Here is a 109,371-nt window from a genome sequence, read left to right as displayed (position 1 = left end):
TGAAGTGCGTTTCGAGCCAAATCGCAATCTAAACCACACAGCGAGCGAAGACATCGTGAAGTCGATTGTGGTGACTTCAAGCGATTTAGATAACGATGTACTGACGTCAACGGTCACTCTGACTATTACTGATGGTGATATCCCAACCATTGATGCAGTGCCAAGCGTTACTCTGTCTGAAACTAATCTTAGTGACGGCTCAGCGCCAAGCGGCAGTGCTGTAAGTCAAACAGAGACGATTACCTTCACCAATCAAAGTGATGATGTGGCGAGTTTCCGTATTGAGCCAACAGAGTTCAATGTGGGCGGTGCACTGAAATCGAATGGATTTTCGGTTGAGATAAAAGAAGATTCGGCTAATCCGGGTACTTATATCGGTTTTATTGCCGATGGTTCGAATGCTGAAGTTCCTGTATTCACGATTGCTTTCTCTACAAGTACGTTGGGCGAATACACCTTCACCTTACTTGAAGCGCTAGACCATGCAGATGGCCTAGATAAGAACGATCTGAGTTTTGATCTTCCTGTTTATGCGGTAGACAGTGATGGCGATGATTCACTGGTGTCTCAACTCAATGTGACCATTGGTGATGATGTTCAAATCATGCAAGACGGTACGTTAGATATCACTGAGCCAAATCTTGCAGACGGAACAATCACAACCAACACCATTGATGTGATGCCAAATCAGAGTGCCGATGGTGCGACGATCACTGAATTCTCATTTGGCGGTATTGTCAAAACACTCGATCAAAGCATCGTAGGTGAGCAGCAGTTTAGTTTCACCGAAGGTGAGCTATTCATCACTCTTCAAGGTCAAGTGCGCTTTGAACCAAATCGTGACCTTGACCACTCTGCCAGCGAAGACATCGTGAAGTCGATAGTGGTTACTTCAAGTGATTTTGATAACGATCCTGTGACTTCAACCGTTACGCTGACCATTACCGATGGTGATATTCCAACTATCGATGCGGTACCAAGTGTTACGCTTTCAGAAACAAACCTAGCTGATGGTTCTGCGCCAAGTGGTAGTGCGGTTAGTCAAACGGAGACGATTACTTTTACCAATCAAAGTGATGATGTGGTTCGCTTCCGTCTGGAACCAACCGAGTTCAATACTAACGATGCACTTAAATCGAATGGCTTAGCGGTCGAACTGCGCGAAGAACCTCAAGGCTCTGGTCAGTACATTGGCTTTACCACCAGTTCGTCTAATGTTGAGACAACAGTATTTACGTTGGACATTAACTCCGGAACCTTAGGTGAATACACATTTACTTTAATCGAAGCTCTGGATCATCAAGATGCGCGTGGCAACAACGATTTAAGCTTTAATCTACCTGTGTATGCGGTGGATAGTGATGGCGATGACTCGTTAGTCTCTCAGCTTGGCGTGACCATTGGCGACGATGTGCAGTTGATGCAAGACGGCACAATCACCAGTCGTGAGCCTGCAGCAAGTGTTGAAACATCAAATACCTTTGATGTGATGCCAAACCAAAGTGCTGATGGAGCCAAAGTCACTTCATTTGTTTTTGACGGTAACACTGCAGAAAGTCTTGATTTGAATGTGAATGGTGAACAAGAGTTCGTCTTCACGGAAGGTTCGGTATTTATTACGACGGAAGGTGAGATACGATTCGAGCCGGTACGTAATCAAAATCATGCTGGTGGTGATATTACCAAGTCGATTGAGGTGACGTCTGTTGACCTCGATGGCGATATTGTCACTTCGAGCGTGACGCTGAAGATTGTTGATGGTGACCTTCCTACCATCGACCTTGTTCCCGGAATTACGTTATCTGAAGTGGAACTGGCTGATGGCTCTGCGCCAACCGGTAATCCAGTGACAATGACACAAACCATTACCTACACAACGGGTAGTGACGACGTAAGCCATTTCAGAGTTGATCCTACGCAGTTCAATACTTCAGGGGCTTTGAAATCGAACGGCCTAGATGTCGAAATAAAAGAGCAGCCAGCTAATTCTGGTAATTACATTGGCTTCGTCAAAGACGGTTCTAACGTAGAAACCAACGTCTTCATGATCAGCTTCTCGACGAGCAATTTAGGGCAATACACGTTCACACTACTTGAAGCGTTAGATCATGTAGATGGATTACAAAACAATATACTAAGCTTCGATGTCCCTGTTTTAGCGGTTGATGCGGATGGTGATGATTCTGCAATGTCGCCTATGACGGTTGCGATCACCGATGACGTACAAGGCGTTCAAGATGGTACCTTGAGTATCATCGAGCCTTCATTAGCTGATTTGGTATCGGGTACGCCACCAACGACGCCAATCATTGATGTTATGCCAACGCAGAGTGCTGATGGCGCGAAAGTGACACAGTTTACTTACGATGGTGGCACAGCTGTAACGTTAGACCCAAGCATCGCCACAGAACAAGTCTTTACCGTAACCGATGGCTTACTGTACATCACCATTGAAGGGGAGGTTCGTTTTGAGCCGAGCAGAGATCTTGACCATTCATCCGGCGACATTGTAAGAACGATTGTCGTCACCACCAGTGATTTTGATAACGATACAGATACCGCAGATGTCACCTTGACGATCAAAGACGGTATCGATCCCGTTATTGACGTGGTTCCAGATGTTAACTTATCGGAAGTCAACCTAGCGGATGGCTCTACGCCAACTGGTTCTCCGGTAAGTTCGACTCACACAATCACTTACACCGAAGGAAGTGATGATTTTAGTCACTTTAGAATTGCGACCAACGAATTCAATCCTGGCGATCTGTTGAAATCAAGTGGTCTTGTTGTTCAACTAAAAGAAGATCCTGCTTCTGCTGGTGACTACATTGGTTATACCGATGATGGTATGGGTAACGTTACCGATGTATTTACCATTAGCTTTGATAGTGCAAACAAAGCTCAGTTTACATTTACCTTGATTGAGGCACTTGATCACCTTGATGGCGTGCTTTACAACAATCTGACGTTCCGTTTGCCTATCTATGCTGTTGATACAGATGATTCTGAATCAACGAAGCGCGATGTGGTGGTTACGATAGAAGATGACCTCCAGCAAATGCAAGATGGCTTCTTAACCATTACCGAACCAAGTTCTGGTACTCCAACAACAACTACCGTTGATGTGATGCCAATACCAAGTGCAGACGGCGCGAACATTACGCAGTTCACGTATGACGGTGGTTCTCCAATTACTCTGAATCAGAACATCAGTGGCGAACAAGAGTTTGTTTTCACTGAAGGTTCATTGTTTGTGACATTAGATGGTGACGTAAGGTTTGAGCCAAATCGAAACCTTGATCACTCTGCAGGGAACATTGTTAAGTTAATCGTGTTCACGTCTTCAGACTTTGATAACGATATCTTTTCGTCGACGGTTACGCTCACCATTGTTGATGGTGATGGGCCAACAATCGACGTTGTGCCGGGTGTGGCATTGTCAGAAAGCTTACTTGCTGATGGTTCGACGCCTAGCGTAACCCCTGTGAGTATGACTCAAACCATTACTTCACTTGCAAGCAGTGATGATATTGCTGAAATAGTGGTGGAAGTAGGGTTGTTCAATACCAACGGCGCGTTGAAGTCTGATGGCCTTGAATTGAGTTTACGTGAAGATCCAGCTGGTTCAGGCGACTACATTGCATTTACTACTAATGGTTCAGGTGCCGAGAAAATCATATTCACTCTGGATTTTGATGACACGAATCCGAGCCAATATACATTTACTCTGCTTGAACGTTTAGATCATGTTGATGGTTTAGGAAATAACGATCTGAGCTTTGATCTTTCTGTTTACGCGGAAGATACTGATGGTGATATTTCAGCGTCTAAACCACTGGCTGTCACCATCACCGATGATGTTCAGCTGATGCAGTCAGGTGCGCTCAACATTACTGAGCCAACCACGGGAACACCAACCACAACGACATTTGATGTGATGCCTGCGCAAAGTGCAGATGGCGCGACAATCACTAAGTTTGTGTATGACAATCAAGCTGAAACAGCCTTGGTACAAACCGACACGGGTGAGCAAGAATTTGTGTTCACTGAAGGTTCCTTGTGTATCAATCTCGAAGGGGATGTACGTTTTGAACCTAACCGCAATCTAGACCACTCTAGTGGCGATATCGTCAAGACCATTACGGTGACATCTGAAGATAAAGACGGCGATATCGTGACGTCTACAGTGACGTTAACTATTGCCGATGGCGCGCCACCAACTATCGACACCGTACCGACTGTCGCGTTGGCTGAAGCAAATCTGATTGATGGTTCTTCACCGGGTTTACCTGTTAGCCAAACTGAAACCATTACTTTCACAGCAGGAAGTGATGATGTGAGCCACTTCCGTATTGATCCGGCTCAATTCAACACATCAGGCGATCTGAAAGCGGATGGTTTGGTGGTTCAGTTAAAAGAAGATCCTCTAAACAGCGATCATTATATTGGTTACGTTGAAAGCGGCGGTGTCCAAACGGATATCTTCACCATCACCTTTAGCAGCGTGGTTCTAGGAGAGTACACGTTCACCTTGTTGGAAGAGTTAGATCACCTGCCTGTACAAGGTAACAATGATCAAATCTTCACCTTGCCAGTGATCGCAGTCGACAAAGACAACACTGATTCAGTGATGAAACCCCTTACCGTGACCATTACCGATGATGTTCCAACCATTACTGACACCACTGTCGCGAGTACGTTTGTGGTTGATGAAGATGATTTGGGCGCTCTGGCACAAGCGACAGGTTCATTTGTTACCACAGAAGGTGCAGACCAAGTCGAGGTATACGAACTACGTAATATATCAACGTTGGAAGCAACGCTATCGTCGGGCAGTGAAGGTATTAAGATCGCTGAGATCACAGGTGCTGCTAACACGACCACCTACCAAGGCGCAACTGTCCCAGGCGGAACGCCAATCTTCACATTAGTGCTGACTGATGATGGTGCTTACACCTTTACCTTGCTTGGCCCTCTCAATCACGCTACGACACCGAGTAACCTCGATACATTAACCATCCCGTTTGATGTTGTCGCCGTTGATGGTGATGGCGATGATTCTAACCAATATGTATTGCCAATCGAGGTGCTAGATGATGCGCCCGTAATGACGGCGCCGACTGGTGAAACGGTTGTTGATGAAGACGATCTTACTGGCATTGGTTCCGATCAATCTGAAGATACCATTATCAATGGACTGTTCACCGTCGATGAAGGTGCGGATGGCGTTGTGCTGTATGAGCTGGTTGATGAAGATTTGGTTCTGACGGGCTTAACCTCTGATGGAGAAAGCTTAGAGTGGCTAGCTGTTTCACAAAACGGCACAACATTTACTTACGTTGCTCAAACTGCAACGAGTAATGAAGCGGTGTTCGAGATTATTTTCGATACCTCGGATAACAGCTACCAATTTGAATTGTTTAAACCACTTAAACACCCTGATGGTGCAGATGAAAATGCGATTGACCTTAATTTTTCTGTTGTTGCAGAAGATTTTGATCAAGACCAATCAAACGCGATCGATTTAAAAATCACGGTTACTGATGATGTTCCGTTGGTGACAACTCAATCGATTACTCGTCTTGAAGGGCAGGGTTACAATAACTCTAAAGTCGACATGTTTGCTAATGCGACGGATGTGGGGGCTGATGGTGCGGTACTGAGTCGAATTGAGGGTATCTCAAATAATGGTGCAGATATTGTTTTCCAAAGAGGTAATGCGACTGATTACAGTGACGCATTAAATCTTCAAAGCGGAAGTCGAATTATCCGCGTTTATGAGCAAACCGATGATGGCAATGGTGGTACTCAGGAAAGGCAGCTTGGTACTTTACGCATCAACTCAAATGGTGAGGTTGAATTCAAAGCTAACGGCTATCTCGATCATGACGGCCTAGACACTATCGACTTCTCGATTAACGTGATTGCGACAGATGGCGATTTAGACACCTCTGAAACACCGTTAGATATTACGATTACTGATAGGGATTCTACAAGAATTGCGCTGAAAGTGACGACCTTCGAGGATGCGGGTAGAGACTCAACCATACCTTACGCAACAGGCGATGAGCCGACTCTTGAGAATGTTCAAGATAACCAAAATGGCTTGCCTAATGCACCAGCTCAAGTTGCGCTGCAAGTTAGTCTGTATGACCAAGATAACGCTGAATCTATTGGCCAGTTGACGATTAAAAGCCCGAACGGAGGTGATAGTCACCAAGGTACTTTTTATTACTTTGATGGTGCTGACTACATTGAATTAGTGCCTGAGTCAAATGGGAGCATTATATTTGGCTCTCCTGAACTCGAACAAAGCTTCGCTCCAAACCCGAGTGAACCAAGACAAACTATCGCGACGATCGACAACCTGTTCTTTGTTCCAGACCAACACGCTAGTTCGGATGAAACTGGTGGGCGAGTTCGTTATGAGCTTGAAATTGAGAAAAATGGCACTACGGAGCACACCATTAACTCAAACTTCAGAATCGAGATTGAAGCGGTAGCGGATATTGCGACTTGGGATGATTCCAACAGCACGTATCAGTATCAAGTCAACGAAGATGAAGACAATGTCACGTTGCAGCTGAACGCAGAGTCGCAAGATAACAGTAATACTGAGACGATTACCTATGAACTTGAAGCCGTTCAAGGCGACGGGAAGTTTGAGTTACTTGATCAAAATGGCAATGTGTTAACGCCCGTTAATGGTGTTTATATCATCGCATCTGCTGATATCAATAGCACCGTAGTTAACCCTATTGATAACTTCTCAGGGCAGATTGAGTTCAAAGCGACGGCAATTACGGAAGAAACGCTTAACCCATACGATGATTCAGCCAACGGTGGAGCAAACGATAAGACGACGGCTCGTTCTGTGGAACAAAGTATTGTTATTGATGTGACCGCAGATGCGGACCCTGGCACATTCAGTGTTAGTCGAATTCAGATCAACGAAGACAATATCGATGATCCAGATTACGTCGGGCCTTTGGACAATAAAGACGCGTTCACGTTAGACGAAGTCATCACCATGACAGGTTCGGTCGATTCTGACAGTTCTGAAGAACTGTTTGTGCGCATAAGTAATGTTACGGAAGGAGCAGTGCTTTACTTCTTAGGCACCACGACAGTCGTTCCGACCATCACGATCAATGGTGTGGATTATCAAGAAATCGCGTATTCCGATTTGGCTAACGTTGAGGTTGTTCCAACCAAGCACAGTAATGTCGATTTCACCTTCGATGTTACGGGAGTGGTCAAAGATACGGCAAATCTATCCACGGGCGCCCAAATCGATGAGGAGATATTGGGAACTAAAACCGTCAACGTTGAAGTCAAAGGCGTTGCCGATACTCCTTATGGTGGGACGAATGGTACAGATTGGACAACGTTTACAGATGGCGCGACAAACGGTGTTCAAACTACAATTGAAGAGAGTCAAAATGGCGATAGCTTTGCTCTGCTTGACTTCACTGTATTGTCTGGCGAACGTAAACCTGATGACCCAACAGATTCTCCTCTAACTGGAGATGGATCTGAAGCCATTACTGTAATCCTTTCAGGTATTCCTGATGGTGTGATTCTCGAAGATGGCGACGGTACGGTTATTGATCTTAACTTTGTTGGTTACGAAACTGGACCGGGCGGTAGTCCTGACTTATCCAAACCTATCTACGAAGCGAACATTACTGAGGCAGGTAAAACTTCAGGCATTCGCATCAGACCTGTCGACTCTTCAACCGAGAATATTCACATTCAAGGTAAAGTCATCGTAACTGAAAACGATGGCCACACGCTTACATTCGATCAGGAAATTCGAGTGTTGGTTGAGCCGATCATCGACACATCAGCAACTTACAGCAACGTTACAAACGGAAATGAAGATACGGCTATCAACATCGATTGGCACCCAGAGAGCACTGATTATATTGATGATGATGAGCATTTTACATCCATCGTCATTAGTATGATCCCTAGTGATATTGCGAGTGTAACGGTGAATGGTGATGTCGACTGGACTTATGACAGTGTAGCGAACACGTTGACTATTACGCCGAAGAGTGGCCAGACGCCAGAAGAGTTCACTCAGATAGCACTGAACAGTAACTTTATTCAAATGACGCCAGCACAAGACTCAAGTACTGATTTCACGCTTGATACCGTTGTAATGATCGAAGAACGCGATCATGAGTATGTTGATGCAACTGATCCTGGTCAGGGAATCGTTACCGCTACGATTACAGGTACGATTGATGTGCGTGTAAGACCCGTCGTTGAACCTGGAGATGCCGACAACAAGATTGTCGTTTCAAACGAAGATGGCTCTGGAGGCCTGACTACGATTACGGCTGACGCTAATGGTGTCATTAAATTTACAACTAACAGTGATAACCAAACGACTGATACTAACGGAGACGAAATCTGGGACGGTGAATACGTCGTCCGATACCAAGAAACGGATTTAAGCACAGTAGAAGAGCAAGTTGACGAAGTGATTGTTCAGCTGACTAACACTGACGGAAGCGCGTTATCTGATGATATCTTAGGGCAACTTTTAGTAACTGGCGCCTCTTACGAAGGCGGTGGCCGTTGGGTTGTGACCAATGAAGATGCCTTTAGCGTCAGTGCGCCCAATGGATTAGATTTCACCCCTGCCAATGATACAGATGACGTGGTGGGGGACTTTAATGATATCAAGATGACAATTTTCACTTTGGTATCAGATCCTGGTGATGCTAACAATGAAACGTCCGCCCAAGTGCAACGCACCGGAGAAGTAACGCTTTCTTATCCTGAAGTGCTGACGGCACCTGACAAAGTTGCCGCAGATATTGCGATTGTGCCAGACAGTGTTATCGACGCCGTTGAGGATACTCAGCTTGATCTCGGCGCGGCACTCAACGGCATTTTGAGCTTGACGGGTCGCGATGATTCTACTGACCAAGTGACGGTGATCATTGATGGTACTCTGGTCATTGATGCTACAACCTCATTCCCAATTAGCCTGTCGGGAACAAGTGATGTTGACTTTGTGAACGGGAAATATGTTTACGAGACGACTGTTGAGCAGGGCGTAGCCGTCGATTCATCGGGTTTGTTATTGAATCTGCCACCAAACTACTCTGGTGACTTTAGGTTGCCAATGACCATCGTGACCAAAGATTTACAATCTGGCGATGAGAAGACCTTAGTGACTGAAGTTATCATCAAAGTCGCACCAGATGCTGAGACGGATCCAACGATTGAGGTGAATGTCGTGGGTTCGCTTGATGATGCCTTTAATCCTGTTGATACCGACGGTCAAGCTGGGCAAGATCCGGTGGGTTACGAAGACACTTATATTCAGCTCGACTTCAATTCGACCATTTCGGATCAGGTTTCCGGCGTCGAAGGCGGCCAAGAAGCGTTTACGTCCATTACTTTAACGTTGGACGACCCTTCTATAGGTGCATTCTATGACAACACGGGTACTTCATTAGGTACATCTGTTACGTTTAATCAGGCTGAAATAGCAGCGGGTGCACTCGATAACGTGCTCTTTAGGGCAATCGAAAATTACCCAACGGGTAATGATATTAACCAAGTGCAGGTTAATGTCAGCGGTACAGTCACAGATACCGCAACCTATAATGATCCTGCTTCTCCTGCGGGTACGGCAACAGACTCAGATACTTTCTCTACGAGTGTCAGCTTTGAAGTCGTTCCTGTGGTCGATGAAGTGTCTGTCACTGGACCGGGTAGCGATCCGGATGTTATCGAGATTACAGGTAACGAAGACCAACTTATTTCCTTGTCAGGTACGGGGCCTGTATCGATTGCACTGACTGACCTTGATGGTTCAGAACAGTTTGTGTCGATTAAGTTTACCGATGTCCCTGATGGCTTCCAAATGCGTGCAGATGCAGGCTCGACATATACCGTGAAAAATAATGGTAATGGAGAGTGGAGTGTTCAACTGCCTCAAGCTTCGGGGTTGTCATTCGATTTAAGTGAGATTTCGATCTTGCCGCCTAAAAACTTCAGTGGTACCGCTGAGTTTGGTGTGGAAGTCTTCACTCAAGAATCGTTGCTGGGTGTGCCTACTGCGGCGGCAAACTTGCCAAGCTTCAAACTGCATGTGGTACCTGTTGGTGATGATGTTGATACTAACCCGACTGATTCTGTGACAGGTAATGAAGGCCAAAACATTGATATCGAAATCAATGCGACTATTTTGGATAAAGAATTGTCTGCAACAGGAAGCGGGACGTATACCGAGAATGCGCCCGAAACGCTTCGAGTTGAAGTGGCTGGTGTTCCTCAAGATGCTTCTATTTTCTATCCAGATGGCACGACATTGGCTAGCTACAATCCGGCGACGCAGCTTTGGACACTTGATGTTCCTGCACAGTCTCTCGATAAGATCGTATTCAATTCTGGAGAACATAATAGTGATACAGGCAATGTACTGGGTATCAATGGTCCACTACAGATTACGGTACGTTCTGTAGATACTGATGCTGATAATACAGAGTACCTAGGTACGCCAACCAGCTTCGATGTCGATCTGGTGATTGATCCTATTAACGATCAACCGATCTTTGTGAACGTAACGAATATTGAAACATCGGAAGACATCAGTGTTGCCATCGACAATTTTAGTATCTACGACGTCGACGCAAACTTTGATAATCCAGATGCTCCATATGAACTGACGCTTAAAGTCGACCAAACACTGACGGGTGCACAGGGTGTGTTTGAGTTTACCAGCTCTCCTGACGTGACGTTTGTATTGCAACCTGACGGCTCATTGGTGATTACTGGTAAAGAAGCCGACATCAATACCGCATTGACTAATGGAGCAGTGACATTCAAACCCGACCCAGACCAGAACTACCTCAACCAGAGTGGTTTAGTCACAATCAATGCGACCCTCGATGATGGTGGTAATAACGGTCTGATTGACGCAGGTGATCCGAATACCGGTCAAACCAATCAAGCTACCTTCACCATTAAGGTGACGGAAGTGAATGATGCTCCGGTCGCGACTAATGTTGATTTAGGTTCGATTGCGGAAGATGGTCAAATCGTGATTGTTGAAGGTGACTTGATTGCAGCGAGTTCTGATCTAGAAAACCATAACCTCACGGTAACCGGCGTAACTCTTACTCAAGGGCAAGGTCAGCTAACACGCTATGAAAATGCTGGTGGTGCTGATGACGCAGCGATTACGGGGCCATTCTGGATATTCATTGCAGATAATGATTTCAACGGCGACGTTAAATTCAATTACTCCATTATCGATGATGGTACAACCAATGGTGCGGATGATTTTAAAACCGATAGCGCTGAAATCAGCCTTGTGGTGACAGAAGTCAACGACCAGCCAGTGGCATCGGACATTGATTTGGGCACCATGCTTGAAGAAGGTCAGCTGGTCATTAAAGAAGAAGACCTGATTTCCGCAACCACTGATCCGGAAAACGACACGATTACTGTGAACAGTTTGGTGCTCGATCAAGGTCAGGGCCAATTACAACGCTTTGAGAACGTGGGCGGTGCTGATGATGCGACGATCACTGGCCCGTACTGGGTATTTACCGCAGCCAACGAATACAACGGTGATGTTAAGTTCACTTATACCGTTGAGGACGATGGTACAACCAACGGCGCTGATGATTTCTTAACAGATACCGGCGAAATTAGCGTTGTGGTAACGGAAGTGAATGATCAGCCAGTGGCAACGGATATCGACTTAGGAAACATCCTTGAAGAAGGGCAGTTGATCATTAAAGAGGGCGACTTAATTACAGCGACGAGCGATCCGGAAAACGACACGATTACCGTGACTAATCTGGTGCTCGATGAAGGCCAAGGCCAATTACAGCGCTTCGAGAACGTCGGCGGCGCTGATGACGCTATGATTACTGGCCCGTACTGGATATTTACGGCTGCTGATGAATACAGCGGTAACGTTAAGTTCACCTATACCGTCGAGGATGATGGTACAACCAACGGCGCTAATGATTTCCTAACGGATACTGCAGAGATCACAGCGATTGTCGACGGAGTGAACGATACGCCTGTTGTTAATGGTGACAGTGTCACTACGGTTATTGACGAGGATGCTGGTCAGCTATTGAGTGGTATCAATGTCAGTGACCCAGATTATGTGGATGCATTTTCTAATGACTTAATGACAGTCACGCTGACAGTGGATTACGGTACATTGAACGTATCTCTTCCAGCAGTGACGACGGTGATGGTCAACGGCAACAACACTGGTTCGGTTATCTTAGTCGGTACTCTGAGTGACCTAAATGCACTGATTGATACGCCAACCAGTCCAAACGGTGTCTACCTTGATGCGAGCTTGTCTCCAACCAATAGCATTGGCTTAGAAGTAATCGCCAAAGACAGCGGTAACCCTTCTGGTATCGCGATTGAAACCGCACCAGTGGTTTATAATATCGCAGTGACACCAGTCGCTAATGCGCCAACCTTGTCTATTGATCCGGCATTTAACTATGTGAGAAACATTACGACCAGCTCAGCTGTGGTCGCTAATAGTGGAGTCGCTTTAGTTGGAATTGTCGCTGCATTGACGGACATTACTGAAGAGTTAACGTTGAAGATTAGTGATGTTCCGGATGGTGTTGATGTAACCAGTGATGTGGGTACGGTTTCGCTGGTGGGTGATACTTGGATAGCGACCGCTGATGCGATCGATAGTCTCAGACTCGTCGAGCAGTCATCATTAGGCAAGCCGTTAACCCCGGGTAATTACACCTTGAAAGTTGAGGCGCTATCTGAAGAGGTGGACAACAACGATATTGCGATATCTCAAAACATCGATCTGAATCTCAATATTGTTGCCAATCCAATAGATCTCGATCTGTCTTCTGAAACAGACGATGTGCAACTTTTAGCGAGTAACTTTGATACTAACCTCACTGGCGGAACTGGAAATGATCGACTTGTAGGTGGAGCGGGTGACGATACGCTGGTTGGCGGTGACGGTAACGACACACTCATTGGTGGCGGCGGTTCCGATATTCTAACCGGTGGCAATGGTATGGATTCGTTTGTATGGCTCAATATTGAAGATGGCGTTGAAGACACCATTACCGATTTCAGCCTGTCTGAAGGAGACCAAATCGATCTACGAGAAGTATTACCTGAGTTGAAGAATACATCTCCAGACATGTCTGCATTGCTACAACAGATAGACGCGAAAGTGGAAGGGGATGATATTGAACTAACGATCAACCCTGATGGTTTAGGCACTACGGAACAGGTGATTGTGGTTGAAGACCTTGCGCCACAACTAACCTTAAGTGGCACCATGCCGTCAGACATTCTGGATGCGTTAGTGCAACAAAATGTCATCACTCACGGTTAACGCCAAATTGGAGGCTAGCTATTAGAATCTAACGATTAAACTAAAAGCGAACCATTTAACCATAACGAAAGAGGCCAGCATTGCTGGCCTCTTTTTTGTCACTGTATAAATCGTAAAGAGTTACTTAAGAGAGTTGTGGATCAGGAACTCTTCTTCGACGCCTTTCAATTTCATCTCATCCATTATGAAGTTCACTGTGTTCAACAAGCGTTGTTCACCTTTTGGTATCAGGTAACCGAATTGACTGTTGGTAAACGGTGTTTCACAGCGTGCCGCTTCAAGACGTTCGTCCGTCACTTGATAGAACAGACCTTCAGGAGTTTCTGTCACCATTACATCAACTTTACCTTCCGCAACGGCTTGCGGAACGTCTAGGTTGTTCTCGTAACGTGTAAAGCTCGCGTCTTGCAAGTTAGCATCCGCAAAAATCTCGTTAGTCCCGCCGATATTAACGCCAACACGCACAGAAGAAAGGTTCACTTTTTCAATGCTGTCGTATTGTCCAGCTTTGCCTTTCGCGACTAGAAAACACTTACCAAAGGTCATGTAGCCTTGAGTTTGTTCAGCGTTTAACTGGCGCTGCATTTTACGTGTGATACCGCCCATCGCGATGTCGTATTTATCGCTGTCTAGGTCGGTTAGCAGATCTTTCCATGTGGTACGAACAATCTGTAATTCAACGCCTAACTGCTCTGCAACATGTTTGGCTACGTCAATGTCATAACCAGAGTAGGTTTTGCCGTCGAAGTAAGAAAAAGGTTTGTAGTCGCCTGTAGTACCGACGCGAAGTGTGCCTGATTTTTGAATGTCTTCTAGCTGGTCAGCTTGTGCGACACCAGAAAGTGCCAGAGCAATGGAAGCAAGTAATAGTGATATTTTTTTCATTGTAATTATCTGTTGTGTTTGTCTAGTTGTTAAAAGTAACAGAAAGAAAAGCAGAAAGAGATCAAACCATTGGAAAGTTTAAAAGAAAGTGAGATTACAAAAAATAGAGGTAAGAAAACTCTGTCTGAAAGAGGGGGTAACGGGTGTATTGGATGGGTTTCGAGAAGGAGAGGAGACACATTAAAGTGCTAATCAGAGTTAAAAGTATCAGCAAGTTTGAGTGGTAAACAAAAAGCCCATGTTATCGAATAACATGGGCTTCATTTTAGTTTAACTTGTTAGCTGCTTATTTAGCTGTTTAGCTGTTTAGCTACTTAGCAACTGACTCGTTGTTCATCTTAGCCGGAGCTTTAGATGCGTTAACCAGCAGGATACCAACGGTGAGTACCATCGAACCACATAGTAGGAACAACAAGCGTCCTGTTGGTTCGTTTGGAATCAGAGCCATTGCTAGGATACCGAAACCTGCTGTGCTGATAAGCTTACCAAGCATTGAACGCTGTTTAGTATCTAGGTTCTGCTGCTCTTCACCTTCCGCTACTAGCGGCGTATTCCAGTTAGTGAATAGTTGGTCAACTTCTTTCTCACGTTCAGGCGATAGGCCTTTGTAGAAGCGAGAAGTTAGGATGAAGTAACCACCAGTAAACACTACGTGAGCAGCTAAGCTAAGACCAACTTTCAAGTCGCTCCATTCACGGCCAGTAAGCGCTGTTTCCATACCAAATAGGTGCTCGATGTCTTCTGCTTGAAGCGAGATACCGAAGATGTAAGAAACGAAGCCACCAACGATTAACGTAGACCAACCAGCCCAATCAGGCGTCTTACGAATCCACATACCAAGTAGTACAGGGATAAGCATTGGGAAGCCAATTAACGCACCTACGTTCATTACGATATCGAACAAGCTCAAATGACGTAGAGAGTTAATGAACAAGCCAATCGCGATGATGATAATACCCATCATGATAGTGGTTAGCTTACTTACAATAACCAGCTCTTTCTGAGTTGCGTTTTGACGTAGAATCGGGCTGTAGAAGTTCATTACAAAGATGCCAGCGTTACGGTTCAAACCTGAATCCATAGAAGACATTGTTGCAGCGAACATTGCTGACATAAGAAGACCAACCATACCTGCTGGCATTACGTTCTGTACGAATGCTAGGTAAGCAGCATCACCCGCTTTATCACCCATTGAAGCGTACTCCAATGCGAAATCAGGCATGAATGCACTTACGTACCAAGGTGGTAGGAACCAGATTAGTGGGCCAACAACCATAAGGATACATGCTAGGCCTGCCGCTTTACGTGCGTTTTCACTGTCTTTCGCACATAGGTAACGGTAAGCGTTGATGCTGTTGTTCATTACACCGAACTGCTTCACGAAGATGAATACAACCCAAAGAACGAAGATGCTCATGTAGTTTAGGTTATTACCTAACATGAAGTCGCCGTCGAAATTTGCAACGATGTTAGTTAGGCCACCACCGTGGAAGTAAGCTGCAACCGCACAAGTAATCGTAACCGCCATGATAACAAGCATTTGCATGAAGTCAGAAGCAACAACCGCCCAAGAGCCGCCTGTTACTGCCATCAATACTAGAACCATACCCGTTACCACAATGGTTGCTTCCATTGGGATGTTGAATACCGCTGCTACGAAGATAGCTAGACCATTTAGCCAGATACCCGCAGAGATAAGGCTGTCAGGCATACCTGCCCATGTGAAGAACTGTTCAGACGTTTTACCAAAGCGCTGACGAATAGCTTCGATCGCCGTTACCACACGAAGTTGGCGGAACTTTGGAGCGAAGTACATATAGTTCATGAAGTAGCCAAAAGCATTGGCTAAGAATAGGATTACAATAACGAAACCGTCATTGAACGCGCGTCCTGCGGCACCTGTAAACGTCCATGCTGAAAACTGTGTCATGAAGGCGGTTGCACCAACCATCCACCACAACATTTTGCCGCCCCCTCTGAAGTAATCACTAGTCGACGTGGTGAACTTGCGGAACATCCAACCAATAGCGATTAAAAAGAAGAAGTAGGCGAGAACAACAAAAGTATCGATAGTCATCTTTTCAGCCTTTTAAATATCATAATTAACTGGGCTTAGATTAACGCGTTCAAAGGTTTATTTGTACTACAATATGTCTTTAGTATGATCTAGGTCGCATTGATTTTTGGGTGTACACGGTAAGTTAATTTAACTTGCTGTTTTTATTGTATTTTGTTGTTTGTTGGATTTACTTCAGGTTAAAGGTAAATATCCATTTAAATGTTTATATGTATTACAATATAAGCATTTCACTTATAAAAATGTGTATCTATAAGATTTTAGTTATAACCGTAACAAATGTGCTACAACTGAGTGCGGTTGTGCGACGACATTCACGTTAATTTGGAACTCTATACTGAAAATTTTTGTATTGGGATTTCAAGTGTAGCTCATTGTTTTCACCTCGCTATTTTGTGTTTGTCTGCGGTTCTGTAGCCTTTCCATGTTATTTATTCATTTTTTCGTGCTTGAGAGGTGCGTATTTGGAATTTTTGTCACTGAGTGGGCGTTAAACTGGACGACGGGACACTCTTTCGGCTCACTTTGTCTATTGTGGTCTTCAGTGCATGCTATGAGAAATGTTTGACGACGTATTGAAAAGGAATATTGTCGGATAAGGGGATGGATAAGGAGCTGGATAAGCGGTAGGGAGCACCAGTAACGCTTCGCTAGATGCATACTGAGGTCGCTTGAAAGCCTTACATCACTCGTTCTTGCCTGTCTTAGTCACGGAGCTGTACGAGGCCATAGGGAGAACGGCGATAGGGTATGGGGAAACAGAACGTTGATTGAGCGTGTTTTACGGTTAGTCAGCGCAATAAACGCCAGATAACAAAAAGCCCCACCGAAGTGAGGCTTTATCACGAAATCTAAAACAGATTAAGCGTTAACGTGATCAACTGCGTCACGAACAAGCTTGCCTAGTTCGTCCCACTTACCTTCATCGATAAGGTTAGTTGGAACCATCCAAGTACCGCCACACGCAAGTACAGAAGGGATAGATAGGTATTCATCAACATTCTTCAAGCTTACGCCACCAGTAGGCATGAATTTAACAGGGTAAACGGCTGTTAGTGCTTTAAGCATACCAGTACCGCCTGAAGGCTCAGCAGGGAAGAACTTCAACGTGCGAAGACCCATTTCCATTGCTTGCTCAACTAGGCTTGGGTTGTTAACACCCGGTACGATTGCAACACCTTTATCGATACAGTATTGAACAGTACGCGGGTTGAAACCTGGGCTTACGATGAAATCAACACCAGCTTCGATAGATGCGTCAACTTGCTCGTTAGTCAGTACAGTACCTGAACCGATTAGCATGTCTGGGAATTCTTTACGCATGATGCGAATCGCTTCGATTGCACATTCTGTACGTAGTGTAATTTCTGCACATGGCATGCCATTTTCAACCAACGCTTTACCTAGAGGGATAGCGTCTTCAGCACGGTTGATCGCGATTACAGGAATTACTTTTAGGTTTGCTAGTTGTTCATTTAATGTCGTCATGAATTCTTTCTCACGTTAAATGTGGGCCTGCTTTCAACTAAGCAAACCCTTGATTAATAGTTAAAGTGCGTAATTATAGAGACAGATCAGGCGTCGCTTCTAGAGGAATGATAGCCCCTGGATGCTGAATCACGGTTCCTGCCACAATATGACCTGCAAATGCAGCATCACGAGCACTACCGCCGCTCAAGCGCTTGGCCAAGAAGCCTGCACTGAACGAGTCGCCAGCGGCAGTCGTATCAACGATGTTGTCTACAGGGTTGGGTGCAACGTATTGAGCGCTTTGGCTTTCAACCACTAAGCAGTCTTTCGCGCCACGTTTAATGACGATCTCTTTTACACCAGACTCAGACGTACGTGTAATACATTGTTCAATGCTTTCGTCGCCGTATAGCTCTTGCTCATCATCAAACGTCAGCAGAGCCGTATCTGTGTACTTAAGCATTTTCAAGTACCAAGAAATCGCTTCTTGTTGGCTTTCCCAAAGTTTAGGTCGGTAGTTATTGTCGAAGAATACTTGGCCGCCTTGAGCTTTGAATTTGTCTAAGAAGTTGAATAGCTGCGTGCGACCATTTTCTGTCAAGATTGCCAGCGTAATACCACTTAAGTAAACCGCGTCAAAAGAGAACAGCTTATCAAGAAGAGCAGGCGTGTCTTCCTGATCAAACATGAACTTCGCTGCAGCATCACTACGCCAGTAGTGGAAACTGCGTTCACCAGTTTCATCGGTCTCGATGTAGTAAAGCCCTGGTTGTTTGTGATCCAGCTGAGCAATTAAGCTCGTGTCGATACCTTCCGCTTGCCAATTTTTTAACATGTCGGTACTGAATGGGTCAGTGCCTAGTGCAGTTACGTAGCTCGTGTTGATATCTTGCTCTTTTGTTAAGCGTGACAAGTAAAGTGCAGTATTCAGCGTATCGCCACCAAAACTTTGCTTAAGCCCGTCTTGTTTCTTTTGTAGCTCAACCATGCACTCGCCAATGACCGCGATGTTTAATGATTTCATATGCTTACCTTAGCAACTGAGGTTGCGCTAGTTATTATTTTAGGAAATCTTCACGCGCAGGGTTGAAGATATCAAGAAGGATGCTGTCTTGTTCTAGTGCAACCGCACCGTGCATCATGTGTTTACGAGCGAAGTAAGCATCGCCTTCTTTAAGCACTTTCTTCTCGCCGTCGATTTCAGCTTCGAAGCTACCACGAACAACATAACCGATTTGGTCGTGAATTTCGTGAGTATGAGGGTGACCAATCGCGCCCTTATCAAAACATAGGTGTACAGCCATTAGATCGTCAGTGTAAGCAACGATTTTACGCTTAATGCCGCCACCAAGTTCTTCCCATGGGTTTTCATCTAGGATAAAGAAAGAGTTCATTGTGTATCTCCTAATCTGTTTAAATCTTTTAAGTGTTACTTAACTTGCATCCATCATAAGGGAATGAGTTCAATTGTAATACAATATATCTAAATTTGTGTGATATTGATCAAGCGATAGTTTATATAGCGTAAATGAATCAACAACTTAAGAATTGCTTGGTATCTGGCATTAGTTAACTGTATCAATGGCTTACGGTGAATTATGTGACTCTACTCATCATTTGGCGACGAATAGGTATAATTAAAGCTCATATTGTATTACTTTATATGGAGTTTGAAAATTTAATCAAAGTTTAAGCAGATAAACTCTTTATTGAGGGTGACAAAGAATATGACGACTAAACCAGTATTGTTGACTGAAGCTGAAATCGAACAGCTTCATCTTGAAGTGGGCCGTTCTAGCTTAATGGGCAAAACCATTGCAGCGAACGCGAAAGACCTAGAAGCATTCATGCGTTTACCTATTGATGTCCCGGGTCATGGTGAAGCTGGGGGTTACGAACATAACCGCCACAAGCAAAATTACACGTACATGAACCTAGCTGGTCGCATGTTCTTGATCACTAAAGAGCAAAAATACGCTGACTTTGTTACAGAATTACTAGAAGAGTACGCAGACAAATATCTAACGTTTGATTACCACGTACAGAAAAACACCAACCCAACAGGTCGTTTGTTCCACCAAATCCTAAACGAACACTGCTGGTTAATGTTCTCAAGCTTAGCTTACTCTTGTGTTGCTTCAACACTGACACAAGAGCAGCGTGACAACATTGAGTCTCGCATTTTTGAACCCATGCTAGAAATGTTCACCGTTAAATACGCACACGACTTCGACCGTATTCACAATCACGGTATTTGGGCTGTAGCCGCTGTGGGCATTTGTGGTCTTGCTTTAGGCAAACGTGAATACCTAGAAATGTCAGTGTACGGCATCGACCGTAATGATACTGGCGGTTTCCTAGCGCAAGTTTCTCAGTTATTTGCACCTTCTGGCTACTACATGGAAGGTCCTTACTATCACCGTTACGCGATTCGTCCAACGTGTGTGTTTGCTGAAGTGATTCACCGTCATATGCCTGAAGTAGATATCTATAACTACAAAGGTGGCGTGATTGGCAACACAGTACAAGCGATGCTTGCGACGGCTTACCCGAACGGTGAGTTCCCGGCTTTGAATGATGCTTCTCGTACCATGGGTATCACAGACATGGGTGTTCAGGTTGCGGTAAGTGTTTACAGCAAGCATTACTCTTCTGAAAACGGCGTAGACCAAAATATTCTGGGTATGGCGAAGATTCAAGACGCAGTATGGATGCACCCATGTGGTCTTGAGCTATCTAAAGCCTACGAAGCCGCTTCTGCGGAGAAAGAAATCGGCATGCCTTTCTGGCCTAGTGTTGAATTGAATGAAGGCCCTCAAGGTCACAACGGCGCGCAAGGCTTTATCCGCATGCAGGACAAGAAAGGCGACGTTTCTCAACTTGTGATGAACTACGGCCAACACGGCATGGGTCACGGCAACTTTGATACACTGGGTATTTCTTTCTTCAACCGCGGTCAAGAAGTGCTACGCGAATACGGCTTCTGTCGTTGGGTTAACGTGGAGCCTAAATTCGGCGGCCGTTACCTAGACGAAAACAAATCTTACGCTCGTCAAACGATTGCTCACAACGCAGTCACGATTGATGAAAAATGTCAGAACAACTTTGACGTTGAACGTGCAGACGCTGTACACGGTTTACCACACTTCTTCAAAGTAGAAGATGAGCAAATCAACGGCATGAGTGCATTTGCTAACGATCACTACCAAGGCTTTGACATGCAACGCAGCGTGTTCATGCTAAACCTTGATGAGCTAGAATCTCCGCTACTATTAGACCTTTACCGTTTAGATTCTGAGAAGGGCGGCGAAGGCGAGCATCAATACGATTACTCACACCAATATCAAGGTCAGATTGTTCGCACTAACTTTGAATACCAAGCAAACAAAGAGCTGAACACGCTAGGTGACGATTTCGGTTACCAACACCTGTGGAACGTGGCAAGCGGTGAAGTGAAGGGCACAGCAATTGTAAGCTGGCTACAAAACAACACCTACTACACATGGCTAGGTGCAACGTCTAACGATAATGCTGAAGTGATCTTTACTCGCACTGGCGCTAACGACCCAAGCTTTAACCTACGTTCAGAGCCGGCGTTCATTCTACGCAGCAAAGGCGAAACAACACTGTTTGCTTCTGTTGTTGAAACGCACGGTTACTTCAACGAAGAATTCGAGCAATCTGTCAATGCACGTGGTGTTGTGAAAGACATCAAAGTCGTGGCTCACACCAATATCGGTTCAGTAATAGAGATTACGACAGAGAAATCAAACGTGACAGTGATGATCAGCAACCAGCTTGGTGCGACTGACAGCACTGAACACAAAGTAGAACTGAACGGCAAAGTATACAGCTGGAAAGGCTTCTACTCAGTCGAGACAACTTTACAAGAAACGAATTCAGAAGAACTTAGCACTGCAGGGCAGGGGAAATAATAATGAGCTATCAACCACTTTTACTTAACTTTGATGAAGCAGCTGAACTTCGTAAAGAACTTGGCAAGGATAGCCTATTAGGTAACGCACTGACTCGCGACATTAAACAAACTGACGCTTACATGGCGGAAGTTGGCATTGAAGTACCAGGTCACGGTGAAGGCGGCGGTTACGAGCACAACCGTCACAAGCAAAACTACATCCATATGGATCTAGCAGGTCGTTTGTTCCTTATCACTGAAGAAGCAAAGTACCGTGACTACATCGTTGATATGCTGACAGCGTACGCGACGGTATACCCAACACTTGAAAGCAACGTAAGCCGTGACTCTAACCCTCCGGGTAAGCTGTTCCACCAAACGTTGAACGAGAACATGTGGATGCTTTACGCTTCTTGTGCGTACAGCTGCATCTACCACACCATCTCTGAAGAGCAAAAACGTCTGATCGAAGACGATCTTCTTAAGCAAATGATCGAAATGTTCGTTGTTACTTACGCACACGACTTCGATATCGTACACAACCACGGCTTATGGGCAGTGGCAGCAGTAGGTATCTGTGGTTACGCAATCAACGATCAAGAGTCTGTAGACAAAGCGCTTTACGGCCTGAAACTAGACAAAGTCAGCGGCGGTTTCTTAGCGCAACTTGACCAACTGTTTTCGCCAGACGGCTACTACATGGAAGGTCCTTACTACCACCGTTTCTCTCTACGTCCAATCTACCTGTTCGCAGAAGCGATTGAACGTCGTCAGCCTGAGGTTGGAATCTATGAATTCAACGATTCAGTGATCAAGACAACGTCTTACTCTGTATTCAAAACGGCATTCCCAGACGGTACATTGCCAGCTCTGAACGATTCATCGAAAACAATCTCTATCAACGATGAAGGCGTTATCATGGCAACGTCTGTGTGTTACCACCGTTACGAGCAGACTGAAACTCTGCTTGGTATGGCTAACCACCAACAAAACGTTTGGGTTCATGCTTCAGGTAAAACATTGTCTGACGCGGTTGATTCAGCAGACGACATCAAAGCATTCAACTGGGGTAGCCTGTTTGTAACCGACGGCCCTGAAGGCGAAAAAGGCGGCGTAAGCATCCTTCGTCACCGTGACGAGCAAGATGACGACACGATGGCGTTGATCTGGTTTGGTCAACACGGTTCTGATCACCAGTACCACTCTGCGCTAGACCACGGTCACTACGATGGCCTGCACCTAAGCGTATTCAACCGTGGCCACGAAGTGCTGCACGATTACGGCTTCGGTCGCTGGGTAAACGTTGAGCCTAAGTTTGGCGGTCGTTACATCCCAGAGAACAAGTCTTACTGTAAGCAGACGGTTGCTCACAACACAGTAACGGTTGATCAGAAAACGCAGAACAACTTCAACACAGCACTGGCTGAGTCTAAGTTTGGTCAGAAGCACTTCTTCGTAGCAGACGACCAGTCTCTACAAGGCATGAGCGGCACAATTTCTGAGTACTACACAGGCGTAGACATGCAACGCAGCGTGATTCTTGCTGAACTTCCTGAGTTCGAGAAGCCACTAGTGATTGATGTATACCGCATCGAAGCTGACGCTGAACACCAGTACGACCTACCCGTTCACCACTCTGGTCAAATCATCCGTACTGATTTCGATTACAACATGGAAAAAACGCTTAAGCCATTAGGTGAAGATAACGGTTACCAACACCTGTGGAACGTTGCTTCAGGCAAAGTGAACGAAGAAGGTTCTCTAGTAAGCTGGCTACATGACAGCAGCTACTACAGCCTAGTAACCAGCGCTAATGCGGGCAGCGAAGTGATTTTTGCTCGCACTGGTGCTAACGATCCAGACTTCAACCTTAAGAGTGAGCCTGCGTTCATCTTACGTCAGTCTGGTCAAAACCACGTGTTTGCTTCTGTACTAGAAACGCATGGTTACTTTAACGAGTCTATCGAAGCCTCTGTAGGCGCTCGTGGTCTAGTTAAATCAGTGTCTGTTGTGGGCCATAACAGTGTCGGGACTGTTGTTCGCATTCAGACTACTTCTGGCAACACTTACCACTACGGTATCTCAAACCAAGCTGAAGACACGCAGCAAGCAACTCACACTGTTGAGTTCGCGGGTGAGACATACTCGTGGGAAGGATCATTTGCTCAACTGTAAATGATTAACATACATGCCGTTTAACAATGGCATGTATTGATGTGGTGCTTTGCGGGAACGAAGCATCACATTGAATTTAGTCGTGATTGCAAAATCGTTCGTTGATACCAACAACGACTGAAAACATCGGGAATAAGTCAAACCGAGTAACTCACTGCGAGTTGCTCGGTTTTTTTATGCGTGCTGCTTTTATAAGAAGGGGGAAAGAGGATGGGGCAACGGAGCTTCCCTTTTCCTTCGAATCTTACAGAGTGGGCTAAAGTATAATTTAGGATTTAAAAATAAAGGGATTCAAGGATGAAGTGGTTATTGGCAATAGTTGCGATGTCTGGTGTCGCATTGGCGGCAGAAAATAAGAATGTTGAGGTGAGCAGTGAGCATTTCGTCCGTTATCAATACCAAGACAAAATCAGCTATGGAAAGCTAGACAATGACGCAGTGTTACCAGTCAGCGGCGATCTCTTTGGCGAATATTCGGTAGCAAAAAATTTGATCCCGTTAGAGTCGGTTGAGGTGTTACTACCGACAAAACCAGAGAAAGTCTTCGCCGTCGGGATGAACTTCGCTAGCCACTTAGCCTCACCTGCCGATGCACCACCGCCGATGTTTCTTAAACTTCCTTCTTCTTTGATTCTCACGGGCGAAGTGATTCAAGTGCCACCAAAAGCAAGAAATGTTCATTTTGAAGGCGAGCTGGTGGTTGTGATTGGTAGAGAGCTCAGTCAAGCCAGTGAAGAAGAAGCCGAACAAGCGATCTTTGGCGTCACGGTGGGCAACGATATTACTGAAAGAAGTTGGCAAGGCGCCGATTTACAATGGCTCCGAGCGAAAGCTTCCGATGGTTTTGGCCCGGTTGGCAACACGATTGTTCGTGGTATCGATTATAACAACGTGCAATTAACCACGCGTGTAAATGGCAAGGTTGTTCAACAAGAGAATACATCGTTTATGATTCACAAACCTACAAAAGTCATCAGCTACTTGAGCCACTATTTTACCCTCAAACCAGGCGATCTTGTTTTCATGGGAACGCCGGGAAGAACCTATGCTTTGTCCGACAAGGACCAAGTGAGTGTCACGATTGAAGGGGTAGGGACTGTGGTCAACGAAGTGCGGTTCTGATGGTGAAAAATGTTTATTACGTTTCAACAAACGAAAAGCCTACTCAGTGAGTAGGCTTTGATCTTATTGACTAGCTAACCGTCTATTTGACGTTGTTTTAGTATTTAGATAAGGGCTTTTCTTGCTTTGGCAGCCACCCATTCGGAGAAGATGACTGTCACTAGAATCGCACAGAAAATCACAGTCACTTGAGGCCATGCCAGCATTGCCATCGATTCTTGCAGTTTTAAGCCGATACCCCCAGCGCCCACCAAACCTAAGACGGTAGACTCTCGAATATTGATGTCCCAACGGAACAAGCTCGTGCCGATGAAACTTGGCATTACTTGCGGAAGAATGCCGTAGTTCAAGACTTGCAGTGGAGATGCCCCCGTCGATTGAATCGCTGACATCTGCGTGACGTTTACTTCTTCAATCGCTTCGTACATCAACTTAGCTACGAAGCCAATCGAGCGTAGCGCAATCGCGATAATACCGGCCAGTAACCCTGGGCCGATGATAGCCACTAACAGGAGTGCCCAAATTAATGAGTTGATTGAACGACTTGCCGCAATGATGAACAGTGCGATAGGCCTGATAAACGTTGTGCTTGGCGTTGTGTTGCGTGCCGCTAAGAATGCAACTGGAAATGCCAGTATGATCCCTAACAGTGTGCCAAGTGTTGCGATGTTAATGGTGTCCCACAAAGGGCTCCAAAGTGACTCTAAATAGCTCCATCTTGGTGGCCACATACGTGACGAGATATCAGCAAGTTGATTCGGTGAGTCAGTCACAAAGTACCAAATCGTGTCTTTGTTCATGACTTGCCATGCAAAAACCGTTAGGGCAACAAAGCAAAGCCAGCCAATCCAAAGCATTAGGCTCTGTTTACTGTCGTAACGCTGCCATTGGGTACGATTCATGGAGCTTGTAGAGGTGTCATTTAGCGCGCTCATTGATCGCTCCTTACTGCACATGCTTGCGGATGATGGTCGATAGGTATTCACACAACATCACGATCACGATAATAATCAAGAGAATAGCGGCCGCTGCGCTGTATTCATAACGGTCCATGGCAGTGTTCAATGTTGCGCCGATGCCCCCTGCGCCAACAATGCCAATCACAGCAGATTCACGAAAGTTGATGTCGAGTCGGTACATCGAAAGCCCGATAAAGCGTGGCATTACCTGCGCTTGAATGGCGTAGTTCACCTGTTGTAGCCAACTTGCGCCAGTTGCACGCATTGCAGTGAGAGGTGCTGGGTCGATAGCTTCAATTTCATCGGCAAACAATTTCGCGAGAAAGCCGATGGTTGCGAAGGTCAGCGTGACAAAACCCGCAAACGTACCAAAGCCAAACAGAGCCACACACAGAATCGCAACGATGATCTCTTGTAAGCTACGAGCGATCGAAATAAACGCACGGCAGAATAGATAAACGGGAGTAGGGGCAAGGTTTTTGGCTGCGCCTAATCCGAATGGGATCGAGATAATGACACCTGCCACGGTTGACGTGAGCGTCATGGTTAAGCTCTCAATCAAACCTTGTGAGATGTTGTTCCAACGTCCGCCAAAGTCAGGGTTCATGAAAGCTAAAATGAACTGCCAGCCGCGCTCGCTGCCTTCGTAGATTCGAGCCCAGTTTACGTGTACCGATTGAGTCGCAAGGTATAAGTACACCGCGACCATGATGATTAAGCTCCAGCGTAGCCATGGGCTAGAAATTAGTGGCGGCTTTGTCCACTGTATCGGGTATTGTTTGCGATTCTGTTGTGCTGACTTTAAATGCTGATGAGCTTGATTTGGATATGGTTGAGTCATACTGTTGCCTCAGACAATCGAGGGTTCATAATGATGAGATCCTCTTCTTCTGCTTGTTGGCTCCAATCTTCTTCACCGTAGATCTGTGTGAGTACGTCTTCGGTGAGCAAGTTTGGTTTGTCATCAAATACCACACAGCCAGCATTTAGGCCGACAACACGGTCGACAAACTGTTTCGCTAACTGAACATCGTGAATATTGATGATGGCTGGGAGTTGTTGTTCTGAACAAATTTCGCTGATCAATCGCATGATCTGGCGGGCAGTGCGTGGATCGAGCGCGGCCGTGGGTTCATCTATCAATAATAATTTTGGTTTCTGAGCGAGTGCACGTGCGATACCTACGCGTTGGCGCTGGCCACCTGATAGGGCATCAGCTCTTTTATTGGCGTGCTCTAATAACCCAACGCGGTCGAGTAGGGCATAAGCCGCTTGGATGTCCGACTCAGGGAAACGGCGAGTGAAGCTTTGCCAGAAGTTTACGTATCCCAAACGCCCTGAAAGCACATTCTCCATGACCGTTAAGCGCTCAATCAATGCGTACTCTTGGAAGATCATCCCAATTTCACGTCGTGAATGTCTCAGTTGGCGCTTAGACAAGGTCTCTAGGTTGGTGTTGGAGAAGATAACTTCGCCGCTGGTAGGCTCGGTCAGTCGGTTAATACAGCGAATCAGCGTTGATTTACCCGCACCAGATGGGCCAATCAATCCAACGACTTCGCCGGCATTCACCGATAAGCTAACGTTGGTCAGGGCTTTATCAGAACTGGAGTAGTGCTTGGTAAGCCCTTTAAGGGTAAGAGTAGACATAGAATTCCTATAAGGACGGTGTACTAACAGTTCGCCTGAGGCAGAAATCGGAAGCAAACCGCTAAGAGTGGTGAGTAACTGCAGGCGCGTAAACCTGCAGTTAGTTTTATCAATGTGTGATTGGCTTTTTGTTCGGTTGAACTTAACTACACGTGTAAGACACTTTATTCGCTGTATCGATAGTGCGGATCACTTCCCAGTGCTCTTGGTAAGTGATCGGAACGAACTTCGCTTCACCGTTACGCTCAAATTCTTCTTGAAGCTTCGTGCCTTCCCAGTCGAAAGTGAAGAACGCTTTTTGAATCTTCTCTTGAAGCTCTGGTGTCAGGTTGTGCGCTGTGCCGTAAGCCGTTGTTGGGAAGGTTTGTGACTTGTAGATGCTCTTGATTTGACCTTCTTTTACGACTTCACGTGAAAGCATACGGTTCAATACTGAGTTAGCGACGGCTGCTGCGTCGTAATCTTTGTGTGCCACGCCCAAAATTGAGTTGTCGTGAGCGCCAGAGAAAGCCGGTTTGAAATCACGCTCAGGTTGAAGCTGGTATTCAGCATCTAGAATCGCAGAAGGGGCTTTGAAACCAGAGTTTGACGTTTGCGATGTGAATGCTAGGTTTTTGCCTTTTAGGTCTTCAACTTTTTCGATGCCTGAACCAGGGTGTGTGATGATTTCCATTTCGTAACCGAAAGAGCCATCTTCAGCCGCCATCATTGTGAATGGAGCAAAGCCAGCACAGTTAACTGCTAGAGGCGTTGAACCAGTGTTGAAACCTGCGATATGCAGACGACCTGAACGCATTGCTTCAATTTGAGCTGCGTTATTTTGTACAGGGAAGAAACGAACCGTTTTTTCCGTTGTTTTTTCAAGGTGGCTCAAAAACTCGCTCCACACATCAGCGTATACTGCTGGATCTTCAACTGGCGTGTAAGCAAAAATTAGCGTGTTTGGATCCACCCATTGTGATTCATCTTGGGGTACATCGGCGACCAAGTTACCAGAGCGGTCTTCGTATCGCGTATCTATCGCTAATGCAGAACCAGAAAAAATCAGCGCAGCAGTAATAGCGCTTTTAAGCGTGAGATTTGTTTTTGTCGGTTTCATTATGTCAGTCCAATTGAGTGATTTGTTGGAACGAAGTATAGGAATCGAGGATGACAGAACCGATGCTTTTTGATGACGGATTTATGAATGGTGTAACATAATGTTTCTAACGGAGTGGAATTAGATACTTTCTAAGTGTTTGATTAGGCGACTAAATTAATAGCCTGTGATTCGTTTGGATTTTACTCAATTGGCTGTAGGTTGAAATACTGTTATAGTGATCCTTAAATAATACATAAACATAACATAACATAACATAACATATAAAATAAGTGAACTTATGGTTACCACTTTTAATTCAATTTCGGGCTCGAAGCGCAGCCTGCACGTGCAAGTAGCTCGTGAAATCGCTCGTGGAATCTTGTCTGGCGAACTGCCACAAGGTTCTATTATTCCTGGTGAAATGGCGTTGTGTGAACAGTTTGGTATCAGCCGAACGGCACTTCGCGAAGCTGTTAAACTATTGACCTCTAAAGGTCTGTTAGAGTCCCGCCCGAAAATCGGTACTCGTGTAGTCGACCGCGCATACTGGAACTTCCTTGATCCTCAACTGATTGAATGGATGGACGGTCTAACCGACGTAGACCAATTCTGTTCACAGTTCTTAGGTCTTCGCCGTGCGATTGAACCTGAAGCGTGTGCACTGGCGGCAAAATTTGCGACGGCTGAGCAACGTATCGAGCTTTCAGAGATCTTCCAAAAAATGGTAGAGGTGGATGAAGCAGAAGTGTTTGACCAAGAGCGTTGGACAGACATTGATACTCGTTTCCATAGCTTGATCTTCAACGCGACCGGTAACGACTTCTACTTGCCATTTGGCAACATTCTGACAACCATGTTCATTAACTTCATTGTGCACTCTTCTGAAGAGGGAAGCACATGTATCAATGAACACCGTAGAATCTATGAAGCTATCATGGCGGGTGACAGTGACAAGGCGAGAGTCGTGTCTGCAGCTCACTTGCAAGATGCTAACCACCGTTTGGCGACTGCGTAATAGAAACGATTTAAAGTACATCTGAGCCATCTCACATTGAGATGAACAGCCTCACGTTCAGATAAACGACTTAAAAAGGTATGCCAAGTGCATGCCTTTTTTATTGTCTGTTTTTACAAAAATTGATTGTTTATTGTGTACGAAAAAGCCAGAGACTTAGGTCTCTGGCTTTGTTTTTTAAGGTTACAGGTTACAGGTTACAGGTTATAGCTAATAAGCTAACTGCGATGCCTTAACCGCTATCCGTTGAACAAGCCGTCAACTATGGACATTGTTCAGTTTCCTTTTGTTTCTGTTTCTTCTTCATTTTTAACGTTGAATAAACAGAGAATACAGCCAACACGATAAACGCGAGTGCAATAGGGCGCTCATAAAGGAAAGACCAACTGCCATCGTACATCAACAGTGATTTCCTCAGATTTGTTTCTGCCATTGGACCTAAAATGATTGCAAGCAGAATTGGCGAAGACGGAATATCCAGTTTAGTTAAGATAAAGCCCAACAGACCGAAACCGATCGCAATACCCACATCAAACATCGAGTTGTTAATCGCGTAAGCACCAACGATCGACAAGAAGACAATAATTGGGATCATGATGATCTTGGGTACTTCAATGATACGGCAGAAGAAACGAATACCCAGTAAACCAATCACTAGCATCACAAGGTTAGCAACCAACATCGAGCTGAATACGCCATAAACCACTTCGGGGTTTTGGGCAAACAACAGAGGCCCCGGTGTTAAACCTTGAACAATGAGTGCGCCTAAAAGAACCGCTGCCACAGCATCCCCCGGAACGCCAAGTGTTAACAATGGAACTAACGAACCACCCGTTACACCGTTGTTTCCAGATTCGGCTGCTGCTAGACCTCGTACTGATCCTTTACCAAACTCTTCGGGATTTTTCGATGAACGTTTTGCTTCGTTGTAACAAACGAATGCCGAAATATCAGCACCAGCACCCGGTACAGAACCGATGGTTGTTCCCATCAAACCACTTTTTATTGCGGTTGGTAGCATTTCTTTAAGGTCGCCTTTGCTCAATAATTTGTGGTCAAACTTCGGCGCGACGACTTTCTTTTCAGAGAACAGTTTCTCTAGTTGGTTTAATGCTTCAGATAGAGCGAACAAACCAATCAAAACAGGGATGACATTGATTCCGCTGTAGAGATCCATGATGTCAAAAGTAAACCTTGGCACACTGCTGATTGGGTCGAGCCCAACGGTAGAAACCAGTAGTCCAATCGTACCCGCAAGTAGCCCTTTAAAGATGTTGTTCGAAGAAACGCTCGCAATGATAGTTAAACCAAACAGAGCAAGTGCGAAGTACTCTGGAGCATTAAAACGAAGTGCAAAGGTCGCTAATTTAGGCGCAATGGCAATAAGGACGATAGTACTGAGTAACCCGCCAATGAATGAAGCAACAGCCGAAATACTTAATGCTCTTGCTGCTTGTCCTCTCACAGCCATGGTGTGGCCGTCGAGTACACTTGCTGCAGACGCTGGTGTCCCTGGTGTTTTAAGCAGTATTGCGGCAATAGAACCACCGTAAATGCCACCAATGTATACACCAATTAACATCACGAGGGCTGACGTCGGTTCCATGCCAAAGGTAAACGGAAGGAGAATCGCAACGCCCATCGTCGCCGTTAGACCGGGTAGTGCGCCTAAAATTACGCCGCCCAGCACACCAAAAACAAGGACAGGTAGCACTGCAAAACTCACAGCGGTTGCGAGACCATCGATTAGATATTCAAACATTATGACCTCCTATGACCAGGTTGCTTCAGGAAGCGCGATGTAGAACACCTCGCCAAACAAATAGTAAACCGCAAACACAAAGACAACGGCGACAACGTAGTAGATTGGCTTCTTAACTTTGAAGTAAACGAGGTAGAACATAAATGCAATCAAACTCGCGTAAAGGTAGCCAACCACACTGATGAGTAATGCGTACCCAATAAGAAAGGCCACGCCGAAGATAGACATCTTGCTTATCATCGCTTCTTGTTGTTCTGGGACGCCTTTGAGTTTGTGCTGAACGATGAGAACAATACAGATAGCAATTTGAGCAATCACAATCATCATTGGGAAGAATTTTGCATCAACACTTGCATCTTGATACATCGGACGATCAAACTGAGTAATCAACGCGAGTGCTATTGCGCTTAATATGATGATTATGGAAGGGAAAACGACATTCCGATTTAAGTTGGCGTTAGACATAGAATTTACCCCTAAAAAGTAAAGCAAGGGAAAGGTACATACCGATAAAAAAGGCACAACTGATCGTTGTGCCTCTGGATGAATGTTATTGAATTAGTTCAGTAAGCGATTTTGTATCTTCGGAAACGAACGTAGTGAAGGCTTTATCGTCAAGATTGTGGATAGTCATTGCGCCTTTTGCCATGAAAGACTTGAACTCTTCACTTGCCATTGCTTCATCAAATGCCGCACCTAGTTTCTCGATTACTGCATCCGGCGTATCTTTTGGAGCGCCGATACCACGCCATGTTCCTGTTACTACATCAATACCTTGCTCTTTCAAAGTAGGAACATCGGGAATGTAGTGAATACGTTCTTCTGACATGACACCTAATGCTTTTAGTTGGCCTGAACGAAGTTGAGCGATAGCTTCACCCGGTGTCACCATGGTTACATCTGTGTGGTGGCCCAGTACTGCAGGAATCGCTTCAGATGCACCGTTATAAGGGATAGCGTTGAGTTTAATATCTTGGTCTTTTTCAAGAGACATTAAGTAGAAGTTTGGTGCAGCGGTTGAAGCAAATTTCACGCTACCAGGGTTTTCTTTGGCTTCTTTAATCAAATCATTAATGGTGTTGTATGGGCTATCGGCTGCAACTAATACGACCGCTGGGTCGAGGTTTACTAAGCGAATGAGTCTAAAATCGTCTGCGGTATGGCGCATCAAACCCATTTGAGGAAGCGAAGCGATTTCACGCGTTACTACTGTTAATGTGTAACCATCCGCACGCTGCTGGGCACCAAAGCTCATTCCAACGGCGCCCGCACCACCCGTACGGTTCATGATTGAAATGTTTTGTCCTAGAATGTCTTTCGCACTATTTGCAAGGGTGCGGCCAACTGCATCTGTACCGCCGCCCGCGCCAAATGGGACAACTAAGCGAATGTTTTTGCTCGGGTAGTCTGCTGCAATCGACGTTGCCGAAACAAGTATGCCAGCTGCCAGCATGATGGATTTTAATAATTTACTCATAGTAAGTTCCTTCTGTTTCTAATTATTAGCGATATGTTTTTGTAGGGTTTTCTGCTTTTTCTGTTTGGTATTCGTGCATTGCTAGCTGTTCAATAGCTACCGCTATCCAGCCACTGATCAGCATGTCATACCATTGTTGTACGCCACTGCAGGCAACAACCACGTTTCCGTAAACAAACGAACCATAAAACAGTAAGTCTTCGTCACGTAATGAAGATGGGTGTTGAGAATGAAGTGTTAGATTGCTTGTCGATTCTCGCCATGCTTGCTGAGCTTTCTTACGAGCAAGGTGATCAAACTTGATAGTCCAGTTATCAGGGGTTCCTAAAGACTCTTCATAAAGAATGGCGTCTTCGAAAGAGGCTTCCCAAGGCTTGAGGTGTGGATTCATAACGACAATATGCAGTTCTTTTCTATTGGTTCTTTCAAACAGTTTGTCGATAGAGGGTTTAACGATATCGATAGCGTCTTGAGTGATATCTTTCATTGAGCGCATGCCACATGTCCTTATGTCTGGTTAGGTATATAGAATATTGTATGACAATAATTCTTCAATTAACGAAAGCTTGGAAGCGCGGAGCGATCACAACCGGAAGTCTTCTAACTAGACTTCGATCTTGTTTTAACCGTATTGTTTCGGAAATAGTGTGATTCTGGTCTTTTTTTAAGCTGGATATAAATACACAAAGACCCAGTTTTATTTTGGCTGATTTTTTAGATATGAGTTCACCATCATATAGTCACCGTTCTGTTTATTCATATGGGCGAAAATTTTGGCGTGATAATAAGCACCCAATAAAACAATGGGAGACATACGAACATGTTAGCGAGCTAATCTGTTTGTTTTTAGGAAGCGTGTTGCACTGTTTTGGTTCAATTATTTTTCCATTTTTCTTTAGCTATTCGGGTTGCTCAATACCCTCTATTCTTTGCACGTTCTCTTTATCACTCCCAGAGACAGCATCTTAAATTTCCTCTCTTAACTCATCAGGAAATGGTTGAAATAGTCATTCGATTGAGGTGATTTCTCATCCATTTATATTTAGATCTAAAGATAAGAGCACTACACAAATTTAAATTGAATTCTAATGATATTACCCGCTCGATTTTGATAAAAACACTGGTTTATTGTGTGATGAATGATGTGGGTTTGGTCACGGATTCTCTTTTATTATTTTTGAGGTCTTTATGTTTATATGTGTTTGGTTGTATTTGTTAATAAGTGTGCAAAGTCTCACTTTTATTTTAAGTTGTTGTTTTTAAGGTTTAATTTATTTTTAGTGTTTGATGTTTTGGGTTTTTACCTAAAACCCTAACAATTTCCTTAATGGATTAGCCATATTCCATCCTATGTCATATATATAATTAACTTAATCAATCAAAATAAGATCACCATCACTTATTTGGATTATTGTACTACAAATAAAGGGTCGAATTTCCTATAGTCCTCGTAACAAATTAAAACGGACAAAGGATACACGATGGAACTCAACACGATTATTGTCGGCATTTATTTCCTATTCTTGATTGCGATAGGTTGGATGTTTAGAACATTTACAAGTACTACTAGTGACTACTTCCGCGGGGGCGGTAACATGTTGTGGTGGATGGTTGGTGCAACCGCCTTTATGACCCAGTTTAGTGCATGGACATTCACCGGTGCAGCAGGTAAAGCGTATAACGATGGTTTCGCTGTAGCGGTCATCTTCGTAGCCAACGCATTTGGTTACTTCATGAACTACGCGTACTTCGCGCCGAAATTCCGTCAACTTCGCGTTGTTACGGTAATCGAAGCGATTCGTATGCGTTTTGGTGCAACCAACGAACAAGTATTCACTTGGTCTTCAATGCCAAACTCAGTGGTATCTGCGGGTGTGTGGTTAAACGCATTGGCAATCATCGCTTCGGGTATCTTCGGTTTCGACATGAACATGACTATCTGGGTGACTGGCCTAGTGGTATTGGCAATGTCGGTAACAGGTGGTTCATGGGCGGTAATCGCATCTGACTTCATGCAGATGGTTATCATCATGGCGGTAACGGTAACTTGTGCGGTTGTAGCGGTTGTTCAAGGTGGCGGTGTTGGTGAGATTGTTAACAACTTCCCAGTACAAGATGGTGGTTCGTTCCTTTGGGGCAACAACATCAACTACCTAAGCATCTTTACGATTTGGGCATTCTTCATCTTCGTTAAGCAGTTCTCAATCACGAACAACATGCTTAACTCATACCGTTACCTAGCAGCAAAAGATTCAAAGAATGCTAAGAAAGCTGCATTGCTTGCTTGTGTGTTGATGTTGTGTGGTGTGTTTATTTGGTTCATGCCTTCTTGGTTCATTGCAGGCCAAGGTGTTGATTTATCAGCGGCTTACCCGAATGCAGGTAAAAAAGCGGGTGACTTTGCTTACCTATACTTCGTACAAGAGTACATGCCAGCAGGTATGGTTGGTCTTCTAGTTGCCGCGATGTTTGCAGCGACAATGTCTTCAATGGACTCAGGTCTAAACCGTAACTCAGGTATTTTTGTTAAGAACTTCTACGAAACAATCGTTCGTAAAGGTCAAGCATCAGAGAAAGAACTAGTAACCGTATCTAAAATTACTTCAGCGGTATTTGGTTTCGCTATTATCCTAATTGCGCAGTTCATCAACTCATTAAAAGGCTTAAGCCTGTTTGATACAATGATGTACGTAGGTGCGTTAATCGGTTTCCCTATGACGATTCCTGCATTCCTTGGTTTCTTCATCAAGAAGACTCCGGACTGGGCTGGTTGGGGAACGCTAGTTGTTGGTGGTATCGTATCTTATGTGGTTGGTTTTGTTATCAACGCGGAGATGGTAGCAGCGGCGTTTGGTCTTGATACTCTAACAGGACGTGAATGGTCTGATGTTAAAGTTGCGATTGGTCTTATTGCTCACATCACGCTAACCGGTGGCTTCTTCGTACTATCTACGATGTTCTACAAGCCTCTATCAAAAGAACGTCAAGCGGATGTTGATAAGTTCTTTGGCAACTTAGATACCCCATTAGTAGCTGAATCGGCAGAGCAAAAAGTGTTGGATAACAAACAACGTCAAATGCTTGGTAAACTGATTGCGGTAGCGGGTGTTGGTATTATGCTGATGGCTCTTCTGACTAACCCAATGTGGGGACGCCTAGTCTTCATCTTATGTGGTGTGATAGTTGGTGGTGTCGGTGTTCTACTTGTGAAAGCGGTCGATGACGGCGGCAAGCAAGCTAAAGTTGTAACTGAAAGCTAATATATAGCTAACACTTAGATAGAATGCGACGACTCGAAAGGGCGTCGCATTTTTTGCTTTGCGAAGCGAGTAAACGTGTCAGCCTTACAACATCAGACCTAAATCACGAAAACTGTAAAAAATTGTACGATTGAATCGAAATACATTCAATTGTCCTACAATAAGACGTATATTATTGCTAATTCCTTTCAATCAACTTGAAAAATAAGTGAGTTAGAATGAGCGACCAAAAATCTCTTGATGCAATCAGGAAGATGAAGCTGGAAAACGATACTTCAGCAGGTAATCTTGTAGACCTACTCCCTATCGAAGTTCAAACACGTGACTTCGATCTATCATTCCTAGACACCTTGAGCGAAGCACGTCCGCGTCTTCTTGTTCAAGCTGATCAGCTAGAAGAATTCAAAGCAAAAGTGAAAGCTGATCAAGCTCACTGTATGTTTGATGATTTCTACAACAACTCTACCGTTAAGTTCCTTGAGACTGCTCCTTTCGAAGAGCCTCAAGCGTACCCAGCTGAGACGGTAGGTAAAGCTTCTCTATGGCGTCCTTATTGGCGTCAAATGTACGTTGATTGCCAAATGGCACTGAACGCGACACGTAACCTAGCGATTGCTGGTGTTGTAAAAGAAGACGAAGCGCTCATTGCGAAAGCAAAAGCTTGGACTCTAAAACTGTCTACGTACGATCCAGAAGGCGTGACTTCTCGTGGCTATAACGATGAAGCGGCTTTCCGTGTTATCGCTGCTATGGCTTGGGGTTACGACTGGCTACACGGCTACTTCACAGATGAAGAACGCCAGCAAGTTCAAGATGCTTTGATTGAGCGTCTAGACGAAATCATGCACCACCTGAAAGTGACGGTTGATCTATTGAACAACCCACTAAACAGCCACGGTGTTCGTTCTATCTCTTCTGCTATCATCCCAACGTGTATCGCGCTTTACCACGATCACCCGAAAGCAGGCGAGTACATTGCATACGCGCTAGAATACTACGCAGTACATTACCCACCATGGGGCGGTGTAGACGGCGGTTGGGCTGAAGGTCCTGATTACTGGAACACGCAAACTGCATTCCTAGGCGAAGCATTCGACCTATTGAAAGCATACTGTGGTGTAGACATGTTTAACAAAACATTCTACGAAAACACAGGTGATTTCCCGCTTTACTGCATGCCTGTTCACTCTAAGCGCGCGAGCTTCTGTGACCAGTCTTCAATCGGTGATTTCCCAGGTCTAAAACTGGCTTACAACATCAAGCATTACGCAGGTGTTAACCAGAAGCCTGAGTACGTTTGGTACTACAACCAACTGAAAGGCCGTGATACTGAAGCACACACCAAATTCTACAACTTTGGTTGGTGGGACTTCGGCTACGACGATCTTCGTTTCAACTTCCTTTGGGATGCACCTGAAGAGAAAGCACCATCGAACGATCCACTGTTGAAAGTATTCCCAATCACGGGTTGGGCTGCATTCCACAACAAGATGACTGAGCGTGATAACCATATTCACATGGTATTCAAATGTTCTCCGTTTGGCTCAATCAGCCACTCTCACGGTGACCAAAACGCATTTACGTTGCACGCATTCGGTGAAACGCTAGCATCAGTAACAGGTTACTACGGTGGTTTCGGTGTAGACATGCACACGAAATGGCGTCGTCAAACGTTCTCTAAAAACCTTCCACTATTCGGTGGTAAAGGTCAGTACGGCGAGAACAAGAACACAGGCTACGAAAACCACCAAGATCGCTTCTGTATCGAAGCGGGCGGTACTATCTCTGACTTCGACACAGAATCTGATGTGAAGATGGTTGAAGGTGATGCAACGGCATCTTACAAGTACTTCGTTCCTGAAATTGAATCTTACAAGCGTAAAGTCTGGTTCGTTCAAGGTAAAGTATTCGTAATGCAAGACAAGGCAACGCTTTCTGAAGAGAAAGACATGACTTGGCTAATGCACACAACTTTCGCAAACGAAGTGGCAGACAAGTCTTTCACTATCTGCGGCGAAGTTGCACACCTAGACGTAAACTTCATCAACGAGTCTGCTGATAACATCACTTCAGTTAAGAACGTTGAAGGCTTTGGCGAAGTTGACCCATACGAGTTTAAAGATCTTGAGATCCACCGTCACGTGGAAGTGGAATTCAAGCCATCGAAAGAGCACAACATCCTGACGCTTCTCGTTCCTAATAAGAACGAAGGCGAGCAAGTTGAAGTGTCTCACAAGCTTGAAGGCAACACGCTACTGCTCAATGTTGACGGCGAAACGGTTTCAATCGAACTGTAATCCGCTGAAGTAACAGAAGTTAGATACTAAAAACTCCGAGTGAAAGCTCGGAGTTTTTTTGTTTGTCTAGCCAATTAAGTTGGAGTTGGATAAGTCAGTTAAGTTGTATTAGTTGACAACGTTGGCAAACCGATCAGGTTGAAAGAAAACTTAATTGGCCAGTGATAAATAGCTTCTCGATGCCAAGTCAGTGGCTCAGGGCTAAATCTGGACACTGATACACACAAAGACCGGGCATGTACTTAGCCACTATGCTCAATGAAATGTGCAGGAGTCGTATACGAGACTCGCATGTGTCGCTTTGTTAGAAGAGTAGGGCGCAACACCTGTTTCCTAAAAACTGATATGACTTACTTTTCCGTGAACAGCCTAATCACTGGCTGAGTAAGGGAGTAGTGAACTATACATAGATAAAGGCGTAGCTTGTTCTTACTAATCGTATGACATTTAACGTATGTTATTTCATCAATAGACGGTTTTTAAAGTGGCAAATAGTTCCTGTAAGTACAAAGCGTGCCCCATATTTTCTCGTAAAGTGAACCCCCGTCACAACTTGCGTCTAACCATCAAATCAATGCCCTAAAACTATTGCGTAACGAGAAAGACGTCGTTATTATAATGAGTATATAATCATACAATACTATATTTGGAGTTTGAACATGACTAAACCTGTAATCGGTTTCATTGGCCTAGGTCTTATGGGCGGCAACATGGTTGAAAACCTACAAAAGCGCGGCTACCACGTAAACGTAATGGATCTAAGCGCTGAAGCTGTTGCTCGCGTAACAGATCGCGGCAACGCAACTGCATTCACTTCTGCTAAAGAACTAGCTGCTGCAAGTGACATCGTTCAGTTTTGTCTGACAACTTCTGCTGTTGTTGAAAAAATCGTTTACGGCGAAGACGGCGTTCTAGCGGGCATCCAAGAAGGCGCAGTACTAGTAGACTTCGGTACTTCTATCCCTGCTTCTACTAAGAAAATCGGCGCAGCTCTTGCTGAAAAAGGCGCGGGCATGATCGACGCACCTCTAGGTCGTACTCCTGCACACGCTAAAGATGGTCTTCTGAACATCATGGCTGCTGGCGACATGGAAACTTTCAACAAAGTTAAACCTGTTCTTGAAGAGCAAGGCGAAAACGTATTCCACCTAGGTGCTCTAGGTTCTGGTCACGTGACTAAGCTTGTAAACAACTTCATGGGTATGACGACTGTTGCGACTATGTCTCAAGCTTTCGCTGTTGCTCAACGCGCTGGTGTTGATGGCCAACAACTGTTTGACATCATGTCTGCAGGTCCATCTAACTCTCCGTTCATGCAATTCTGTAAGTTCTACGCGGTAGACGGCGAAGAGAAGCTAGGTTTCTCTGTTGCTAACGCAAACAAAGACCTTGGTTACTTCCTTGCTCTTTGTGAAGAGCTAGGTACTGAGTCTCTAATCGCTCAAGGTACTGCAACAAGCCTACAAGCTGCTGTAGATGCTGGCATGGGTAACAACGACGTACCAGTAATCTTCGACTACTTCGCTAAACTAGAGAAGTAATCGACGTACGACCTCGCTAGGGTATTGCCTGTCTTTTAGATGGCGATACCTGAGCGAGGTTCGTTTTTATCTGCCATATCCAACTTTTGTTCCCTCGTTAAAATCTTCTACTTCTACTTCTACTTCTACTTCTACTTCTACTTCTACTTCAATTTCCTCAGCTACACCTAATCAAAACTCTGTTTAACTCTGTTACTGCCTCAATTCCTATTTTTTCTATATCTATTTCTAAAGGTAAATTCAAAGCTTTCTAGCACCCACTCGTTCAGTCACTTTTCCTCGCAATCTTAAACCAGTGCACTTAACTGATTGTTGGTGATGGCCTAACACCGCTCGTATATCGGGTCTGAAAAGAAAGTAAAAAAAAGCCCACACAGCTGGTGACTGTATGGGCATGTTCGGACGAGCCGTCTGGACAAACAAATGAGCAATAGTAAGTGAAAAAACGAATAACGAGATCCCCCGACAGTTTCTACGTTAAACGCGTTCAATGACCTTAAAGCGGCTGCTTCAATTATCACTTTGAATTGAACAAAAGCATCCAGAAAGAACTTAAGTTATGATTCAAATACACCATAACTTAAGGCTAATTGTATTACAAATAAATTTTAAGTTTGAATGCCTTTAGTGAATGGTTAGTTGGTAGAAGTGTGAGTTAAGACTCATTTTTTCACTCAGCTGGGTGAGGTAAATAAGAAGAGTTTTCGAAAAGATGTTATCGGAGAAATGATGAGCTAGTTATCTAAAAATCTATCTATTTGAATGTGTTATGCGTAAATGTTTAACTTCGAACAAAATCCAAACTCATAAATGATACCTATGTCACAGGGCGGTTTTAGCCAGTTTTAATATATCAAGATCGCTCACAGAATGCCTGGTAAATTAAACATACAATATTAATTAAATTGATGGTTGTGACGATGGATCGGCATGAACAAGTTTCGCTTTCCGTATCTTCGAAAATGTAAAAAATGACCATTTCATTCGGATGAAAATAATAGACATAGGTTGATATGGATGATGAGTTTTATGAATTCAAAATTGTCTCTAGGGTTTAAAGGAAAATTGATTTTAATGGTAGCGATCGTCAGTTCTAGTGCTTTGGCATTTACGAACTGGTTTACGCTTAACTTGGCCGCTGAACAGGTAAACCAAACGATTTATAACGAGATTGATCACTCGCTTACGATAGAAATCAATCATATAGAAAGTACCGTTCAGCGTACCATCGATACCGTTAACTCTGTTGCACAAGAGTTTACGAAATCCCCATATCAAGTGCCGAATGAAGCACTCATGCATTATGCGGCTAAGCTTGGTGGCATTGACAAGATTGTGGTGGGTTTTGACGACGGCCGTTCTTATACCTCTCGCCCTTCAGAGTCTTTCCCTAACGGTGTTGGAATAAAAGAAAAGTATAATCCAACCACTCGACCTTGGTATCAACAAGCGAAATTGAAATCAGGCTTATCTTTTAGTGACCTGTTTTTCACTAAGAGTACTCAAGTGCCTATGATTGGTGTGACGTACTCATACCAAGATCGTGTCATCATGGCCGATATACGCTTTGACGATTTGGAAACGCAGCTTGAACAGCTGGACAGCATCTACGAAGCCAAAGGCATTATCATCGACGAAAAGGGGATGGTGGTCGCTTCAACAATCGAAAACGTGCTTCCGCAAACCAATATATCTTCTGCAGACACTCAAATGAAACTCAACAGTGCCATTGAACAGCCTGATCAATTCATTGAGGGTGTGATTGATGGTAACCAGAGAATCTTGATGGCCAAGAAAGTGGATATTGGCAGCCAGAAAGAGTGGTTCATGATCTCCAGTATTGACCCTGAACTCGCGCTCAATCAGCTGAATGGCGTGATGTCGAGTGCGCGCATCCTTATCGTCGCTTGTGTACTTGGCTCGGTGATATTGATGATTTTACTTCTGAATCGCTTCTACCGCCCAATAGTGTCACTGCGCAAAATCGTCCACGATCTATCACAAGGTAACGGAGACCTTACTCAAAGGCTTGCTGAGAAGGGGAATGACGACTTAGGGCATATCGCCAAAGACATCAACTTGTTCATTATCGGCTTACAAGAGATGGTTAAGGATGTGAAATACAAGAACTCGGATCTCGATACCAAGGTACTGAGTATTCGCGAAGGTTGTAAAGAAACCAGCGATGTACTGAAAGTTCATACTGATGAAACGGTTCAAGTGGTCTCTGCGATTAACGGCTTGTCTGAAGCATCAAACGAAGTAGAGAAGAGTTCTCAGTCGGCGGCAGAAGCAGCAAGAGAGGCGGCTGTATTCAGTGATGAGACGAAACAAATTAACACAGTGACGGAAACCTATATCAGTGATCTTGAGAAGCAAGTCTGCACCACCTCTGATGATATTCGCTCAATGGCCAATGAAACGCAGAGCATCCAGTCTATCGTGTCTGTGATTGGCGGAATTGCGGAACAAACTAATTTGTTGGCATTGAATGCGTCAATTGAAGCGGCGAGAGCGGGTGAGCATGGTCGAGGTTTCGCGGTGGTTGCTGATGAAGTCCGTGCGCTAGCCAACCGAACGCAAATCAGTACCTCTGAAATTGATGAAGCGTTATCTGGTTTGCAGTCTAAATCAGATGGTTTGGTTAAATCTATTGAGTTGACCAAAAGTAACTGTGAACTGACTCGCGCTCAAGTGGTTCAAGCGGTAAATATGTTAGCGAAGCTAACGGAACAGATGGAAACGGTGAGTCGTTTTAACAATGACATTTCGGGTTCGTCTGTTGAGCAAAACGCCCTTATTCAAAGCATCGCTAAGAACATGCATAAGATTGAAAGCTTTGTTGAGGAGCTTAATAAGCTAAGCCAAGATCAGCTGATTGAATCAGCAGAAATCAAAACACTTAACGGCAGCGTTAGTGACTTGATGAGCAGCTTTAAGGTTTAACTTTTCTAATATTTATATTTAAAAATCAACATACTAAGTTTAGTTGTTGATCTGAGAGCCACTCAATAACTTGCGAGTTTAGAGTGGCCTTTCTGCGTTTTTCTTGAGTCTAACTTTACGCAATACTCATTCATTCCACTTCATTTGCCGCATCTCACATTCTGATAAATAGATAATTGACATAAAATAGTACAAATATACATTGTCACTCTATTCTTATGGATAAGTGAGATAAATGTGAATAAGCCAATCTTTGTCGTCGTACTCGCTTCGCTTACGTATGGCTGCGGTGGAAGCAGTTCCGGTGACTCAAGTGACCCTTCTGATACCAATAACCCAGGAGCATCTTATGGTGTTGTTGCTCCCTATGATATTGCCAAGTATCAAAACATCCTTTCCAGCTCAGATCTTCAGGTGTCTGATCCTAATGGAGAGGAGGGCAATAAAACCTCTGAAGTCAAAGATGGTAACTTCGATGGTTATGTCAGTGATTATTTTTATGCTGACGAAGAGACGGAAAATCTGATCTTCAAAATGGCGAACTACAAGATGCGCTCTGAAGTTCGTGAAGGAGAAAACTTCGATATCAATGAAGCAGGCGTAAGACGCAGTCTACATGCGGAAATAAGCCTACCTGATATTGAGCATGTAATGGCGAGTTCTCCCGCAGATCACGATGAAGTGACCGTGCTACAGATCCACAATAAAGGTACAGACGAGAGTGGCACGGGTTATATCCCTCATCCGCTATTGCGTGTGGTTTGGGAGCAAGAACGAGATGGCCTCACAGGTCACTACTGGGCAGTCATGAAAAATAATGCCATTGACTGTAGCAGTGCCGCTGACTCTTCGGATTGTTATGCCACTTCATATAATCGCTACGATTTGGGAGAGGCGGATCTCGATAACTTCACCAAGTTTGATCTTTCTGTTTATGAAAATACCCTTTCGATCAAAGTGAACGATGAAGTTAAAGTCGACGAAGACATCACCTACTGGCAGCACCTACTGAGTTACTTTAAAGCGGGTATCTACAATCAATTTGAAAATGGTGAAGCCACGGCTCACTTTCAGGCACTGCGATACACCACCACACAGGTCAACGGCTCAAACGATTGGGATATTAATGATTGGAAGTTGACGATTCCTGCGAGTAAAGACACTTGGTATGGAAGTGGGGGTGACAGTGCGGCTGAACTAGAACCTGAGCGCTGCGAATCGAGCAAAGACCTTCTCGCCAACGACAGTGATGTCTACGACAGCGATATTGGTCTTTCTTATTTCAATACCGATGAAGGGAGAGTGCACTTTAGAGCGGATATGGGATATGGCACCTCTACCGAAAATTCTAGCTATATTCGCTCTGAGCTCAGGGAGTTGTATCAAAGCAGTGTTCAACCGGATTGTAGCACCAGCGATGAAGATACAAGTTGGTATTTGGACGACACTAGAACGAACGCTACCAGTCACGAGTTAACCGCAAGCTTACGAATTGAAGACTACCCGAACATTAATAACCAAGACCCGAAAGTGGTGCTTGGGCAAATACACGGTTGGAAGATCAATCAAGCATTGGTGAAGTTGTTATGGGAAGGCGAGAGTAAGCCAGTAAGAGTGATACTGAACTCTGATTTTGAGCGCAACAACCAAGACTGTAACCATTGTGACCCGTTCAGTGTCGAGTTAGGTACTTATTCGGCAAGTGAAGAGTGGCGATATACGATTCGAGCCAATCAAGACGGTATCTACTTAGCGACTCATGATTTAGATGGAACTAATACAGTCTCTCACCTGATCCCGTGGGGAAAGGATTACCCAGATAAAAATGGGGACACGGTTTCGTTAACATCAGATTGGACATCGACAGACATCGCTTTCTATTTCAAAGCAGGCATCTATCCACAGTTTAAGCCGGACAGCGACTACATCGGCGAGGTGTTTGATGTGAGCTTTAGTTCTCTTAGAGCTGAACATTATTGAATTAGCTAACGTTTGAGTAACAACAATGACTGCTTTAAAGACCATATTGATTCCTAACAATGTGGTCTTTTTTTGTTTTTGGACACTTACAGTGATGTGTTTTGAAGGACAAATGTTCTGCTCGAATCATGCAAATACACACGATTACAGCTCGCTTGTTCTGCCCTTGCTAGCTCATTTCGCATTCCAAATTCTTATATATTGTCTTTTATCAATAGGAAATGTGATCCAGTTAAAGTATGGAAAAATCGGAAAGTGTTCCTAGTCTCATTTATCCAACGAAGTGTTTTATTTGTATTATAAGATTACGTAATATTTTCGTGTTATCGCAAATACTGATAGGTGAATCGCCTTATAGCTCGTGTTTGCTGATTTAGCTTTCACTTACGAACGCTGTCTTTGTATTATAATAATGGATTAAATATGAAACAAATTACTCTAAAAACTTTACTCGCTTCTTCTATTCTACTTGCGGTTGGTTGTGCGAGCACGAGCACGCCTACTGCTGATTTTCCAAATAACAAAGAAACTGGTGAAGCGCTTCTGACGCCAGTTGCTGTTTCCGCTAGTAGCCATGATGGTAACGGACCTGATCGTCTCGTTGACCAAGACCTAACTACACGTTGGTCATCTGCGGGTGACGGCGAGTGGGCAACGCTAGACTATGGTTCAGTACAGGAGTTTGACGCGGTTCAGGCATCTTTCAGTAAAGGTAATCAGCGCCAATCTAAATTTGATATCCAAGTGAGTGTTGATGGCGAAAGCTGGACAACGGTACTAGAAAACCAACTAAGCTCAGGTAAAGCGATCGGCCTAGAGCGTTTCCAATTTGAACCAGCAGTGCAAGCACGCTACGTAAGATACGTTGGTCACGGTAACACCAAAAACGGTTGGAACAGTGTGACGGGGTTAGCGGCGGTTAACTGTAGCATCAACGCATGTCCTGCTAGCCATATCATCACTTCAGACGTGGTAGCAGCAGAAGCCGTGATTATTGCTGAAATGAAAGCGGCAGAAAAAGCACGTAAAGATGCGCGCAAAGATCTACGCTCTGGTAACTTCGGTGTAGCAGCGGTTTACCCTTGTGAGACGACCGTTGAATGTGACACTCGCAGTGCACTTCCAGTTCCGACAGGCCTGCCAGCGACACCTGTTGTTGGTAACGCACCGAGCGAAAACTTTGACATGACGCATTGGTACCTATCTCAACCATTTGACCATGACAAAAACGGCAAGCCTGATGATGTGTCTGAGTGGAACCTTGCAAACGGTTACCAACACCCTGAAATCTTCTACACAGCTGATGACGGCGGCCTGGTGTTCAAAGCTTACGTGAAAGGTGTACGTACATCTAAAAATACTAAGTACGCACGTACAGAGCTTCGTGAAATGATGCGTCGTGGTGATCAGTCTATTAGCACTAAAGGTGTTAATAAGAATAACTGGGTATTCTCAAGCGCTCCTGAATCTGACTTAGAGTCGGCGGCGGGTATTGACGGCGTTCTAGAAGCAACGTTGAAAATCGACCATGCAACAACGACGGGTAATGCGAACGAAGTAGGTCGCTTTATCATTGGTCAGATTCACGATCAAAACGATGAGCCGATTCGTCTGTACTACCGTAAACTGCCAAACCAAGCAACGGGCGCAGTTTACTTTGCACATGAAAGCCAAGACGCAACTAAAGAGGACTTCTACCCTCTAGTGGGCGATATGACGGCTGAAGTAGGTGAAGATGGTATCGCGCTTGGCGAAGTGTTCAGCTACCGTATTGACGTTAAAGGCAACACGATGACTGTAACGCTAATGCGTGAAGGCAAAGACGATGTTGTACAAGTGGTTGATATGAGCAACAGTGGCTACGATGCAGGCGGCAAGTACATGTACTTCAAGGCCGGTGTTTACAACCAAAACATCAGCGGCGACCTAGATGATTACTCACAAGCGACTTTCTACCAGCTAGACGTATCGCACGATCAATACCAAAAGTAATCTAACCGAATAACACTTAATATTAAAGGTATTGCAATAGCCTCCAGCCTTAGGGTTTGGAGGCTTTTTTGCCTCCTGTTGGTTGGGCTTAAGCGTATGATTTAATTGAGTAGGAGAGGGGTAGTTATCAGTTGCACAGAGTTTAAGACATTATCATTAAGCTCATTCAGTATTCACTTTAGTCATTATCAGTCACCATTAACCTCAGTCATGATTAATCTCAGCTGATAACAGGTCATATTGGCTCTCATTCAAAGCTAAACAATGCCAATATTATTTTGGAATCGCCATAGCTAGAAAACTTCGACCTCGTTCTCAAGGTATGTACTAATGCGACGTCTACACATGAACGTATTGTTGTGCCTGGTCTACTAATAAGCGTTAGCTCGGCTGATTACTCCCGTTTTGTTCTTGAAACCGTCACTTTTGGGTTGTTTAGCAAGACTCTTAGCAACAGCCATAAATCGTGCTCTAACTCTTGCATAAATAGAAGGGCGGTTAGCCATCACTTTATTAGCGCCAATGCTTAATGAAATACTCAGGCGGGCTCAAGTCGATGATCAAACGCATCTAGTGCTCAAGGGGATACGCTTGAGGGTTAGTTGCTTGCAGGCCGTAAATACCTTGATTGTATGCTACGGTGATGCTGAATAATAATTTGTGGGTTGAGTACAGAGCTGAGGGGTTTTGTTTATCTATGATAGATACAGGGCTTTTGAGAGGGCTAAATAAGTTAGAGAGGCAAGGGGGCATTCGTTACTAGCAGCATCGGTGCTTATTCAACGCTGAAGCAAAGTTCCGCTGAGTCAGAGAGCTTAACTGAATCGCCAGTCTGCTTTTTATTCTTGAGCTAACAATAAAAAATCCCTATCAAATTACGTTGATAGGGATTTGTTTTATCTAGCAATCAAGTCAAACAGACTTTCTAGTGAGAACTAGAATAGGTCTGAATCTAGGTTGTCGAAGTAGGTGTATGTCCCTTTTGAACCATTGTCACCAGTGTATAGCGCAATAGCGGTCGGGGAACCACCTGCACTTTCAGCTTTTAACCCAGTGTAGTCTGTTCCATCAACATTGACGGTAATGTCTGTATCTACCCATGAAATGGTCACATCTACCCATGTGTCTTTTGAGTATGAAGCAAGGTCAACTTGGCTGCCTGTTTCGTTGCGGAATTTAATCATACTAGATGTAAATACAACTTCAGTGAAGCGACCACTAGATGATGCATCGTTATTAGAACCTAAGAAAATGTATGATGCTTTTACATAGCCATCGCTAGGGATGTATACAGATGTAGAAACAGAGCCAGTTTCTGCTGCGCCATTAGTAAAGTCGCGGCCAACGATAGCTTTGTTATTATCAGTGGTTGAGTCCGCACCATCTTCAATTCGTAAAGAGTTAGAACCCGACTTGGCAAAGTCACTACTGATCACTGCTGTATTTAAAACCCCATCAACACCTTTTGTCTGGTACGCAGGGTTAGCCACATCGACCTGCGTACCTACAGTATAAGAATCGAAGTTGTCTGTTACTTCGCCGGGCTCTGGATCTGGATCTGGTTCAGGTTCTGGCTCAGTACTGCCACCGTCAACAATAACAGTCGCTTCCGCTGTGTTGTTGTTGTACGGATTACCTGATAGCGCTTGGCCATTCGGGTAATTGTTAAAGTTATCTTCAAACACTAGCTCATCAGTCGTTGTGTCATTCGAATAAACTTTAAAGTTGTCAGCGTTCAATTCGTAATGTGTGGTGTTGGAAGTATCGCCAAGCTTTAATGACACGATAGTAACTGCAGCTTTGTCGAAAGCCTCAAATCCGTTGCCGCTATTGTCGTATACGGTGTCATTGACCTTGAATGTGTAATAACCGTTAGCCCAGTTGATTTCAACCGCGAGGTCTTCACCTAAAGTGTAAGTGCCTACAGGCTCATCAGGAATTTGAGGTTTACCGCTACTATCGGTAACCGTGGAACGGTAGAAAATTTCTCCAGAGTTAAAAATGACTTCGCCGTGCAGATTCGTATTAGATGTACCTGAAGCGTAGAGACTAATATAAGCGTTGTTACCTGAGCCGTTTTCTGGCTGTGCCGTGTCTTCATCGACTTGGTAGATTAAATCAATGGTCACTTTTCCTGATGCAATAGTGTCTACCGTTGCACCTGTGCTGCTGTCAGACAGTTTTAAACGCAACTCACCAACATCATTTTTTACGCCGCCATTGTTGGTATCTAAAATTTGAACATAGCCATTGATGCCGTTTGCTTCATTCGCTTGGCTGATTGCGTCTTGTACACTCCCGGTTTCTGTCTGATCTGAACCTGAATATGCAATACCAGTTGAGTTATCTGAAATGGTGAGATCGCCTGAATCATCAAAGGTAAACGCACCATCTAAAATTTCAAGAGTTGACGAGCCAGTTTCATAGTAAGTAAAAGAAACAGTGCCAGCTTCATCATCATAATTATTGGTAGAAGCACTTGCATCTTTAATGGTGTATGTACCTAAGTCATCGTCGTCGTCATAGTATTTATGATTACCGTCTTCTTGGAAAACATACACGTTTGGTAGATCTGCGTTAGATGACGCGGATATTGAAGCGGAGTTACCATCACTAATTTGCCAGTAACCCGTTGTTAGTACTGATTCTTGGCTGCCTGCACCTGAATCCGTCGGAATAGGTAAACCATCACTGTTACAACCGAATAATAAACCTGTCGAAAGAGCGACAGCTGTAGCGACTTTAGAAATCTGCATAAAATATTCTCTTTATGATATTAAATCTATATGTAAATCACATAAGAAATAGATAATGAATAGTCGTTAAATATTTATTAGGATGAAGCTAATTCTGATTAGAACATCCTATTATTTAAAATAAAGTAATTAAAATATGCCCAAATAAATTACAAGAGGAGAGGGCTATTTTATATTCTGACTATTTTATTATTAGAATGAGTAAGCAATACCAACACGGTATTTAGCTTCACGATCTTTTGAAGATGAACTGATATCAGAAGACCAGATTTCAGCAAAAGGTTTCCAAGAACCGAACTTGTAGTTTACTTTTAAGCCAGCATCCCATTCCCAGTCATCACTATTATAAAGAAGTACGTTATCCAAAGATTTTACATAGTTTGCTTCGTAAGAAAGGCCAAGCTTAGGTAGAGATTCAATTTTGTAAGAACCCGTCAGTGTAACTTTAGACTTTTGAGCTGATTCTAAACGCTCGCCAGTTTCAGAATCTTTGTCACCAAATTGTGTGTGGTTGCGGAAATCAGCATATTCATGACGGTAACGAATTGCGGTCGTTAAACCCATGTCTGCTTTATAGCCAACGCGGAACTGAGGTTTAAACGTAACCTTCTTCATCTTCCAGTCGCCATCGTTAGCATTAGGCTCATCCCAATCCCAAGCAATAGGCATACCCATTTGTAGATACCAATTATTGTCTATTTTGTATGTCGCAGTGTTATCGATCTCCATACCATAGATGTACCAATTGCCATCGTAAAAACTCTGGCTGTTTGCTGATTTAACAGAACCTGAATCTTCATCATAGTAAGAGTCATCACCGTGGAACTTAAGTTCTAGACCAGTAGAGTGCTTCCACTTGTCTGACAGCTTAAAGCTTTCACCTAGCTTAACTCGGTGTTGATGGCGAGCGTCTACGTGAGCCGTATCACCATTAGTCTTTGTATAATCCGTCGCAGCACGATACTCGTAACGATAATCAAGAGATGCACCAGCAGCTGTGCCCGCTAAAAGAGTACATGCAACAGCTGCAGCAATTTTTGTAACAGAATTCATACCTTTGTCTCACTATTATTTTTTTATTTTGGATACATCCAATGTACCCCTGACTCACAAACCAATACCTTATATGGTATTAAATTAATGTATGACAAATATGGTATTTATTCCTAGGGTAGATTTCTGTGAGATCTATCAAAAGTTCCGACTAATGGCCTATTTATATAGCTAAATGTTATGAATATCTCAATTTAAGGCTTACCAATCAAATCAATCATGACTCAGTTCTCATATTAACAAACCTTGTAAGCTCAGTTGGTTGTATGTGTTAAAATAATACAAATATAGGAATATTCCCACACTTTTATATCGATGTTCTAGTTGTTGTGGTTTAAACATAACGGGGCATGTTGAGGGATATAGATATAAACCACCGCCAAATGTTTGGTAAAAGTTAAAAGATGGCGAAATGTAAATTCTATTTATTGGTTGGTTTATTTAAGTCGAAGAGAAAATATTTAGTACTAATTCGTGTTCAAAAGTAGTTTCTGTGCTGAGAGTGTACTCAGTATCTGTTAACAATAAAGGATGAGTCATGTTTAAGAAAAACATATTAGCAGTGGCGTTATTAGCGACTGTGCCAATGGTTACTTTCGCAAATAACGGTGTTTCTTACCCCGTACCTGCCGATAAATTCGATATGCATAATTGGAAAATAACCATACCTTCAGATATTAATGAAGATGGTCGCGTTGATGAAATAGAAGGGGTCGCTATGATGAGCTACTCACATAGTGATTTCTTCCATCTTGATAAAGACGGCAACCTTGTATTTGAAGTGCAGAACCAAGCGATTACGACGAAAAACTCGAAGAATGCGCGTTCTGAGTTACGCCAGATGCCAAGAGGCGCAGATTTCTCTATCGATACGGCTGATAAAGGAAACCAGTGGGCACTGTCGAGTCACCCAGCGGCTAGTGAATACAGTGCTGTGGGCGGAACATTAGAAGCGACATTAAAAGTGAATCACGTCTCAGTTAACGCTAAGTTCCCAGAAAAATACCCAGCTCATTCTGTTGTGGTTGGTCAGATTCATGCTAAAAAACACAACGAGCTAATCAAAGCTGGAACCGGTTATGGGCATGGTAATGAACCACTAAAGATCTTCTATAAGAAGTTTCCTGACCAAGAAATGGGTTCAGTATTCTGGAACTATGAACGTAACCTAGAGAAAAAAGATCCTAACCGTGCCGATATCGCTTATCCAGTGTGGGGTAACACGTGGGAAAACCCTGCAGAGCCGGGTGAAGCCGGTATTGCTCTTGGTGAAGAGTTTAGCTACAAAGTGGAAGTGAAAGGCACCATGATGTACCTAACGTTTGAAACCGAGCGTCACGATACCGTTAAGTATGAAATCGACCTGAGTAAGGGCATCGATGAACTTGACTCACCAACGGGCTATGCTGAAGATGATTTTTACTACAAAGCGGGCGCATACGGCCAATGTAGCGTGAGCGATTCTCACCCTGTATGGGGGCCTGGTTGTGGCGGTACTGGCGATTTCGCTGTCGATAAAAAGAATGGCGATTACAACAGTGTGACTTTCTCTGCGCTTAAGTTGAACGGTAAATAGCACATAGCATAACCAATAGTCTAGCTAGACGCAGTCCTTAAGGAATATTTTCGAAGACCACTTAACCGAATGTTGAGTGGTCTTTTTGTTTTATATGAGTTTTAAGATGAACTTGGTATTAATGTGACCTTGGTATCAACGAGGGTGTGCTGAAGCCTACCAATGAAAGGTACAGCTAAAACAATACAACCTTGTCAAAAGACAAGGTTGTATTCAGAAAGCGTAGGAAGATTTTAGGACGGCAACTCGATACGGAGTTTAGTCATACATCAACTCTTTGGCTTTGTCGGCATCAAACTCTTTAAGAGACTTTCGAGCCAAATGACGGAATGGAAAAGCTTTAACGACTTCTTCAAAAGGTTGGATAGCGAAAGCCCAAAAGATAGAACCGTCTAATCCAAAGATGATCAATGCACACAATGGAATTGAAATTACCCATTGACCAGTAAAGTTGATTTTGAAGACTGCGGTCGTTTTTCCTAGTGCTCTTAATACATTCCCATGAACCGTGTTGTAGCCACGGACAATCGGCAAGAAGATGTAGAGTGGGGCGATAACGGCTAATGCTTGATAGGTAGACTCATCCAAGTTCGGGTAAATGTCACCAATGACCAGACTTAATCCTGCGAACAAGATTGCACACACAAAAGAAATGACGACCGCAATATCAATACTGGTATCGACGTTTTTGACTAGGTCATCCATCTTTTTAGAGCCAATCGCTTGGCTGATAGTAATTGCGGAAGAGTGAGCCCAAGCGGTAATAAATTGAGAGACAGCCCTAATCCAAGGCATCACCAAAGTAATCGCAACATACGCGTTGATGTTAAGTTGCGAATACAGTAACTGATAAATCGTTGCGCCAATCAATAGCATGGTTACATTTGCTGCGACAGGGAATATCTCGATAAAGTGACGACGAACGTTTGTCATGAACTCAGAGCGCTGGGCGTCTAATTTGAGTGAAATTGCTGAGCTCAAATACACGCAAAGAACCAGATACACAAGGCGAAGGGTGATAGCAATAACACTGCCTAGCGCGGCGCCTTGAACACCAATACCTTCGAAATTTGAAAAGCCGTGAATGAGTCCATAAGAAAGTACAGCGTTGATCGGCAATTCAATCAAATACCCTTTAAACGGTATTTTGGTTCTTCCTAATGCATTAAATAGGGCGATAATTACTTGCGTTAATGCTGTGAAAATGACGAGATACTTTGAGATATCAAGGTAGTGGCTGATTTCTAAGTAAAGGGCTTTATCGTCGGTTAAAGCTTGAATTAAAGGCTGTTCTAAAAAGGTGAGCAGAAACCAAAATATTGTCGCGATACCTAAGTTGATGAACAGACCTGCCCAAAACGCTTTGGATAATGAAGCGGTAATGCCAGAACCCACGGCGCGACTCAATACTAGCTGAGTGCCGTTTGCCAGCGCCATTTGAATACCGAGTACAAAGGCAACCATAGTGGTCGCAATTCCCATGGCAGCCAAAGGTATTTCACCAAGAGGAGAAACCAGCAGCGTATCGATCATCAACATCGACTGCATCAATATACCGTTTAGGGCTAGGGGCCAGGCGAGAGAGAAATTTTTCCTTACATACGATTGTGTAGACACAAACAACACCTTATGTGTGTAACCGTAAGTTTTCTCTGAGAGGACCCGAGTTCAACATTTAAAGATGAAACACTACGGTAATGGATGGTTAAAAATGGGCGCTAAAACTTACTGACTCGTGTATTGGGATACACGAGTCAGTCTGGTCAATCTTGGTTATGCGATTGCTAATTCAACCCTAGACAGCTTTTGGTTTTCATCATCAAGTAAAGCTTGAGAGGCTATTCGAGCCTGATTCGCATTGCCTGACATAATCGCATCGTATATCGCTTTGTGCTCTTCTAAACAGAAGCGACCGCCTTCGGCAGAGTGGTCGATAAACTGTTTGAAAATCGTCGACAGAATGTTCGCGAACGGAATGTAAAACTGGTTACCCGTCGATAAGAAAATCGTTTGGTGAAACAGATGATCGTTGGTTGTCCACTCTTGATAATCAAAGCCGTTTGCGGCAATGGTCATCTTTTGGAAAAGGATCGAAAGCTCTTTGCGTTGCTCTACCGTAGCGTTGGATGCTGCAAGTGCACACGCTTCTGGGTCAATCGCTTTTCTTAAGCCCAAGAATTGAGATAAAAAGGGTTTGGTGTCTTCTAAATCTTGGATCCAATACAGTAATTGAGGGTCTAAAAAGTGCCATTGCGTTCTTGGTTTGATACGAGTGCCCACTTTAGGCTTTGATTCAATCAACCCTTTTGCTGAAAGCAGCTTAGTGGATTCTCGAAGGGCAGTTCTGCTGACTCCAAAGATCTCGCACAACTCCATTTCGCTAGGTAACTTCTGATTTTCTTTCAACTCGCCAGACAAGATTTTGCGAGCAATTTGTCTCGCGACTTGAACATGAATTCGGCGGCTTGAATCTTCCACCAATGTAAATATTGACATTTAAACCACCTGAAATTGAAACTTTGAAAACAAAAAAAGCCAGACGAATCTGGCGCTTAGAGTCAGTGTATACGTCGAATTTAGTGTGAGGTTTTCCTCATCTACTTGGGTCTGATGACCTTATTTAGTGTGACGATCTTAACGACTTTATATAACTTAACGATTCTATATAACTTAGTGAGCTTATATCAGTCAGCTAGCTAGGGCGTTATTTGTCCGCCGTTAACATCTAGGATTTGTCCTGTGATGTACCCGCTACAAGCGTGCGATGCAAAAAAAGCAAATGAAGGGGCAACCTCATCAATATTGCCAAAGCGTCCCATTGGAATGTTGTTAGCAATGGTCGCTTTCAGATCGTCGCTTTTGCCATCGTGAAATGCGGTGTCGATAGTGCCCGGTGAAACAATGTTGAAACGGATATTGTCTTGCGCGAACTCTTTCACCCAATTGCGGTGAATGTCGTGTAACCACGCTTTAGATGCGGCATAGACGCCAGCACCCACACCACCGCCTTCGCGAGCGGCAATAGAGCCCGTGCTAATCACACACGATGTTTGCCCCGACAAAGCAGCAGATGCACGCAAGTGTGGGATAGAGAACTTAGTTGTCATCAGCGCGGATCGAACATTTAGGTTCATCACACGCTCATAAAACTCGTCATCGATATTTTCTAGACTTGCACGCCCACCAAGGCCACCAGCGTTGTTAATCAACACATCCATGCCGCCAAAATGGTCGGTGAACTCTTTGACTAACCTTTCGCACTCTAATGTGTCCATTAGGTTGGCAGGAAAAAACGCAACATCGCCACCCAATGCGGTGAGTTCGGTGAGAACGTCATCAACTTTTGGGCTGAAAGCACGACTATTGATGCCAATCTTTGCGCCGTACTTTGCAAAAATGCGTGCAGTAGCTAAGCCCATACCAGCAGTAGAGCCAGTAATTAAAATGCGTTTGCCTTTTAAATCGTTAAACATCAGAGTCGCCTATATTGTAGATTATTTGCGTTAATAAATCATACAATAACACTTGCTATATTCAAGAGTGTTCATCTAAAAACTGATCATTACCGACATAAATAGTGAGAGTAAGAGTGGTTTTGTGAGTTCACGCATACAAAAAATGTGTAAATAAGAACTATTTATATGAATAAATGGGTATGTTTGGTTTGATGAGCTTAATACTTACAAGATTGTCAAAATAATGCTCTAGCCTATATTGGTAGTGACCTCACGTTATTCTGATACTGAGTTGGTAGAGATATAAATCAGTGTTATAGTACGAATTAAATAATACATATCTAATAAGTAAGTAGACACATGGCTGGTCATTTCAATTCTATTTCAGGCTCTAAGCGAAGCCTTCATGTGCAAGTTGCACGTGAAATCGCTCGTGGTATTTTGTCGGGCAATTTGCCTCAAGGTTCTATTATCCCTGGTGAAATGGCTCTGTGTGAGCAATTTGGTATCAGTAGAACAGCATTAAGAGAAGCGGTTAAGCTTCTTACTTCAAAAGGCCTATTAGAATCTCGCCCTAAGATTGGTACTCGTGTTGTTGACCGCGCGTTCTGGAACTTCTTAGATCCACAATTGATCGAATGGATGGACGGTTTAGCTGACACCGACCAATTCTGCCATCAGTTTTTAGGCTTGCGCCGTGCCATCGAACCTGAAGCTTGTGCGTTGGCCGCTAAATTTGCGACTGCAGATCAACGAATTGAATTATCAGAAATTTTCCAAAAAATGGTGGAGATATCTAGCGAAGAGATTCTTGATAAAGAGCGTTGGCTAGATATTGATATGAAGTTCCATAGCCTAATCTTCAACGCAACAGGGAACGACTTTTACCTACCATTCGGCAATATCTTAACGACTATGTTTGTTAATTTTATTTCTCACTCTTCTGAAGAGGGAAGTACCTGCATTGAAGAGCACCGCCAAATTTATGAAGCAATCATGGCGGGGAACAGTGATAAAGCGCGTCAAGCGTCAGCGAGTCACTTGCTAGAAACGAACCACAGGTTACCAATCGCTAGTTAATTGTTTTAAAAAGATTTTTACTTTGAATCTTTGTTGGAACGGGTTCATTGAAACTAAAAGGTACACCAGGAAAGCACGTTTAATACGTGCTTTTTTTGTATCTAAATTTGATGGAAACCTGACTGATGTCCAATATTTGACCTATTCTTTGCTGTTTTGTTAAAACCACTAGTAACCAGCCTTGTTAGTTATATAATAATACTAATCAAATTATTGCGAGTGTGATTATGCCTCAGTCTTTATTACCAAATATTCTTCAGTTTATCGGTCAGATAGACCCATTCGATAAGATCCCTAAAGAAGCGCTGCGTGAACTTGCCTCTAATGTTCAGATCACTTACCTCGGCAAAGGTGATGTGGTTGATCTGTGTGAATCGGGCAAGGAAAAGTCGCTCTATATCATTCGAACTGGCTCTATGGAGCAACGAAAATCGGACGGTGTGCTTCGCGCACGTTTAGGTAGCGAAGACTTGTTCGGTTTTACGTTCTTAGATTCTGAAGTCAACGACGAGAAAGGCTATAGAGCCATCGCAATTGAGAACACCTTGCTTTATGTGATTCCACACTCGGCACTTCAAACGCTTTTCAAAGCTTTTCCAAGTTGCGCAGAACACTTTGCTTCACAGGCTCAGGTTCGTTTGAAGTCGGCATTGGATGTTGTTTGGTCAAATAAAGAGAAAGGCTTGTTCATTCGTAAGGTTGAAGAAGTGGCAAGCGGGCAGGTCGCCATTGTTAAGTCTGAGCAAACCATCCAATCGGTAGCGGTGGAAATGCTTCATCAACGCTCGCCATGTGCGGTGATCTATGAGGGTGAAACCATTGTTGGTTTGATTACCGACCGTGACATGACTAAGCGAGTGATCGCTCACGGTGTCAGTACTGACAGCCTGATCTCAGAGGTAATGACACACTCTCCACTCACAGTGAAACCGGATGATTTAGTGCTGCATGCTGCATCTATCATGATGCAATTCAATATCCGTAACTTGCCCGTTGTGAAAGAGAATAAGGTCGTTGGTCTCCTCACCACGTCTCACTTAGTTCAAAACCACCGTGTCCAAGCGATCTTCTTAATCGAGAAAATCAAATACGCGGGCAGTGTGAAAACCATGTCTTCGTTTACCCCTGAGCGACAAGCTATTTTTGAAGCGCTGGTGGAAGGCAAGGTTGCACCGGAAACCGTCGGTAAGGTAATGACCATGATCATGGATGCCTACACCCGCCGATTGATTCAGATCGCGATTGATAAATTAGGCCCACCACCGTGTGATTTCTCTTGGATCGTAGCCGGATCGCACGCGCGTAATGAAGTGCACATGTTGTCGGATCAAGACAGCGCGATTGTACTGGCTGATGATGCGACAGATAGTGACCGTATTTACTTCAAACACTTAGCGATGATGGTGACCAACGGGTTGGCAAGCTGCGATTATCCGTTATGCCCAGGTAAATTCATGGCAGCGACGCCAAAATGGTGTCAGCCACTCAATGTTTGGAAGCACTACTATAAAAAGTGGGTTGCCAACCCTGAGTATGAACGCCTACTCAACATCAGTGTGTTCCTAGAGATCCGTACTATTTATGGCAACAGTGAGTTCGAAGGCATTCTTCGTGATGAGCTGCATACCAATATTCGCGGCAACCGTGAGTTCCTAAGTACGCTCGTGAAAGATGCGGTCAATACCAATCCACCTTTGGGTATCTTCAACAGCTTGGTGTTAGAGAAATCGGGTGAGAACAAGAAAACCTTGAACGTGAAGAAATACGCCATCAACTTGATTATTGATTTAGCGCGTATTTATGGTCTCGCAGTGGAGTGTGACTTGTCGGCCACTGATGAACGCTTTGCGGCAGCCAATGAAAAAGGCATGCTGAGCGACGACGCATTCAAAAACATTCTAGGTGCTTACCAGTTCATTCTCTCTTTCCGATTCGGTCATCAACTTGAGGCGTTGAAGAACGGAGATGTGCCCGACAACAATATCAATCCAGATAGCTTTGGTAGCTTTGAGCGTAAACACTTGAAAGATGCCTTTAGGATCATTGCTGACCTTCAAGAAGCGGCGAAAATTCGTTTCGGAGCACGCTAATGAAATCGTTTTTAAATTACTTTCATCCGCTTGAGCGAATTAAACGTAAACGTAAGCAATATCTGGGAACGGTTAAGTTGCCAGAAGCGTTACATGATCTCGTAGATCAGCCTTGCCCTGAAATGACGGACTTGGCCAAAGACAGTGACTACATCGTGTTGGATCTTGAGACCACGGGTCTAGACAGCGAACAAGATCTGATTTTGTCCATGGGTTGGGTCGATGTGGTCAAGGGGCGAATAGACTTAGCGTCCGCCAAGCATATTTATCTGGATAACGATTCGCAGATCAACGCAGAAACCGCCGTGATCAACCATATTACGCCGCAAATGTTAGAAGAGGGCGCTTCTATTCATGATGCGATGCTGACGTTCTTCGAAGCAGCGAAAGGCAAGATTATTGTCGCGCACGCTTGCATGGTAGAAGAGAGGTTCATTAGCCAATATCTTCTTCGCTGTTACGGTTTACGAGCGATTCCTCTGCTTTGGCTAGACACATTGTGTATTGAAAAGAGTATGGAGAAAGCGATCAGCAATCATGAAGAAGTGGATTTGACTCTAGCTGGCACTCGTGAAAGGTACGGGCTTCCTGAATACAACAATCATAATGCGCTTGCTGATGCAGTATCAACTGCGGAATTGTTTTTAGCTCAGCAGAAGCGAGTTGTGCCTAACGATGAAGTGACCGTTGCATTTCTCTATCGGATCAGTCACTAGGGTGAGGGGCGTTAAGTACTCGGCTCTTATTTGAATGATTTGAAAGAAGAAAAGCCAGCGATTAAGCTGGCTTTTTTTAGGTCTTAGAAAATTAGGACAGTAATTATCTTAGATTATTTATATAGCTATCGATTAGAAGCTGTAAGTTAGACCAACACGGCTACGTAGCTCACGAGTCGCTTTAGTCGATGAAGTACTCACATCACCAAACTCTACATATGGTGCCCATTGACCCATCATGTGGCGAATACTTGCGTTCAACTCGTAGTTGGTATCGTCGTTGTCGTAGATGTCATATCCATCCGCTTTGTAGTAGTTACCCTCTAAACCAAAGCGCCAGTTTTCCATTGAGTAGTTAACGTTTGCCGTTAGACGGTGGCGGCGTTGGTTTTCAATGTTTTTCTCAACACCGACAATGTCACCATTACCGTCGAGCTCGTACTCAGTCGTGCTAGTATTTTGTCTCATATCGTAACGGTAACGAGCACTTAGGCTTAGGCCATCAACGCTATCCACTTTGTATGTTGCACGAACTTGAGGTTTGTACGTAACACCAGATTCGCGACCTTCAATTGGCATACCGTAAGTCATTGTCCAGTTATCGTTTAGTACATGACGGTAATTTAGACCAAGCTCCCAACCGTTATTCTTCAAATCTTCCATGAATTTACCGTCTTCTCCCTTGAATTTCGCTTCGATATCTACAAGGAAGTTGCCAATGCTATCGCCCAGTTTTACACGAGTAGCGTGTTGATCTGTATGACTCTTGTATTCGTGTCTCATATCGAAAGACGCCGCAGATACAGAGCCAGCAGCGAGTACAGATGCCACAGCAATCACGATTTTAGTTTTATTCATGGTATTAATTCCATATTTATAGGTTGAGTATTGGCCATAATTACAAGCCAAATAGAGTAGTTCTTGTCTTCAATGCATTTTGTTATTGAAATTATTTCTTGGTTATTTCAAATTTGTTTTGCATTTAAATAATACAAATATGCTAACGATTTGAAGGCGTATAATCTGTGAATTTGATCGTGTTGTTGGGACAAAACCACTATTTACAAAGGGTTACAAAGTTGAGTTACTCTGGTAAGTTGATGATTATTAGTGGTTTATTTGGCTGTTGATAATGATTTTGAAGAGTTTTGTTCGTCAATAAATGTGCGCTACAGCAAAAAATTGAATCTTTAGATGTCATTTTTATTTGTAATACATTATTATTTACTAACTTTCTGTAGCAACACATAACTTTGCTGTGTTGATTGCATGAACTGACGCTGCGAAGCGGATAAGTAAGAACGATTTAAAGGCTAAATGGTTAGAAAGGAAAAATGGCTAAAAGCCAAAATGCTTTAGACCGCTAGCATTTGTTTTAGGTGTTATAGAGCTCGACCAGAGATGATTTGAAATGTAGTAGGCAAGGCAGTGACATAGCCTGCTATATAGATATGAACTTGATAGGAATGAACAGGGTTCGAATGGTTACCCGTTGTTCTTATTAGCGACAAAGAAGAAATCGTTGAAGTGCTTGCGAAAGCATTTTGATTATTGCTCCCAACTATTCTAATTATAACTTCTGCTTTCGTTTAGAAAGGTAGGAGACGGTAGTCGAAGATCTACCCTTGCGCTCATGTTGATACAGGCAACATGAGCGTTTTTTTATCTGAAATTTGAGTAGAGAATAGTTTGATAAGCAAAAACGTGTAAGCCGCGGCTTAAGAGCTAAGCTTTTAGGTTGATGACAGCGCGTTCAAGTGAGTCTGTTTGTTCTACTACTGAAGTTGCAGAAGCGGCGTTTTTTGAAGCGCTCGTTACATTCGTCAGTGTCAGTTGTTTAATGGCATCTACGTTTTCGATGATCTCTGACGTAACTTCACTTTGCTCCTTCATAGCATTGGAGACTTCTAAACTGTTATTTAGAATGGTTTCCATGTCTGCGATAACCGATGTGATTCTTGAATGTGCCTTCTCACAAGAGTCGACACTGCTGTTACCTTTTTCACAACAATTTTGAATCGTGTTAACCACCATTTGGGTTTGATCTTGAACCCCTTGAATAATGGTTGAGATCTCTTCGGTTGAAAGCTGTGTTCTGCCAGCCAAGGTTCTCACTTCATCGGCGACGACCGCAAAACCACGACCTTGCTCTCCAGCGCGCGCTGCTTCAATAGCGGCGTTCAAAGCGAGTAGGTTGGTTTGTTCAGCAATGTCTTTAATCACTTCTAGTACGGTATTGATCTTTTCTGAGTGCACAGAAAGGCGATTCACTTCTTCACTCGCACTCACTAAGTCAGTTGAAAGCGTATTAATTGTGTCTCTGGTGAAGGCCACATCGTTCAGGCCATCATTTGCCGTGGAGAAGCTGGTTTGTGCATTTGCTGATGCATTTTCACTATTGGTCGCAACACTTTGGATATTGCTGCCCATTTGATTTATCGCGGTCGCAATATTTTCTGTTTGTCGTTGCTGCTTGTTTAAAGCGCTTTCCACTTCTATGCCGTCGTGTTGCAACTGGTTCGAAATATTGCCGAGCTCTTGGATCGACCCTTGTACTTGACCAACAAGTTGACGAATATCTTCTAAGACGGTGTTAAATGACTTGGCAATATCCGCAATTTCATCTGAACCGCTGTCTTCCGCTTTAACGGTAAAGTCACGTTGTTGGGATACGTGCAACATGGTTGCGTTTAACGAGGCTATCTTCTTAGCGACACGCGATGAGATCCCAAAGGACAGTGCGATCAGTAATCCAGTGACGGCGATTACGGAACTCACAATAAACGTAGTGATGGTTTGTTGAATCGATTCGACCTGTTGTTCTAAACGACCTTCAACGCCGGTAAATATCGAGATGATATCTTCAAACAGCATTTTCATTTCTGATTTCAGTTCGCTGACCTTTGCTGGGTTGCGTTCTATCGCGTCTACCATCAAGGAAAAATCTTTGTCGTATTATTTTACTTCTCGATTCAGTTTGTCTAACTCAGGCACCGCTATGTCTGACTCTTCAAGTAAAACAGAGAAGCTATTCATCAACTGTTGGAAGTGTGAATACTCTTTGGCGAATTTAGGCTTGAGGGCTTTGTCGTGGCTGATCAGAAACTCTAGTTCCGTTCGATTTAGTTGAAGCATCGAAACTTCAAGCGACTTCACCTTGATCAGGGTTTTCTCAAGTTTGATCAGCTTTAGGTTTGCCATTTCAGTGAATGAGACGACAACCAATAACGAAATAATGGATAAACAAGCAAGGCTAAAAAGGGAGGTTTTAATTTTCATAGGCAGGCACCAAAGCAAAACAATATGACTCAACAACGTATTTGGGAATCTCGTTTCTCTTATTTGCGTGATCAGTAGCTTACAAGCGGATAACTGGGATCTAACTCGCAACGGAAACGTTTGCTTACAGTATTTTATGGAAAGGTTATGCGCAAGTTAAATATTTATTATTTTCAATGACTATTGGTGATTGTTTTATCACTAGATGGAGTGCTGTAAATAATAACGAGAGATTGAGGTATAGTCGGACCAAAGTGATAAGGGGAAGTGGTAGTGAAAAGAGCAAGTGAAATAGCCACGAACATTCACGCTTAGTCACATGAATGCTCGTTTCTCTTTTCTTGTCTTCTCTTGTTGTGTCTCTTGCTCTTGTCGCTTAATTGCAGACGGGTTTGCAGCAGACGGGTTTGCAGCAGACGGTTAGCTGCAGGCGGATTCCCAGCAGTCGTTTATATGTATGAGACTAACCCTGTGAGAGCCGTTTTTTAGTATTAGCTTTCCGTCGGCATCCAAACCTGTTTAGACGTGACTTTGTGGTCTTTAAAGGTCAGTTCTTCAACCTTGTCTCCGTTAGTATTCCAGCGAGTGAGTTTCCCGTTTGCTACTTCGCCTTCATCAAATTTCGCTTGGCTGGCCTTATTGCCATTAGGGTAGTAGTCCGTTACCAATCCATCTTTTTGCCCGTCACTGAATTCGGCTGTTAGGCTTTGTTCGCCATTCGGATACCAGCGAGAGGCAACACCCGACAGCTCATTGTCTTTATAGTTGAGCTCCGCTTTTTTCTGTCCGTTTGGATACCAGGTCTCGGCCTTACCTTGCAGCTCACCTTTAACGTAATTCACTTTAGAAGCGACTTGGCCATTCGGATACCAGTTGGTTTCTAACCCAAGTTCTAGGCCATCGGCAAATTGAGCTTGGGTCGCGACTTGGCCGTTATCGAACTTCTCTTCAAATTGACCAGTAAAGGGTTTTGAGTGGTTTACTTGATAAGCCACACCTTTGCGCATTTGTAAGTAGTCAACAGCATCATCGCTGGTGGCTGCATAGCTCATAGAAGATACCGTACTAAGAGCAATTAAGATTGGAACGTATTTCTTCATAATGACACCTTTTTAATGGACGAGGGGAAAGTGTAACGGGTGTGTTAAAAGCATTTCACTTCCGAGAACCACTGTCAGTATCTAATAGTGGTTTTCAAGTTTTCATTATTGGCTACCTAATATAGGGAACTTTTAAAAGCAAATTTTCAATTCTATTTATACTACAAATATGTTCGTCTTATTCATTTTTATAAATTATATCTAACGATATTTTTGCTGTTCTTCTTTGAGCTTTGATCGTGACGAATAATGGTTATTTGTCAATAATTCTTCGTTTTTTAGAGGGTTTGTTCATGTTTTTTAGGGGTTTTTGTCGAAATCTAGTACGGATGGCTACACTCACTTGAGGAATTATGCTCGTAGGTGGTGCAACTTTGAACTCGATCACTTGTATGATTAATTGAGTGTCAGACTGTAAGATCACTGTCACGCATTTAGATTATTGTAGTACAAATATGCTTGCCATCTATCTATAGTGACCTCAACAAAAAACATAAATAAAGGTCTCAAGATGGAACTCAATACCCTGATAGTTGGCATCTACTTCCTATTCTTAATTGCAATAGGGTGGATGTTCCGAACGTTTACAAGTACGACGAGTGATTACTTCCGTGGGGGAGGTAATATGCTGTGGTGGATGGTAGGTGCAACCGCATTTATGACCCAGTTCAGTGCGTGGACATTTACTGGTGCAGCAGGTAAAGCCTTTACCGATGGTTTTGCCGTAGCGATTATCTTTATCGCGAACGCATTCGGTTACCTAATGAACTACCTTTACTTCGCTCCGAAGTTCCGCCAACTGCGCGTTGTGACGGTTATTGAAGCGATTCGTATGCGTTTTGGTAAGGTGAATGAGCAAGTGTTTACTTGGTCTGGCATGCCAAACAGCGTTATATCCGCAGGTATCTGGTTGAACGGTCTTGCGATCATCGCATCGGGTATCTTCGGCTTTGATATGACAACGACGATTGTCCTAACGGGTCTGGTTGTACTGGTGATGTCAGTAACGGGCGGCTCTTGGGCGGTAATCGCATCTGACTTTATGCAGATGGTTATCATCATGGCAGTGACCGTAACGTGTGCTGTAGTAGCGGTCTACCACGGTGGCGGTGTCACGCAAATCATCAATGATTTCCCAACCGATTCATTTATTACGGGTGATAACCTTAACTACCTAAGCATTTTCAGCATCTGGGCGGTGTTCATCTTCTTGAAGCAGTTCAGTATCACCAATAACATGCTGAACTCTTACCGTTACCTTGCTGCGAAAGATTCAAACAACGCACGTAAAGCAGCACTGCTTGCTTGTGTACTAATGACACTGGGTCCAATCATCTGGTTCATGCCTTCATGGTTCATGGCAGGTCAAGGTGTTGATTTAGCAGCAGCTTACCCAGAAGCTGGCAGTAAAGCGGCTGACTTCGCTTACCTATATTTCGTTCAAGAGTACATGCCGGTTGGTATGGTTGGCCTTCTGATTGCCGCGATGTTTGCAGCAACAATGTCTTCAATGGATTCTGGTCTAAACCGTAACTCAGGTATTTTTGTTAAGAACTTCTACGAGCCGATTCTTCGCCCTAAAGCGACAGAGAAAGAGCTAATGGTTGTTTCTAAGCTAACGTCTACTTTCTTCGGCATCGCGATCATCTTGGTTGCTCTGTTCATTAACTCTCTTAAAGGTCTGAGCCTTTTCGACACCATGATGTACGTGGGCGCATTGATCGGCTTCCCAATGACGATTCCAGCATTCTGTGGCTTCTTCATCCGTAAAACTCCGGATTGGGCTGGCTGGGGCACGCTAGTCGTTGGTGGTGTGGTTTCTTACTTCGTTGGTTTCGTTATCACAGCGGACATGATTCAAAACTGGTTCGGTCTAAACGAACTAACTGGCCGTGAGTGGGCTGACCTGAAAGTGGCTATCGGCCTTATCGGTCACATCGTATTTACTGCTGGCTTCTTCGTTCTTTCAACATTGTTCTACAAGCCATTACCGGAACACCGTGAGAAAGATGTCGACAAGTTCTTCAATAACCTAGCAACACCACTAGTTGCTGAGAGTAATGAACAGAAGAAACTGGATAACAAGCAACGTCGTATGTTGGGTTCACTTATCGCGGTAGCGGGTGTGGGCGTAATGACTATGTTCGTACTGCCAAACCCTATGTGGGGACGCATGGTATTCGTTCTGTGTGGTTTGATTGTGTTCTCTGTTGGCCTGTTACTTGTTAAAGCGGTCGATGACAAAGTCGAGCAACAAGACGAAGTGACTCCAGCCGAAGGCTAATTTAATACGCATCCTAAATAACATCACGGCCACCTAAATGGGTGGCCGTCATTTTTATAATCCAAACTTTAACGTGAGATGTACGATGAACAAAAAACTATTATCGGTAAGTATTATTAGCGCGTTCACGCTCGCTTTTGCAACAGGCTGTACGACACAAGAGAAAACAGCACCCGTAGTCAGTGTCGCTGAACAAGCTGCGCCTGCTATTAGCGAAATCGACCGTAGTTACCTATTGAGTAGTGACCGCTTAGCTGAGGTCGATGGCAACACATTAGCCGTTGCTTCAGAAGAACAAGTGGCTGCGCTTAAAGCACAATTTGAAAATCTAAAAGATGGCGACGAAGTGGTGATCCCTGCCGGTAAATACGCGAACTTAGGTCAAGTGACGATTACGGCGAATGACATCACCATTAAAGCCGAGCAAGCGGGTTCCGCCTGGTTAACTGGCCTAGTTCAATTTGAACTGAAAGGCGATGACATCACGCTTGATGGCTTGGTATTTACTGAGGGCGGTCCTAACGAAAGGTTTGGCGGCGTACGTATGATGGGTAATGGCAACACGCTGCAAAACTCAACATTCTACTACTTCAACCATGATTACACGTACGAGCCAGACGAGCGTCGTTCTGAATACCCAAGATACCTGTGGGTTTCTTTGTGGGGTAAAGACGGTAAAGTTATCAACAACCGTTTCGAAGGTAAGCAAAAACGCGGCACGTTGATTGGTGTGCAAAAAGATGACACGCCAGACAACCATCTAATCGCAAATAATATCTTCATGGATCAAAAGCCGAACCAGTTTAACGAATTCGATATCAAAGAGGCGATTCGTTACAACGGCAACAGCTGGGAAGCACTTCGTATTGGTGATTCAAAATCTTCTCAGTGGGACTCTAATTCAAAATTCGTTAATAACTTGATGATCGACATGGATGGCGAGCGCGAGCTTGTCTCAGTTAAGTCGGGTGGCAACACAATTTCTGGTAATACAATTTTTGAAAGTTCTGCTTTGATTTCTTTGCGTCATGGTAAAGGAAGTAGTGTTGAAAATAACATTATTCTAGGTAATAAAAAGAACTTAACGGGTGGTATTCGAATCTACGACGAAGACCATGTGATCCGTAATAACTACATTGCGAATACTCGTGGACGTGACGGTGTGATTGAAGGCAATGCTGACCTACGTGGCGGCATTGTTATTAACACAGGTATCATCGACGTAGCGAATGGTGAGCAGCTAGATCAATCAGTGAAGGGCAAAGAGCTGAACAAGCAATGGACGCCGAAAAATATCACCATCGAAAATAACTCTCTAGTCGACACTGAGTGGGGCATTATCTATGGCAACCAAACTCACCGTGTTAGCCTGTTCAATAATGCGGAAGTTGAAAAGATTTATGCAGGTGTTGATGTGGCGTTCAAACACAACGTGGTTGATAACTCGCAATCTCCTGAGTTTGTCAGTGTGCGTGCAACGCAAGATTACCCGCTAATGGGCGCAACGTATGACAATGAAACATATGTTGGCCAAGTGACAGCATCTGAGCAGATCTCGAGCTTCTCTGTTGAGTTGCCCGCAATGACCGTTACTAACGGCATCAACGCTTATCAAGGCGAAGGTGCAGACGTGTCTAAACTTGCGGTCGTGACGGCTGAAACAGCGGGTCCGGACTACGTGCTTGAGAATACGACTAAGTAAGTTATTGGCTATGAGTCATTACTTAATGGCTAATGGCTAATGCTTAATGGTTAGAGCTATCAAATAAATTCAGATAGCTGTCCTGACCATTAACACTTAAAAAGCCTCAACGGGTAATGTCTGTTGAGGCTTTATCGATCTTAGGTCGTGACGATCTCGATCTTACGTCGTGACTACTGTGATTTATACTTATGCAGCAGATCCCAAGGGATATGGCATAAGTGATGATCTTCAGGAAATAGGCTCAAATGATGCTGGTGGATATCATCACTCGCGACATAATGAATTAACGGCAATATCTCGAGTGCGATACGGTCGGCGTCGTCACGAGAGGCAACATAGTGCTTAGCTTCTGTTAAGTGTGCTGCGTTGGTGCTGTATACGCCTGTGCGGTATTTCTCTCCGACATCGACACCTTGTTGATTCACGCTGTAAGGGTCGATAATCTCAAACAAGTGTTCCATCAAAATCATTACAGACGTAACGCTTGGATCAAATTCAATTTGTACGCACTCTGCATAGCCATCGTAATCGCTTTGCGTCGACCCGTTTTCTGTTAGCTGGGCGCTTCCATTGGCACGGCCTGCTTCTGTGCTGATAACACCAGGAACGTACTTAATAAATTCCTGTACGCCCCATAAGCAACCGCCAGCTAAATAAATTTGTTCCATACTTACCTTTTACTTCTCTGTGTTTGTTGATATTTGTTCGATGTGTGAATCAATACGATGATACCCGCACGTATAAAAAAGCGTCTATAAAAATGAGCGCGCAAATAAAAACAAGCGTTTAGGTATTGTAAACCTGTGCGACTGAACAAACATAAGTTTAATATGATTTGTGATTATATAAGTCAGTATTGCTTTGTCATCAACTCGAATCTCAACATCAAGTGAGCGTGACTCTGAACATGTTTGATCAAATAAAAGACTTCATTAATCCGAGCAAGAACCCAGATCTTACTCAGGCCCATGAATACCAGCGTCAGCATCTGCCGACATTGTGGCTCTTGGGAAAAACGGGGGCGGGCAAGTCATCGTTTATTCAGGCGGTGACAGGTGACTCGTTTGTAGAAGTGGGTAATGGTTTTGCGCCTTGTACCATGACGGCGATGTCTTATGAATTCCCACAAGACAAACCCGTGATGCGCTTTCTCGATACCAGAGGACTAAGCGAAGCGAATTACGATGCGAAAGAGGATCTGGAAGAGATTGGTCAGGCAGGTAATGCGTTAGTCGTTGTAATGAAAGCCGACGAACCTGAACAATCCTCAGTGCTTGCGGCTCTAAAGCAGATTAAGAAACAGAAGAAAATTAAACACTTGCTGCTTGTTCATACTGCAGTGTTGTCTTCCAGTGAAATAGATCGAGCAAGGCAGGTTCAGTTCAACACCAACCAAGTAGAGAAGGCTTGGGGTAAAGAGTTTGAATCCGTCGCGGTGGATTTCGAAACGGATGACTCGAGCAATAACAGTGGTTCAATTTACAACTATGACATCTTGTTAGAAAAGCTGACCAGTATTCTTCCGGTGATCGGAATGATGGTGCAAGACAAAGAGCACTCCACACAGGAAGAAGCCAACTTTGATCAAGTAGAAAACGAAGTGCTTTGGTATGCGGGAAGTGCGGCAGCGAGCGACCTGATTCCGGGTGTTGGTTTGGTGTCGGTACCTGCGATTCAAGCGAAAATGCTACATAGTTTAGCGAATCAATATGGGGTCGAGTGGAACAAGAGAGTCTTCAGTGAGCTGATAGGCACTCTGGGAAGCAGCTTTGCTTTGCAATACGGAATGAAACTGGGCACTCGACAGTTGATAAAGCTGATTCCAGTTTATGGTCAAACGGTAGGGGCGGTGGCTGCAGCGGCAATGAGTTTCGGCACCTCTTATGGTTTAGGTCGCGCGGCTTGTTTTTACTTCTATCATAAGAACAAAGGCGAAGAAGTGTCTGAACAAGAGATGCAGAAGATCTACAAAGAATCCCTGAAAAAAGGAAAGGCGGCGTCGGGCTATGAAGAAAATTAGAAACCTATTTCGATTACTGGCGGTGCTATCGAGCGGCCGCTGGGGCATTGCTCTTATTTCGGCCATCTTCCCAAGCATTATCATGATGGGTTTTGGTGTCTTCTTGGCGATCAAATACGGTTACCTACTCGAAATGTCGATTGCCATTGCCGTGAGTACCTTGGTATTCACCATTCCCTTGTTCATTTCTAGTCGTTCTTCACGCGATTCTTCAAGCCGCTCTTCACGCCGATCTTCAAGTACGGAGCCCTTCTCAAATAAAGAGAGCGACGGCCTTGGCGAAGATGCTTCTGAATCTGAATCACAACATAACAAAGCTGATATCAACGATGCATTGGTTAAGGCTTCGACTGATTGGTCTCAAAAAGAACTGTCGATCTGGAATGATTCAAAACACCATGTACGCCAACAATTAATGGTCGACATAGAGTGGGGCAACCTAGACCAAACCGGTTTAGAAGTACTTGAGTTTGTGGCGAAAAAGTTTGATAAGAAATCGCTCGATTTCTCGATTCCTGAAGGGCTAAAGCTGTTCGAAGAGGTAAGCCGACGCTACAAACTGGTAGTGCGAGAGCATATACCGGGCATTGAGTATCTCAAGGTTTCTTACATTAAGGCGGGCTACGAAGCCTATGATAAATATGGCGAGCTAGGGCAGAAGATCGTTAAGGCCGCTATTTGGGGGAATCACCTCAAAAACCTCTATTTGAACCCGCTAAAAGTTGTTTCTGATTTAGGGAGAGAGCAAGCGACATCTTCAATGACAAGAGGTGTGGTTGATGACATGCAATACGCCGCCAAACAAGCCTTATTAGATGAAGTTGCGGCGGTGGCGATTGATCTCTATAGCGGACGTTTCAGCATTGAAGATGAAGCATTGAAAGCGTCCGATGTGTCTGAACTCGACGAACAACGCTTTGCTCCAGAGTTAGAGCCCGTGCGAATCGTGCTGGTGGGGCAAACGAGCTCTGGTAAATCTTCACTGATTAATGCCCTTAAGCAAGAGCTGGTTGCCGAAGTGGATGTACTGCCATCAACCGACACTTCAACGGTTTACAACGCGTTTGTCGACGACAATGATGTTCGCGTGGTTGATCTTCAAGGGCTTGATGGCAATCCTAAAACCGAAGCCTTAATGCTGAAAGAGATGACCCAAGCCGATGTGGTGTTATGGGTGCTTAAAGCCAATCAATCTGCGCGTGATTTGGATAAGCAATTGAAAGATAGATTTGATGCTTTCTATGACGATCCTAAGAACATCTCACGCAAGAAGCCGATTGTGGTGTCGGTTGTGAATCAGGTAGACAGATTAAAGCCTGTAGACGATTGGCAACCACCGTATGACTTAGAGAATCCAACATCGACCAAAGCAAAGATCATTGCTCAAGCGCTCGAATACAATCATATATTGCTGCAAACCGATATCGTGTTACCGCTGGCGATTGCGCCAGAAAAGGTACAGTTTGGTTTAGATACTTTAAGGCAGACGTTGATCGAGCGTATCGCTGACGCAAATAACGTGCAAAGAAACCGCCAACGTTTAGAAGCAATGAAAAGAGGCACGTCGGTTAAAGGCCAACTGAATAAAGCGGTCAAGGCGGGTAAGAAGGTTGCCCCCAGTGCATTGAAAGCAGCGACGCCAAAACTGGCTGAAATGGCCATCAAGCAAGTCGTGAAGAAAAAGTAATCCACGACTGCGGCTGCAAAACGGTTCTGGTGAGGCTTGAGACTCATCAGAACTGAGTTTTTAGAGCGTGAGAGCTTATCTTTTTTAGTTAAGGCTGAGAGCTTTAGTGCTTATCCTTTTTAGATCGGCGAGTTTTAGAGCTTGGCTTTTTAAGCTCAGTAGCTCTCTAGAAGACAGCTTTTTAGAAAACAGCCATCTTCGCCCCTTATTAGATAAGTATTGAGTTTAAAAGAGATTCGATATTATTAAGTAACTCGCTGAACTAGTTTAATAGTATATAAACGGCTGTGATTCACAGTTTATATAACATGCTATCGTATTTAATCATCATTCTAAATGTTGATCACATTTATACTTTTCTAAGCTTTATTTATAAAACAATTGCACTATATTTAAATTTCGGATCATCTTGATTTCAACGTAGGGATATATTGTGAACATGTATCTGAAATGGCAATCAACAACATGGCTAACCTTGTTAGCTTGGTATACCTTAGATCACCAGCTCTCGTTCCGCCTTTCTTCAGAGTAGTACCCTCTAGGCGTCACGCGCCAGCAAAGCAGCGTGCTTTGTTTACCTATCAGCAGCTTTGATAACCTTTGAACGCATGAATGTCGCACTTATTATTTCGTGCAGAATATTCGTTGTTTTGTCGTTATCGCTAATTATCTCAGCCTCTGTTTAGGTTCGATTAATAACTCATTATTTAACTTGTTTATTTTCATTGTTAATTTCCGTCTATCTTTATACGGAGCTATTAAATTAATGGTGAGGATTCGTGACATCTGAAGAAAATAGATTTCGACCTGATCGGAATGTATAGAAAGGTACTATTATGGAAAACTTCAAACATCTACCAGAACCGTTTCGTATTCGTGTTGTAGAGCCAGTAAAAAGAACAACGCGCGCCTATCGTGAACAAGCCATTGTCGACGCGGGGATGAACCCATTCTTACTGGATAGTGATGATGTGTTTATCGATTTACTGACAGACAGTGGTACAGGTTCTATCACCCAACGTATGCAAGCCGCGATGCTAATGGGTGATGAAGCTTACAGTGGTAGCCGCAGTTACTATGCATTGTCGAATGCGGTGAAAGATATCTTCGGTTACGAGTTGACGATTCCAACGCACCAAGGGCGCGGCGCAGAGCAGATCTACATTCCTGTTCTTATCAAGAAGCGTGAAATGGAGAAAGGGCTCGATCGCAGCAAAATGGTCGCCTTGTCGAACTACTTCTTCGATACAACACAAGGTCACACCCAAGTGAATTGCTGTGTGGCGAAGAACGTTTATACCAAAGAAGCGTTTGATACCTCGGTGAATGCGGACTTCAAAGGCAACTTCGATGTGGCGAAGCTGGAAGAAGCGATCTTAGAAGCGGGCGCAGCCAATGTTCCTTATATTGTGAGCACCATTACTTGTAACTCTGCTGGTGGACAGCCAGTGTCTATCGCCAATCTAAAAGCCGTTTATGAAATCGCTCAGAAGTACGATATTCCTGTGATCATGGACTCTGCACGCTACGCTGAAAATGCCTATTTCATTCAACAACGTGAATCGGGTTATCAAGATTGGACAATAGAACAGATCACGCGTGAATCCTACAAATACGCGGATGGCTTAGCCATGTCTGCTAAGAAAGATGCCATGGTACAAATGGGCGGCTTGTTGTGCTTTAAAGACGACGCTTTCATGGATGTGTACACAGAGTGTCGAACCTTGTGTGTCGTGCAAGAAGGCTTCCCAACCTATGGTGGCTTAGAAGGCGGCGCGATGGAGCGTCTTGCGGTTGGCCTTTATGACGGCATGCGCCAAGATTGGTTAGAGTACCGCATTGGTCAGGTTCAATACTTAGTTGATGGCTTAGAAGCGATGGGCATCGTGTGCCAGCAAGCAGGCGGTCATGCTGCGTTTGTGGATGCGGGTAAACTGCTTCCTCATATTCCAGCAGGTCAGTTCCCAGCACATGCTTTGGCGTGTGAACTCTATAAAGTCGCGGGTATCAGAGCGGTTGAGATTGGCTCATTGCTGCAAGGTCGCGACCCAGCAACCGGTGAACAACACCCATGCCCTGCAGAGTTATTGCGCCTTACCATTCCTCGCGCGACCTACACACAAACTCACATGGACTTCATCATCGAAGCATTTGAAAAAGTGAAAGAGAATGCAGGACAAGTGAAAGGGCTCGACTTTACCTACGAGCCGCCGGTGTTAAGACACTTCACTGCGCGCTTGAAAGAGGTAGAGACCAGCGAGAAACAAACAGAAAAAAAGAACGAACAAACGCTCGAAGAAGCATTTTAAAATAAAAACATAAGCGAATAGTCACTAGAACCCTAATCAAAGGCTCCCTCGGGAGCCTTTTCTTTATTGGATGATAGGGGAGTTATGTCGTTAAACAGCTAAGCCTTTAAGCCTTTACGCTTTTAAGTACTTAACCCGTTAATCATTTAGGCCTTTAGATGTTGAACTACGCTTGTTTGTTTTTCAGGGTAGATTTCAACATTTGGAATAACCACTGGTTCAAAGGCGTGTCTTTCTGTGAACGACGGCAGCTCATCACATAACCCACATCGATCGTCAGTTTTTCGGGTAAATCAATACTACGACAGCCTTCTGGTACGCTGCCATTGAGGGTGATACCAAAATAGTCGGATTTGAACACAACATCGTGAATCATCGCAGGGTGATCGACTTCCACTCTTGGGTTGACGTGAAATCCGATATTTCTAAGGCGATCAAGGATCGGGTATTTATTGTCATTCCATCCCGGGGTTTTAAATAGAATGATTGGGTAGTTGGCGAGCGACTCAAAGTCTTTCGCTGGATGATCCTCTCTTACGAAGAACACCACTTTTCCTTTGCCGAACTCCATTTGAGAAATTGACTGTGGCAAGGTTTCATCAAAGTAATGAACCGCTATGGATTCTTCGCCGTCGATGAGCCTGTTCCTCACATTGCTTCCCCACCGAACGAATGAGTAGTGAGCATGCGGGGCTTCTTTACTCAGAGCAAAGTAGAGCTTCGAGCCAAAGCGCTCCCAGAACAGTGTATTTGCGTAGATTTTGATATCACCTTGGTAAGTTTCTGGCGAAAATACTTGGTGTTTAATGGCTTCAACGCTGCTCAAGATCTGCTCAAAATTTTCGATGTTGGTTTCAACAAAAGTCGTGGGTTCAAACCCGTGTTTGGTTTGAATGAACAGTGGATCGTCGAGCTGCAACTTTAACTTCGAGAGGTTCTTGCTGATCGCCCCAGAGGTTTTGCCTAGCGACTCCGCAACCAGTCCAACATTGCGAAGTTCATACATACGCTTGATGACGAGGATATTTTGAATGTCTAGATTGATGTCCACAGGCTCTCCAAATGAATCCTTTTATAGGCAGTAATTTCGGTGCGGTAGGCGTACAGAAATTATGTGACTCTAATATCATAGTGGTAGTACAAAACAGATAAGACAGAACAGCGTCAGAACTTCGCTAATCCCTTGATTTTCCATTTGGTAAATCTTGCTTTTCCTCGAATGGCTTTCACTCAAGCGCTAAAGTTACCTCAACAAAGAAACACAGATACCAAGCGAACAAATAATTAAAAAGAATATGAGGTGATGTATGAAAAAGTTAATCGCACTAGGCTTAATGGCTCTTTCAATGAACACGGCTTTTGCTGCCGACGGTACGTATACAGGGACTATCGACATGACAAGAAGCGAAGGTAATCAAGTAAAGGCTGAGCGTGTTGAATCTGACTTAACACTGGAAGGAAGAAATGAAGCGTCTAACGGCGGAATCCAATTCCAAAAGAACGTAGATCAAGACCAAACGATCCAGCTTACAGGTCGTCGTGATTAACGTTAAAGATGTGCTTACCATTGTCATGAGAAATGCTGCGCCCTCGGGTGCAGCATTTTTCGTTATTGGGTTGTGGAGTATTTTATAAACTCTAGCGATCTAGCCTTGGCATGTTGTGTAACGTGTGGCATTTTGTTGTTCTCTAATTTAGATCGCTATTGGGTGTTGGTTAAGCATTACAAACCAGTAAGCGAACGACTCGAAAGGACAAGGAATGACTCAAAAAGAAACGGGAATGATTCGTCATATTCTACTGATTAAGTTTAAAGAAAACGCTGAAGCTTCAGAGGTTCAAAAACTAAAGATGCTGTTTGAAGCGATGCCTAACAAGGTTGAAGGGGTCACTTCAGTAGAATGGGGATTAAATGACAGCCCTGAAAACAAGAATCAAGGTTATACCCACTCGGTGTTAATGACGTTCGCCGATGAAGAAGGCCGCCAGAATTACCTTCCGCACCCTGAGCATGATGCGCTGAAAGATGTGTTTCGTCCGCTTTTAGAAGACATCATTGTGTTTGATTACTCCCTGTAATTAGGTTCTGAGTAGGTCTCTTGTGTTTGACTTACCTTCGATAATGAAGAGTTAGGGCCTAGCGTTTAAGCCCTAACTGAATAAGAAACGACTTACTCTGTTGGTGAAATCGTGACTGGTGCAAACGATGCGACAGCATTTCCGCCAGCGCCCGGACGGTCTACATAAGGCGTGTTCTGCATTAAGGTGTAGTACACGTCCACGAAGTCATCATCATTCACTAATACGCCATCAGGAATCACATCGATAATCTTGCCTGTTATCTGAGGGATGATCGCATAACCTTGAACTTCTGGATCAGGAATCATCTTCAGTATCTCTTCTGCGGCTTGAACTAAGAGTTTTGCTAGCGCTTTGTAGTCTGTGCCATCATCGTGTTCCATCAAGATCATGTCTGCAGCGCCCCAACGGTAGCGAGGCCAGAAGATGACGGTCTGGTTCGGGTAGTACGTCTGTTTGTCGTAGTCCAGATAAGGCATCTCAACGAGGTCGATCTGGGGCTCTAAACGACTTGAATCGACACCCGTCACGATAGCGTAGATTTCCGCTTTACCAGAGATCCAAGGTTCTTGGTCGACGGCTAAACGGATTTTGGTTAATTGTGTTGTATTCAATGGCTCAGGTTCCGACAAGGCCATCGAGCGACGAGCCCTGTTCATCAAAGACGATTTTTGAGGTTGACTCTCGTCGGCATTGGTATCGCTAACGGCATTGATTTGCGTTGTAGTACCCAGCTTTTGCATCTCTGCCTGCATCGCCATTAGGCCTGCTTTGAGCTCTTCAGCACCGTTACTATCAACCACAAACACTGGGACGTCTGGCATTTGGTACACGTCTAGTTCGTGAACTTGCCCATACACATCATAGGCTTCGATGTATTGCCAGTTTGAATCATCGCCTGATGGTTCGAAAGCAAACAGCGGGTTTTCACCATTATTCCAAGCTTCGATCATCGCTTCATCAGCCATGCGAACCTCTAACACAGAGTCGCTGAAGTCGTTGATCCCTTTCATCTTGCGATAACCAAGATCCGCTTTCTGCATCCGGCTTGAAAATGCAGAGTAGGGCTGAGTAGAGCTCAATTTATCTACAGGCGCGGATAAGTTCTTTTCTGAGATCTGAGCCTTCAATGAAAGCTCAAGATCGGAATAACGCTCGCTGATTTGTAACGCCAAAGATTGCTTTTGCGCAGCGCTACTTTCTGCAATACCTAATGAATCCGTTGTCTCAATATTTTGCGCAAAAGACTGGAAGCCAACCACTGTCGTTGCAAGCACCATACTGATAGGAAAAGATGGTCTCATAAATAATCCTTATTTTAATTTTTATCATTAATAGAGCATTTGCCCTATAAGGATTAACCTATCAGTAACGTGAATGTGTTCAAAAGTTAGTCAGTTATTTTTGTTTCGTTGTGCAGCACAGGATCTCAATTTAAACTGTTTTTATAAAACAATGCCTAAGTAACCTTGATATTTATAAATTAATAAACGTATCAGTAAATAACTTACAATATTATTAGCTACTACGGTGTTTCATAAAAAAACCTACTCAAAGTGAGTAGGTTTTTATTTCGCGGTTAACCGCTAGTTCTCGATTTACAACTTGTTTGAGAGGCTCGCTCTAACTCAATCTAAACGCAACGTTAGGCCAGAGTAGTTCGAGTATCCACGCAGTAACACATGGTAGGTTACGCCCGGTTGCGCGCTCACACTGCACTGCTCATTGTTTCCAGCGCGATAAGGGCGACAATCGTAACTCGATGTCGTTGGCTTGCTGCCCGATTTCACGTAAAGGTCGGCATCACCTGAACCACCAGACATTGAAACCGTCACGCTTGATGCAGAATCAACAGTGAACGTGTAGAAACTCTCTGAGGATTGATTCCCGCTTAGGTTCGCAATCGGTGTGCCTTTCGTCAGCACATTGCCAGTTGGAGGCGTGACACCACAACCTGCATTAACGCCTACGGTGTTAAAAGCATCTTCAACATCGGCAACCACATAACCCATGTCTGCTGCGGCTTTCGCTACGCCACAAGCACCGGCATCAAAGGTACTGTTTGCCGTCCAATACAGTTGGTTTGCGACCGTGAATATTTCAAAGCCCTTACGTACATTCCAACCCGATTTGTTCGTTAAAAGGTAAAAGGCGCGGTTATAAACACCGCTAGATAAGTGAACGTTCAAACCGTCGTAATATTGAGAGGCATGGTCAATCGAGCGACCATCTTTTGAAGGTTGATCAAAGTAACGCAAGCCACCTTCTGATTTGAATATATCGCTTCCGACAACCCAATCCACATTGCCACGCAAGTAGTATTCAGCCGCTTCACCCGCAATGTCTGAGAAGGCTTCATTCATACCACCCGACATATTTCGGTACACAAGACCGGAGTTTTGCTCTGTGAACCCGTGGCTGACTTCGTGAGCACTCACGTTGATATCGACTAATGGGTAAAAGGTATTTTTGCCATCTCCAAAGGTCATTGATGTACCATTCCAAAAGGCGTTTTCATAATCGGTACCGTAATGAACGCGCATCGTCAGCTGGAAAGTTAAAGGCGACGTGTTCATCCACTCTTTGTACATATCGAATACGACATTACCAAAATAGTGCGCATCGTTAAGAGGCGAGTAAGCCCCGTTAATGTATTTATGATCGGTGTAGTTGGTGCCGTCGGCACAGTTGTAACTGTAGGCTGCGCTGCCAGACGTTCCGTTCCTCAAATCGACTGTCTTAACTGATTCATTTTCTAACTTACAAGTTGTGCCTGTTTTGTCGATAGGAAAGCTAGGGAAGTCACTGCCATATTCATATCGAGTGGTTTTGAGGTTGCCACCTGGGCCAGTACCTAATGCTTTAGCGTGGTTTAGTCCATTCCATTTTTGGAGTACATCGCCAGTCGTGGCATCAATAAAGTAGAAAGGGCGCTCTGGCATTGAGGACGCGATAAAGAAATCGACCAGATACACCACTTGGGCGACTTGGTTCTCATCCAATCTCACCATCAGTTTCGCGTTTTTATTTTCAATCGACTTTTTGCCGACGGTAAACGTGCGATGAGCGGACAGTGCGGCTTCAATCGCTTGCTCTTGATTCAGCTTTGGCGCGATGCTGGATAAGTCTCCACTGATCCCTTGTGCCATTGAGCCAAATACCTGAGTGGGTTGGTTCTTGGAAAGGGTGGCCACGACCGAAGTATCAAAGACGGGTAAACCTAAGTGAGTTTGTTGGTAGCGGACTTTCGTTTTCCCATTGGGCAATACCACCCGTTTAACTTCAGAAAAACCTAATTCAAGTGGAGCAACACTCTTCGACTGAGCGACGAGGCTTTGTTGTAGCAGTGTATCGTTATCGACTCTGACCATTTCTGCAGCGTGTGCATTAAAGCCAAAAGATGTACCTAGAATAGCTGCTATTTTCCAGCTTAGTTGACGTTGTTGGTTCATTTTTCGTTCCTGATTTTAATATAAACTCCTTCTTCCCAACGGCTTTATAGGAAGTCTATATGCAACACATCTGTGCCATGTGTTGCGAATCAAGATTGGAAGAGCATTTGGAACTATGACAAGTTTATCGAGGAGATTGAATTTTATGGTATGTAAATCAAAGTTTACAAAAATCCTTATTGATCAAATTGTTTTTATAAAATCTAATTTTATTATTTATCGTAACTCGATGATGGGGCGGGAGTTATTAAACCCCGCTTTGTTTTAATTTATAGAATGAAACTGTCTAAGTTAACTTCGATATTTATTTTTTTATTTTAATTACAAATGAGTTAATAGATAGGTTTTTGGAAGTGGGAATATTGTCTTTATTATCAATAGTAAACTTTTTTTAACAATACCACTAAGTACAGATCTCACCTTTTTTAACACTTAGTCTCGTTAGATAGGAAAACATCTACATTTTCATGTTCAATCACAAACTAAGAACGATAAGTCATTGTTATGAATAAAGTAAGTCGCTTAAGATAGATCGCATAGGAAACTAGACAGAAAAACTCTGCATTTAAGTACAGAATTTCTCTGTCTAATAGCTGTTAGGCTTTACACGTAGTATCACGTACATACTAATATTAAGGATATACAAATGAATAAAACAAAATTGGAATTAATTGCTATTGCAGAGGCTGGAGCAAGTTTGATTTTAGATTCTTCTAAATACACAAAGCTAGAGCTAGTTGCAATTGCTAAGTCTATTCAAGAAGGCTGTTCACTAAGTCTAGAAAACTGTCAATCCAAAACTAAATTAGAGCTTATAGCTATCGCAAAAGCTGCACCAACAAAAGTCACATTTCAGTAAATATTTTCAGGAGTTTTAATTATGGTTCAATTTCGAGTTGAAACAGTTTTAGATAAATCTACGCAGCGTTATTTTATCGAGCTATATGATAGTGAGGGTAGTGAGCCTATTGTTGTAGGTAAACCAATTTATCTTAGCCACGAGCATGCTATGGCAGATGCAGTTGAAATATTTAAGCAAGCTATGCCGTCTCAGCCAATAAAGGCATGGAGAGAGCAATAAAGCCTAACAAACTGTTCAAGAGGGATTCGCAACGCGTGGCATTTTCGCTATGCGTCGGTTTTAGTGTTTAAGGTGGTATGCGGCGGCATCGGTATTGCGTTGCTCACCCCTTAACAGGGCTACATGGACTCCCTCTTTTGTCAACAATAGCTCCCGCTGACAACAGTGGATCGGACAGCAGCTCTACATTCGGTGTTTAATCGGATTCGTTCCGTCACCTTGATGATATTCGCTTGATGCCAGCCTCATTCGTTAAACAGTATTTATTACTTCCCAATTAAACAGGTTTAGGCATCTCGGTCTGGTCATATTGTCATCATTTGCTATTGCTTTGACTCGGTGAGTGTTAACCGTTTACATAGTTAATCTTGTACTCTTTTCCCGTTGTTAATAATGCCCATATTATACGAGCGTTCTTTGCTGCTAGGGCGACAGCTGCTCGTTTATAACCTCGTCGTTCAACGAGTTGATTTAACCAAATACTGTTGCGATCGGTTTTCTCTTTACATCGTGCAATAACGGCTCTTGCGCCATGAATAAGTAGAGTGCGAATGTGTTTTTCGCCTCTTTTGCTGATGCGACCAAGATGAACATGACCACCTGTTGAGTATTGTCTTGGAACCAACCCTATCCAAGCAGCGAATTGGCGGCTGGAGCCAAATTGTTTGGCGTCATTGACTGTCGCGACAATGGCACTTGCACTGTGTTCACCGACACCTGGAATATCCATGAGGGTTTTGGCTGATGCCTTCTCTCGGATTAAAGCAGAGACTCTGCGATCATAGTGCAGTACTTCTAGGTTAAGGTGTTGAATCTTGTTCGATAGATCTTGAAGTAGCTCTCGAGCGAGTATAGGCAAACCATTTTCTGCATCTTCAAGGACGCTACCAATGGTGTTTTGAGCCGAGTAGCGACCCTGCGGCATCACAATGCCAAATTCGGAAAGCAAACCTCTGAGCTGGTTAATAGTCGCCGTTCTTGTTTTAATTAGCCCCTGTCGAATACGGTGCAGGCAAAGCACAGCTTGTTGCTCTTCACTTTTTATAGAGACAAATCGTGTTTTGGGTCTAGATACCGCTTCACAGATGGCCTCTGCGTCATTGGCATCGTTCTTCTCATTTTGTCGATATGGAATAACGAATTTGGACGCCATAATTTTCGGGTTATGACCTAGTTTCAGTAGCTCTCTCGCCCAGTGGTGTGCACCAGAGCACGCCTCCATACCGATGAGGCAGGGCGGTAACTTCGCGAATGTGTCTAAGAGTTTGTTTCTTTTGACAGTTTTGCATAGGACGCACTTGCCATATGCATCAACGCCGTGAATACTGAATACATTCTTGGCGAGGTCAACGCCAATAGTTTGAATGGTGGACATAGTAACCTCCAGTTCTTCAGCGTGTACTAAGTAAGTATGGCACGCAGAGTGTCAGGTAGAGGGAGTCCATATCATTCGTTAGGTTTAGGACGTAGGTGCGTAAATATCGACCGAATCATTACGCTGATGTAGTTTTAAAAATGTTCATAGGCTGGAAAGTGGGCGATGAGCTAGAAACATTAGCAATATCTGCCAAATGAAGTTACTGAACCAAAAATTGAGCATTAAAAGAGATTTACAAATGAAGATGAAAGAAGTAATTGATGATTTATTCAATGAAAATACTAATTATGCAACACCAGATCAAGCGACAAACCAAGCAAGCTCTTTAGTGTCTTTATCAACGGATTTATATACAGATTCAAAACGTTTCATTTACGAGCTTTTACAAAATGCAGATGATTCGTCAGAGCCAGAAAGTACGGTAAAAGTTTGGATAAAGATATTCGGGAATTCTCTAGTTGTAGCTCATTCAGGCCGAAAGTTTAGTCCTCGTGATATAAGAGGTATTTGTAATGTTAATAATGGAACTAAAAAAGAAGACTCAAGTAAAACGGGCTATAAAGGTATAGGGTTTAAGTCAGTTTTTGGACAGTCTGATAAAGTTACGATTTTTACCGATAATGAATTTTTTAGGTTTGACGCATCCTATCCATTTGATTGGATATGGGATGGTACAAAAGATGAGTGGGAAGCAAAAAGTGATAGAGAGTTTGTTAACCCGTGGCAGATAACTCCTATTTACACCGAAGTAAGTGAAGGGATTTTGAAGCCTATAGAACTATATCTAAATACAATAAAAGCAAATGTAGCGACAATTATCGAATTAAATGATAAAGGCGATGTTCTTTTGGCTCTCAAAGAATTGTCAGAAGATGTCAATATGTACCTTTTCCTGAAAAGTATTTCATCAATTAATTTTGACATAGATAATAGAAAGCATATTGAAATAGATCGTTCTGAAAGTAACCGTATAGTTTTAAAAAATGGTCAAAGCGAACAAAAAAAATGGTTGACTAGCTCTATAACATTGAGCGTACCTAGTGATCTAAAAGTCGCTCTTCAAGATGAAAGGAATATACCCGACAAGCTATTAAATGCCGAAACCATTGAGTTAACACTTGCTGCAAAAACAGGTACTGATGGAATAGTAAAACTGTATCAGAATGAAAGACGAATATATTCTTATTTACCTACAGAAGAAACTAAATACTCACTACCTGTTTTAGTAAATACTAGTTTTCTCACCAACGCAAACCGAGAGCACCTTCACGCAGACTCAAAGTGGAACCAATGGCTGTTTAAGAGTATTTCGGTTGAAATATTCAAATGGATTGCACGCTTAGTTGATACTGAATATCAGTATCAAGCTTATAAGTTGATTCCAGATAGAATACACAATGATGAATTGGGAACGCAATTTAATATAGGTAGGCAAGAAGCTATCGAAACTGTTGCTTTTGTGCGAGAGAAACCGAAATCATTAGTTAAAATTAAAGACTCAATAATCGATTTTACTTTCCTATCGAGAAAGTCATTTATTGGTGAGGAAGCGATAAAATCATTCATTATCGGTTCTGAATCAACAGGGAAAGAAAGTACTAAAGTCTTTGTCGAAAACACTGGATTTGGTAAGGAGTTTAAAGCATTAGGAGCGAGTACTTTTGAATGGAAATGTTTAGCTGAATTCGTTAAATCAAAAGGCTTTATTGATGATCATTCGATAGAAAACAACATAGAGTTAATAAAGCACCTTAAATTTCTTTCTGAAAAAGAAACTTTTGAAAGCATTACTAACGCACAACTTAGTAAATTAGCTTTTATTTGGGATCATAAAGGGGCTTTAAACGCACCATACAACATTTATTTTCCAACAAGTAAGGACACAAACTGGAATGTAAAAGATAGTGAATTATCTTTTATTCACCAAAGCCTGCAAGATTGGCTCTCAACTGAAATTGATATCAGATCATGGCTCGGGAATCTTGGGGTGGTTGAAAAAACAGATATCAGCTTTATTACTAAAACAATAATCCCTAATGCAGAAAGTTATATTACAGAAGAAAATGCAGTTAAAACCATGCATGACCTATTTTCTCTTTATAAAAAAGGTGACTTAACTGCAGGTGTTCTTTCAAGTTTATCGAACCTAAAACTGTTGACTGTTCAAGGATGCCTGATAAAGGCAAGTGATTGTTTTTTATCGAAAATATATTCACCTCGTCTAGAAATAGAAGGAATGCTAAATAAAGATATATTTGTTAGTGATGTTTATTTAACTACAAAAGCAGATACAGATGAATGGAAGAGGTTTTTTAAATTTCTTGGTGTTCAAGATGGAATAACTTGTATAACAATTGAAGATAAAACAAGCCGAACAGAACTGGTGACACAAGGCTATTTAAATAGTTATTTTGATGGGAGTGATAAAAAATTCAAACCCTGGCAAACAACGTTTACAGCTGATACTTATAGTAAAATATCAACTCTTAAGTTTATTAACGACTCAATTGATAATTACCAATTCTCTCTACAGTTTTGGAGAGATATTGTTGAAAATTGCTCTGCTACAGATCTAATTTCATTTCCAATAGCGTTCTGGGGTAACTCTGGTAGGCCAGGTAGAACAAGTGGTGACGAAGTTGGTATTTATATCTCATGGTTTATTAAAAACCTCAAGTGTATTCCTGTTGTTACTAAGGAATGTGAATCATCAGATAAAGTACTTCTTAATACAGAAGAAATGAAGAAAATTGCAGGTAATTACCTACCCATGTTTGATGGTGATCAATTAACACCTAATTGGCTCTCATTCTTTGACTTTAAAACTTCTTTAGAGAATGCTGACTATCTAAAACTTCTTAAAGAAATATCAAAAGACACAACTGAAAAAGGTGATGTTAAAAAGAAAAATATCGAAAGAATACAGTTAGTCTATAAAGAGTTATTGACTAAGTGTGTTAATTGGAATGAACAAGAGTTAAAACAAGTTGGAGAGTGGGCCAAAGACTCACAATTGCAAAATACTAGTGGCACTCCTGTAAGTTGCAGTTCTTTGAAATATTTCTTGGATGGAAATAGCAAAATATTCCATGATGAGTTTTATTTTTTAGAATTGAATGCAGAAAACAAAAACAACCCTAATTTAAAATCATTTTTAAAGGCTTTCAATATTAAAGTTTTGAAACAAAGTGATTTTGAGCTAATTAAAACAACTCCTGAAAAATCTAACGAATTCATAACTAAACTAGAAAATATAATTCCGTATTTTAAAGTTTGGATAATTAATGAATGTAGTGATGATACAACTAAAGAAAATATTGCAAAGTTAGACGATAAATTGTCGAAGTTAGAAGCTATTGAAGCTGATGCATTACAAATTAAATATGCTGATATCGACTTCATTAGAAATGTTAATTTGCATTTTGATGAGAATAATTTTTATGTGACAAAGCCGTGGAATGCGAATCGAGTATTAATAGAACTTTCAGATAAGCTATGCAATTACTTTGAGTTACTAGGTCACGATAAGAAACTAGATTTTCTCTTAAGGTCAGAAAATAGTGAAATAAACGATCATTTCAAAGAATTGTGTATTGAGATTTTAGATACTGAATTACTAATCAATAAGCAAACATCTGTAACAGGTGAAACTATTCAAGCACCTTTGGCTAGTAAAACTATACGCTCATTTGAAGAGCTTGAAGAAGAAGTAGAGATAAAGGGTATTTCCCCAAGTTTCTTTCATATCCCTTCAGCAGATTATGAACGGCTAAAGTATGTCCAAGGGTTAATATCAAGAGCAGTAAAAAACATTGTTAACTACTTAAATTATTTACCCGAATACGATTGCTCTAATCACTATGAAATAGCCAAAAGTATTATCGGAGGTATCACTAAGAATGGAAAAAATGTAACCGTAGTCGCTAGACCTTCAGATAATGATGAAGTTCTGCTTTATTACACTGCAGAGTTTGATGTGCTGCAGTATGTAGATGCTGAGCTATGGTGCGAAGATGGCAAAAATACGCCCCAAAAGATCACTTTGGGACAATTTCTTAAGTTAACAGAAATAAATAAAATTCCGGTAACCAGGTTAGCTATTTCAAGTACTGAAGTAACAGAGTTATGTAACAAACAAAAATCTATAACGCACGAATTTAATGCAGTTCCTTTAGCACCTTTTCAGGTTGCTAAAATAATAGCTTCCTTCGCAAATACAGAAGGCGGTACTTTAGTCTTTGGAATCAACGAGGTTACATCAACTCTGAATGAGACAGTTGGCATAAGCTCTGATTACCGAATTGGTGAAATCATGACGGAAGCAATTTCATTCCTCTCACAGAAGCCTGAGGTTATTTGTGATTGGGTAGATAGTAATGCTAAACGGCTTTTTGTTATAAAGACCGAAAAATCCAAAGATATAATATCCCTCGGCGATGAAATATATATAAGAGAAGGAAGCGAAAATAAACTTAAACATGAGACACCTCCTCAAGCAGAGAAAACTTTATCAAAGCCAAGCTTTGAAAAAACAGTAGCACTTATTATTGGTATTGAAAATTACGCTACTAGAGAACAAAACCAGATTCCTCCGGTTAAATATGCTGAGCGAGATGCTCATTTGTTTAAGACAGTTTTAATTGATGAATTAGGTGTAGAAGAAGAAGATATTCATTTAATTCTTAATGAAGAAGCATTACAAAGCAGCTTGCAGTATGACCTACAAAGCCTTTTCTATGAACTATCCTCAAAAGATCGACTTATTTTTTATTATGTTGGTCACGGCTTTCATAACGGTGTAACTAATTACTTATCTACTTACGATATGCACCCAATGAATGTTGATAAAACTGCAATTTCACTTCGCGATATCTTATTGGATCCTCTGTCTAAATCGGAGTGTAATTCTGCGATGATTTTTATTGACGCTTGTGCACAGTCATTTGTATGTGACAATAGCAGGAATACGCTGTCAAATATTGATGTGGATGAAATAAAGCTCGTATTAAGTGATAGTAACTATCTGGCATCATATTTCTCGTGTCAACCGGGACAAAGCTCGTATTCATGTGATAACTTGAAGCAAGGGATTTGGACCTACCACCTATCTCAAGCTATAAAAGGTGAGAAACCTGAAGCAATTTTGTCAGAAAAATACGTGACAGATAGATCGTTGAGTGACTATTTGGCTAAATCAGTAACATCCTATGCTAACGACGAGCTTGGATATGCTCAAAATCCAAAGTCAATCTTAGATGCGGATAGCGAAAATGTGTTAGTTCAAATTTCATAAGACCAAGGCCAAGCTATAAATTTTCACCTGAGAAAATGGTCATAAACAAAAAGAAAGTTGTGACGTTCAACTTCAATTGTTCGAGTTATTTATAACCCGATAAAATGTCTATGTTGGGATCTTGAGTAAAATATAGTACTGGCATAGTAGGGTTAAAACCTAACAAGCAGTTGCAAGCGACACATTTTATTACGCCGTTTTTGTGCATTTGTCGCAGGCTCCAATTATTGCACAAAAACGCTACATAAAATATGCGCCTGAACTGGGCGTTAGGTCAATAATAGAGGACATATCCTTGGTTACAATTAAAGATGTTGTAAAAGTTGGTGGTATTTTAACTTTTGCTCTTGGTACAGGTGTTGCGGGTTATAACATTGTTGATAATTGGGTTGAAAACAAGATCAATAATAGAATTGTCCCATATGAACAGTTAATCTCAGGTATTGCATTAGTCCAAGATGCTGAGTATGACGATGCAGTTGAAGTATTGGAAAAAGCTATTTCTGGTTTGACGGCTCAAAAAATGGATGAGCAGCGTCGAAAAGCAGTGATCGATCACTATTTGACAGCAATAGTTAATTCGGAAGACATCACTCAACATTCTCCGGATTTCAATAAGTTGGAGGAGCAGTTAAAGCTTGTCCCTCAATATGGTTGGCACCTACACAATCTTGGTTGGTATCACCTTAGAACTAATGATGTTGATAAAGCCGAAGATTACTTTGACCATGCGCTCGATAAATACAGAGAAGATCAAGAGTATAGGGAAATGGCTGATAGTTATTGGGCGTTATCAATTGTAGCTTTAATAAATCAGGATATGAAAAAATCAATCGAATATACGCTGAAAGCAGAAGAAGCTAACCCACTAGGGTATTCACTAGAAGATTGGTTAAAAGACAAAGATGCGATGAAACTTGATCCTTGGTTCAGTCGTTTAATGAGGATTTATCCTGCTTATGGTCAATTGTTTGATGAATGGGTAAAAGAAGTAGAAAAGTTAGTTGGTGAGCGAAAGACCTAACAATAATTTAATCAGATTCGCAACGCTTGGCATTTGCGCTTTGAATTAACTTTAGTGTTTACGGCACAATGGTTTAGGTCAGGTGGCGGCGTTGCTCACTACTTAATTTGGCGTTAGGCTTTTGGAGGAAACATGGATAATTCCCTTAGACGAGCGAGTGAGACAGATATCCCTTTCTTGCTGTCATTACGTGATAAAACGATGAGGCAGTATCTAGAAGAAGTAGGTATGCCAACGAGTACTGAAGAATATGAAAAGAGAATACGCTTTGAATTTTCTCATGCGCAAATCGTTGAATTGGATGGGAAGCCTATTGGGTTGTTCAAAGCTACATACACCGAAGCACTTAACTATTGGTATTTGGTTCAAATTCAGATTTCTCCTGAGTATCAAGGTTTGAAAATTGGCAGTAAGCTAATTCTTGACCTAATTGCTAAAGCGCAAACAATGAAATCTAAGGTTGGGTTAAGCGTGATTGAAACGAATCCAGCTAAGCAATTGTATTTGAAATTGGGTTTTGAAATTGTGAAAAGCTCTGGGGCAGAGCACTTGTTGGAGCTGCAAGCCTAACAAACGACTATGGCGTTAATGATTAGTTTTTGGCTGTATTTTCATCCCATATAGCGCCATCTTTCAGCATAGAGTAAGGGTCACAACCATCTTTCGACCGCCTTGGATTATGCGCTTACCTTTGTAACGTCCACTTTCGTGTGTAATTGGAAAGACGACAATATCTCCTATTTTTGGGACGTTCTGCAATATTGTATTTTTGATCATGCTGATTGAGTTGGCATTATGTGGCAGGTATGGAATTCGAATATAAGAAAGTAAAACCAAATAATAGAGATTTTCAGTCATTAATCACTGAGCTGAATTTGTCACTTCGCAAGATTACTAATGACACAGGCGAAAGCTCTTTTGTATCTGATACTTATGATCCATTGAAAGATGGATGTATCGTGGTGTATCTGAATGATAGCGCTGTGGCATGTGGGGTGTTTAGATATCACGAAAGTGAAATTTGTGAACTTAAGCGGATGTACTCTAACAAAGCTGGTGCTGGCTCATATTGATTAAAACAACTCGAATGTTTTGCGATTGAAAAAGGGTATCGAAAAGCTATTTTATCGACACGTAGAGTTAACTCAAAAGCGGTGAGCTTTTATTGTCGCCACGCTTACTCAGAACCCAGTGCGTATGGCAAATATGTCGGTGTAGACCGTTCGATATACCTCTCAAAGATGCTAGCTTCATAACCACCATCTCTATTCATCGTTAGTTTCACGGAGGAAGCATGACAAGCGACCAATTATTGGAAAAGGCCCAGCATCCATCAACCCCCAACGAGCTTGTTCAGCGCTTTTATCAGAAGTGGTCCTTAATTTATGGACGTGACTTTAAGTGACTGACCTGTTCTGACAGTATCTAGAATAACTGGAACGGATTATGACTAGGAACGTAGAAACCACTCACCTGAATTTAATTACAACAGTAAATAACATACAAACGTAGAGGTAGCGCACAGAATCGAAAAAGGGGATATCGCGATTACGGAATCATTGATCTAGCCGATAGTGAGATAGTGATAAGAGGTCGATAATTCGTTGTCGGACTAAATTAGAACTTTAAATCTAATTTCTAAGTAGTTGTTATCTCAGGAAGAGTTTTTGTGCTATGCGCCCCTATATTAAATACATTATCCCTATTTTAATTCCTTTCATTATCCTCGTAATGCCGCTATCAGCGTTTCCATTTGAAGGCCTTACGATTATTCAACAACGCGTTATCGCGATCTTTTTATTAGCGGCATTGTGCTGGGTGTTCGAGCCTATCCCGATCTACGCGACGTCTGTTGTTATTATCGTTCTGCAATTATTGATGTTGTCGGATAAAGGGCTGATCTTTTTAAGGTTTGAGCATGGGCAGGAACATTTTGGTGAGTTGTTAAAATACAGCGACATTATGGCGACATTCGCAAGCCCAATCATCATGCTGTTTTTGGGCGGTTTTTTCTTAGCGATGGCCGCCACTAAGTATCGATTAGACGTAAACTTAGCCCGTGTATTATTGAAGCCATTTGGACAAGACCCAAAGTTTGTGATGCTCGGCTTAATGTTGATCACTGGTATCTTTTCGATGTTTATGTCTAACACGGCAACAACGGCAATGATGCTCTCTATTTTAACGCCGGTACTGGCTGTGTTTGGCCCGAAAGATCCCGGTCGTATAGCGTTTGCGCTTTGTATCCCTGTTGCCGCTAACATCGGTGGCATTGGTACCCCGATCGGTACTCCCCCGAACGCTATCGCACTTAAATATTTAGTCGGCGATAACCTCATTACGTTCGGTGAATGGATGGCATTTGGTGTGCCGTTTGTCGTTATTATGATGGCGTTAGCGTGGTTTTTAATAGGCTTTATGTACAAAGCTGACCAAAAGAAAATCGAGTTAAGCATTAAAGGTAAATTCCTTAAAACACCCAAAGCCATTGCGGTGTACGTCACTTTTGCGCTGACCATCATTCTTTGGTTAATGGGCTCAAGCCATGGCATGAACTCTTATACCGTCGCTCTGATTCCTGTCGCTGTATTCTCACTCACAGGGATCATCAATAAAGAAGACCTGAAGAAAATTTCTTGGGACGTACTGTGGCTTGTATCTGGTGGTATTGCACTTGGTTTAGCTCTCGATAAAACTGGCTTAGCAAGGCTCGTGGTACACAGCATTCCGTTTGATGCTTACTCACCCTATGTGGTGTTGTTCGGAGCGGCGTTCTTGTGTTTGGTAATGGCAAACTTTATGTCTCATACCGCAACGGCTAACTTGTTAATGCCAATTATGGCTGCATTGGGTTCGTCTATGGCTTCACTCACGCCACTAGGTGGTGAGTTAACGTTAATTCTGGTTGTGACTTTTGCCGCTTCATTAGGTATGTCGCTGCCAATCAGTACGCCACCGAATGCGTTGGCTCATGCCACGGGTCATGTGCAAAGTAATCAAATGGCCAGAATCGGTATTATTTTGGGTGTGGTTGGTGTGCTACTGAGTTTTGTTATGGTGTGGCTGCTACATTCAATTGGTCACATAGGATAACGATACGTGTATCAACAAAAGCTAGAAGCACTTATCGATCGTTATTTTAATCAGACCGAACGTCGGGTGACGTGCCGTGCCGGTAACACCATTATTGAACAATCAGCGTTAAACACTCGTTTGTATTATGTGTTTAGTGGAGAACTGGAAGGATTTTATTCCGAAGCGAATACACCGCAAGTGCGAGTGTTTAGCGCGGGTAGTGGGGCTTTTATTGGCGTTCATAGCTTCTTTTCAGGTAATTGGACAGCATCTTCAACGGTTGTTGCTAAAACCGATGTTGAGTTAGCGTGGATCGATAAAGACACGCCTGCAGAAGATGAACGTAAATTTGGCCCTCTTACCGCACAGTTCACACCTGTGATTGTCAATGAGTTGTCGCGTCGTCAACGCCGCGCAACACAAGAAGCGATAGCGAAACAAAAAGCGCTAGAGAAGTTACATACTGCTGAGCAAATGACGACCTTGGGTCAATTAGCTGCAGGGATTGCCCATGAGCTTAACAACGCTATTGGTGTAGTAAATAGCAAATCTGGTCGACTTGAAACGGTCATCATGGATCTGCTCGAAGAAGTGCATCCAGAAGCCAGTCAATTTTTCGATTTTGGGTTAATGCATGGTCAGAAAACGTCGTCGTCAGAAGCGCGAACACGTGGGCGACAATTTGAAAGAAAATATGGTTTAGACAAGAACATTACTCGCTCTCTTGCCAAGGCGATTCCAATTGACGCTTCATATGCAACAGACGTTATTTCAAAACATTGGCTGAAAAACCCAGAAGAAGCGATTCGCTTTTGGCAGATGGGTTGTGATTTACATGATTTACGTTTGGCATCTAGACACACCGTCGGCATCGTAAAATCGGTTAAACAACTTGGCAGAGTTGATATTGACACCGAAGAAGCGGTTGATATTAACGACTCCATTAACCATGCCTTATCGTTGTTACAAAGTGAGTTACGTAGAGTCTCTGTGCGATTGAGCCCTGCAGATTTGCCGACTTTTAAAGGCTCGAAAACAGAGCTCGTTCAGATTTGGGTCAACATTGTAAAGAACGCTTGTGATGCAATGTCGAATTCAGACGATGCTGCAATAGAAATTCAAACCAGATTAAGTAAGAAAAGAATATTAGTTACGATCACGAATAACGGCCCTGAGATAGACGAGGTGACTCGTAGAAAGGTATTTCAGCCCAACTTCACCACTAAAAAAGGTGGTTTATCGTTTGGATTGGGCTTGGGTTTATCAATCGTTAAGCGGATTGTGGCGGGTTATGGCGGAAGCATCATTGTGAAAAGTGATGCTTCTAAAACTGTATTTAGAATCAAGTTACCAATAGAGGGTGAACATGGAGAAGCTTAATTTAATCTGTGTCGATGACCAGAGAGAAGTACTGAGCGCAGTGGTACAAGATTTAGAGCCGCTGGCGAGTTGGCTGAATATTGAAGATTGTGAATCAGCGCAAGAAGTGCTTGATCTCATTGATGAACTTGACGCAGAAGGCGAACACATTACCGTCATCGTGTCTGATCATGTGATGCCAGGGAAAACGGGTGTGGAGTTACTCACTGAAGTGTTCCATGACAGCCGCTTTCCGAATACAAAGAAAATTCTTCTTACGGGGCAGGCCACTCATACCGATACCATCAATGCGATTAATGCAGCAGGCATCGACCGTTATTTTGAGAAGCCTTGGCAAGCAAGCACATTAGTTGAGTGCATTCGCACTCTTGTCACTGAGTACATATTTGATCAAGGGCTTGATTACACGGACTATCAGAATGAGCTTGACCAGCAGGTTGTGTTGAGACGCTTACGCTAGTTATTTATGTTAGCGACTTACGCTAGTCACTTATATCAGTCGCTTGAAATTATATGCACCGAAGGACGCTTTCTGAAGGGTTTTGTCTTTGAAAGACGTAATCATTCGGTGCATATATTACCTATCTCTTTTAGTAGTTTAGGTTTTAGTACTCAGTTATTAACACACTGGTTGCTGGCTTAAGTCTAAAACTCATACGCAACGCCAACAGATGCATTGTATTTTCTTCACGAACTATTCCCTGAACATGCAGCAGAACTAAAATGGGTCGCAGAGTATCAGTGTCGTTTGTTGGAAAAGTGAGAGTACTCGCTTTCTATCAGATGCAGCGGCAGATTAATTTATCCCAATATTGAACAGTCGTTAGCTTACAATCATTTTGGTTGGTAGTATTAATCACAATTCAACAGAGCGCTCGGCTGCAATGTGATTTAAACAAAACAGATAGGATATTTTATGGACAATGAGCAATTAGAGTATGCAGGTTTTTGGGTGCGATTAGGAGCTGCGTTGATTGATACCTTCCTGTTCTTACTGGTGACTATGCCTTTATTATATTGGGTATATGGTGATTACTATTTTGATTCAGATGAGTTCATCTTAGGCGGCTGGGATGTATTATTAAATTGGGTATTACCTTTTATCGCAACTGTTATATTTTGGGTTTATCGATCTGGTACTCCAGGCAAAATTGCTTTGAAGCTTCAAGTTGTGAATGCGGAGACTGGACAGGCGCTTTCTACGGGCAAATCAATTTTAAGGTACCTTGCGTATTACCTAAGTATTCTTCCATTGTGTCTTGGCTTTGTTTGGATTGCGTTTAGCGGAAAGAAACAAGGTTGGCATGATTTAATTGCCAATACAGTCGTTGTTAGACCTACAAATAAAGGTATTGAACCCGTACAGTTTGGAAAGCGAGCTTGAGAATAATTCCAACTGACAGATAACGCGTGAATCGTTATCTGTCTATTCATCTGCGATTCGCTTACGTCGTAATCCTGATGGCTTTGCGCGACTGCGGTGACTAATTCATTCGTTGGAAAAGTGAGGGTAGAACAATGATTTCATGGATAATAATGGTGTTTGCAACTATTGGAGCAATGGTCGTTAGTGTAATCAGTGGCTTCTTCTTTTTTGATGAGTTTATTGGTTTATGGCCTGAGCCTGTTGTTGGCTTTATTACAGCATTCCTCGTTGTTGCTACTGCCTATATCACTGCACCTAAATATCCAGTGATAATATCTGGGGTTGTATTGCTTCTCGGTTTTTTTGTATCTTGGAAATACCTTTCCATTGCTTCATACCCTGAATGGCATAAGTTAGCCTACCAACAGACTTATATACCATTATTTACAACACTTTTAGGTGGTGTAATAGGGGCATTGGTTATTATTTTTTACGGTCAATTTATTTTGGATAATTGCCTAACAAAACGATGAAATACAAATTTGTAACCAAGTAAATTGTTGCCTAAAAAGCACTCCAGCCGACAGTCAGTGGATGTATTTTCTGTCTCAACTTAGTTGGGTGTAATCGGTGCGTAGTTGTGAGTTCAAGTTTGTGCTGATTTATCGGGTTACATGGATTCTCTGTCGTCAAATATCCATAAAAATTATGCTGATGGTTTTATGATTGCGGTACCTTAGATTTGGGTTAATTCTCAACTTCTAGCTAATTATGTATTGCTCTATAATGGTCTCGTATTAAATGAGAAGAAGATAATGATGAACAATAATATAGAAATCATTACATACCTACGCGAGAGTATTCCGGCGTTTGAATGCGTTAAGGGCTGCCATGATTGTTGTGGGCCAGTAACGACTTCCTCGGAAGAAATGTCGCGTCTACCAATGAAATCTGACGCTGAACATGAAGCTGCCTTAGACGAATATAACTGTGTGTATTTAGGCCCCAATGGCTGTGAGGTATATGAAGAGCGACCATTAATTTGTCGGTTGTTTGGTACAACACCTCGTATGCCATGCCCAAATGGGTGTCGTCCGGTAGAGATGGTCAATTCAAAAATTGAACGTCAGGTGCATTACTTCATCAGAAATACTCGTCAGGTTTTAGTGTAGTTGGCTCAATAGCCAACAGAGCAAGCCACAATCACATAAGCATTAAAGATAGCCCACCTATAGCATTTTTAGTTTCGCACTTACGGTGGCTTTGTTTGGAAATAGTGCTGTTAACGGCGATTTAATAAAGCGCTAATCGATAGATATTAAATACGAAGGTCGATCATGAAAGGTAAAATCATCGAATGGAATGATGACAAAGGTTACGGTTTCATTTCCTCTCTAGGAGGTGAGCTTAAAGTATTTATTCATGCATCGTCGGTTAAGAATTCAAGACGCCGCCCCGCGTTACATGACAACGTGATGTTTGAAGTAAAGGAAGATAGTAAAGGCCGATTTAATGCCCAAAATGTTGTGATTGAAGGGGCAAATGGCTTTCCATTTACAGTATTGTTTGGTTTTAGCTTTTTGGTAGCGGCAAGCACGTCGATAGTTGTTTTTGATGGGTTATTGATACTCATCCCCGCATATTTAGTTTTGAGTCTATTCACTTACCTGATGTTTTCTTGGGATAAGCAAGCAGCCCAAAAGGGGAACTGGAGGACGTCAGAGAAAACCCTTCACTTGCTTTCATTATTCGGAGGGTGGCCTGGTGCGTTATTGGCGCAATTTCAGTTACGGCATAAGTCGAGTAAGCAGCCCTTCAAATTTGTTCTATGGGTTACCATCATACTAAATATTTGTGGTTTTATATGGTTACTTACAGGCGCTGAAGTCAGTTTTATAAGCAGCATTCTGAGTAGACTTTAACTCGCGTTTAACTGTTTCCAAGCGAGCTAGTAGGGTTGGATATATCAAGGTCAGTGAGCAATAAGGTCATTTACGAGTGTTCAGTGAGAATCCCGCGATTAAGCTTTATCAAGCAAAAGGTTTTACTAAGTTGTCTGAAGTGAAAGGGCTCGTTGAAATGGAGCTGCTTTTAGGACCGTCATTGAGAGGGTGTCATGGATAACCGTATCCAATTAAATTTTATTAAATACTTATTTTCAGAGTTGCTGTTTATTGTTATTGCATTAGGCCTTGTCTATTGGATATCAGACGGTGATCGTTCATCGCTGCTAACCATAGGGCTAATAATTTGTGTTCCCCCATTAATAAGAATTCTAATGTTGTGGTGGAAGCTTCGCGATAGCTCATTTGAAATCACGAACGGTCATGTACGTTTAAATGGAGTTGCTTGTGATGTGACTTTACAGCGCAGCTTTCTTCCGTTTGAAATTGGCTCATTCATCAAACTTTCATACACGAAAGGTGCAATGCAGAAACACAATATTTACCTTTCTAAAGGCGCAATGAACAAAGAAGAATGGAACCGTATGTTAGCGTGTCGAACATAGTTCCACTGCTTTCGTTTGTGTTGTGCGTCAGTTTGTATTTCGGATTTGGTTCGTGTGCTAGTATCGCTTTTTTTGCATCGAGCTAATCTATGACTAACGATCATTTCAAAGGCAAATATGAGGTTGAGCTGAAGTACCGACTTAGCTCTAAGTCTGAGTTCTTGAAAACGTTGAACCTAATTGCTCATGAAGTAATGCTGCAAGACAATCAAGAATGTGATTGGTATTTCGATAGCCCTGATAGAAGCTTACAAGCTCAGAACAAAAGCTTGTGTATTCGCACTATGGAGCCGTCGGGCATCAAACTATGGATCGTAAAAGGCCCTGAGTCTGATCGATGTGAAGCGACAAACATCACCAATGCGTCGAATGCTAAGAGTATGCTAGAGAACTTGGGGTACGAAGTGATTCTTAAAGCGCAGAAAACTCGCAGTATCTATTTTGTTGGAGAGTTCCATATCACCGTCGATTCTCTTGCGGGTATCGGTGATTTTGCTGAGTTTGCTATCATGACGGACGATGAATCTAAGTTGTCTGTGTATAAAAGTGAGCTTGAGTTGTTAGCCAGTAAGTTCGGGTTGACTCAATCGGCACTACAAACTCAGTCTTATAAACAGATGTTCGAGGAAATGAACGCATAGCAAAGCGCTTAAGCGTAAGGGAGAGTTATGGACACCATTATCAAACAAGCAATCGAATTGCGAAAGGAAGAGAAGTACCAAGAGTCGCGTGACTTATTGGCAACGCTACTCACTGATGAAAACTATGCAGCGAAAGCACATTTACAGATTGCGTGGTCTTACGACAACCAGGGCAAAGAGCAACAGGCGATTGATCACTATGTGCTGTCTCTGTCTGGCGTGCTTTCTTCAGTAGAGCGTTTTGATGCGCAGTTCGGTTTGGCGAGTACTTATCGAAGCCTTGGCCTTTATGCAGAGGCTTTAGGCTATTTCGAACAGACTATGGCTGAGTATCCTGACTCGATAGAAGTGAAACCTTTCTACGCAATGTGCTTGTACAATTTAGGTCGCCATAAAGAGGCGACATCGCTGTTACTTGAGCTTTTAGTTTCCACGACGAATAGCGAAGCGATCAAAGAGTACCAACGAGCGATCTCTTTATATGCTCAAGACTTAGATAAAACCTGGTAAACAGCCGCGTATAAAGCTCATCTGTTTGCTTAAATACGATGAGCTTAGCCTTGTGTTGCCTTCTTAGGACGAAACTTTCTGCCGTCCATGATATTCAAAGACATCAGTGTTAGGTTGGTCGCGCCTGCTATCAGTTCTAAAACCTGAACGCCATAAAACACTGAGCCGAACTCTCCTAAACTTGCCCACTGATTTAAAAAGTAAGCGGCCGGAATCAAAATAACGATCCCGTTGAACGCGATAATTGGCATGCGTTTACTCTTACGCTCAACTATTTTCCCTTTTCGTTGTTTTGCCATAGCTGCGCCGGTCGCACCAGTGATAGCAATGGCTGGGACAAGAATAAACAAGCCCGGAAAAACGATCATTGACTTGACTAGCTTCACTGATTCCAAAGTACCAAACAGTTCTACAAGTAATGTGCTGGTAAAGAATGTCGCGACACACAGTGTTGCTGTTAATGCCGCTGTTTTGTGGATTATTGGTTTCATATCATTTGCGCCTTTAATTTGGTAACATGTTGTCAATTTGGTTTAAGTCTAATTTAATGACAGCATGTTGTCAAAGTGAGTATTATGGATACGAATGGAGAAGTTTTCACAAAGATCGCACTAGAGATCTTTAAGGTCAGTGGTCTATTGAATGCTGAGGGTGACAAATTAACCGAAGAGTTAGGGTTAAGCAGTGCCAGATGGAAGGTGATGGGTGCGATCGAGAAGTCCGATGATCTGGTCACCGTTTCTCAAATTGCTCGTATTATGGGGCAAAGCAGACAAGCGACTCAGCGTGTTACCGACATCATGGTGAAAGATGGCCTGCTAACTTGGCTTGATAACCCGAATCACAAAAAAGCAAAGTTGGTTAACATGACTGAAAAGGGCAAGGAAGCGTATTCGCTGTTAGATAAAAAACAGGAAGTATGGGCTGAAAGTGGCGCTGAAAGCATTGAAAGAGACGAGCTTGATAAGGCGCTAATCACTCTGAAGAAGATGGCTACTTTCTTAGATAAATAAATAGATAAATAGATAAATAGATAAATAGATAGAGAGTGGAAGTTGAGAAGAGTACGGAAGCCTAAGCATCGATGTGATACTTAGGCTTCAGGGTATAGCTTCTGTTCTTTAGGAAAGCGTTACGCTGAAAGCTCTTTACGAACGATCTCTGCGCCAGCACTGAGCGCATTAAGCTTCGCTGAGGCAATTTCGCGAGGCAGGGGAGCCATGCCACAGTTGGTGCAAGGGTAGAGCTTATCGGCATCAACATACTTAAGTGTTTCTCGTAGAGTGTTAGCCACTTCTTCTGGTGTTTCAATCGAGTCGGTAGCCACATCAATCGCACCGACCATCACTTTCTTGCCTCGCACGAGTTCAAGTAGCTCAAGAGGTACATGAGAGTTGTGACACTCTAAAGAGATAATATCGATATTCGATTGCTGCAGCTTAGGAAATACTTCTTCGTATTGGCGCCACTCGGTGCCTAGTGTCTTTTTCCAATCCGTATTCGCTTTGATCCCGTAGCCATAACAAATATGCACTGCTGTTTCGCACTTAAGCCCTTCAATGGCTCTTTCTAAGCACGCGATGCCCCAATCATTCACTTCATCAAAAAACACGTTAAACGCAGGTTCATCGAACTGAATAATATCAACGCCTGCAGCCTCTAACTCTTTCGCTTCTTCGTTGAGGATCTTCGCAAATTCCCACGCCAGTTTTTCACGGCTTTGGTAATGCGCATCGTAAAGTGTATCAATCATGGTCATAGGCCCCGGCAGAGCCCATTTGATCGGTTGATTGGTTTGTTGACGTAAGAATTTAGCATCTTCGACAAACACGGATTTCTGACGAGAAACAGGGCCAACGACTGTAGGGACACTTGCATCGTAACGGTCGCGGATTTTAACGGTTTCACGCTTTTCAAAATCAACGCCATTCAAGTGTTCAATGAAGGTCGTTACAAAGTGCTGACGTGTTTGCTCACCGTCACTCACAATATCAATGCCTGCTTGCTGCTGCTCGTGCAGAGAGACACGCAGCGCATCTTGTTTGCCATCTGTGAGTTCAGCGCCTTGAAGTTTCCATGGCGACCAAAGCGTCTCTGGTTGTGCAAGCCAAGACGGTTTCGGCAAGCTGCCCGCTGTTGAAGTCGGTAATAGTGTTTTCATAATAATACTGCCTATCCTTGGGTGGTTTGAGAGCGCAATAGACGATTAAAGTGCGTAATTTGCCGACCAGTTCTCTAGAACTGATTGGTATGGCTTAATGAAATTCTCTTCTGCGAATTTACCTTGTTCAACCGCTAGCTGGCTTCGTTCTTCACGGTCGTACACGATTTGAGTCAGCGAGTGATCCAAGTTTTTCAAGTTTGGTTGGTAACAGTTGCCTGCAACCGCGTTCGCGTTGTAAATCTCAGGACGGTAGATTTTCTGGAACGTGCCCATGGTACTAATGGTGCTGATAAGCTCTAGGTTCGAGTAATCGTTCAGTAGATCACCAAAGAAATAGAAAGCCAAAGGTGCAACACTGTTTGGCGGCATGAAATAACGAACCTGTAAGCCCATCTTCTTAAAATATTGCTCAGTTAAAGAAGACTCATTCGGTTGGTATTCAAAACCTAATACAGGGTGTTGGTTTTCAGTGCGATAATAGGTTTTATTATCTGACACGCTTAAGCAAATAACAGGTGGTTTATTAAAGTTCTTTTTGTAAGCGTCAGAGTTAACGAAATATTTAAAAAGCTTACCGTGTAAGTCACCAAAATCTTCTGGAATGCTGAATTTATCTTGGCCTTTATTATGATCCAATAGACGTACGCTAAAGTCATAATCTCGAACATAAGAAGAGAAGTTATTTCCGATAATGCCTTCAATACGCTCGTTAGTTTTACGGTCTACAATATTGGTTTTCAGCACTTCAATTGAAGGGAATGCTTCGCCGTTGCTTTCAATATCCATATCAACAGAAATGATTTCAAGCTCAACAGAGTAACGGTCGCCCTTAGGATTGTCCCAGTGTGCTAACGCGTTGAAACTGTTATCGATCATTTGTAGCGCATTACGCAAGTTCGCTTGGCGGCTGTCACCGCGAGCCAGGTTAGCAAAGTTGGTTGTGATGCGCGTGCTGTCTGCAGGCTGGTAGTTTTCGTCGAGGCTAATGCTCTTAATCGTAAAATTAAATTCTTTATTCATGCTGATTTAGTATCCCAATTTGTTTTCTGATTCTCTCGGTCTTTAGTATTAAAACGGCTTTTATTTTTTGCTTGTGACCGGATTAAGAATCGAAGGCTATGCTGTCTGACATTAAGGCTTAGTAGAATTAATGTCGTATAAAGTTAATCGCTTAAGGTTTTTATACGTTGATAGGTTCACCATTAACAATGGTATTACTTCACATTGAACATGAGGAATATTCATGATCTATTCTGTTTGAATATTTAAGCCGGTGTCAGTTATATTAATTAGCTTGATGGAAATATAACCACATTAATAGTGTGTTATTTAAGACGATTAATTTAATTAAGAGATGGATGAAATGAGTGAATTGCTGTTGTTGATTTTATACTGTGCATTATTAGGCAGTGGTGTTGGTTTTCTTGCCGGGCTTTTGGGGATTGGCGGAGGGCTGATCATTGTTCCGGTGCTAAGCAGCATTTTACTTCACTTAGAGATTCTACCTGCGGATCAAGTGGTTGTTGCGGCCATCGCTACTTCGTTGGCATCGATACTGTTCACCTCAACTTCTTCTGCACTTGCTCACCACAAGAATGGAAACGTGCCTTGGGATCTGGCGCCTTGGATCATGCTCGGTGTTGCTCTGGGTGCACTGGTTAGTGGCTTTATGGCAGCTCTGTTGCCAGAAACAGTCGTTCGTATTGTGTTTGCCGTGAGTGTGGTTCTTATTGCGATCAAGATGTTCTTAAGCAGTAAAAATGATGCACCTAAGGAACGAAAACTGCCAAATAAGGGCGTGCTAACTGTGCTGACAACCATTACGGGTGGCTTGTCTGCCATGATAGGCATTGGTGGTGGTGCATTGCTGGTTCCGCTATTAACGTTCTTCTCTGTCGATATGAAAAAGGCCATCGGTTGTGCCTCAGCTTGTGGCATTGTGATCGCGTTGTTTGGCTCGATAGGTTACATCAGCTCAGGCAGCAGCCACTTTGCTCTATCAGACGGCTTTGCTGGCTTTGTTTATCTGCCTGCGCTGCTGGGTATTGTGTGCACGTCTTGGTTTACGGCTCCTTTAGGCGCAAAAGCCACCAATCATTTACCGGTTCCAACGATTAAGAAAATCTTCTCAGTACTATTGGTTGTTATCGCGGCAAGCATGGTGGCGCGTTAATTAAAGACCACCCTCTGGCATGTACTGATTCAGTTTCTTTATCAATTAGACATTTAGGTGCGAGAAAATGCATGTAAATGTCTAATTGCGATCTGAGTCTATCAATCGCCGTATTTACGCCTGTTAATGCATCATAGCTCATAATAAGATTGTTCACGTTTTATAAATATTCTAATGTGGTCAAATACTTACCTAAAGGAGCTAGTGATGGCACGAGAAATCTCATTTCAGAACAACGGCACACATTGGAACGTTGTTCTATCAATGACGATAAGTTACGTGATCGTATCTTTAGCTATTAACTTCTTTTATCACACTGAACTCCAGTTTTTCTCTTTCGTTACTTCAATCATCATCATGGTTGCTTTCTACGCTCTCGCCTCAAGATTCACTAAAAGCAATCTATCTTTAGTGGGTGAAGACGTACATCTACATGGTATTAAAGCGGACTTAGTAATCAAAAACTCTGTCTTTGCTCGACAATATATTCAAGTTAAATCTCTGACTCAAAAGGGCTATTACAAGGTGAATATTCGGAAAGGCCAGGTAGAGAAATCTGATTGGGAAATGATGTTGAGCAAGGCTTCTCTGCAAAACGTTTAACGTTAACGCTTAATGGAAAGTACTCATATCAGTATCTTCTATCAACATGATTACCTTCATAAAACATTGTTATTTAACCCAATTCACTGCTATAGCTAAATGTATCTTGTTTGATTCAACGGAATGCTATCAATGAGTGATTTATGGATCCTTTAACGCAGGGCGTGTTAGGCGCTTCTTTGTCACAATCGGCCAGCAAAAAACAACATGTGGTTGTTGCTGGGGTATTAGGGCTGCTCTCCGGGTTAGCGCCAGATTTAGATGCACTGATTAAGTCTCAAAGTGACCCTTTGTTGGCTTTGGAATTTCATCGACAATTTACCCATTCACTATTCTTTATCCCCATTGGCAGTTTGATCTGCGCCTTGGTTCTGCATCATCTGATTGCAAAAAGACGTGGGCTTACTTTCAAACAAAGTTGGCTGTTTTGTGCTCTGGGTTATGGCACTCATGCACTGTTAGACGCTTGTACCACTTATGGTACGCAGTTACTTTGGCCTTTCACCAACGCACGTTTTGCTTGGAACACCATCTCAATCATCGATCCTGTTTATACGCTTCCCATCCTAGTGTTGCTTGTGTGTGCAACGTTGAAACGAGCGCCTTGGCTCGCGCGTGTCGCGTTTGCTTGGGCGCTAATTTATCCAACATTAGGGATGATTCAACGAGACAGGGCAGAGGCGGTTGGGTGGCAATTAGCGCAAGAAAGGCAACACACACCGATTCGATTAGAGGCAAAACCAAGCTTTGCTAATATCTTGGTTTGGAAAGTGGTGTACGAAACAGAGGCTCAATATCATGTAGACGCCGTGCGGGTTGGCACATCGGTAAACGTATATCCCGGAGAGTCGATTGCGAAGCTGAACGTTAGCAGGGATTTACTTTGGCTTGATCCTGACTCTCAACAAGCCAAAGACATTGAGCGCTTCCGCTGGTTTTCAAATGGTTATATTGCTCAGGACCCAACAGACGAGCTACGTATTATCGATGTCCGATATTCAATTGTACCGAATCAAATGAAAGCACTTTGGAGCATCAAGCTATCAAAAGCAGTTGATGCAAATACGCATGTAAAATACGAAACGCACAGAGACAACACGCCAGAATCGAGACAGATCTTCTTCGGTATGCTCACTGGCGATAAATGATCTAGTTCTGAAGAGTAAAAAGGCTGAGTCAGGTAATCTGCTTAGCCTTTTTATTCCACTGTTACTTAGCTTTCTTTGTTCGAAAACTAGGTAATAAAATACTACAGATAACGGCTTCTCAAATGATCTTTGAAGTACTGCGGATTCAAGGTTTCACCTGTTGCGCCTTTCACCAAGTCATCAGTGGTCAGCAGGCTGCCTTTACTCCAAATATTCGATTCTAACCAAGTGAAGATAGGCGATAGGTCGCCACTTTCAATCACAGCGTTCACATCCACTGTTTTCTTCATTGAAGCCATGAACTGAGCCGCGTATATCGCCCCTAGTGTGTACGATGGGAAATAACCAAATGCGCCGCGATCTATGGTGTAATGTAACCTGCAAATCTTTAGATTAGGTAGATCCTAGTTTAACTCGTTTTGCCCTATTGTGAGTTTCAGTTTTTCTTCTCATCTAATCTAGGCTCGTTCTTTCCATTGGCAGGGATTGTCAAATAGATCATTAATTCATTATCGACTAAGCTGTTCCATTGTTGAGCAAGGAAACTACTCGTCACGCAATTAAATAACTTTTCGGATAAAACTAAGAAATATTTTTTTGTGAAAGTTTGCGTTATCCAACCTTTGCCTTAAAGTTTATATAAGGTAGTGAAGTAAAGTGCTTAGGCCGATCCAAAACGGTTCCCAACAGGTGAGTTAATATGTTTAGTTATATTATTTGGATTGGGTTGTCTGTAGCTGTTGGTGCTTATGCAAAGCGTAAAGGAAGATCTGGTATAGGTTTTTTCTTTTTGTCCTTTATTCTTAGTCCAATTTTTGGAGCAATCATTGTACTGTTACCAACCCCAAGTCAGCAGAATAAATGGTCATACTTAACATTTGCTGCTTTTTTGGGAGGATTTTTAGGATATATAGGAATGTCTGATAACGATAATACCTATGTCGAGGATAAAAAGAGTCGTAATAATCAAGCTTCTGTTCAATCCAAAACAGTAACTGCATCTGATACAACTATTACAATTAGTGATTTTTACGTAACCGCAAGTGAATTAAACGTTAGACTGTCTCCGGCTAAGAGAGGCAAGAAAACCAATGTAATATATCGACGACAATTGGTGCAGGTCTTTGAGACGACTAATGGTTGGTCAAGAATTTCCAAGTACTATGATGGCACTATAGAAGGTGTTGATGGGGAAGTAGCGAGGTGGGTTTCTTCTAAGTATCTGTCAAAACATAAACCAACTGAATTGAGAGTTATGTCATCTAACAGGTTAGAAGCTGCGTTAGATAGTTCTGATGACTACATATCTTACAAGGCAAAGTTCATCAAAGTATCGAAGGATCTCATAAACACAGGAGTCTGTTCAGTGGAGGATTTTGAGCACCAAGGTGGTTGGGTACGTTCAGTTAACTACAAGCCAAGAAGAGTGTATTTTACCTATTGTGGTAATCATAGTAACACTTCTGGAAGAGTTTATTATGAGCCATCATCTGGCAATGTTTTTAAATAAACTTGAGTATTGAATAACAAAAAACCACCTTAGCTAGCATGACATAACTCGAAACTTCCCCATTCTGTGTTAACGTAATTACTCAGTGGCAGATCGAGCCACTGAGATTATCGCACTTTTACTTATGGTTGCTATTACCGGAGTTGTGAAAGGAATCTCCCAAAAGTGTGCGCAGACGATGTTCTCATCTTGTAATTTTCGTATGCATCATTGTGTTTTTCGTTGGCAGTAATATCTCGCAACTGGCCAAATAGCCTGCACTTATTGATGACTGCGAGGATATCTGGACTAAATAGTACAGTAGCCCCAGTAATTAACCTCACTGCTATTTGTGTTTTTTGAACAGTTTGTTTTTTAACCAAACCACAGGCAAGAATATAAGAAACCATAGCTTTTTCCCGAAGGCGAGTAAGAGAGCTCCAATAGCTAATCCACCTTTACCTGCAACCTTCCCTGTGATCAATTTGTACATCAAAGCACCAGCTCCAAAAGCTGCAACCGTATCAGTCTCTGGAACAAAGTCTTTATAGGTATGGCCTTTTTTATACTTTAGCTGCTCTAGAGTCGGCGCTAAGTTATCTTCCGCTGATATAAATTGCTCTTGAGATCCTACCCAAGTGATTTGACTATAACCTTCTCTAGATAATTTCAATGCTCTTGCATTAACTATTTTCTCATTATCACTACTGTGCGCTCTTATAGCATAATACATCGTTGCTTCTTTCTTGTTTAATGTTGGTTTCTCTGCCCATCCATCAATAAAGAGAAGCGCGCCTTTCCTATGCTTATTATCATCCTCTGTACTATCGATAAGCTCTTGAAGTAAATCATTGCTATCAATACTTTCTTCCCAATCATCCATTTTTATAAAGCCAGGTCTGCTTTCTGTTATAATAAATCTGCTTAAATCTTGGTTTAAAAGAACTGCATTTGGAGAGCTAGGAACTCCATTAATTTCTTCTTCTAAAATTGCTGCGTCATCACCTCTAACCAAAGACTGCTCAGTCATAACTAGGATCGTTGCGTCTTGATTTGGTACGTCATATATACCTTCATATTCCCAGTTAAGGTTATCGAGTGGATTGGCAAATACCGAGCTTGCAATTAACACTAATCCAATGGCCATGTATTTCATGTTTTCTCACTTAAATGCATATTATTTTTGTGCAATTTACCAGCTAAATACTTTAGTTATGTTGATAAAGATCTAAATGTAAGATATTGATGTATATGTCAATTGTATATGATTGGTAGGCTATACCGACATAGAGCCAGAAAGGTTTAGTACAGTACTTATCACCTTGAGTAATAACTGGAAGTACTTTAAAACTAATACTTGAACTTGCTGTTAAATATTCACATCAGAGACTTAGGGGCATAAGCGATTCAGTCGGAGTTGAATGTTCGGCAAATAAAATGCATCAAGTGAACCCGACACAACGAACTGAAGATAGAAGAAACTGCCTAGTTCTTATCAAAATCGCCACCTGTAACAACAGTGCCTTTTCATATTTTGAGATACTAAAAGTTATTCAGGCGCGGCTAAATTGGGAGAGTCATTGACACGTCTTTGTCCAATAGTGTGTGAGCGCCGTTAATTACGATGACTAGAATGCTCGATTCTCGCAATACTTGAAATAATAACAGATAAACAAAGCTTGACCTCAATACTAAGTATATGGTCATTTGAAGGCTCATTAGTTCATATCTTTTGTCGAAGTAGAACTCAAAATCACACTGACATCTCTACCGATGGGCTTGTAAATTTCATGGGGTTTCAGATTAGTTAGTTGTTTGGCGATCTTTTAGGATGACGTTTAATGCATCAGTAGCTAATTCAGCATCACGTAATTGTCTTGTTCTAACAATATGCTTTAATACTCTGCCATTCAGATCAGTTAATGATACTACGTACCATTGTTTAAATTTTCGCTTCCAACTTAATAACTTTACTTCTTCTATTTGATTGTAGTAAATGCATTCACCGACATTTCTTGTTGTTGTATTACTTGAAGCAATTACAACTGCATTACTATTACCAAAACTTGTACCAGTACCTACTGACTTTGACACAGTACCGAAGTTCCAACCGATATAATGTTCAGTCATAACAAAGTAATCTGGTTTCCAGTTACGGTGCTGTGTCATAACCATCTGCTCTACAACTACATATGCCTGTTCTAATGACATATCTTTTGGTTGATAAGCCATTGGTACTGTTCCGCACCCTGATAAAGTCGCCACTAATAGTAAACTCAATAGGTAACGCATTATTGTACTCCAAGTGTATTTGATTGAGGCATTCTCATATCCTTAATTATGCCATCTTTCAAACGCTTATAAAGTGGTTTAAGTAATAGTGAGCTTAGTGAATTGGACATTTAGCCACAGGATTGGAGTGGGTAAGTAAAACTGGGAATTTAAATCAATAGCGCTTATCCGAAGTCTCATTTTCCGCTGGAAACCGAAACACGTCTTCGTCAAATTCCGTGCTAGCAGGTACCAGGATATTCCGTGATTGTTAAGTTCGTTGAAGGGATAAAGCCTTCAAGTCAACCTAAGTATGTTTGAAAATGTGATTAAAAAGGCTGAATCAATAAACTGATCAGCCTTTATCGATTTATTCCATTAAAGGTAACGGCTTCTTAGGTGGTCTTTGAAGTATTGCGCATTCAAGGTTTCACCGGTTGCGCCTTTCACCAAGTCATCGGTGTTAAGCAGGCTGCCTTTACTCCAAATATTCGATTCTAACCAAGTGAAGATAGGTGATAGGTCGCCACTTTCAATCACAGCGTTCACATCGACAGTTTTCTTCATTGAAGCCATGAACTGAGCCGCGTACATCGCACCTAGTGTGTAAGATGGGAAATAACCAAATGCGCCGTCTGTCCAGTGGATATCTTGCATACAGCCGTTAGTGAAATTGCCTTGAGTGCTTAATCCAAGGTATGACTGCATCTTAGTATTCCATAGTTCTGGCACATCGGTGTGCTTGATCTTACCGTTGATCAAGTCACGTTCAATTTCGTAGCGCAAGATAACGTGTGCAGGGTAGGTAAGCTCATCAGCGTCAACACGGATGAAGTCTTTCTTCACGCGAGTGTAGATCTTCTGGAAGTTCTCTTTCTCAAACTCTGAACCTGAGAATTGCTGCCCCGCCAAGTTTGCTAAGTGTCCGATGAATGGGTCGCTGCGGCCAACTTGCATCTCGAAGAACAAAGATTGAGATTCGTGGATGCCCATAGAGCGCGCTTCGCCCGCCGGTTGTCCTGCTAGGTGCTTTGGTAAGCCTTGTTCGTAACGTGCGTGTCCTGTTTCATGCACAATACCCATTAAGCTTTGAACGAATTCCGCTTCGTCGTATCGGGTTGTGATGCGCACGTCTGAAGGTACGCCGCCACAGAATGGGTGAACACTTTCATCCAATCGGCCGTGTTCGAAGTCGAACTGAAGTAGCTTCATGACTTCTAAGCCAAGTGCTTTCTGTTTCTCGGTCGAATAGATCCCAGATGGCGCATTAAATTGCTCGCTCGACTGTTTTTCGATCACTTCGTCAATCAGGTTTGGTAGCCAAGTTTTAACGTCTGCAAACAAGGTATCAAGCGAAGCAGAGCTGGTGCCCGGTTCATAGATATCCAGCATCGCATCATAAGGCGTTAGGTTCGCTGCGTCGGCGCGGATCTGCGCTTCTTCACGAGATAGCTCAACCACTTCACGCCAGTTCTTTTCGAATCCAACCCAGTCGTTGTTACCACGTTGGCTTCGCCATGCATGTTCACATTTTGAACCCGCTAGAGATTTCGCTTCAACCAGTTTTTCTGGAAGTAGGTTAGCTTGTTGCCATTGGCGTTTAATTTCACGCAGAGACGATTGTTGCTCGCCATTTAGC

74 protein-coding genes and 3 pseudogenes (1 of these 77 cut by a window edge) are annotated in these 109,371 nt (G+C 43.0%); 44 read left to right on the top strand and 33 right to left on the bottom strand.

The features are described 5' to 3' along the window. Positions 1-13,381, top strand: a 13,381-nt coding sequence (locus tag AACT19_RS18785) for a T1SS-143 repeat domain-containing protein (RefSeq protein WP_076648104.1), incomplete at its 5' end; no start/stop codon positions are given. 120 nt (positions 13,382-13,501) lie between these two features. Here the strand turns inward: AACT19_RS18785 and AACT19_RS18780 are convergent. The 5 genes from AACT19_RS18780 to AACT19_RS18760 form a co-directional block, all read right to left on the bottom strand. Then, the gene (locus tag AACT19_RS18780) at positions 13,502-14,266 is read right to left on the bottom strand and encodes a transporter substrate-binding domain-containing protein (protein ID WP_076648086.1); all 765 of its coding nucleotides are present in this window, start codon (positions 14,264-14,266) and stop codon (positions 13,502-13,504) included. Positions 14,267-14,576: 310 nt separating this feature from the next. Beyond that, positions 14,577-16,343 carry a sodium:solute symporter family transporter gene (locus tag AACT19_RS18775; protein WP_004733505.1) on the bottom strand — a complete coding sequence of 589 codons (1,767 nt, stop codon included), beginning with the start codon at positions 16,341-16,343 and terminating at the stop codon, positions 14,577-14,579. A gap of 861 nt (positions 16,344-17,204) precedes the next feature. Beyond that, positions 17,205-17,831, bottom strand: a complete 627-nt coding sequence (locus tag AACT19_RS18770; RefSeq protein WP_017069898.1) for a bifunctional 4-hydroxy-2-oxoglutarate aldolase/2-dehydro-3-deoxy-phosphogluconate aldolase — start codon at positions 17,829-17,831, stop codon at positions 17,205-17,207. A 73-nt stretch (positions 17,832-17,904) separates the two neighbouring features. Then, a complete protein-coding gene (locus AACT19_RS18765; RefSeq protein ID WP_017077178.1) occupies positions 17,905-18,837 on the bottom strand; it encodes a sugar kinase in 933 nt (310 codons plus the stop codon). A gap of 34 nt (positions 18,838-18,871) precedes the next feature. Further along, positions 18,872-19,207 (bottom strand): cupin domain-containing protein, encoded by a 336-nt coding sequence (locus AACT19_RS18760; RefSeq protein ID WP_004733502.1) that lies wholly within the window; start codon positions 19,205-19,207, stop codon positions 18,872-18,874. A 333-nt stretch (positions 19,208-19,540) separates the two neighbouring features. On the opposite strand from AACT19_RS18760, the gene AACT19_RS18755 reads away from it, so the two are divergent. The 3 genes from AACT19_RS18755 (at position 19,541) to AACT19_RS18745 (ending at position 25,026) form a co-directional block, all read left to right on the top strand. Next, entirely contained in the window at positions 19,541-21,748 is a 2,208-nt protein-coding gene (locus AACT19_RS18755; protein WP_076648083.1) for a heparinase II/III domain-containing protein, read from the top strand. A 2-nt stretch (positions 21,749-21,750) separates the two neighbouring features. Continuing rightward, positions 21,751-23,904, top strand: coding sequence for a heparinase II/III domain-containing protein (locus AACT19_RS18750; RefSeq protein WP_017088168.1), 2,154 nt, complete (start codon positions 21,751-21,753; stop codon positions 23,902-23,904). Positions 23,905-24,228: 324 nt separating this feature from the next. Beyond that, positions 24,229-25,026, top strand: a complete 798-nt coding sequence (locus AACT19_RS18745; protein WP_445286123.1) for a fumarylacetoacetate hydrolase family protein — start codon at positions 24,229-24,231, stop codon at positions 25,024-25,026. Positions 25,027-25,130: 104 nt separating this feature from the next. Here the strand turns inward: AACT19_RS18745 and phnE (AACT19_RS18740) are convergent, their stop codons facing one another. From phnE (AACT19_RS18740) to phnD, 4 genes are all read right to left on the bottom strand, one after another. Then, complete coding sequence (gene phnE / locus AACT19_RS18740) at positions 25,131-25,961, bottom strand: phosphonate ABC transporter, permease protein PhnE (RefSeq protein WP_207551971.1); 831 nt, start codon at positions 25,959-25,961, stop codon at positions 25,131-25,133. Between the two features lie 10 nt (positions 25,962-25,971). Then, on the bottom strand, positions 25,972-26,826 hold the full coding sequence (gene phnE, locus AACT19_RS18735; protein ID WP_076648079.1) for a phosphonate ABC transporter, permease protein PhnE: 855 nt from the start codon (positions 26,824-26,826) through the stop codon (positions 25,972-25,974). Next, positions 26,823-27,635 (bottom strand): phosphonate ABC transporter ATP-binding protein, encoded by an 813-nt coding sequence (phnC, locus tag AACT19_RS18730; protein ID WP_076648076.1) that lies wholly within the window; start codon positions 27,633-27,635, stop codon positions 26,823-26,825. Before phnC ends, phnE (AACT19_RS18735) begins: the two co-directional genes overlap by 4 nt. Positions 27,636-27,777: 142 nt before the next feature. Then, the gene (gene phnD, locus AACT19_RS18725; protein ID WP_076648074.1) at positions 27,778-28,734 is read right to left on the bottom strand and encodes a phosphate/phosphite/phosphonate ABC transporter substrate-binding protein; all 957 of its coding nucleotides are present in this window, start codon (positions 28,732-28,734) and stop codon (positions 27,778-27,780) included. A gap of 280 nt (positions 28,735-29,014) precedes the next feature. Between phnD and AACT19_RS18720 the strand changes: the two genes are divergently transcribed. Then, on the top strand, positions 29,015-29,731 hold the full coding sequence (locus tag AACT19_RS18720; protein WP_017090781.1) for a FadR/GntR family transcriptional regulator: 717 nt from the start codon (positions 29,015-29,017) through the stop codon (positions 29,729-29,731). A 262-nt stretch (positions 29,732-29,993) separates the two neighbouring features. Here AACT19_RS18720 and AACT19_RS18715 read toward each other — a convergent pair whose 3' ends face one another. From AACT19_RS18715 to AACT19_RS18700, 4 genes are all read right to left on the bottom strand, one after another. Continuing rightward, positions 29,994-31,493 (bottom strand): tripartite tricarboxylate transporter permease, encoded by a 1,500-nt coding sequence (locus AACT19_RS18715; RefSeq protein ID WP_017077174.1) that lies wholly within the window; start codon positions 31,491-31,493, stop codon positions 29,994-29,996. A 9-nt stretch (positions 31,494-31,502) separates the two neighbouring features. Continuing rightward, positions 31,503-31,958 carry a tripartite tricarboxylate transporter TctB family protein gene (locus tag AACT19_RS18710; RefSeq protein WP_029222392.1) on the bottom strand — a complete coding sequence of 152 codons (456 nt, stop codon included), beginning with the start codon at positions 31,956-31,958 and terminating at the stop codon, positions 31,503-31,505. Between the two features lie 85 nt (positions 31,959-32,043). Then, a complete protein-coding gene (locus AACT19_RS18705; RefSeq protein ID WP_076648071.1) occupies positions 32,044-32,970 on the bottom strand; it encodes a tripartite tricarboxylate transporter substrate binding protein in 927 nt (308 codons plus the stop codon). A gap of 25 nt (positions 32,971-32,995) precedes the next feature. After that, the gene (locus AACT19_RS18700; RefSeq protein WP_017080997.1) at positions 32,996-33,466 is read right to left on the bottom strand and encodes a hypothetical protein; all 471 of its coding nucleotides are present in this window, start codon (positions 33,464-33,466) and stop codon (positions 32,996-32,998) included. A 985-nt stretch (positions 33,467-34,451) separates the two neighbouring features. Here AACT19_RS18700 and AACT19_RS18695 point away from each other — a divergent pair. From AACT19_RS18695 to AACT19_RS18670, 6 genes are all read left to right on the top strand, one after another. Continuing rightward, the gene (locus AACT19_RS18695) at positions 34,452-36,230 is read left to right on the top strand and encodes a sodium:solute symporter family transporter (protein ID WP_076648068.1); all 1,779 of its coding nucleotides are present in this window, start codon (positions 34,452-34,454) and stop codon (positions 36,228-36,230) included. Positions 36,231-36,448: 218 nt separating this feature from the next. After that, positions 36,449-38,527, top strand: a complete 2,079-nt coding sequence (locus tag AACT19_RS18690; RefSeq protein WP_076648065.1) for a DUF4962 domain-containing protein — start codon at positions 36,449-36,451, stop codon at positions 38,525-38,527. 659 nt (positions 38,528-39,186) lie between these two features. Continuing rightward, a complete protein-coding gene (locus AACT19_RS18685) occupies positions 39,187-40,068 on the top strand; it encodes an NAD(P)-dependent oxidoreductase (protein ID WP_076648062.1) in 882 nt (293 codons plus the stop codon). A gap of 1,074 nt (positions 40,069-41,142) precedes the next feature. Further along, positions 41,143-43,014, top strand: coding sequence for a methyl-accepting chemotaxis protein (locus tag AACT19_RS18680; RefSeq protein WP_076648059.1), 1,872 nt, complete (start codon positions 41,143-41,145; stop codon positions 43,012-43,014). A 237-nt stretch (positions 43,015-43,251) separates the two neighbouring features. Continuing rightward, positions 43,252-44,994, top strand: coding sequence for a polysaccharide lyase family 7 protein (locus AACT19_RS18675; protein ID WP_076648056.1), 1,743 nt, complete (start codon positions 43,252-43,254; stop codon positions 44,992-44,994). Between the two features lie 423 nt (positions 44,995-45,417). Next, positions 45,418-46,986: a polysaccharide lyase family 7 protein gene (locus AACT19_RS18670; protein ID WP_076648053.1), complete on the top strand. Its 1,569-nt coding sequence runs from the start codon at positions 45,418-45,420 to the stop codon at positions 46,984-46,986. Between the two features lie 935 nt (positions 46,987-47,921). On the opposite strand, the gene AACT19_RS18665 is transcribed toward AACT19_RS18670, so the two are convergent. Beyond that, entirely contained in the window at positions 47,922-49,742 is a 1,821-nt protein-coding gene (locus tag AACT19_RS18665) for a hypothetical protein (protein ID WP_076648050.1), read from the bottom strand. Positions 49,743-49,934: 192 nt separating this feature from the next. Continuing rightward, a complete protein-coding gene (locus AACT19_RS18660) occupies positions 49,935-50,795 on the bottom strand; it encodes an oligogalacturonate-specific porin KdgM family protein (RefSeq protein ID WP_004733526.1) in 861 nt (286 codons plus the stop codon). Positions 50,796-51,333: 538 nt separating this feature from the next. Here AACT19_RS18660 and AACT19_RS18655 point away from each other — a divergent pair. After that, positions 51,334-52,371 (top strand): polysaccharide lyase family 7 protein, encoded by a 1,038-nt coding sequence (locus AACT19_RS18655; protein ID WP_004733527.1) that lies wholly within the window; start codon positions 51,334-51,336, stop codon positions 52,369-52,371. Between the two features lie 258 nt (positions 52,372-52,629). On the opposite strand, the gene AACT19_RS18650 is transcribed toward AACT19_RS18655, so the two are convergent. The 3 genes from AACT19_RS18650 to AACT19_RS18640 form a co-directional block, all read right to left on the bottom strand. Next, positions 52,630-53,997 (bottom strand): MATE family efflux transporter, encoded by a 1,368-nt coding sequence (locus tag AACT19_RS18650; RefSeq protein ID WP_017081002.1) that lies wholly within the window; start codon positions 53,995-53,997, stop codon positions 52,630-52,632. A 147-nt stretch (positions 53,998-54,144) separates the two neighbouring features. After that, positions 54,145-54,867 carry a FadR/GntR family transcriptional regulator gene (locus AACT19_RS18645; protein ID WP_004733529.1) on the bottom strand — a complete coding sequence of 241 codons (723 nt, stop codon included), beginning with the start codon at positions 54,865-54,867 and terminating at the stop codon, positions 54,145-54,147. 200 nt (positions 54,868-55,067) lie between these two features. Further along, positions 55,068-55,844 carry an SDR family NAD(P)-dependent oxidoreductase gene (locus tag AACT19_RS18640; RefSeq protein WP_004733530.1) on the bottom strand — a complete coding sequence of 259 codons (777 nt, stop codon included), beginning with the start codon at positions 55,842-55,844 and terminating at the stop codon, positions 55,068-55,070. A gap of 342 nt (positions 55,845-56,186) precedes the next feature. Between AACT19_RS18640 and AACT19_RS18635 the strand changes: the two genes are divergently transcribed. The 3 genes from AACT19_RS18635 (at position 56,187) to AACT19_RS18625 (ending at position 59,712) form a co-directional block, all read left to right on the top strand. Then, positions 56,187-56,906, top strand: coding sequence for a FadR/GntR family transcriptional regulator (locus AACT19_RS18635; protein WP_004733531.1), 720 nt, complete (start codon positions 56,187-56,189; stop codon positions 56,904-56,906). Positions 56,907-57,133: 227 nt separating this feature from the next. Continuing rightward, positions 57,134-58,996 (top strand): DUF294 nucleotidyltransferase-like domain-containing protein, encoded by a 1,863-nt coding sequence (locus tag AACT19_RS18630; protein WP_004733532.1) that lies wholly within the window; start codon positions 57,134-57,136, stop codon positions 58,994-58,996. Next, positions 58,996-59,712 (top strand): 3'-5' exonuclease, encoded by a 717-nt coding sequence (locus tag AACT19_RS18625; protein WP_004733533.1) that lies wholly within the window; start codon positions 58,996-58,998, stop codon positions 59,710-59,712. The genes AACT19_RS18630 and AACT19_RS18625 overlap by 1 nt, the downstream gene beginning before the upstream one ends. Positions 59,713-59,844: 132 nt before the next feature. Here the strand turns inward: AACT19_RS18625 and AACT19_RS18620 are convergent, their stop codons facing one another. The 3 genes and pseudogenes from AACT19_RS18620 to AACT19_RS18610 form a co-directional block, all read right to left on the bottom strand. Further along, positions 59,845-60,570, bottom strand: a complete 726-nt coding sequence (locus AACT19_RS18620) for an oligogalacturonate-specific porin KdgM family protein (protein WP_017082728.1) — start codon at positions 60,568-60,570, stop codon at positions 59,845-59,847. Positions 60,571-61,437: 867 nt separating this feature from the next. Continuing rightward, positions 61,438-62,991 (bottom strand): annotated as a pseudogene (locus tag AACT19_RS18615) (methyl-accepting chemotaxis protein). Between the two features lie 491 nt (positions 62,992-63,482). Next, positions 63,483-64,091 carry a toxin-antitoxin system YwqK family antitoxin gene (locus AACT19_RS18610; RefSeq protein ID WP_004733536.1) on the bottom strand — a complete coding sequence of 203 codons (609 nt, stop codon included), beginning with the start codon at positions 64,089-64,091 and terminating at the stop codon, positions 63,483-63,485. Positions 64,092-64,602: 511 nt separating this feature from the next. On the opposite strand from AACT19_RS18610, the gene AACT19_RS18605 reads away from it, so the two are divergent. Both AACT19_RS18605 and AACT19_RS18600 read left to right on the top strand, forming a co-directional pair. Continuing rightward, entirely contained in the window at positions 64,603-66,375 is a 1,773-nt protein-coding gene (locus AACT19_RS18605; RefSeq protein WP_017092962.1) for a sodium:solute symporter family transporter, read from the top strand. Between the two features lie 85 nt (positions 66,376-66,460). Continuing rightward, positions 66,461-68,077, top strand: coding sequence for a polysaccharide lyase 6 family protein (locus AACT19_RS18600; protein WP_076648047.1), 1,617 nt, complete (start codon positions 66,461-66,463; stop codon positions 68,075-68,077). A 173-nt stretch (positions 68,078-68,250) separates the two neighbouring features. Here the strand turns inward: AACT19_RS18600 and AACT19_RS18595 are convergent, their stop codons facing one another. Further along, the gene (locus AACT19_RS18595) at positions 68,251-68,748 is read right to left on the bottom strand and encodes a peptide-methionine (S)-S-oxide reductase (protein ID WP_076648044.1); all 498 of its coding nucleotides are present in this window, start codon (positions 68,746-68,748) and stop codon (positions 68,251-68,253) included. A gap of 239 nt (positions 68,749-68,987) precedes the next feature. Here AACT19_RS18595 and AACT19_RS18590 point away from each other — a divergent pair, with 239 nt between their 5' ends. The 3 genes from AACT19_RS18590 to tnaA all read left to right on the top strand — a co-directional run bounded on the left by AACT19_RS18590 (position 68,988) and on the right by tnaA (position 74,096). Beyond that, positions 68,988-70,100 carry a YcjF family protein gene (locus AACT19_RS18590; RefSeq protein ID WP_076648041.1) on the top strand — a complete coding sequence of 371 codons (1,113 nt, stop codon included), beginning with the start codon at positions 68,988-68,990 and terminating at the stop codon, positions 70,098-70,100. Further along, positions 70,087-71,787: a GTPase family protein gene (locus AACT19_RS18585; protein ID WP_076648038.1), complete on the top strand. Its 1,701-nt coding sequence runs from the start codon at positions 70,087-70,089 to the stop codon at positions 71,785-71,787. Before AACT19_RS18590 ends, AACT19_RS18585 begins: the two co-directional genes overlap by 14 nt. An 836-nt stretch (positions 71,788-72,623) precedes the next feature. Next, a complete protein-coding gene (gene tnaA, locus AACT19_RS18580) occupies positions 72,624-74,096 on the top strand; it encodes a tryptophanase (RefSeq protein WP_076648035.1) in 1,473 nt (490 codons plus the stop codon). 166 nt (positions 74,097-74,262) lie between these two features. Here tnaA and AACT19_RS18575 read toward each other — a convergent pair whose 3' ends face one another. Further along, on the bottom strand, positions 74,263-75,147 hold the full coding sequence (locus tag AACT19_RS18575; RefSeq protein ID WP_076648032.1) for a LysR family transcriptional regulator: 885 nt from the start codon (positions 75,145-75,147) through the stop codon (positions 74,263-74,265). A gap of 256 nt (positions 75,148-75,403) precedes the next feature. On the opposite strand from AACT19_RS18575, the gene AACT19_RS18570 reads away from it, so the two are divergent. Both AACT19_RS18570 and AACT19_RS18565 read left to right on the top strand, forming a co-directional pair. After that, on the top strand, positions 75,404-75,643 hold the full coding sequence (locus AACT19_RS18570; RefSeq protein WP_017081013.1) for a hypothetical protein: 240 nt from the start codon (positions 75,404-75,406) through the stop codon (positions 75,641-75,643). 214 nt (positions 75,644-75,857) lie between these two features. Further along, on the top strand, positions 75,858-76,175 hold the full coding sequence (locus tag AACT19_RS18565; RefSeq protein ID WP_009846539.1) for a Dabb family protein: 318 nt from the start codon (positions 75,858-75,860) through the stop codon (positions 76,173-76,175). Positions 76,176-76,267: 92 nt separating this feature from the next. Here AACT19_RS18565 and AACT19_RS18560 read toward each other — a convergent pair whose 3' ends face one another. Continuing rightward, a complete protein-coding gene (locus AACT19_RS18560; protein WP_076648029.1) occupies positions 76,268-77,479 on the bottom strand; it encodes a DUF3103 domain-containing protein in 1,212 nt (403 codons plus the stop codon). 324 nt (positions 77,480-77,803) lie between these two features. Further along, positions 77,804-79,627, bottom strand: coding sequence for a M4 family metallopeptidase (locus AACT19_RS18555; protein ID WP_076648026.1), 1,824 nt, complete (start codon positions 79,625-79,627; stop codon positions 77,804-77,806). Between the two features lie 646 nt (positions 79,628-80,273). Between AACT19_RS18555 and AACT19_RS18550 the strand changes: the two genes are divergently transcribed. Together AACT19_RS18550 and AACT19_RS18545 are read left to right on the top strand one after the other, a co-directional pair. Further along, positions 80,274-80,486 (top strand): hypothetical protein, encoded by a 213-nt coding sequence (locus AACT19_RS18550; RefSeq protein WP_076648024.1) that lies wholly within the window; start codon positions 80,274-80,276, stop codon positions 80,484-80,486. 21 nt (positions 80,487-80,507) lie between these two features. Further along, positions 80,508-80,708, top strand: coding sequence for a hypothetical protein (locus AACT19_RS18545; RefSeq protein WP_076648021.1), 201 nt, complete (start codon positions 80,508-80,510; stop codon positions 80,706-80,708). A 346-nt stretch (positions 80,709-81,054) separates the two neighbouring features. Here AACT19_RS18545 and AACT19_RS18535 read toward each other — a convergent pair whose 3' ends face one another. Continuing rightward, on the bottom strand, positions 81,055-82,083 hold the full coding sequence (locus AACT19_RS18535; RefSeq protein WP_076648018.1) for an IS110 family transposase: 1,029 nt from the start codon (positions 82,081-82,083) through the stop codon (positions 81,055-81,057). A gap of 241 nt (positions 82,084-82,324) precedes the next feature. On the opposite strand from AACT19_RS18535, the gene AACT19_RS18530 reads away from it, so the two are divergent. The 15 genes and pseudogenes from AACT19_RS18530 to AACT19_RS18460 all read left to right on the top strand — a co-directional run bounded on the left by AACT19_RS18530 (position 82,325) and on the right by AACT19_RS18460 (position 97,884). Further along, positions 82,325-87,379, top strand: coding sequence for a sacsin N-terminal ATP-binding-like domain-containing protein (locus AACT19_RS18530; RefSeq protein WP_076648015.1), 5,055 nt, complete (start codon positions 82,325-82,327; stop codon positions 87,377-87,379). 295 nt (positions 87,380-87,674) lie between these two features. Further along, the gene (locus tag AACT19_RS18525) at positions 87,675-88,403 is read left to right on the top strand and encodes a tetratricopeptide repeat protein (RefSeq protein ID WP_076648012.1); all 729 of its coding nucleotides are present in this window, start codon (positions 87,675-87,677) and stop codon (positions 88,401-88,403) included. 132 nt (positions 88,404-88,535) lie between these two features. Next, a complete protein-coding gene (locus AACT19_RS18520; RefSeq protein ID WP_076648009.1) occupies positions 88,536-88,973 on the top strand; it encodes a GNAT family N-acetyltransferase in 438 nt (145 codons plus the stop codon). A gap of 236 nt (positions 88,974-89,209) precedes the next feature. Continuing rightward, positions 89,210-89,476: a hypothetical protein gene (locus AACT19_RS18515; protein WP_242658966.1), complete on the top strand. Its 267-nt coding sequence runs from the start codon at positions 89,210-89,212 to the stop codon at positions 89,474-89,476. Between the two features lie 601 nt (positions 89,477-90,077). Further along, a complete protein-coding gene (locus AACT19_RS18510; RefSeq protein WP_065606706.1) occupies positions 90,078-91,496 on the top strand; it encodes an SLC13 family permease in 1,419 nt (472 codons plus the stop codon). Between the two features lie 6 nt (positions 91,497-91,502). Beyond that, positions 91,503-92,858 carry an ATP-binding protein gene (locus AACT19_RS18505; protein WP_076648006.1) on the top strand — a complete coding sequence of 452 codons (1,356 nt, stop codon included), beginning with the start codon at positions 91,503-91,505 and terminating at the stop codon, positions 92,856-92,858. Continuing rightward, on the top strand, positions 92,845-93,318 hold the full coding sequence (locus AACT19_RS18500; RefSeq protein WP_017062404.1) for a response regulator: 474 nt from the start codon (positions 92,845-92,847) through the stop codon (positions 93,316-93,318). The genes AACT19_RS18505 and AACT19_RS18500 overlap by 14 nt, the downstream gene beginning before the upstream one ends. Before the next feature lie 456 nt (positions 93,319-93,774). Next, positions 93,775-94,242 (top strand): RDD family protein, encoded by a 468-nt coding sequence (locus AACT19_RS18495; RefSeq protein ID WP_004733554.1) that lies wholly within the window; start codon positions 93,775-93,777, stop codon positions 94,240-94,242. 134 nt (positions 94,243-94,376) lie between these two features. Further along, positions 94,377-94,757 carry a hypothetical protein gene (locus tag AACT19_RS18490; protein ID WP_165689852.1) on the top strand — a complete coding sequence of 127 codons (381 nt, stop codon included), beginning with the start codon at positions 94,377-94,379 and terminating at the stop codon, positions 94,755-94,757. A gap of 285 nt (positions 94,758-95,042) precedes the next feature. Then, the gene (locus tag AACT19_RS18485; RefSeq protein WP_076648095.1) at positions 95,043-95,396 is read left to right on the top strand and encodes a YkgJ family cysteine cluster protein; all 354 of its coding nucleotides are present in this window, start codon (positions 95,043-95,045) and stop codon (positions 95,394-95,396) included. A gap of 165 nt (positions 95,397-95,561) precedes the next feature. Continuing rightward, on the top strand, positions 95,562-96,146 hold the full coding sequence (locus AACT19_RS18480) for a DUF1294 domain-containing protein (protein ID WP_076648003.1): 585 nt from the start codon (positions 95,562-95,564) through the stop codon (positions 96,144-96,146). Positions 96,147-96,216: 70 nt separating this feature from the next. After that, positions 96,217-96,348, top strand: a pseudogene (locus AACT19_RS18475) (GNAT family N-acetyltransferase); the annotation flags it as partial. Continuing rightward, positions 96,341-96,733 carry a hypothetical protein gene (locus AACT19_RS18470; protein ID WP_076648001.1) on the top strand — a complete coding sequence of 131 codons (393 nt, stop codon included), beginning with the start codon at positions 96,341-96,343 and terminating at the stop codon, positions 96,731-96,733. The pseudogene AACT19_RS18475 and the gene AACT19_RS18470, both read left to right, overlap by 8 nt. Before the next feature lie 89 nt (positions 96,734-96,822). Further along, entirely contained in the window at positions 96,823-97,374 is a 552-nt protein-coding gene (gene cyaB, locus AACT19_RS18465; RefSeq protein ID WP_076647998.1) for a class IV adenylate cyclase, read from the top strand. Between the two features lie 27 nt (positions 97,375-97,401). Then, on the top strand, positions 97,402-97,884 hold the full coding sequence (locus tag AACT19_RS18460) for a tetratricopeptide repeat protein (protein ID WP_076647995.1): 483 nt from the start codon (positions 97,402-97,404) through the stop codon (positions 97,882-97,884). A gap of 44 nt (positions 97,885-97,928) precedes the next feature. Here AACT19_RS18460 and AACT19_RS18455 read toward each other — a convergent pair whose 3' ends face one another. Continuing rightward, on the bottom strand, positions 97,929-98,375 hold the full coding sequence (locus AACT19_RS18455; RefSeq protein WP_076647993.1) for a hypothetical protein: 447 nt from the start codon (positions 98,373-98,375) through the stop codon (positions 97,929-97,931). An 84-nt stretch (positions 98,376-98,459) separates the two neighbouring features. On the opposite strand from AACT19_RS18455, the gene AACT19_RS18450 reads away from it, so the two are divergent. Beyond that, positions 98,460-98,897, top strand: coding sequence for a MarR family winged helix-turn-helix transcriptional regulator (locus tag AACT19_RS18450; RefSeq protein WP_017077136.1), 438 nt, complete (start codon positions 98,460-98,462; stop codon positions 98,895-98,897). A gap of 119 nt (positions 98,898-99,016) precedes the next feature. On the opposite strand, the gene AACT19_RS18445 is transcribed toward AACT19_RS18450, so the two are convergent. Together AACT19_RS18445 and AACT19_RS18440 are read right to left on the bottom strand one after the other, a co-directional pair. Then, positions 99,017-100,045, bottom strand: coding sequence for a methionine synthase (locus AACT19_RS18445; protein ID WP_076647990.1), 1,029 nt, complete (start codon positions 100,043-100,045; stop codon positions 99,017-99,019). 45 nt (positions 100,046-100,090) lie between these two features. Beyond that, entirely contained in the window at positions 100,091-101,068 is a 978-nt protein-coding gene (locus AACT19_RS18440; RefSeq protein WP_029224214.1) for a DUF1852 domain-containing protein, read from the bottom strand. Between the two features lie 343 nt (positions 101,069-101,411). Here AACT19_RS18440 and AACT19_RS18435 point away from each other — a divergent pair, with 343 nt between their 5' ends. From AACT19_RS18435 to AACT19_RS18425, 3 genes are all read left to right on the top strand, one after another. Continuing rightward, the gene (locus tag AACT19_RS18435; protein ID WP_076648092.1) at positions 101,412-102,221 is read left to right on the top strand and encodes a sulfite exporter TauE/SafE family protein; all 810 of its coding nucleotides are present in this window, start codon (positions 101,412-101,414) and stop codon (positions 102,219-102,221) included. 174 nt (positions 102,222-102,395) lie between these two features. Then, complete coding sequence (locus tag AACT19_RS18430; RefSeq protein WP_083717895.1) at positions 102,396-102,824, top strand: hypothetical protein; 429 nt, start codon at positions 102,396-102,398, stop codon at positions 102,822-102,824. Positions 102,825-102,967: 143 nt separating this feature from the next. Next, positions 102,968-103,972 (top strand): metal-dependent hydrolase, encoded by a 1,005-nt coding sequence (locus tag AACT19_RS18425; protein ID WP_076647984.1) that lies wholly within the window; start codon positions 102,968-102,970, stop codon positions 103,970-103,972. Positions 103,973-104,073: 101 nt separating this feature from the next. Here the strand turns inward: AACT19_RS18425 and AACT19_RS18420 are convergent. Beyond that, positions 104,074-104,331 (bottom strand): annotated as a pseudogene (locus AACT19_RS18420) (carboxypeptidase M32); the annotation flags it as partial. Positions 104,332-104,672: 341 nt separating this feature from the next. Between AACT19_RS18420 and AACT19_RS18415 the strand changes: the two are divergent. Then, a complete protein-coding gene (locus tag AACT19_RS18415) occupies positions 104,673-105,482 on the top strand; it encodes an SH3 domain-containing protein (protein ID WP_076647978.1) in 810 nt (269 codons plus the stop codon). A gap of 325 nt (positions 105,483-105,807) precedes the next feature. On the opposite strand, the gene AACT19_RS18410 is transcribed toward AACT19_RS18415, so the two are convergent. The 3 genes from AACT19_RS18410 to AACT19_RS18400 form a co-directional block, all read right to left on the bottom strand. Further along, positions 105,808-106,617: a DUF2167 domain-containing protein gene (locus AACT19_RS18410; protein ID WP_054542158.1), complete on the bottom strand. Its 810-nt coding sequence runs from the start codon at positions 106,615-106,617 to the stop codon at positions 105,808-105,810. 647 nt (positions 106,618-107,264) lie between these two features. Further along, positions 107,265-107,753 carry a hypothetical protein gene (locus AACT19_RS18405; protein ID WP_076647975.1) on the bottom strand — a complete coding sequence of 163 codons (489 nt, stop codon included), beginning with the start codon at positions 107,751-107,753 and terminating at the stop codon, positions 107,265-107,267. A 357-nt stretch (positions 107,754-108,110) separates the two neighbouring features. Beyond that, positions 108,111-109,371, bottom strand: partial view of a carboxypeptidase M32 gene (locus AACT19_RS18400; RefSeq protein WP_076647972.1) — the 3' portion only. Its footprint extends 212 nt past the window's final position; only the last 1,261 of its 1,473 coding nucleotides appear in the window; its start codon lies beyond the right edge, outside the window; it ends in the stop codon at positions 108,111-108,113.

Origin of the sequence: Vibrio sp. 10N.222.47.A9 (assembly GCF_963872585.1) — a bacterium.
Taxonomy (GTDB): domain Bacteria; phylum Pseudomonadota; class Gammaproteobacteria; order Enterobacterales; family Vibrionaceae; genus Vibrio; species Vibrio splendidus.
This window is presented reverse-complemented; position numbering and strand designations above follow the sequence as displayed.

Coding starts and splice junctions, on each gene's coding strand:
- AACT19_RS18545 (WP_076648021.1), top strand. CDS start 80,508: ATGGTTCAATTTCGAGTTGAAACAGTTTTAGATAAATCTACGCAGCGT.
- AACT19_RS18495 (WP_004733554.1), top strand. CDS start 93,775: ATGGACAATGAGCAATTAGAGTATGCAGGTTTTTGGGTGCGATTAGGA.
- AACT19_RS18720 (WP_017090781.1), top strand. CDS start 29,015: ATGGTTACCACTTTTAATTCAATTTCGGGCTCGAAGCGCAGCCTGCAC.
- AACT19_RS18590 (WP_076648041.1), top strand. CDS start 68,988: ATGTTTGATCAAATAAAAGACTTCATTAATCCGAGCAAGAACCCAGAT.
- AACT19_RS18585 (WP_076648038.1), top strand. CDS start 70,087: ATGAAGAAAATTAGAAACCTATTTCGATTACTGGCGGTGCTATCGAGC.
- AACT19_RS18550 (WP_076648024.1), top strand. CDS start 80,274: ATGAATAAAACAAAATTGGAATTAATTGCTATTGCAGAGGCTGGAGCA.
- AACT19_RS18570 (WP_017081013.1), top strand. CDS start 75,404: ATGAAAAAGTTAATCGCACTAGGCTTAATGGCTCTTTCAATGAACACG.
- AACT19_RS18690 (WP_076648065.1), top strand. CDS start 36,449: ATGAGCGACCAAAAATCTCTTGATGCAATCAGGAAGATGAAGCTGGAA.
- AACT19_RS18470 (WP_076648001.1), top strand. CDS start 96,341: ATGGATAACCGTATCCAATTAAATTTTATTAAATACTTATTTTCAGAG.
- AACT19_RS18560 (WP_076648029.1), bottom strand. CDS start 77,479: ATGAGACCATCTTTTCCTATCAGTATGGTGCTTGCAACGACAGTGGTT.
- AACT19_RS18695 (WP_076648068.1), top strand. CDS start 34,452: ATGGAACTCAACACGATTATTGTCGGCATTTATTTCCTATTCTTGATT.
- AACT19_RS18425 (WP_076647984.1), top strand. CDS start 102,968: ATGGATCCTTTAACGCAGGGCGTGTTAGGCGCTTCTTTGTCACAATCG.
- AACT19_RS18700 (WP_017080997.1), bottom strand. CDS start 33,466: ATGCGCTCAATGAAAGATATCACTCAAGACGCTATCGATATCGTTAAA.
- AACT19_RS18435 (WP_076648092.1), top strand. CDS start 101,412: ATGAGTGAATTGCTGTTGTTGATTTTATACTGTGCATTATTAGGCAGT.
- phnD (WP_076648074.1), bottom strand. CDS start 28,734: ATGAAACCGACAAAAACAAATCTCACGCTTAAAAGCGCTATTACTGCT.
- phnE (WP_207551971.1), bottom strand. CDS start 25,961: ATGAGCGCGCTAAATGACACCTCTACAAGCTCCATGAATCGTACCCAA.
- AACT19_RS18655 (WP_004733527.1), top strand. CDS start 51,334: ATGTTTAAGAAAAACATATTAGCAGTGGCGTTATTAGCGACTGTGCCA.
- AACT19_RS18670 (WP_076648053.1), top strand. CDS start 45,418: ATGAAACAAATTACTCTAAAAACTTTACTCGCTTCTTCTATTCTACTT.
- AACT19_RS18410 (WP_054542158.1), bottom strand. CDS start 106,617: ATGAAATACATGGCCATTGGATTAGTGTTAATTGCAAGCTCGGTATTT.
- AACT19_RS18705 (WP_076648071.1), bottom strand. CDS start 32,970: ATGAGTAAATTATTAAAATCCATCATGCTGGCAGCTGGCATACTTGTT.
- AACT19_RS18440 (WP_029224214.1), bottom strand. CDS start 101,068: ATGAATAAAGAATTTAATTTTACGATTAAGAGCATTAGCCTCGACGAA.
- AACT19_RS18710 (WP_029222392.1), bottom strand. CDS start 31,958: ATGTCTAACGCCAACTTAAATCGGAATGTCGTTTTCCCTTCCATAATC.
- AACT19_RS18625 (WP_004733533.1), top strand. CDS start 58,996: ATGAAATCGTTTTTAAATTACTTTCATCCGCTTGAGCGAATTAAACGT.
- AACT19_RS18620 (WP_017082728.1), bottom strand. CDS start 60,570: ATGAATAAAACTAAAATCGTGATTGCTGTGGCATCTGTACTCGCTGCT.
- AACT19_RS18745 (WP_445286123.1), top strand. CDS start 24,229: ATGTCTGGTGTCGCATTGGCGGCAGAAAATAAGAATGTTGAGGTGAGC.
- AACT19_RS18430 (WP_083717895.1), top strand. CDS start 102,396: ATGTGGTCAAATACTTACCTAAAGGAGCTAGTGATGGCACGAGAAATC.
- AACT19_RS18490 (WP_165689852.1), top strand. CDS start 94,377: ATGATTTCATGGATAATAATGGTGTTTGCAACTATTGGAGCAATGGTC.
- AACT19_RS18500 (WP_017062404.1), top strand. CDS start 92,845: ATGGAGAAGCTTAATTTAATCTGTGTCGATGACCAGAGAGAAGTACTG.
- AACT19_RS18640 (WP_004733530.1), bottom strand. CDS start 55,844: ATGTTTAACGATTTAAAAGGCAAACGCATTTTAATTACTGGCTCTACT.
- AACT19_RS18595 (WP_076648044.1), bottom strand. CDS start 68,748: ATGGAACAAATTTATTTAGCTGGCGGTTGCTTATGGGGCGTACAGGAA.
- AACT19_RS18520 (WP_076648009.1), top strand. CDS start 88,536: ATGGATAATTCCCTTAGACGAGCGAGTGAGACAGATATCCCTTTCTTG.
- AACT19_RS18760 (WP_004733502.1), bottom strand. CDS start 19,207: ATGAACTCTTTCTTTATCCTAGATGAAAACCCATGGGAAGAACTTGGT.
- AACT19_RS18485 (WP_076648095.1), top strand. CDS start 95,043: ATGAACAATAATATAGAAATCATTACATACCTACGCGAGAGTATTCCG.
- cyaB (WP_076647998.1), top strand. CDS start 96,823: ATGACTAACGATCATTTCAAAGGCAAATATGAGGTTGAGCTGAAGTAC.
- AACT19_RS18775 (WP_004733505.1), bottom strand. CDS start 16,343: ATGACTATCGATACTTTTGTTGTTCTCGCCTACTTCTTCTTTTTAATC.
- AACT19_RS18600 (WP_076648047.1), top strand. CDS start 66,461: ATGAACAAAAAACTATTATCGGTAAGTATTATTAGCGCGTTCACGCTC.
- AACT19_RS18565 (WP_009846539.1), top strand. CDS start 75,858: ATGACTCAAAAAGAAACGGGAATGATTCGTCATATTCTACTGATTAAG.
- AACT19_RS18460 (WP_076647995.1), top strand. CDS start 97,402: ATGGACACCATTATCAAACAAGCAATCGAATTGCGAAAGGAAGAGAAG.
- phnC (WP_076648076.1), bottom strand. CDS start 27,635: ATGTCTACTCTTACCCTTAAAGGGCTTACCAAGCACTACTCCAGTTCT.
- AACT19_RS18665 (WP_076648050.1), bottom strand. CDS start 49,742: ATGCAGATTTCTAAAGTCGCTACAGCTGTCGCTCTTTCGACAGGTTTA.
- AACT19_RS18635 (WP_004733531.1), top strand. CDS start 56,187: ATGGCTGGTCATTTCAATTCTATTTCAGGCTCTAAGCGAAGCCTTCAT.
- AACT19_RS18755 (WP_076648083.1), top strand. CDS start 19,541: ATGACGACTAAACCAGTATTGTTGACTGAAGCTGAAATCGAACAGCTT.
- AACT19_RS18750 (WP_017088168.1), top strand. CDS start 21,751: ATGAGCTATCAACCACTTTTACTTAACTTTGATGAAGCAGCTGAACTT.
- tnaA (WP_076648035.1), top strand. CDS start 72,624: ATGGAAAACTTCAAACATCTACCAGAACCGTTTCGTATTCGTGTTGTA.
- AACT19_RS18405 (WP_076647975.1), bottom strand. CDS start 107,753: ATGCGTTACCTATTGAGTTTACTATTAGTGGCGACTTTATCAGGGTGC.
- AACT19_RS18685 (WP_076648062.1), top strand. CDS start 39,187: ATGACTAAACCTGTAATCGGTTTCATTGGCCTAGGTCTTATGGGCGGC.
- phnE (WP_076648079.1), bottom strand. CDS start 26,826: ATGACTCAACCATATCCAAATCAAGCTCATCAGCATTTAAAGTCAGCA.
- AACT19_RS18660 (WP_004733526.1), bottom strand. CDS start 50,795: ATGAATTCTGTTACAAAAATTGCTGCAGCTGTTGCATGTACTCTTTTA.
- AACT19_RS18480 (WP_076648003.1), top strand. CDS start 95,562: ATGAAAGGTAAAATCATCGAATGGAATGATGACAAAGGTTACGGTTTC.
- AACT19_RS18780 (WP_076648086.1), bottom strand. CDS start 14,266: ATGAAAAAAATATCACTATTACTTGCTTCCATTGCTCTGGCACTTTCT.
- AACT19_RS18610 (WP_004733536.1), bottom strand. CDS start 64,091: ATGAAGAAATACGTTCCAATCTTAATTGCTCTTAGTACGGTATCTTCT.
- AACT19_RS18445 (WP_076647990.1), bottom strand. CDS start 100,045: ATGAAAACACTATTACCGACTTCAACAGCGGGCAGCTTGCCGAAACCG.
- AACT19_RS18510 (WP_065606706.1), top strand. CDS start 90,078: ATGCGCCCCTATATTAAATACATTATCCCTATTTTAATTCCTTTCATT.
- AACT19_RS18455 (WP_076647993.1), bottom strand. CDS start 98,375: ATGAAACCAATAATCCACAAAACAGCGGCATTAACAGCAACACTGTGT.
- AACT19_RS18765 (WP_017077178.1), bottom strand. CDS start 18,837: ATGAAATCATTAAACATCGCGGTCATTGGCGAGTGCATGGTTGAGCTA.
- AACT19_RS18530 (WP_076648015.1), top strand. CDS start 82,325: ATGAAGATGAAAGAAGTAATTGATGATTTATTCAATGAAAATACTAAT.
- AACT19_RS18415 (WP_076647978.1), top strand. CDS start 104,673: ATGTTTAGTTATATTATTTGGATTGGGTTGTCTGTAGCTGTTGGTGCT.
- AACT19_RS18555 (WP_076648026.1), bottom strand. CDS start 79,627: ATGAACCAACAACGTCAACTAAGCTGGAAAATAGCAGCTATTCTAGGT.
- AACT19_RS18535 (WP_076648018.1), bottom strand. CDS start 82,083: ATGTCCACCATTCAAACTATTGGCGTTGACCTCGCCAAGAATGTATTC.
- AACT19_RS18515 (WP_242658966.1), top strand. CDS start 89,210: ATGGAATTCGAATATAAGAAAGTAAAACCAAATAATAGAGATTTTCAG.
- AACT19_RS18450 (WP_017077136.1), top strand. CDS start 98,460: ATGGATACGAATGGAGAAGTTTTCACAAAGATCGCACTAGAGATCTTT.
- AACT19_RS18605 (WP_017092962.1), top strand. CDS start 64,603: ATGGAACTCAATACCCTGATAGTTGGCATCTACTTCCTATTCTTAATT.
- AACT19_RS18715 (WP_017077174.1), bottom strand. CDS start 31,493: ATGTTTGAATATCTAATCGATGGTCTCGCAACCGCTGTGAGTTTTGCA.
- AACT19_RS18770 (WP_017069898.1), bottom strand. CDS start 17,831: ATGACGACATTAAATGAACAACTAGCAAACCTAAAAGTAATTCCTGTA.
- AACT19_RS18680 (WP_076648059.1), top strand. CDS start 41,143: ATGGTAGCGATCGTCAGTTCTAGTGCTTTGGCATTTACGAACTGGTTT.
- AACT19_RS18630 (WP_004733532.1), top strand. CDS start 57,134: ATGCCTCAGTCTTTATTACCAAATATTCTTCAGTTTATCGGTCAGATA.
- AACT19_RS18645 (WP_004733529.1), bottom strand. CDS start 54,867: ATGTCAATATTTACATTGGTGGAAGATTCAAGCCGCCGAATTCATGTT.